The sequence below is a fragment of the Microbacterium sp. KR10-403 genome (assembly GCF_040196215.1).
In the GTDB taxonomy this organism is placed as follows: Bacteria; Actinomycetota; Actinomycetes; order Actinomycetales; family Microbacteriaceae; genus Microbacterium.
The window spans coordinates 1-115,343 of sequence record NZ_JBEGDC010000008.1 but is presented as its reverse complement, the minus strand read 5'-3'; the positions used below and the strand labels follow the sequence as shown (position 1 = coordinate 115,343).

The window sequence follows — 115,343 nt, the reverse complement described above, 5'->3', positions numbered from 1 at the left end:
CGACACGTCGGGGACGACGGCGGATGCCGCCTCGCTGTGGGATGTCACGGACTGGGGCGACGGCATCCTGACCCTCCGCTCGCACGCGAGCGGCAAGCTGCTCACCGGCGGCGTCTGGCCCATGCACGCCGACGCCGACCGCGTGGGCGGCTGGATCGTGCAGGAGAGCTTCCGCACCCACGTGCACGCCGACGGCAGCTGGTCGCTGCTGCACATCGGCTCGGGCCGCTGGGTGCGGGCAGCGCTCGGCGGCGGCCTGCTGCTGGCCGAGGCGCGCACGCTCGCGGACGCCACACGCTTCGGCGTGCGGGTGGTGCGCTCGGGCGCGCAGGCGGTGGCGGATGCCGCGGTCGCCGCCGACGCCGTGATCGTGGCCGTCGGCAACGACCCGCACCTGTCGGGCCGCGAGACCGAGGATCGCCCGCACCTGTTCCTGCCGGCGTCGGCCGTGAGCGTGTGGCGGGCGGCGCGTGAGGCCAACCCGCGCAGCGTGCTGACGATCGTCTCGAGCTTCCCGTACGTGCTCGGCCCCGGCGTCGCCGACGCCGAGACCGTCGTCTGGACCAGCCACGGCGGGCAGGAGCTCGGCCACGGCGTCGCCGACGTGCTCAGCGGCGACCGCGAGCCTGAGGGCCGCCTGGCCCAGTCGTGGCCGGCCGACCCCGCGCAGGCCGGCGACCTGTTCGACTATGACACGCTGCGCCAGCAGGCCACCTACCGGCACCAGCCCGCGCCGTACGCCTTCGCGTTCGGGCATGGGCTGGGCTACTCCACCGTGGAGTACGAGTCGGTGACGGTGGATGCCGCGTCCGTCGACGCGCCCGCGCCGACGCTGCGGCATCCCCTGTTCGCGCCGCGCGGCGACGAGCACGTGGTCGCCGCGACCTTGCGCGTGCGCAACACGGGGTCGCGCCCGGCCGAGGAGCTCGTGCAGCTCTATGCGGTGGCCTCGGGCTTCGGCTTCCCGGCCCCGCGGCGCCTGCTGGTCGCCTACGAGCGCGTGCGGCTCGAGCCCGGCGAGGCGCGCGACGTGGCGCTGCGGTTCGCGGTGGAGCGGCTCGCCGTGTGGGACGACGCCGCGCAGGTTCCCGGTGCGGTCGCAGACTGGCTGCACGCCGGCGCGCTGCGCGTGCAGCCCGGCGTCTACCGCCTGTCGGCGGGTCCGTCGGCCGACGCGCTGCCGGTGTCGGTCGACCTGACCGTGCGCTGACGCGGCGCCCGCGCTCTCCCCGCGCCTCCAACGGTGAGAGTGCAACTGGTGGACGAAAGGTAGGGAAGCAACCGCTCCCTCGTCCGCCCGCTGCACCCTCACCGATCTGCGCGGGGCGGCGCTGGGGCGGGATGCCGCGGGCTCAGGCGCCGACGGCCGCCAGGATCAGACCGGTCGGGATGCTGACGGCCAGGATCACCACGAGCACGCGGAACGTCCACAGGAGCGCAGGGTGGGCGGCTTCGCGGTGCCGCGCCGCAAGGATGACGAGGATCAACGCGGCGACCAGCAGCGCCCCGCCGGCGAAGGTGAGGGCGAGCAGACCCGATAGCTGCCCGGCCAGCACGCCGAGGTTGCCGAGGTTGAACAGCACGAACGCGGGCCAGACCAGCCGCGTGCTCGCGTGCCGCGCCAGCCAGCCCAGCGCCGCCCCGAGAACGGCCTGCGCGACGCCGCCCACCAGCACGATGTACGCGGTCGCCCACGCGGTCTTCTGCGTCGTGACATACGCGGTGGCCGCGGCCAGCACGCCGCCCGCGATGACGTAGACCGCCGCCGCCACGAAGAACGGGAGCGCCCGGCGCAGGGCACCGGACGCTCCCGTCATGTCGAGCTTCTCGCTCACACCAGGATCCGCAGCGGCTCGGTGAGCAGCTCGGTCAGATCCTTCAGGAAGGCGGCTGCTCCGGCCCCGTCGAGCACCCGGTGATCGACCGTGATGGTCAGCCGTGTGCGCGGGCGGATCTCGACCTTGCCGTCGACCACGACCGCCTCGTCGGCGGTGCCGCCCACGGCGACGATGATCGCCTCAGGCGGGTTGATCACCGCGGTGAACTGGTCGACCCCGAACATGCCGAGGTTCGACACCGAGATCGTGCCATTGCTCATCTCATCGAGCTTGAGGCGGCCGGCACGCGCGCGCGACGCGAGGTCTTTGACCTCGGCGCCGATCGCCGTGACCGACTTCTTGTCGGCATCCTTCACGACCGGCACGACCAGCCCGTCGTCGAGGGCCACGGCCACACCGACGTTGACGTGCTTGTGTCGCAGGATGGCGTCGCCCCCGAACGAGGCGTTCGCCTCGGGGTGCAGCGCGAGAGCGACGGCCACGGCACGCACGATCAGATCGTTGACGCTCACCTTGACGCCTGCATCGGCCAGGCGCGTGTTGATGTCGCGGCGCACTTCCGTCAGCCGTGACGCGTCGACCACGCTGGTCAGCTGGAACACCGGCACCAGCGCCGCCTCGGTGAGCCGGCGTGCGGTCACCTTGCGGATCTGCGACATCGGCACGACCTCGTCATCGGGCTGCGGCGTGCCGACGGGAGCGGCGGATGCCGCGGCCGGGGCCGCCTGCGGCTCGGGTGCGGTGGGCGCCGCCGGTGCGGCGGCGGGCTTCGAGCCCGAGCCGATCAGCTGCTCGATGTCGGCGCGCACGATGCGGCCGCCGGGGCCCGACCCGGTCACGGTGGCCAGATCGATGCCGTGCGTCCGCGCGAGCGAGCGCACGAGCGGGGTGGCCTTGATCTTCGATCCGGATGCCGCGGGTGCCTCGCTCTCGTCGGCGGGCGTCTCTGCGGTCTCGGCCGGCGTCGCCGGGGCCGTCTCGGCCGGCGTCGCCTCGGGAGCCGCGGGCGCAGCGGCTGCGGCCTCGGCCGGTGCGGCCTCGGGCTCCGCCTGCGGCGCAGCCGCGGCATCCCCCGATCCACCCGACGAACCCGCACCCGACCCGTCGCCGATCACGGCGATCGGAGCGCCGATGGCGACGTTCTCGCCCGGCTGCACCAGGATCTTCTCCAGCACGCCGCCCTCGTAGGCTTCCAGGTCCATCACGGCCTTGTCGGTCTCGATCTCGGCGATCACGTCACCGCGATTCACGGTGTCGCCTTCGGACTTGAGCCACTGGGCGATCGCGCCCTCGGTCATGGTGTCCGACAGGCGCGGCATGAACACGTCAGTCATGGTTCACGGTCCCCCTTCTAGCGCGCGAACCGCGTCGCATCGAGCTGTTCGTTGATGACGCGGATGAGCGCGTCGGCGTCCGGCAGGGCGATCTTCTCCAGCGACTTCGCGTAGGGCAGCGGAATCTCCGCGGCCGCCACACGACGCACCGGAGCGTCGAGGTAGTCGAACGCACCCTCCTGGACCGAGGCGGCGATCTCCGCGCCGATTCCGTAGGTGAGCCAATCGTCTTCGAGCACGACGGCCTTGCCGGTCTTCATGACCGAGCGGCACACCGTCTCGCGGTCGAGCGGGCGCAGGCTGCACAGGTCGACGACCTCGACCGAGATGCCCTGCGGCTTCAGTCGCTGCGCGACGTCGGCGGCGATGACCGCCGAGCGTGAGTAGCCGACGACGGTGATGTCGGTGCCGGGCACCGTGACCTTCGCCTTGCCGAACTCGGCCACCTGCTCGCCGTCGGGAACGACGCCCTTGGTGTTGTACAGCGAGAGGTTCTCGAGCAGCAGCACGGGGTCGTCGTCGCGGATCGCCGCGGTCAGCATGGCCTTCGCGTCGGCCGGCGTCGAGGGCGCCAGCACCTTGAGCCCCGGCACGCTCGCGTACCAGGCCTCGATGTTCTGCGAGTGCGTGGCCGCCAGCTGCTGGCCACCGCCGCCGGGGGTGCGGATCACCATCGGCACCGACGTCTGCCCGCCGAACATGCCGTAGATCTTCGCCGCGTGGTTGACGATCTGGTCGATCGCGATCAACGAGAAGTTCAGCGTCATGATCTCGACGACCGGGCGCATGCCGAGCATGGCGGCGCCGATCGCAGCTCCGACGAAGCCCTCTTCGGCGATGGGGGTGTCGCGCACCCGCTCGGGGCCGAACTCCTTGAGCATGCCCGCGGTGATCTTGTACGACCCCTCAAACTTGCCGATCTCCTCGCCGAGAAGGAAGACCTTCTCGTCGCGCAGCATCTCGGTGCGCAGGGTGTCGTGCAGCGCCTGCCGGTAGGTGATCTCGGGGGCGGATGCCGCCTGCTTGTCTGCGTTCTCAGCCATGGGCGTCACGCCTCCTTTCCTGCGCCGACCGGTTCCCGCTCCCACCCGACGGGCAGTACGGGGTCGCCCGGCATGAGGCGCGACGCGTTCGGGACATCGGTCGCATACGTGAAGTCGAACAGCGTCGAGGCGGCGGGCTCGGGGCTGGCGTCGGCGAACGCGATGGCGTCGGCGACCTCCTTCGCGGCGTCGCCGTCGATCTGCTCGGCGGTCTTCTCGTCGAGCACGCCGTCGGCGATCAGCTGCGCGCGGTACGGCGGCAGCGGGTCGTGCTCCTTGAGCTCGGCGACCTCTTCCTTCGTGCGGTACCGGGCCGGGTCGACCACCGAGTGGCCGCGCAGACGGTACGACATGATCTCGAGGATGCCGGGCTGACGGTTGACGCGGGCGTCGTTCAGCATCTCCTCGGCGGCCTGACGGACGACCTCGGGGTCGCTGCCGTCGACGCGGCGGCCGGGGATGCGGTACGAGCAGCCGCGCTTGTACAGCTCGGGCTCACCGGAGGCCATCTCGACGGTCGTGGCCATGCCCAGACCGTTGTTGATGATCACGTAGACGATCGGCAGCTTCCAGATCGACGCGATGTTCAGCGCCTCGTGGAAAGCGCCGATGTTCGTCGTGCCGTCGCCCATCTGGCACATCACGGCGTCCGAATCGGGGCCCGGCTTCTGCTGCAGCGTGATCGCGAGCGCGGCGCCGGTCGCCGGAGGGATCTGGCCGCCGACGATGCCGTACCCGCCGAGCATGCGCTTGTCGGCGTCGTACATGTGCATCGAACCGCCGAGGCCCTTCGAGACCCCGTCGGAGCGGCCGAACAGCTCGGCCATCACCCGATTCGCGCCCATGCCGCGCGCGATCGCGTAGCCGTGGTCGCGGTAGTTCGTGAAGAGATAGTCCTGCGGGCGCAGGGCGGTCATGAGCCCCACGACCGTCGGCTCCTCGCCGAGGTTCAGGTGGCAGTAGCCGCCGATCTTGGCCCGCTGGTACATCTCGCCCGCGCGCTGCTCGAACTCGCGGATGAGCGCCATCTCACGGTAGTAGTCGACGCGGGTCGCGGCATCCACCCCCGTGCTCTTCTGCGCAGTGCTCTTCTGAGCCGTGCTCGCCTTGTCAGGGGATGCCTTCGCGCCCGTGGTCCTCCTCGCGGGTGCCTTCGTCCTTCCTGTCGTCGTCTTCGCGCTGTCCGCGCGCGCAGAGCCGCGTGTGGCGGCCTTCTTCTCGCGCTGCGGATCCTGCGTTCGTCCGGCCATTGTCGAATCCCTTTCACCGAACAACGCGGTTTGTGACCGCGTGCCTCGTCAGGGACCGGGGGGTTGCTCCTGCAGCCCGAACCGATCCTCGCTTCCGCCGCATTTCGGGCACACCAGCGGCGGGTGCGCGCCGCGGACGGTTTCTCCGCAGACGCCGCACGCCCATTCCAGAACCCGGCCGACCAGGTCGTGCCGGCTGAGTATTCCGACCAGACGGCCGGAGGAGACTACGGGGACACGACGGATGCCCGAACCCACGAGGATCCGGCGCACCTGCTCGATGTCGGTGTCGGTGGTGACGCTGATCACGGCGGTCGTCATGACGTCCTTCGCCGTGTGGCCGCCGCGGGTGAGCATGTCGAGCTCACTGACCAGCCCCAGCACCGCGCCGGTATCGTCGACGACGGGCACCGCGCTGATGCGCGACGACGTGAGCGTGTCGGCGATGTGCGTGACCGGAGTGTCGGGGGTGACCGTCACCACCGGTGCGGTCATCACCTGACCGGCCGTGATCCCCGCTGCCGAACCTGCTCGTGGCTCCATGACCTCACCTCTTGTCCCTCATCGCAGATTATCAGTCCTGGGAGCCCTCCCGGTTGTCGAGGACCGTGCGAAACCTTGCGGCGGGGGTGGATGCCGCATCCCGAATCATCCTCGCGATGTACACCGGACGCGACTCGCGGGCGATGCGCGGGGTGGATGCCGCTGAATAGCGTCGATGACATGGAGATCACATCGACCGACCTGGGGCTGGCCGCCCGGGTGCAGCAGCTGACGAAGACCTACGGCGCGGGCGAGAGCGCGGTGCGCGCGCTCGACGGAGTGACGGTGGGCATCCGCCGTGGAGAGTTCACCGCCATCATGGGCCCGTCGGGTTCGGGCAAGTCGACGCTCATGCACATGTTCGCGGGGTTGGATGCCCCGACCACCGGCCACGTGTGGATCGGCGACACCGAGATCACGGGGCTCAGCGACCTCGAGCTGACCGTGCTGCGGCGGCGCCGGGTGGGGTTCGTCTTCCAGGCGTTCAACCTCGTGCCCACGCTCGACGTGACGGGCAACATCCTGCTGCCGTTCGATCTCGACGGGCGGCGCCCGTCGGCGCTCGAGCGCTCGCGCATCGACGGGCTGATCGCCTCGCTCGGGCTGAGCGACCGCGTGCACCACCGTCCGCACGAGCTGTCGGGCGGGCAGCAGCAGCGCGTCGCGATCGCGCGGGCCCTGGCCACCGCGCCCGACCTGGTGTTCGCCGACGAGCCGACCGGCAACCTCGACTCGCGCACGGGCCGCGAGGTGCTCGCGCTGCTGCGCGCGGCCAGCACCGAGCACGGCCAGTCGATCGCGATGGTCACGCACGACCCGATCGCCGCGTCGCACGCCGACCGCGTGCTGTTCCTCGGTGACGGGCGCATCGTCGCCGACAAGCCGCGGCAGACCGCCGAGCAGATCTCGGCGTACATGCTCGCGGCCGAACAGGGTGCCGGGCTGCAGGGGGCCCCGGTGCAGGCGAGTGCGGTGACAGCATGAACGGGCGGCATTGGCTGCGCGAGCGGGGGATGGGCGCCAGCATCCTCGTCTCGGCCATCTCGGCCGCGTTCGGGGTCGTCCTCATCTCGGCCAGCGGGTACATCGGCGCGATGCTGCGGGTGGACCCCGCCCTGAGCGACAGCGAGACCCTCGCGTTCGTGCTGAGCTTCATCACGTTCGTGCTCGTGGGCCTCGCGGTGTACGTCGCGGCGGTCGTGACGGCGAACACGTTCTCGACCGTCGTCGCCGGTCGCACCCGGCAGATCGCGCTGCTGCGACTGATCGGCGCCTCGGCCCGATCGCAGCGCGCCGAGGTCGCGCGGCAGGGGCTCATCGTGGGCGCGATCGGTGCTGCCACCGGTCTCGTGCTGGGCACCGCGGCCTCGTTCGCCGGCATCGTGCTGCTCGCGCGGGCGCTGGGCATCCAGGGCGTGGGCTATGAGGTGCTGCGGCCGGCGCTGGTCGTGCCCGCGGTGATCGTGGCGCTGACGACCTGGGCGTCGGCGTGGGTGGGATCGCGTCGGGTGCTGACCGTGACGCCGTTGCAGGCTCTCGGATCGTCGACCGAATCGAGCCGCGAAGAGGTCGTGCGCCGCACCGGGCGCAACGTCACCGCCATCGTGCTGGTCGCGCTCGGGGCGGTGCTGCTGGCCGCGGGCATCGTCATCGGGCTGGTCAGCCCGCTCGGGGTGGCCGTCGCGTTCGTCGGCGGAGTGCTCTCGTTCACGGGCATCGCGGTGGGGGCCGCGTTGTTCATGCCCCCGCTGCTGCGGGCCACCGGGCGCCTGTTCGGCCGCTCGGCCGTGGCGCGGCTGGCATCGGAGAACGCCCTGCGCTACCCGGAGCGCTCGAGCCGCATGGCGATCGGCGTCGTGATCGGTGTGACGCTCGTGACGATGTTCGCGGTCGCGCTCGAGTCGGCCAAGGCCGTCATGACGAAGGCCGCGGGCGGCACGCTGCCGCCGGAGCTCGCCACCCCGCTCGACGCGTTCGCCGGCATCATGATGGCGCTGGTGGGGGTCTCGGCCGTCATCGCCGCGGTCGGACTGGTCAACCTGCTGACGATCGGGGTGGTGCAGCGGCAGCGCGAGCTCGGACTGCTGCGGGCGCTGGGCCTGTCGACCGGACAGGTACGCCGCGTGGTGCTGCTGGAGGCGGCGCACGTGACGATCACGGCCGTCGTGACCGGCGTCGTGCTCGGGATCGCCTATGGATGGGCAGGCGCGCAATCGCTGCTGGGCGCGGTGGCCGCGAACCCGGAGCACGAGAAGGCGGGGCTCGTGTGGCCGGCGATTCCGGTGCCGGTGGTGGTGCTGATCGTGCTGGCCACTGCCGTGCTCACGCTCGTCGCCGCCGTTGTGCCGACTCGGTTGGCCACGCGGGTCTCGCCGGTGGAGGCGCTCGCCGCCGCGTGAGGGGGTCGGGATGCCGCGCCCGGGCTTCGGGCGCGGCATCCCGTGCTCTCCGCCTCTCTGCTTCTCTCCCTCTCCGCGAGGTCGCACGGTATCTCGCGAGGTCGCACGGTATCTCGCGAGGTCGCACGGTATCTCGCGAGGTCGCACGGTATCTCGCGAGGTCGCATGCGGGATACCGTGCACGGGCCTCACTCTTTCGCCGGGCCGCGAGCGGGTGCAGTCTGGACGCAAGCAGGGGAGGAACCATGCAGATCGACATCATCGACCACGAGCCGCCGTACCGGGTCGGCGTGATCATCGGGAGCCTGTCGCGCGAGTCCATCAACCGACGACTGGCGAACGCGCTGACGCGGCTCGCACCGGCAGAACTGCGGCTCGAAGAGATCACGTACGACCGCCTTCCGGTGTACAACCGCGACTTCGACGCCGACTATCCGCCCGAGGCGATCGAGTTCAAGGCGGCCGTGGCCGAGGCCGACGCGCTGCTGTTCGTCACGCCCGAGTACAACCGGTCGATCCCGGGTGCGCTGAAGAACGCGATCGACTGGGGCAGCCGGCCGTGGGGACAGAACGTCTGGGCGCACAAGCCGACCGCCGTCATCGGTGCCTCGATCGGACAGATCGGCACGGCGGTGGCGCAGCAGAGCCTGCGGGCGACGCTGAGCTTCCTCAACGTCCGGCAGATGAGCGCGCCCGAGGCATACATCCACTTCACCGAGGGGCTCGTCGACGCCGAAGGGAACGTGACCGTTCCGGGCACGGCCGACTTCCTGCGGACGTTCCTCGACGAGTTCCTCGTGCACACGATGCGAGTGCTCACCGTGGTCCCGCGCCCCTGAGCGCACGGAGTCGTGGGAAGCGCGGCACGCGCGACCGCGGCTCGTGGGCTCAGCCTGACGTGCGCTCAGCCTGACGCGGGCCCATCCGACGTGCGCTCATCAGACGCGTGCTCGGCGGACACCTGCTCGGCGGCGGGGTCGTGCGCCCACGTCGGGGCGAGTGCGCGGATGCGCGCCTCGCGCCACTGCCACACGCCCCAGAGCGTCGGCCAGACGAGCGGTGCCGTGCGGCCGCCGATCACGAGCCGTTCGCGCCACAGCGTGCGGGTCGGGTCGCCCGGTGCAACGCTGACGGCCATCTGGTGGTCCCAGACATCGAGCGTCGAGAGCGGACCGGTGAGGGGGATGCCGCTGTCCCGAAGGATCCGCACACGCCGGCCACGGTGATCGCGCTCGATCTCGCTGACGTCGATGAGCTGCGTGCCCATCGGCACGGGGCCGAGCGCGAGGCTCACGATCGCATCGTCGCCGGGAGCGAGCGATGTCGGCGCATCGTCGAGTGAGGCCATGGTGAGGAACGGCCCGTAGAGCTGCGCGAGCGCCGCCGGCGAGTGCAGGGCCCGCCATGCGGCATCCGCATCGCAGTCGATCGTGAACCTGAGCAAGACCCGCATACCGGAAGTCTCTCCCACGACGGCCCCCGCGTCGACCGTAGGCTGTCGTGGTGCCGGTCTTCGATCAGTCGTTTTACCAGGTCCGCCTCGAATGGGGCATCGACGGGCTGGCGCGCCTCGCGCCCGCGGACGTCGTGGTGGTGGTCGACGTGCTGCGTTTCACGACGGCGGCGACGGATGCCGCGGCCCGCGGTGATTCGTTCCCTCTCGATCACAGCGGGTCGGTCAACGGCGCGCCGCTCGCCGCGGCCGCGACCGGGGCGCTCGTGCTCGCCGGCAGCCTGCGCAACGCCGGGGCGGTCGCACGCGCGATCATGGCCGAGCAACACCGACTCGGGGGACGCGTCAGCGTCGCGGTGCTGCCGGCGGGGGAGCGCGCGAAAGACGCAGCCGACACCATCCGCTTTGCGATCGAAGACCAGCTCGGCGCCGGTGCCATCATCGCGGCGCTCGCCGATCTCGGCATCGACCACATCTCGCCCGAAGCCGCCGTCGCCTGCGAATCGTTCCGCGCGCTGCGCGGCGCCGTGCGGCACCTGCTGACGGCCAGCGGCTCGGGGCGCGAGCTCGTCGAGCGCGGACTGCGCGATGATGTCCTGCACGCCGCCGAACTCGACGCGTCGGACGCCGTGCCGGTCCTGCGCGACGGGGCGTTCGCGCCGGCGTGATCCCGGCGCGACGCGTCAGGTCGCTGAGCGTGCGGATCGGGGCGACGGGGCGGTGACCGCGCCGCCGCACGGGCGCGCGGCATCCACTCCCTCCGTCACCGTGGCGTCATCGCGGCGCGCCGCGTGGCGGGGCTGATCTCGCGGCGCGTCCACCGCAGGAGGAACCGTCGATCGAAGGCGCGGGAGCACCGCGCGCACGACGTCTCCTGCGAGGGCCGTCGATGTCGGTACACGACGTGCCCGGCCGGGCAGCGGCCCACCCACGGTGCGAGCTCGGTCGCCGTCTCGAGCCGGTGCGTGGTGCCACCGACGTAGCCGAGCTCGCGGGCCGTCTTCTTCCAGACCGGACCGTGCCCCGCCGCGGGGCCCGCCAGCGCGTGGGCGACCTCGTGCAGCAGTGTCTGATGGTTGTCGTCGTCGCCATGGCGCGCGGCGAGATACCGCGACATGCTGATGCGTTTTCGCGTGTAGTCGCACTGCCCTGCACGGCGCTTGGCATTGTCGAAGCCGAACGACCACGAGTCGTCGAGGTGGAGGGTGATCAGCGCGTCTGCCCAAGCGCGCACTCGCTGCAATTCCGACATGTCGCCAGCGTAGAACGTACCTACGACACTCTGATTCAGACGGCGACGGATGCCGCGGCAGCACGCCGCTCCGCGGCATCCACCGCCATCAGAGTGGACTGCATCTGGTCTTCGGGCGCACCCGCCTGCTGGCGCAGGAACAGTGCGCGCTTGAAATCGGCGCGAGCCGCGTCGAAGTCGGCGGCGTCGTACGAGACCTTGCCCCGGTGCTGGTACGCGAACGCGGCGATCGCGGGCCACTCCTGGCCCTCGGCCTCTTCGGCGCAGGTGGTGATCTCGGCGATGGCCGCGTCGTAGGAACCGCGGAACTGCAGGATCGTCGCATGCAGGATGCGCGCGCGCAGAAGGTCCTTGCGGGTGCCGGCCATGCGGGCCTGGCGCACCGCGGTCTCGGCGACGGTGAGGGCCTCGTCGAGCTCGTCGAGCACCTTCAGCAGCCAGACGCGCTCGAGCAGCGCGGGAAGGCTGCGCTGCCCGCCGATCTCCCCGAGGCGCTCGCGGCACTCGCTCGGGTCGACGATCTCGCGGAGGGTGTGGGGGTCATAACCCTCGATGTAGCTCACGGATGACTCCCTCCACGCACGGTGTCTCCAGTGTGCCCGACACAGGCTGTGCGGGCGCTCAGGGGCGCCGCGTGTCCGGCGGGTGGATGCTGATCGGGGTTCTGGGCGGGCGGGGTGGATGCTGCGGCTGGTCGCTGCGCGCTGCGCGCTGCGTGAGCGGGTGTTGCGCGCGGGTGTCAGCAGCCTTGTCCGTGGGGGTCTTCGGTGCAGGTGTGGGCGACCAGGGCGGTGTGGGCTTCGTAGATGCGGATGCTCTGGCCGGGGCTGGTCGCGGTGATGTACCCGGTGACGGGTCGCCAGGTCCCGTCGCCGAAGTCCACGGCCGGGGCGTACGCGACGGTCACGGTCGCGGTGTACCGGCCGCGGTCGGTGTAGGCGTGGCTGGTGGCGGTGGGGGTGAACTGCACGTCCCCGGTGGTCTGCCAGCTCTCCCCGGGGGTGGCGGTGGTGCTGGTGGTGCCGTCGCCGTGGGTGAACGTGTAGTGGTCGGGGGTGAACCGGACTCTCACGGTGAACCCGAGCAGGACCCCGTGCAGGGTCTGTGTGCGGGTGGTGGCGACCAGGTTGGTGGGAAGCCCGGCGATCCCGACCCGGTCGGGTTCGCTGGCCAGGTCCGGGGTGTCGGGGCGGAATGAGGCCAGGTCGGTGATCGTGACGGTCGGGATGCTGCGGGCCGTGCCCGGCTCATCCGTGTCGGGTGCGGGGGTGGGTGTGGTGGTGCAGGGGATGGCCGGGGACTCGCAGTCCACCGCCGTCGCGTCCAGGACCTCGGGAGGATCCGGCGCGGGCGCTGCCCGCACGGGAGCAGACCCGCCGCCGTTCGTGCCGTACATGCCGTTCGCGCCGTTGCTGCCTGATCCGGGTGCTGACTCCGTCCGGCCCGGGCTCGTGCGCGACGCCGAGACAGTCACCTCATCATCACTGGGGCATCCAATCCATTGGTGTGACTGCGCACAGGTGGCGCTCTCAGCATGAGCGGAAGCCATCGGCAGACCCAACAGGCTGAAGAGCAGAACAGCGACAGCTAACTGGATGCGCATGACGAGTCGTCGACGTTCGAGATTGACTCGATCTTGAGTCTGTGTGCAGCGAAGGGCGCCACGACGAACCCGATCTCGACTGCGTATCGGTCGGGCCGATCGGGGCTGACTTGCGACTCCCCGGCCGTGTTGGTGACGGAGACGTTCGATATGTCGACGCAGGCATGCCCCATGACAGGCGCGACGACGTCGGGCCGGTACCGCACCGCTGTGTACGCGACGACGTGGGTCTCACCGCTGACAAGCAGGCCATCGGCATGCATGCCTGTCAACGATTTCTTCTCATCAGCGAGTGCGTCGCCGGTCTCCCACTTGTAAACGTCCTCGAAGGTGGCGGGGTCGCTGAGGTCGACGTTGTTGAGCGCATCGACGTAGGCGCGGTAGGTCTTCTCGGCCGCGGCGAAGGCCTCGTCTTCGCTGGCGAACGCGGCGGTCTTGGTCGGTGTGGGTTCTGCGGAGGGCGCGCATCCGGCGATCAGCGCGGTGGCGCACACGAGGGCGGCGGCGAGCCCGAGGCGAGAAGACACAAGCCCACCGTAGCGATTCCCGGGCTCTGACCGCCCGAGTTATCCACAGGCGAAGCGCCGCGGGCAGCGGCATCCACCTCGCTCCATCCGGCAGCGGGCACGACCCCGAACCCTCGCGCTACGGATATCCGCGTTCGCTGTTGTCAATCGCGGGCGCGAACGACACCTCGATCAGGAACTGCACGGGGGGCGCGGGAATCGGCGAAGCGGATGCTGTCACCTCGCCCCCCTGTCCGCCGCCGAGGGATGCGCGGGAAGGGCTGGGTTCTCCATGGTCCGCGGGGCATGCCATCCTGATCGGATGAACCGCACCCGCCTGTTCGTGCTCACCACCGCGATGCCGCGCGCATGACCCTCGAGGCGGTGGAGGCCGAGGTAAGGCCCCGACCTTGGCGTCCGTGGCGCAGCCCGTGGGCGTGGGGTGCCCTGCTGCTGCTGATCGCCCTGCCCTGGTATCTCGGCGGCGCCGGTCTCGACCTTCTGCCGTACCTGCTCACGCTCGTCGGCGGTTGGACGTTCGGATTCTCGTTCGTGAACCTCACCCTGCGCATGCCGCCGCGCCGCGGTCTCGTTCTCCACCTGGTGGTCGCCGTGCTCGCCGCCGTCGTGGTCGCCACCACGATCTTCGGTCAGGTCATCCCGGATGCGCGCATCCCGGAACGGTTGCGGGCGCTGCTGGTGCTGCTGCAGCTGGCCGTGATCCCCGCGATCGGCTGGATCTGGCTGGCTCTGCTCGGGAGGATCACGATCGCCGTGCGGCGACCGCGCGCGGAGAAGACCGTGCCCGGGTTCGCGCGCGAGCGCGACGGGTCGATCGTGCGCTTCCCTGCCGTGCGGATGCCCATCAGAGACCTGCGGATCGCCGTGGTCGTTCTCGTCGTCCTGCTCGGAGGGACCGCCCTCGCGCTGCTCGTTGCGTTCGACGCGTTCGTGCTGGGGCCAAAGATGACGGTCATCCTGCTCGGTACGGTGATCGGCCTGCCCGCCTACTACGGCCTGATGGCGTACTACCATCGGCGCACGATCGAGGCCTCGGTGTGGCTCGCATCCGGCCGGATGCGGATCGTCGCGGGCGCCGAACGTTTCGAGGTGGACTTCGCCGACATCCGGATGCTGCGCTGGCGCACCGACAGCGAGGAGGCGCGCGTGGAGGTGCGCACGGCGTCGCTCGACCTCTCGCTGATCGCCGGTCTCGCCCGGGTGCCCAAGGGAGCCATTGCGGCGCTGCCCGGGCTGCCACCGGACGTGCGGAGGTCGCTGGAGTCGGCGGGCCTCTCGGCGGAGACGGGCCGGGCGAAGGGGATGACCACCTGGACCCGTCGGGACGATGAACCCTGAGGGGGAGTATGGTCGCCGGCTCCGGTCGATTCGCGAACCTCGAGAACGACAGCGCGAAGCGACCGGACGCGCGAGATGGAGGCGCGAACGCGGAGAACGACAGCGCACGCGGAGAACGACAGTGCGAACGCCGCGGGCCGTGGCACCCACTCTCCCGGCACGGCGGCCGCTCACAGAGTTCGGACGATCGCACCAAGTTCGGACGCAAAGCGCCACATGGCTCCGAAGAAGGCGCGACCTTCCGAAGACTGTGACCCCGGCCCGCCCCGGGTCCCGCCTCACACCAGCCCCAGGGCGAAGCCCCGCGCCGCCGACCCGCCCGTGACTAGGCTCGCTCTGTGAGTTCCGACGGTCTGCGGGTGGCGGTTCTCGGCCCCGTGGCGGTCGAGGCCGGCGGCTCGCGCATCGACCTCGCCGGAGCCAACGCCCGCGCCCTGGTCGCGGCGCTCGCGCTGTCGCCGCGCACCGCGCGCAGCGTCGATGCGCTGGCGGATGACGTCTGGGGCGACGAGCTTCCGAAGAATCCGCGGGCGGCTCTCCAGACTCTCGTCTCGCGCGTGCGGGCCGCCGCCGGTGCCGACGCCGTGCGGAGCACCCCGGGCGGCTACGCGCTCGGTGACGCATCGACCGACCTGGCCGAGGCGGTGAGCCTGCTCGACGACGCAGCCCACGCCCCGGACGCCCTGGGCCCCCTCGACGCCGCGTGTGCGCTCTGGCGCGGTGAGCCCGGCGCGGACCTCGAGCCCGCCCCGGTGGCGGCGGCGGTGCGGGATGCCGCGGCAGCCCTCCGCGCTCGACTCGACGCCGCGCGAGCGCAGGGTCTGCGCGCGGCCGGCCGGCTCGACGAGGCCGTCGATGCGCTCGAAGCCCTCGCGGACGCGCACCCGTACGACGAGGTCGCGCATGCGCAGCTCATGCGGGCCCTCGCCGACGCGGGCCGCACCGCCGAGGCGCTGACCGTGTTCGCCGACCTGCGCGCCCGCCTGCGCGACGACCTCGGGGCCGATCCGGGCGAGGAGGTCGCGCGCCTGAACGCGTCGCTCCTGCGCGGACAGACGACGGCGACCACGACCCGTCTGCGCATCGGCCTGCAGGCGGCCCCCAACGAGCTGCTCGGCCGCGACGACGACCTGGCCGCGATCGACCGCCTGCTCACGCAGTCGCGCGTGGTGACGATCCTGGGCACCGGCGGACTCGGCAAGACCCGTCTCGCGCAGGCGGTGGCGGCGGCATCCGTCTCTCCCGCCGTGGTGGTCGTTCCGCTGGCCGGCGTGCGCGACGACGGCGACGTCATCCCGGCGATCGCCGGGGCACTCGGCATCAGCGAGGCGTCCGGCGGCGGCACGCTCGCCGACCTCCGTCTGGGCCCCGACCTGCGCGCCCGCGTGCTCGCGCCGTTCGCCGAGCAGCCCACCCTGCTCGTGCTCGACAACTGCGAGCAGGTCATCGACGGCGTCGCGGCATGGACCGCCGACGCTCTTGCGGCGGCGCCCGCGCTGCGCGTGCTCGCCACGAGCCGCACGCCGCTGGCCATCGCCGGAGAGGTCGTGTACCCGCTCGCCCCGCTCGGGCTCGAGCGCGCCGACGCCCCCGCCGTGCGGCTGTTCCTCGAGCGGGCGCGGGCGGTGCGGCCCGCGGCATCCCTCTCCCTCGACGTCATCACCCGACTCTGCGGCCACCTCGACGGGCTTCCGCTGGCGATCGAGCTGGCCGCCGCGCGCGTGCGCACGATGACCCCCGAGCAGATCGAGCAGCGCCTGCAGGACCGGTTCGCCCTGCTGACCACGGGCGACCGCACCGCCCCGGAACGCCATCGCACGCTCGAAGCCGTGATCGGCTGGAGCTGGGACCTGCTCGACGACGACGCCCGCCACGCGCTGGCCGTGCTGGCGGTGCTGCCCGCCGGATTCAGCGCCGACACCGCCGCAGCCGTGCTGCGCCGATCCGCCGACGACGTGATCGAGCGGCTCGTCTCGCAGTCGCTGCTGATCGCCGTGGAGCGGCCGGGCGGCCTGCGCTTCCGCATGCTCGAGACGATCCGCGAGTACGCGCTGGCACGGCTCGCCGACGACCCCGACGGTGTCGAGAAGGCGTGGGATGCCGCGGCCGAATGGGCGCGGATCTTCAGCACCGCACAGCTCGGGCACGCCTTCGAGCTCGACTCGCACACGCAGGTGCGCGCCGAGCACGACAATCTCATCGCCGTGCTGCGCCGTGCCATCGACCACGGCGACGACGTCACGACGGTCGCGCTGTTCGCCTTGCTCGCCCAGGCGTGGATGGTGCAGGGCGCGCTCACCGAGATGATCTCGTTCACCGAGCCCTCCGTCACGGCGGCGGTGCACCTGAGCGAGGACCGGGTGCGCGTCGACGCGCTCCTGGTCGTGCTGATCGTCGGCACACTGCTGGGCCAGTTCGCGCCCGGGCCCCTTGCGCTGCGCTCCCTCGCGCGCGTGCGGTCGCTGCGGCGCCGGCACCGCGACATCGAGCCCGTCATCGGCGCGCTCGCCGACGCGGTCGTGACGATCTTCGCGGCCTGGACGACCCATGAGACCGAGCGCGTGGAGATCGCGCTCGAGGGCATGCGCACCAGCGTCGATCCGGCGGCGCGGCTGGTCGGCGAGTCGCTGATCGCGCAGCTCGCCGAGAACGACGGGCGCCCCGAGGTCGCGCTGCAGGCCGCACGGCGGGTCGAAGAGCTTGCGGCCGAGACGGGGGCCGAGTGGTTCGCGGCGATGGCCGCGGCATCGGTCGCGGCGCTGGCGAGCCAGACCGGTCAGCCGGCGCTCGCGCTGGAGTGGCTCGATCGCGCCGACGAAGGGTACGGCCGGTTCTCCGCCGGAGAGCAGCAGCGCCAGCTCGCGTGGCTGCGCGCATCGAACCTCGTGGCGCTCGGCGAGATCGCCGCGGCCCGTGCGATCTACGCCGAGCTCGCCGGTACCAGCGAGCACGTCGAGGACGGGCCCGAAATCGCCGCCATCGGCGTGTACGGGCTGGCCGAGATCGCGCGGATCGACGGCGACAGTGCGGCCGAGGTGGCGGGCTTCGAACGTGCGATGGCGATGATGGATGCTGCGCTGGAGCGCGTGTCGCCGTGGCATCTCATGGCGCGGGCCGGTGCGCTGTCGGCCGTCGTGTTCGACGGGCTCATGTCACCTGCGGAACGGGCGCGCTGGGCCACGCGGCTGCGCAGCCGTACCCTCGCCACGGTCCGGCTGCGCACCGACGGCACCGACCGTCCGGTGCTGGGCACGGTGCTGGTGGGCTGGTCGGCGTGGATGATGCAGGATGCCGCGGACCTCGACCGCGGGCTGGAGGCGCTGGCCCTCGGCGAGGCGCTGGGCGCCCGGCAGGACATGCACAGCCTGAGCTGGGCCGAGCACGACTCCCGCGCGGCCGAGCTCGTCGGAGCCGAGCGGCTGGGGGCGGCGAAGGAAGCGGCGTCCGCCCTCGGTCGTGACGAGATGCTCGCGCGGGCGCTGACCGTGCTGCGCGCCCCGATGGCGAACGCCGAAACCGGGGATGTCCGCTGAGACCCAGGGCGACGCCCTCGGTCTCAGCAGGAATCCCCGGTCTCGACAATGGGTCGGCGGATGCGGCATCCACCGGCCCATCGTCACGCTGAGCGACCCAGCGACCCGCGCTCAGGCCTTGCGCATGTACGCGCGCACGGTGAGCGGCGCGAACACCGCGACGATGACGGCGGCGCCGAGCAGCGACATCCACACGTCCCCGGTGATGGCGCCGTTGTTGGCGATCTCACGGACGGCCGTGACCAGGTGCGAGACCGGGTTGATGTTCACGAACCACTGCAGCCAGTCGGGCATCGTCGACGGGTCGACGAACGCGTTCGAGAAGAACGTCAGCGGGAACAGGACGAGCATCGAGATGCCCTGCACGCTGCCGGCGGTACGGGCGATGACGCCGAAGAACGCGAAGATCCAACTGATCGCCCACGAGCAGGCGATGACGAGGATGCCGGCGAGCACGACGTTCCAGAATCCGCCGGCGGGGTGGTAGCCCATGACGACGCCCATGACGAAGGTCAGCGTGGTGGCGATCGCATAGCGGACGGTGTCGGCCAGCAGCGCTCCCGACAGGGGCGCGATGCGCGCGATCGGCAGCGAGCGGAACCGGTCGAACACGCCCTTGTCCATGTCCTCGCGCAGCTGCGTGCCGGTGACGACCGAGGTCGTGATGACCGTCTGCACGAGGATGCCGGGGATCAGCACGGGCAGGTAGCTCTGCACGTTTCCGGCGATGGCACCGCCGAACAGGAACGCGAACATCAGCGTGAAGATGATCGGCTGCACCGTCACGTCGACGAGCTGCTCGGGTGTGCGGCGGATCTTCACGAGGCCGCGGTAGGCCATCGTCAGCGTGTTCTGGAGGGTCTGCACGAGGCTCGTGCGGTTGCTCAGGCGCCGTTCGGACGCCGGGACGATCGGGGTGGCGGCGATGACGCTCATGCCCGGACCTCCTCTTTCTGTGCGGTGTCGACCTGGTCGGCGGCGTCATGACCGGTGATGGTCAGGAACACCTCGTCGAGCGTCGGCTTCTGCACGCTCATCTCGTCGAGGTGGATGCCCTCGTCGCGCAGCGTGATCAGCAGCTCGGCGACGCGGTCGGCGTCGGCCATGGGGGCGGTGATGCGGGATGCCTCGGGTGAGAGCGTCCCCGTGACGCCGAGCACGCGCTCGATGGCACGGAGGGCGTCGGCGGTGTCGGCGGCGTCGACCAGGCGCAGGATCAGGCTCGAGGTGCCCACCGACGACTTGAGCTCGTCGGCGGTGCCCTCGGCGACGACCTTGCCGCGGTCGATGACCGCGATCCGGTCGGCCAGCTGGTCGGCCTCGTCGAGGTACTGCGTGGTCAGCACGACCGTCGACCCGGTCGCGACCAGTTCGCGCACGGTGTCCCACATCTGCCCGCGGGTGCGCGGGTCCAGACCTGTGGTCGGCTCGTCGAGGAAGATGAGCGGGGGCTGTGCGATGAGGGATGCCGCGAGGTCGAGGCGTCGGCGCATGCCGCCCGAGAAGTTCTTCAGGGGGCGGCGGGCGGCCTCGGCCAGGCCGAACCGCTCGAGCAGGTCGGTCGACTTCGCCTTCGCGTCGGCGCGCGACAGGCCGAGCAGCCGGCCGAAGATCATGAGGTTCTCGGTGGCCGAGAGCGTCTCGTCGACCGAGGCGAACTGCCCGGTGACGCCGATCAGCTGGCGGACGACCTGCGGAACGCGCACGACGTCGTGGCCGAAGACGCGGGCCGAGCCCCCGTCCGGACGCAGCAGCGTCGCGAGCATGTTGATGGTGGTGGTCTTTCCGGCGCCGTTGGGACCGAGTACTCCGTAGACGGTGCCGGTCGCAACCCGCAGGTCGACGCCGTCGACCGCGCGGTTGGACCCGAACACCTTCACGAGGGAGTCGGCCTCGACGGCCCATTCGGTGGAACTTGTCATGCGACAAGCATCGGAAGGCGCTCTTTCACCGCGCTGTCGTGTCGCTGTCGTGCGCTGTCGGCGGCTGTCGTCAGCTGCCGAAGGGGACGACGGATGCCAGTGCTCGCTCCAGCTGCGGCCGCAGCGTGCGCATATAGGTGTTGGAGATGTGGTTGCGGTCGCGCCAGACGAGCACGTTGCCGACGACCGCGGGGCACACGCTCGGGCCGCAGATCCAGTCGACCGGGTCGATCACCGCGACCCCCGCGGCCCGGGCGGCGTCGGCGGCTCCGTCGGTGTGCACCGCGGCCGCGCGGTCGAGGTCGCACGCGTGCGGACGCGTCTCGTGCGCGGCCACGCAGTCGCGCACGTACACATCGCCCGCATCGGTGCCCCAGGGCGTGTCGCGGAGCACGATAGGCACGCTGCCGGCCGCCCGCAGACTCGCGAACTCATCGGCGAATCCCGGGCGCGGGTCCGCGACGAAGCTGCTGCCGCTCCACGAGGCGATCAGCACCGCGTCCGGTCGGCTCCGCTCGAGTGCCCGCAGCGTCTCCGCGTTCGTCTTCGTGCACGAGGTGTGCTGGGCGCGCTCGAGGGTGCGCGGCACCGGCGTGAACGGGCACGAGTTGCGCACGTACGTCGTCAGCCGCCAGTGCCGTGCGCGGGCGATCTCATCCAGCACGCCGATCCACTGCCCGGCATGCGAGTCGCCGACCAGTGCCACATCGACGGTGCCCGCGGCATCCCCGAACGTGCACGGCTTCACCGCGTCGGCGTACACGTCCGCGATGCAGTCGCGCCAGGCGGGCAGATCGAGACCCGCGCGGGCGGGCGCCGGAGCGATGGCGGTGCGGCCGTCGACGAAGGATGCCCCGTCCGCCGTCGCCCATGCGGCGGCCCCGAACCCGGTCGGCGGGGCCGTCAGCAGCGCGTGGGCGGCGGCCGTCTGCTCGCCCTCGACGGCCGACGCGCGCACCGCGGGCGCCACGGCGACCCCGATCGCGAGGACGGTCACCGCGCCGCCGGCCAGCACCGCGCGCCACGGGCGCGCGGCCAGCGGCTTCCACCGCCGCGCGGGCGTCTCCACGAACCGGTGCGAGAGCGCCGCGAGCACGAGCGAGAGCGCGATGAGCCCGAGGGCCTCCCACCAGTGGAAGCGCCGTGCCAGCAGATGCCCGGCCACCACGACCACCGGCCAGTGCCACAGGTAGAGGGAGTACGACACGTCGCCCACCCACTGCACCGGGCGCAGATCGGTGATCCGGTGCAGCGAACCGGCACCCGCGGTCCGCCCGGCCGCGATGATCGCGAGCGTGCCCACCACCGGCGCGATCGCGCCCTGACCGGGGAAGGGCGTCTTCTCGGTGTAGAAGACGGCGACCGCGACGAGCACCGCCAGGCCCGCCAGGGCCGAGAGGACGCGCACCTGCCCGCGGACGCCCCAGCCGGCCGCGGGCAGGAGCGCAGCGAGAAGACCACCGGCGGCGAGCTCCCACACCCGCGCGGTGGTCACGAAGTAGGCGGCGGGGTCGCCCTGCCGCACGAGCCCGGCCGACAGCGCCAGCGACGACACGAGGACGACCGCGAACAGCACGGCGGCCAGAGGGCGCACGCCCACACGGGGCCGCCGGTCCGCGGCATCCGCCCGCCGTCGCAGCCGGCCCGCGATCGCGAGCGCCGCGATCACCGCCAGCGGCCAGAAGAGGTAGAACTGCTCCTCGACGCCCAGCGACCAGAAGTGCTGCAGCGCCGTGGGCGCGTTGTCGGCGGCGAGGTAGTCGACGGAGTCGGATGCCAGGACCCAGTTCTCCACGCTGAGCAGCGACGCCACGGCATGGCGCGAGATCTCGCCCCACTGCGACAGCGGCCACCACATCACGGTCGCCGCGAGCACGGCGAGCACCGTGACGAGCGCGGCCGGCATGATGCGCCGGACCCGTGCCGCCCAGAACGCGGGCAGCGAGATGCGGCCGTTCGCCTCGGCCCCGCGCAGCAGATGGGAGGTGATCAGAAAGCCCGAGATCACGAAGAACACGTCGACGCCCACGAAGCCGCCGGGGGCCGCCGCGGGGTAGAAGTGGTAGACCACCACGAGCGTGACGGCCAGGGCGCGCAGCGCCTGGACCTCGGGGAGGAACCGGCGACGGCTCGGCGAGGCCCGCGCGGGGGCGGGCGGGGCGAGGGCGGCCGATGTCATCGGGCTCAGTTCAGCCGAGATCGGTGAACCGACGTCGACGCTCCGGCGACACGGAGGCGAAGAGCGGACGACGCGCTATCGCTCGAAGAGGGTCGTGCTCGGTTTCGGGGAGGGGCGGGCCGCGGCATCCACCACCGGCGCCAGCGACCCCGCGAACTCGTCGATCTCGCGCCCCTGCGCCACCTTGGCGGGATGGGGTCCTGCGGCCATCAGCCGCGGCAGCCACTGCGTGGGCAGCGGCGCCGCCGACGCCGCGATCACGAGGTTGCCGAAGCGGCGCCCCTTCAGCGTCTGCACCTCGGCGAGCACGATGACATGCTCGAGCACGGCACGCACGGTCGCGACCTGCTGGCGGGCGAACGCGAGCCCGGCGCCGTCGGCGACGTTCACCAGCAGCACGCCCGTGGGGCTCAGAAGAGTGGATGCCGTCCGGTAGAACTCCACGGTCGTCAGGTGCGCGGGCGTCTGAGCGCCGGCGTAGACGTCCGACACGACGAGATCGACGGTGCCCGTCAGCGCCGGGGGAAGGCGGGTCAGACCCTCGCGCGCGTCGCCGATGCGCACCCGGATGCCGGCATTCTTCGGCAGCGGCAGGTGCTCGCGCACGAGGTCCCACAGCGCCGGCTCGAGCTCGATCACCTGCTGCCGCGATCCCGGCCGGGTCTGGGCGATGTAGCGGGGGATGGTCAGGGCCCCCGCACCGAGGTGCACGGCCGTGAGCGGCTGGCCGGGCAGCCGCAGCTGGTCGATGACCGCGCCCATGCGCGCGACGTACTCGAAGTGCAGGTGCGTCGGGTCGTCGAGGTCGACGTGCGACTGCGGCGTCTCGCCGACCATGAGCTCGAAGCCTGTCGTGTAGGGGCTCGGCACGACCCGAGCCAGGGTGCCGTCCGACAGGCGCGTCTGCGGAGCGTCGTCGTCGCGCTGTCTGTTCCGGCCCACGGGCTCAGGGTATCGGGCGCGGTGTGGCGGGCGCGGTGTGTTCAGAACTCAGCTGATCCGCGCGCCGGGGCGCGGATGCGACGTTGTACGCTGTACCGGAGTCACGGTCTTGATGAGTTCTGAACGGAGAGCTGCGAGGTTATACCGCAGGATCCGAACCTCGTCAAGAATCGGGCTGGACATGGCGCGTCGCAACGCCTATAGTAGGTAGTTGCGCTCTGGTTCTCCCTGCCTTCATATGGTGGTCGGCTGTGCTTGTGTGCCCCCGCTGTTCCCGATGGACTCGTCAGAGCATCCGATGGGCGGCGTTGCGAGGCGCGCAGGGTTCGGGGATGAGAGCGCGCCACCTGTCGACAAGGAACCGAAGCCCGCACCGGGCTCATGGAGGTTATCCCCTTGGCTGCTGCGCCCAACGCATCCAACACCACCACCCCCAAGAACGGCCGCGGAGCATCCCGCCTCTCGTTCGCCAAGATCTCCGACACGCTGACTGTCCCCGATCTGCTCGCACTGCAGACGGAGTCGTTCGACTGGCTCATCGGCAGCGACGCGTGGAAGACCCGCGCCGCAGAGTCGAGGGCCGCCGGCCGCGCCGACACGCCTGAGCACAGCGGCCTGGAGGAGATCTTCGAGGAGATCTCTCCCATCGAAGACCTCAGCGAGACGATGCAGCTGAGCTTCACGAACCCGTACCTCGAGCCGGAGAAGTACTCGATCGAGGAGTGCAAGGAGCGCGGCAAGACCTACGCCGCCCCGCTGTACGTCGAGGCCGAGTTCATGAACCACCAGACCGGTGAGATCAAGACCCAGACGGTCTTCATGGGCGACTTCCCGCTCATGACCGACAAGGGCACGTTCATCATCAACGGCACCGAGCGCGTCGTCGTGTCGCAGCTCGTCCGTTCGCCCGGTGTCTACTTCGACAAGACCCCCGACAAGACGAGCGACAAGGACATCGTCTCGGCGCGCGTCATCCCGAGCCGCGGCGCGTGGCTCGAGTTCGAGGTCGACAAGCGCGACCAGGTCGGCGTGCGCATCGACCGCAAGCGCAAGCAGTCGGTCACCGTGTTCCTGAAGGCGCTCGGCCTGTCCAGCGACGACATCCTCAGCGAGTTCGCCGGCTTCACTTCGATCGAGGACACGCTGAGCAAGGACACGATCCTCACCCAGGAGGAGGCGCTGCGCGACATCTACCGCAAGCTGCGTCCGGGTGAGCAGGTGGCCGCCGAGGCCGCCCGCAGCCTGCTCGACAACTACTACTTCAACCCCAAGCGCTACGACCTCGCCAAGGTCGGCCGGTTCAAGATCAACCAGAAGCTGGGCGTCGAGGCGCCGCTGTCGGAGTCGACCCTGAGCGTCACCGACATCGTCGAGACCATCAAGTACCTGGTGCGCCTGCACCGCGGCGACGCGACCTTCACCGGCCGTCGCGGCGGCAAGGACGTCGAGATCCGCATGGACGTCGACGACATCGACAACTTCGGCAACCGTCGCATCCGCGCGGTGGGCGAGCTCATCCAGAACCAGGTCCGCACGGGTCTGTCGCGCATGGAGCGCGTCGTCCGCGAGCGCATGACCACGCAGGACATCGAAGCCATCACCCCGCAGACCCTGATCAACGTGCGACCCGTCGTCGCCGCGATCAAGGAGTTCTTCGGCACCTCGCAGCTGTCGCAGTTCATGGACCAGAACAACCCGCTCGCGGGCCTGACCCACAAGCGCACGCTGTCGGCGCTGGGCCCCGGCGGTCTGTCGCGTGAGCGCGCCGGCGTCGAGGTGCGTGACGTGCACCCCTCGCACTACGGCCGCATGTGCCCGATCGAGACGCCGGAAGGCCCGAACATCGGTCTGATCGGCCGCCTCGCGACCTTCGCGCGCATCAACTCGTTCGGCTTCATCGAGACGCCGTACCGTCGCGTCGTCGAGGGCAAGGTCACCGACCAGATCGACTACCTGACCGCGACCGAGGAAGAGGACTTCATCGTCGCGCAGGCCAACGCGCCCCTCAAGGCCGACGGCCGCTTCGCGGAAGACCGGGTCCTCGCCCGCCAGAAGGGTGGCGAGGTCGACCTGGTCCACGCCGAGGAGATCGGCTACATGGACGTCTCCCCGCGCCAGATGGTGTCGGTCGGCACGTCGATCATCCCGTTCCTCGAGCACGACGACGCGAACCGCGCCCTCATGGGTGCGAACATGCAGAAGCAGGCCGTTCCGCTGCTGCGCAGCGAGTCGCCCGTGGTCGGCACCGGTATGGAGGGCTACATCGCCATCGACGCCGGTGACGTCATCACCGCGCAGAACGCCGGTGTGGTCGCCGAGGTCTCGGCCGACAAGGTGACGGTGCAGCTCGACGAGGGTGGCATCCAGGAGTACTACCTGCGCAAGTTCGACCGCTCGAACCAGGGCACCTGCTACAACCAGCGCGTGGTCGTCTCGGCCGGTGAGCGCGTCGAGGTCGGCGAGGTTATCGCCGACGGCCCCGCCACCGAGAACGGCGAGCTCGCGCTCGGCAAGAACCTGCTCGTCGCGTTCATGACGTGGGAGGGCTACAACTACGAGGACGCGATCATCCTCAGCCAGAACCTGGTGAAGGACGACACCCTCTCCTCGATCCACATCGAGGAGTACGAGGTCGACGCCCGCGACACCAAGCTCGGCAAGGAGGAGATCACCCGCGACCTCCCCAACGTCAGCCCCGACCTGCTGAAGGACCTCGACGAGCGCGGCATCGTCCGCATCGGCGCCGAGGTGCGTCCCGGCGACATCCTCGTCGGCAAGGTCACGCCGAAGGGCGAGACCGAGCTGTCGGCCGAGGAGCGCCTGCTCCGCGCAATCTTCAACGAGAAGAGCCGCGAGGTGCGCGACACGTCGCTGAAGGTGCCCCACGGTGAAGAGGGCACGATCATCGCGGTCAAGGAGTTCAACGCCGAGGACGGCGACGACGAGCTCGGCAACGGCGTGAACCGCCGCGTCGTGGTCTACATCGCCCAGAAGCGCAAGATCACCGCGGGTGACAAGCTCGCCGGCCGTCACGGCAACAAGGGCGTCATCTCGCGCATCCTGCCGGTCGAGGACATGCCGTTCCTCGCCGACGGCACGCCGGTCGACGTCATCCTGAACCCGCTCGGCATCCCCGGCCGCATGAACTTCGGTCAGGTGCTGGAGACCCACCTCGGGTGGATCGCCAAGACCGGCTGGAAGGTCGAGGGCGAGCCGGAGTGGGCCAAGGAGCTCCCCGCGGACGCCCGCGAGGCCGCGCCCGGCACGAAGGTCGCGACCCCGGTGTTCGACGGCGCGCACGAGGAGGAGATCGCGGGTCTGCTCGACTCGACGCTCCCCACGCGCGACGGCGACCGCCTGATCGACTCCAGCGGCAAGACCACGCTGTACGACGGCCGCAGCGGCGAGCCCTTCCCGGCTCCCATCTCGGTCGGCTACATGTACATCCTGAAGCTGCACCACCTCGTCGACGACAAGATCCACGCCCGCTCGACCGGCCCGTACTCGATGATCACGCAGCAGCCGCTGGGTGGTAAGGCGCAGTTCGGTGGCCAGCGCTTCGGTGAGATGGAGGTGTGGGCCCTCGAGGCCTACGGTGCCGCCTACGCCCTGCAGGAGCTGCTGACGGTCAAGTCGGACGACATCCTGGGTCGCGTCAAGGTGTACGAGGCCATCGTCAAGGGCGAGAACATCCCCGAGCCTGGCACGCCCGAGTCGTTCAAGGTGCTCATGAAGGAGATGCAGTCGCTCTGCCTGAACGTCGAGGTGCTCTCGGCCGACGGCACGGCGGTCAACCTCCGTGACACCGACGACGAGGCGTTCCGCGCAGCGGAGGAGCTCGGCATCAACATCTCCAGCCGCTTCGAGACCTCGTCGATCGACGAGATCTGATCCGGCCCGGCCGATATTTCAAGAATTCCGACACAGGAGAAATAGTGCTCGACGCAACTACTTTCGATGAGCTTCGCATCGGTCTGGCCACCGCCGACGACATCCGTCGTTGGTCGTACGGTGAGGTCAAGAAGCCCGAGACCATCAACTACCGCACGCTCAAGCCCGAGAAGGACGGTCTGTTCGGTGAGCAGATCTTCGGGCCCAGCCGCGACTGGGAGTGCGCCTGCGGCAAGTACAAGCGCGTCCGCTTCAAGGGCATCGTCTGCGAGCGCTGCGGCGTGGAGGTCACCAAGTCCTCCGTCCGCCGCGAGCGGATGGGCCACATCGAGCTGGCCGCCCCGGTCACGCACATCTGGTACTTCAAGGGCGTCCCGTCGCGCCTCGGGTACCTGCTCGACATGGCGCCGAAGGACCTCGAGAAGGTCATCTACTTCGCCGCGTACATGGTCATCTCGGTCGACGAAGAGGGCCGCCACCGCGACCTTCCCACGCACGAGAACAACCTCCGCCTGGAGATGAAGACCATCGCCGACCGTCGTGACGCCCGCGTCGCGACCCGTCTGGCCAAGCTCGAGGAAGACCTCGCCGCCCTTGAGGCGGAAGGCGCCAAGGCCGACCAGAAGAAGAAGACGAAGGATGCCGCCGAGAAGGAGATGGCATCCATGCGCAAGAACGCGGACGAGCAGATCGCCCGCCTCGAGCGCGTCTGGGAGGACTTCCGCACCCTCGAGGTCGGCGCCCTCAAGCCCGAGGACGACGTGTTCCACGAGCTGCAGGACCGCTTCGGCCAGTACTTCGAGGCCTACATGGGCGCGGAGTCGATCCAGCGTCGCCTGCAGAGCTTCGACCTGGCCGCCGAGGCCGACAACCTGCGCCTGCAGATCGCCGAGGGCAAGGGCCAGCGCAAGATCCGTGCGATCAAGCGCCTCAAGGTCGTGAACTCGTTCCTGTCGACGGGCATGAGCCCGGCATCCATGGTCCTCGACGTCGTTCCGGTGATCCCGCCGGAGCTGCGCCCGATGGTCCAGCTGGACGGCGGCCGCTTCGCCACCAGCGACCTGAACGACCTGTACCGTCGCGTGATCAACCGCAACAACCGCCTCCGTCGTCTGATCGATCTCGGTGCCCCCGAGATCATCGTCAACAACGAGAAGCGGATGCTGCAGGAGGCCGTCGACGCGCTGTTCGACAACGGCCGCCGCGGCCGCCCGGTCACCGGTACCGGCAACCGTGCGCTCAAGTCGCTGTCCGACATGCTCAAGGGCAAGCAGGGCCGGTTCCGCCAGAACCTGCTCGGCAAGCGCGTGGACTACTCGGGCCGTTCGGTCATCATCGTCGGCCCGACGCTGAAGCTGCACCAGTGCGGTCTGCCCAAGCAGATGGCGCTCGAGCTGTTCAAGCCGTTCGTGATCAAGCGCCTCATCGACCTGGGTCACTCGCAGAACATCAAGGCCGCCAAGCGCGCCGTCGAGCGCACCCGCCCCGAGGTGTGGGACGTGCTCGAGGAGATCATCCGCGAGCGCCCCGTGCTGCTGAACCGTGCGCCCACGCTGCACCGTCTGGGCATCCAGGCGTTCGAGCCGCAGCTCGTGGAGGGCAAGGCCATCCAGCTCCACCCGCTCGTGTGTGCGGCGTTCAACGCCGACTTCGACGGTGACCAGATGGCCGTGCACCTGCCGCTGTCGGTCGAGGCGCAGGCCGAGGCCCGCATCCTCATGCTGGCGTCGAACAACATCCTGAAGCCGTCGGACGGCCGCCCGGTGACCCTGCCCTCGCAGGACATGATCATCGGTCTGCACTACCTGACGACGCTCAAGGAGGGCGCCGACGGCGAAGGCCGCGTGTTCGGCTCGGTCGGCGAGGCGATCCTCGCCCGCGACGAGGGCACGCTCGACCTGCAGGCCAAGGTGCGCATCCGCATCCCGGGTCTCGCCTTCCTCGAGGGCGAGTCGCCCGAGGGCTACGAGACCCACGGCCTGGTCGACACCTCGCTGGGCCAGGCGATCTTCAACGACACGCTGCCCAAGGGCTACCCGTTCGTGCGCGAGCAGGCCGACAAGGGCAAGCTCAGCCAGATCGTGAACAAGCTGGCCGAGGAGTACCCGAAGGTCACCGTGGCCGCCGCCCTCGACGCGATCAAGGACGCCGGCTTCTACTGGGCCACCCGTTCGGGCGTGACGGTCGCGATGAGCGACATCCTCACTCCTCCGAACAAGGCGGAGATCATCGGCGCGCACGAGAAGCGCGCGGCGAAGGTCCAGGGCCAGTACGAGAAGGGTCTGACCACCGACGCCGAGCGTCGCCAGGAGCTCATCAAGATCTGGACCGAGGCGACCGACGAGGTCCAGAAGGCGATGCGCGACAACTTCCCGGCCGACAACACCATCAACCGCATGGTGTCGTCGGGTGCCCGTGGTAACTGGCTGCAGATCCGGAACATCGCCGGTATGCGCGGCCTGGTGAACAACCCGAAGGGTGAGATCATCCCGCGCCCGATCATCTCCTCGTACCGCGAGGGGCTGAGTGTGGCCGAGTACTTCATCGCCACGCACGGTGCCCGTAAGGGTCTGGCCGACACCGCTCTGCGCACCGCCGACTCGGGTTACCTGACCCGTCGTCTGGTGGATGTCTCGCAGGACGTCATCATCCGCGAAGAGGACTGCGGCACCACCAAGGGCCTCGAGCTGCCGATCGCCGCTCCCGGCGTCGACGGTGCGCTCGTCCGCGACGCGAACGTCGAGAACTCGGTGTTCGCCCGCACCCTGGCGGCGGACGTCGTGTCCGAGGCCGGCGAGGTGCTGGCCGAGGCCGGCTCCGACGTCGGCGACGTGCTGATCAACAGCCTCGTCGAGGCCGGCATCGAGACGATCAAGGTGCGCTCCGTGCTCACCTGTGACTCTGCGGTCGGCGTGTGCGCGAAGTGCTACGGCCGTTCGCTCGCGACCGGCAAGCTCGTCGACATCGGCGAGGCCGTCGGCATCATCGCGGCCCAGTCGATCGGTGAGCCCGGCACGCAGCTGACGATGCGTACCTTCCACACCGGTGGTTCGGCGTCGGCGGACGACATCACCCAGGGTCTGCCGCGTGTCACCGAGCTGTTCGAGGCGCGCACGCCCAAGGGCGCGTCGCCGATCGCCGAGGCCGACGGCCGCGTGACGATCGACGAGACGGAGAAGACCCGCAAGGTCATCCTGACCCCCGACAACGGCGACGAGCCGCACGTGTACCCGGTCCTCAAGCGCGCCACGCTGCTCGTGGAGGACGGCCAGCACGTCTCGGTCGGCCAGCCGCTGCAGGTGGGCACGCTCGACCCCAAGGAGATCATGCGCGTCCAGGGCGCCCGCGAGGTGCAGAAGTACCTTGTCAACGGCGTGCAGGGCGTGTACCGCTCGCAGGGTGTGCCGATCCACGACAAGCACATCGAGGTCATCGTGCGCCAGATGCTGCGCAAGGTCACCGTGGTCGACCACGGCGAGACCACGCTGCTGCCCGGTGAGATGGTCGACTCGCGCCGCTTCATCGACATCAACCGTGCGTCGGTCGGCGAGGGCAAGCGCCCGGCGTCGGGTCGTCCCGAGCTGATGGGTATCACCAAGGCGTCGCTCGCCACCGAGTCGTGGCTGTCGGCCGCGTCGTTCCAGGAGACGACGCGCGTCCTGACGCAGGCCGCAATGGAGGGCAAGAGCGACCCGCTCGTGGGCCTGAAGGAGAACGTGATCATCGGAAAGCTGATCCCCGCCGGCACCGGACTGACGAAGTACCGGAACGTCGTCGTGGAGGCCACCGAAGAGGCGAAGAGCGAGCGGTACCCCAACCGCATCTTCGCTTCGGACGGTGCGTACAGCGACGCCGACCTGAGCTACGTCGACTTCGACAGCTTCTCGACGGACGACTACACCCCGGGTTCGTACAACTGATCCGACCCGCAGCAGGAAGGCCCCCGGCACGCGCCGGGGGCCTTCCTCGTTTTCCGGCGTCCGCCGCGTAGCGTGGAGGGCGGGGGAGGGTGCGATGATCGGGGGACGCAACGGCTGGATCGCCTGGCCGGTCGGCATCGTGTGCGTCGGCGTGGTCGGGGCACTCGTGTGGCTGGCGGTACCCGGCGTGCCCACGGCCGTGCAGTTCGCGGGCGATGTGCTGCGCTCGGGCACGCGGCAGCTCGAGGCGGCGTCGGCATCACCCGAGCCGGTCGTGACGATCGCCGCGGGCGACGACTGCCGCGACCTCTACCCCAGCGACCTCTGGATGGAGCTCACCTGGAGCCCCGACCACGTCCTCAACCAGTCGCAGGACGCACCCGCGACCTCGGCCGCCGCGGTGCGCGACGCCCTGTCGCCGCAGGTGCTGATGACCTGTGCCTGGCGGACGGACGACGGCCAGACCCTCACGACGACGCTGTCGCGGGTGGATGCCGCGGCCGCCGCGATCGCCCGTGACGCGTTCACCGGCGCGGGGTTCGCCTGCGCCCCGCTGGGGGCCGGCGTGCGATGCACGCGGACTGTCGACGGCGTCGGCGAGGACGACATCGTCGACGGGGACCTCTGGCTGGTCACCACCGAGGACGGCTGGCGTCCCGAGGACTACACCGACCGCCTCGCGCAGCACCTCTGGCCGCGGTAGCGGGAGCCCGGCACCCCCCGGGTTCGGCAGGCGGCTTCTGCAGGTCTGGCCGCGCAGGGCTTGTCGTTTGTGACTGCCGAACATGGGGTGGCGCGCGGTGCGCGTGTTCAGCAGGCGGTTTCTGCAGGCCGGAGCGCCGGCCGGCTGCAGTTCGTGACTGTTGAACCGTGGCGTGGGATGGATGTCGCGGCGAGGCGCTGCAGGGTTCGGCAGGCGGTATCTGCGGTCCGGAGCGCGCGCGACTGCAGTTCGCGACTGTTGAACACCCGCGGGCACACCTTGAACACCCGCGGGCACACCTTGATCAGCCCGGCCGGGGGTCTGTGAACAGGAAGTTCAATGGGCTTTTCGGATGCGTGTCATCCTGGCCCGGCGCGCGCACCAGGGCGTGAAGCCGCGACCTCATCGCCTGGGGCCCGGCACCTCCCACGTGTGCACCGGGGCGTTGGCGTCCATGCCCTCCATGTAGAGCTTCAGCATCTCGGCGAGGGCCGCCTCGCGTTCGAGGCCTCGGTCCTCGAACGCCCGCACCGCGGCCACCTGCCACGACGCCCCGTTGACGCGGTCCCGGCAGCGCCCCTCGATGATCGACAGGTACCTGTCGCGGACGGCGGCCGAGACATCCCACCGCTGAAGGCCCTCGTGCGCGAGCGGCAGCAGCCGGCGCAGCACGAGCTCGTCCCACGGCACGGCGCCGATGCCGGGCCAGTAGAACGTCGCGTCCACGCCGCGTCGCGCGCCCTCGGCGAAGTTCGCGCGGGCCGCGTCGAAGCTCATCTTCGTCCACATCGGGCGGTCCTGCTCGGCGAGCATGCGCACCATGCCGTAGTAGAACGCCGCGTTCGCCATGATGTCGGCGACCGTCGGCCCCGCCGGCAGCACGCGGTTCTCCACGCGCAGGTGCGGCGTGCCGTCGACGACGTCGTACACCGGGCGATTCCAGCGGTACACCGTGCCGTTGTGCAGCCGCAGCTCCTGCAGCAGGGGAGCGCGACCCGCACGCAGCTCGGCCTCGGGGTCCTCATCGGTGGTCTCGGGGAGCAGCGCCGGGAAGTACCGCACGTTCTCCTCGAACAGGTCGAAGATGCTCGTGACCCACCGCTCGCCGAAGAAGACGGGCGGGCGCACGCCCTGATTGCGCAGTTCGGGGGACCGGGTGTCGGTGGCCTGCAGGAACAGCTCGGTGCGGGTCTCGGCCCACAGGTGCTTGCCGAACAGATACGGCGAGTTGGCGCCGAGGGCCAGCTGCGGGCCCGCGAGGATCTGCGCGGCGTTCCAGTGCGCGGCGAACGACGAGGGCGCCACCTGCAGATGCAGCTGCACCGAGGTGCACGCCGATTCGGGCGCGATGGTCGGCGAGTACATGCGCAGCGACTCGGTGCCGACGATGTTGAGCTCGAGATCCTCGCGGCGCGCGGCGAAGATCGCCTCGTCGAGGGCGGCGTAGCGCGGGTTGGCGCTCATCCACTCGCCCTCCAGCTGCTCGGGGCGCAGCGTGGGGAGGATGCCGACCATGACGATGCGCGCACCCGCCTCACGCGCCCGCTCGTCGGCGTGGTTCATCGACCAGCGCAGCAGCTCTTCGAGGTCGATCGCCGAGTCGCCCGGCAGCGGCCGCGGCGGGACGTTGAGCTCGATGTTGTAGCGTCCCAGCTCGGTCTGGAACGCGGGATCGGCGATGGCCCCGAGCACCTCGCCGTTCGCCATCTTCGGCCGTCCCTCGTCATCGACGAGGTTGAGCTCGATCTCGAGCCCGGTCAGCGGCCGCTCGAGCTCGAACACCTGCTCGTGCAGCATCTGCTCGAACACGTCGAGGCACCGCTGCACCTTGGCGCGGTACGCGGTGCGCTGCTCGCGCGTGAACTCGAGCGAGGAGATGTCGTCTCCCATGGCGACGAGCATGGCACATCGCGGCCGCCGTGTCGCGTCTACGCTGGGACGACGAAGGGGGAGACGAACAGTGGATGACGCATCCGACGAGACCACGCCGGCCCCGGCCGGCACGGCCGACCCGGGCGCGGGGCGCGGCCCCGCCTGGCTCGACGAGGCTCTGAGCACCGAGCTGCCCAGGCTGGTACGCCTGCGGCGGCACCTGCACGCGCATCCCGAGCTCTCCTGGCAGGAGAGCGCGACGACCCAGCTGCTGCACGACGTGCTGGCTGCCGCGGGCATTCCCGCCCAGGTGCTCCCCGGCGGCACGGGGCTGGTCGCCGAGCTCGACGGCGGCGCGCCCGGACCCGTGGTCGGCCTGCGCGCCGACATCGACGCGCTGCCGGTCCTCGAGGGCAGCGGGCTGCCGTTCGCCTCGACCGTCCCGGGCGTCGCACACGCATGCGGGCACGACGTGCACACGACCGTGCTCGTGGGCACGGCGCTCGCGCTGCACGCGGCACCGGCCTTCGCCGGCCGCGTGCGACTGCTGTTCCAGCCCGCGGAGGAGCGGATGCCCGGCGGGTCGCACCAGCTCGTGGCATCCGGCGCGCTCGAGGGCGTCGACCGCGTGTTCGCGCTGCACTGTGATCCGCGGGTGCCCGTCGGGCAGGTGGGCCTGCGGGTGGGGTCCATCACCTCGGCGTGCGACATGATCGAGCTCGAGGTCACCGGACCCGGCGGTCACACCTCACGACCGCACCTGACCGTCGACGTCGTCGGGGCGCTCGCCATGGTCGCGACGCGGCTGCCGCTGCTGGTGAACCGCCGCTTGGATCCCCGTTCGGGCGCGTTGCTGGTGTGGGGCGCGATCCAGGCGGGTGCGGCATCCAATGTCATCCCCCGGCAGGGCACGCTCGGCGGCACCCTGCGCGTCATGGACCGCGCCGCATGGGAGCTGGCCGAGCCCGTCGTCACCGAGCTCGTCGAGCAGCTGCTCGCGCCCAGCGGCGCCGAGCACCGGCTCACCTACATCCGCGGGGTGCCGCCGGTGGTCAACGACGCCGCCTCGGTCGCGTTGTTGCAGCGCGCCGTGACCGCCGGCGTCGGGGTGGACGCGGTCACCGACGCCGAGCAGTCGGCCGGCGCCGAGGACTTCGCCGTGCTGCTCGACCACGCGCCCGGCGCGTTGGCCCGGCTGGGGGTCTGGGACGGCCTCGAGCCCCAGGTCGATCTGCACTCGTCGGCGTTCCGCGCCGACGAGCGGGCGATCCCGGTCGGGGTGCGCACGCTCGTGCACACGGTGCTGGCAGTGGGGGAGTGAGCCCGCCGCCCGCACGTCGCGTTCAGAACTCAGCGATTCTGCGGGCCCGAAGGCGAGTTCACGTCGATTCGCGGGCCGCGCGCGCGATTCTTGCGGAGTTCTGAACGCTGCGCCGAGCTGACCCTCACCCGAAGATGTGCGCGACGAGGCTGGCCGTGTACCCGTCCGGTGCGAGGTTCGAGTACTGGGTGTCGATCATCACGCCGTCGCGCCAGAACATCGTGCGCCCGTCGGTGACGGGGTACTGCTTGTTCTTCCAGGTGCGCTCGCAGCGGGTGCCCTCATCGGGCGTGTAGCAGGTGGCGCCCTTTTCGCGGAAGGCGTTCATCGCGTCGAGCGCCGGGCCGCGGTCGATGTACGAGATGGTCGTGGTGAGGTTCGTGGTGTCGGCGCTGGGCGAGCCCCACACGCAGATGAGCGAGCCGTCGGACTGCACACCCGTCGGCCCGAATGCCTTGTCGTTCAGCGGCTGGTCCTGCAGCTGGGCGAGCACCGCGGCTGACACGATGGCGCGGCAGTCGGTGGGCAGCGCGACCGCGGGCGCGGCGGTCGGCGTGGTCGTCGGCGTGGGGGTCCCGGTCTGCTCGGCGACGGCCGGCGGCGTCGACGCGGGCGTGGTCGGCGCCGGGTCGGGTGCGCAGGCGGCCAGCACCGTGAGCAGGAGGAGGGATGCCGCGGCCGCGGCCGCAGTCGTGATCCGGCGCATCCCCTCACTGTAGAAGGAGCGCGGTGCGCGCCTCGTCCGACACGCGTCGGCATGCCTCCCTGATCCCCGCGGAGCCCGGCGGTACCCTCGCTGAGAAGGGGACCGTCCCCGTGTGAGGAGTCCTGCTGATGAGTGACCCCCAGGAGCCCGTCGGCGAGCCGGTCGAGGAGTCGACGTCGGTCGACGACGTGGTGGGCCGCGCGCACGAGGGCCTTGCCGAGGCCGAGGCCGCCGGTCGCGACGCGACCGATGAGGCCGCAGCCGCGGCATCCGCTCCGCCTGCCGATGAGCCGGCCGTCGCGACGTCCGTCGAGGCCGACGCGCCGGTTGCGGCGGAGCCGACCGAAGAGGCCGACGAGCCGGTGTTCTCCACGCCCGCTCTCAACGACATGCACGGCACCTACGGTGAGAACGTCGACACCGCCGCCACCGAGCAGTACCAGGCCTCGCGCGAGGCCGTCGAGACCGAGGCGTACCCGGCCGGAGCCGCCGCGGGCGCTGCCGCCGCGGCATCCGTCGCCGAACCGGTCGCCCCGCAGCCGATCTTCGTGCAGGCGCCCGAAGAGCCGCGTCCGCGCGGCAACCGCGGCGCCGCCGGCGGCATCGGCCTGGTCGCCGCCGTCTGCTTCGCCGCCCTGTACCTCGCCTCGGGCCTGGTCATCGGCCTGGTGAACGGCGACATCACCACCGGCGGCCTGACCGACTGGCTCGTGGACGCACTGTCGTCGTGGGGCCTGTGGGTGCCCACCGTGGTGTTCTTCGTCGCGTTCTGGCTGCTGGGCGCAATCATCAACCGCGGGCGCTGGGGCGCCTGGGTCATCATCGGCCTGCTCGTGGGCGTCGCCGCCTGGGGCGGGCATCTGCTGGGGCAGCTGTTCGAGGCCCCGTTCTGGAACGTCACCGCGTCGCAGGGCGCCGACATCGTCGACCAGCAGCTGTTCGCGCCGCTGGCGATCGCCGCGTTCATCATCGGGCGCGAGCTGACGATCTGGTTCGGCGCCTGGGCGGCCGCGCGCGGCAAGCGCATGACCGCGCTGAACGTCGAGGCGCGTCGCGAGTACGAGCGCACGCTCGAGGCGGGCCCGCAGCTGGCACGCTGATCCCATGACGAATGCACCGGGCGGACCGGGTCCTGTCGAAGGCGGACCGGTCCGCCCGGTCGTCGCATGGGCGTTCGCGACGGTGCTGTTCGTGGCGCTCATGGTGGCGGGCCTCGGGCTGGTGAGCCTGGCGACCGGGCGCGACGTGATCCCGGTGCCCGACTTCGGCGAGCTGGTGGGCACCGTCGCCGCGATCCTCGCGGCGGTCGCGTTCGCGGCGGTGCTGTGGATGCTGCTGCGCCGGCCCCGCCCGTCGCTGTGGGGTGCCGTCGGCACGGGGCTGACCGCGTTCCTCGTGTACCTGGCGACCGTGTGGATCGGTGGGGCGGTGCACACGAGCGACATCGTGCTCGCGGCATCCGTCGCCGGAGGGCTCGTCACCGGCGGCTTCGCCCTCGTGGTGGCGGGCGCCGGTCTGGTGGCCGGCTGGGGCGGGATCCTGCTCGTGCGCGCCCGCGGCGGACGCCCGCGCTGGCCGTGGGAGAGTCACGACGAGCCGTGAGCGCCCTCGCGCGTTACGGTGGAGGCGTGGAGCGCTCCCTGGAAACCCAGGTCAGCCAGGCAGTCGACGCCTGGCTGCGGTGGCTGCCGCGCTGGGAGCCGGCCACGCACCGCGGGCGGGTCGCCGTCTGCCGTCGCTGCTTCGGTTCTCCGGTGCTGTCGGCGGCGGGTCTGGGCGCCGACGTGCCCCACGGCGTGCAGCACGGGCTGTCGACCCGTATCAAGACGATCGTGGACCACGCGGTGGCCGACTACACCTCGCGCAACCTGCCGATGCTGCAGGCCGAGCTCGACCAGCAGGCCGAGCGCAACAGGTCCCGCAGCTACCGGCCCGGCGAGGGGCTCGACCCCGAGTTCGAGGGCATGCCGCTGGATCCCGACCCGCAGCCGGGCGCACCCTTCCTCTTCACGCTCGCGGGCATGGCCGACGAGGCCGACGCCGAGGTGCCGGCGCTGCCGCCGCTCAGCGACGAGGCCAAGGCCGCGCTGCGCCAGGAGGTCGGCCTCGCCGACGAGTACGCGAACATGGTCGGGCGCGAGGTGTGCTCGATCCTGCTGGGGCACAGGCTGCGCATCCAGACCGCCATCGGCGAGTACGTGGAGCCGCAGGTCGCGGCGCTCCTCGAAGAGCTGACCCGGTCGCTGGACGCGCCCTTCGACCCGACCGACTGACCGCCCGTCACCGAAGCTCGGCGCGGGGATCCAGCGCGATTTGCTACGATGACCGGGCCCGACCGCTGTCCGCTCACCACGCCGACGGCGCATCACCCTGTGCACAGACCCGGCTACGAGGAGCGACCGCTATGCCCAAGCGTCTGCCCTCCGAGCCCCCGGTCCTGCCCGGCCTCACCTACGTGCGCCCGCTCGGTTCGGGCGGGTTCGCCGACGTGTTCCTCTATGCGCAGGACATGCCGCGTCGCCAGGTGGCGGTGAAGGTGCTGCCGTCGGGCATCCACGACGCCGAGCTGCTGCGCATGTTCAATGCCGAGGCCGACATCCTCGCGCACCTGTCGGCGCATCCGTCGATCGTCACCGTCTACCAGGCGGGGATCTCGGCCGACGGCCGCCCCTATATCGTCATGGAGTACTGCCCGGGCTCGCTCGCGCAGCGCTATCGGCTCGAGCGGCTGCCGCTCGACGAGGTGCTGACGATCGGCGTCAAGATGGCCGGTGCCGTCGAGACCGCGCACCGCGCCGGTCTCGTGCACCGTGACATCAAGCCCAGCAACATCCTCATCACGACCTTCGGCTCTCCCGTGCTCGCCGACTTCGGCATCTCGTCGTCGCTCGCGCCGACCGGCGGCGGCGAGGTGTTCGCGATGAGCGTGCCGTGGAGCGCCCCCGAGGTCATCGCCGAGCAGACCGCGGGCACCGTCTCCAGCGAGGTGTGGGGCCTGGGCGCGACCGTCTACTCGCTGTTGGCCGGGCACAGCCCGTTCGAGCGGCCGGAGGCGGGCCAGAACTCTCGCGATCAGCTGCGCCGCCGCATCCAGCGCGCGTCGTTCCCGACGATGCGACGCCCCGACGTGCCCGCGCAGGTGCTCGAGGTGCTGCAGGTCGCGATGGCGCGCGACCCTCAGGACCGCTACCCCTCGGCGCTCGCCTTCGCGCAGGCGCTGCGCGACGTGCAGCACGCCCTGGGGTTCCCTCCCTCGCCGCTCGAGGTCGCCGTGGACGAGTGGGTCCCCGGCGACACGACCGTCGATGTGCGGGATGCCGCGGCCCGCGGCCCGCTCATCTCGTCGGTGCCGCACGCGTCGCGGCGCCATGCTCCCGCTGCCGCCCCGCTGACCGCGCGCGATGAGGACACCGACATCTCGGCGCCCGCCGTGCACACCTCCCGGCGCGTGTGGCCGTGGATCGTGACGGGTGCCGTCGTCGTGCTCGCCGTCGCGCTCGTGGTGTGGGCCGTCGCCTCCGGGGGAGTGGCCTGACATGAAGCGCGGCTCGCTGATCGCAACGGTCGTCGCAGTGGCGGCGGTCGCGGCATCCGTCATCACCGTCAGCGCGGTCTGGCCCGGTCTCGACTCCCGTTCCACACCGCCCGAGCAGACGTCGGTGTGGGCCCTGCAGACCGGCGAGGGCCGTCGGTACGCGCGGGTGAACACGGCGATCGGCGAGCTCGACACGGTGCGCAGCGTCGCCAACCCCTCGGCGGTCGCACAGACCGGCGACGGGGCGTACCTCTTCTCGGAGAGCTACGGCAAGGTCACGCGCATCGACGAGGCGCTGCCCGACGATCTCGACGACGAGGCGCTGCGCGAGTCGCCGTCCACCCCGCCCGGCACCGTGCAGGCCGCCGTCACCGGCGACTACGTGGCGTACCGCACCGACTCGGGCGCGGTGTACGCGGGGCGCATGGGCGACACCTCGCCCGGCCAGCTGAACCCCGACGGCGCCGATCCCGACGCGCCGCAGTTCACCGCGCAGGCCATCGCGGTCGACGACGCTGGCGTCGTGTACGCGTTCTCGCAGAAGGACGCGGTGGTCGTTCGCTATCGCATCTCCGACGGCGAGGTGCTGGGCCGCGATGCGGTGCCGAACGCGCCCAGCGGCTCGGCGCTGGGGCTCACCGCCGCCGGCGGCACGTGGTTCCTCGTCGACGAGGACGCGAACAAACTCTGGCGGCGCGGCGCCGAGGCCCCGGTCTCGCTCGCGCTCGTCGGCGACATCGCCTACAGCCGTGCGCAGTCGTCAGGTGACGCCGCGTGGATCGCCGACGACACCGGCCTCGTGAAGCTGCCGGTCGACGGCGCCGACCCGGAGCGCGTCGTCGGCGGCTCCGGATCGACGCGTGACCTGGGCACCCCGGCGCGCCCGGTCGTCGACGACGGCGTCGTCTTCGCCGCGTGGGTGGGGACGGACACAGGGACGCTCTGGCGCAGCGACGACGGCGAGCATGCCCTCGACTTCGGCGACAAGACGCTCGGCGACGATCGGCGCCCGGTGTTCACCGGTAGCGGCACCGCGCTGATCCTCAACGAGACGCGCAGCGGCTGGGTGTGGAACGCGCGCACGGCGGCGCTGCTGCCTTCCAGCCAGGACTGGTCGCTCGACGACACCTCGGCGCCCGAGACCGCGCCCAGCGACGAGGAGGCGCAGGTCGTCATCGACCCGAAGCCGCCCGTGGCCGAGGCCGACGCGTTCGGTGTGCGGGCGGGCAGCCTCGTCACCCTGCCGGTCATGCTCAACGACCACGATCCGAACGAGGACGTGCTCACGATCGACGCCGGCAGCATCACCGGGCTCGACGAGAGCTTCGGCACCCTCTCGGTCACCGACAACGGCCAGCGTCTGGCGGTGCAGGTGTCACCCGATGCGCACGGCTCGGCATCCTTCCGTTACCGCGTCACCGACGGCACCGCGAAGGACGGGCTCTACTCCGAGCCGGCGACCGTCACCCTGACGGTCAAGGACAGCAGCGACAACTCCGCACCCAAGTGGTGCGGAACGGCCGACTGCCTCGCGACGTGGCCGTCGCCGCAGGTCGCCCCCGGCGGCACGGTGACCGTGCCCGTGCTCGACGGCTGGGTCGACCCCGACGGCGACCCGCTCATGCTGCTGGGCGTCACGGATCCGTCCGGGACCGGGGCCGCGGCATCCACCCCCGACGGCGACGTCGTCTACCAGCACTCCGATCCCTCGGTGACCGAGGCGCAGATCGTCCAGCTGAAGGTGACCGTCAGCGACGTCCGCGGGGCGACGACGACCCGCGACCTCACCGTGCGGATCACGCCCACACCGAAGCTCGAAGCGGAATCGTTCGCCGTCACCGAGACGCAGGGCGGCGGCATCACCGTCGATGTGGGACCGCATGTGCAGGGCACGCAGGGGCGCCTCTCGCTCTCGAGCGTGCGCGTGCTCGACGACGCGTCGGCCGAGGCCGTGGCGACCGCGGGCGGCACGAGCTTCGACATGAGCACGAAGGGGCCCGGGATCTACCGGGTCTCGTACACGGTCACCGACGGCGACAGCGAGGCGTCGGCGACCGCGCGCATCACCGTGCTGCCCGACGACGCGCCGGCGCAGCTGGCCACCTCGCCCGTGGTGGCGTTCGTGCGTCCGCAGCAGGATGTCACCCTCGACGTCTTCAGTGCCGTCAGCAACCCCACCGGGCGCGTGCTGCTGCTCAGCGACATCGAACCGCACGCCACCGACGGGGCGACGATGTCGGTGGATGCCGTCGGCCAGAACTACCTGCGCATCTCGGGCTCGACCGCCGACGGGTCGCCGGGCCAGCTGGGGACGATCACCTACACCGTCTCGGACGGGACGAACGACGCGGGCGCCCGCATCACGGGCGAGGCGACCGTGTATCTGCTGTCGGCCTCCGCAGACCTCGCCCCGATCGCCGTCGATGACACGGTCGTGGCCCGTGCGGGCGCGCAGGTCGACATCCCGGTGCTCGACAACGACGTGTCGGCCTCGGGCGGGGCCATGACGCTGAACCCGGCATCCGTCCGCTCGTCGACCAAGAGCGCGCTGGCCTTCGCCTCGGGGCGCATGCTCCGCTACCTGGCGCCCAGCACGCCCGGCGACTACCGCGTCGAGTACTCGGTGTTCGCGGCCGGATCGCCGACGCTGGCCGACACCGCCGTGGTCCGGATCAAGGTGATCTCCGATGAGGCGAACCGTGCGCCGCGGCCCCGCACGCTCACCGGTCGTGTGCTCACCGGGCAGTCGACGACGATCCCGTTCCGGTCGTACGGCGTCGACCCCGACGGCGACGACGTGAGCCTCGACCGCATCCTGACCCAGCCGGCGAGCGGATCGGCCACGATCTCGGCCGACGGCGAGTCGATCGAGTACGCGAGCGTGCCGGGCTTCCACGGCCAGGTCTCGTTCACATACCGGGTGGTGGATGCCGCGGGTGCGACGGGCACCGCGACGGTGCGCGTCGGCGTGCTCGACGAGCAGGCGAACCCGAGCCCGGTCACCTTCACCGACTACGTGCAGCTGCAGGTGGGCGAGAGCAACACCGTGCGGGTGGACCCGCTCGCCAATGACGTCGATCCCACCGGCGGCGCCCTCGCGCTCAGCGATGTGCGTCCCGACGCGGTCGAGAAGCTCGCCGACGGCAGCGACAACCCCGAGTTCGCGCGCCTGGAGGGACTCATCGGCAAGATCACCGATGACCAGGTCGTCATCAGCGCCGGTGCGTCGCCGGGCACGATGTCGTTCCTGTACGACGTGACCAGCAGCACCGGCAACACGGCCCGCGGTCTCATCGTGGTCAAGGTCGTGCGCGGCGCGGTGCCCGACTATCCCGTCATCTCCGACACGGTGCTCACCGCGGTGACCCGCGAGCAGTTCACCTCGGGCGTCGACGTGGTGGCCGGCAAGGTGAGCTGGACGGGCGGCGAGGTCGGCGACCTCACGCTGAGCCTGTGGGGCGAACCCGAGGGCGTCTCGGTCTCGGGGACGAAGCTCTCCGGACCGCTGCCCGACCACACCCGCATCATCCCGTTCGAGCTCTCGGGCACGTCGACGGCCGGACAGAAGGTGACGTCGTACGGCTTCCTGCGCATCCCGGGTGCCGATGACCTGACGCTCGCGCTGAAGCCCGACCTGACCGCGCAGCAGGTCACCGAGGGCGACTCGGTCACCTTCGACATGGCGAAGCTCGTGAGCCTGCCCACCGGCGCGGTGCTCGAGGTGGGCGACAAGATCGCGGCGACGAAGGCGCGCGAGAAGGCCGTGTGCGCGTCGGCCGGCGGCACGAAGGTGCGCTACGACGCCGGACTCGGCGCACCCTGGACCGACGCCTGCGTCGTGCCCGTGCGCATGAGCGGGCAGAAGGAGTGGACGTACCTGTCGGTGCCGATCTCGGTGACCGCGCTCGATCCCGTCCCGGTGCTCGAGTCGGCGTCGCTCACGGTCAGCCCGGGCGCGACCGTCACCTATGACCTCAAGAAGCTCACGACCTGGCAGGGCCGCGAGGACTGGGACGACATCGTCTACACGATCGACTACCAGGGGCACGATTTCACCGTGACGCACGAGGGGACCACCGTCACCATCGTCGGGGCCGACGCCGCCGCGCCGGGCGATGAGGAGGTCGCCGTGGTCGGCGTCTCCAGCCATCCGGGTGTGTCGCCGTCTCGGCTCATCCTGCGGGTCGGGGCGGTGCCGAGCACGCTGCCCAAGGCCGGGACCGTCTCGCAGAAGTGCTCGCAGGCCGACGGCTCGAGCTGCACCGTCGAGGTGATCGGCGCGGCCGGCGAGGTCAACCCGCTGCCGGGAACGCCTCTCCAGCTCGTCGACGTGCGCAGCGGCGGCACGTGCAGCGGCGTGACCTTCGCGGTGGCGGATGCCTCGCACGTGCGCGCCTCGTGGGCAGACGACACCGTCGGTCAGACGTGCACCGCCGTGTTCTCGGTGCGCGACGCGCAGGGGCGCGCCACCGCGGGCGATCGCGACGGGCAGCTTCTCCTCGATCTGCACGGCTACCCGAAGGCCCCGGCCGCGGTCGTGCAGTCGGGCTACGCCGACGGCACGGTGACCCTGCGGGTCGACGCGGGCGCGGCCAGCCAGGCCTATCCCGAGCTCACCGGATTCGTCATCCGCTACAAGGGCGATGTCGTCGCCCGGTGCTCGGTCGACGGCGTGTGCCCGACCATCGACGCTCCCAACGGCGAGGCGCGCACGTACGAGGCCAAGGCGGTCAACGCGGTGGGCGAGTCGGCGGGTTCGGTCAGCACGACCGCCTGGGCATACGACGCACCGCCCACGCCGAAGTCGGTGACGGCGACGCCGGTCGTGACCGCGAACGGCGAGGGCGGAGTCGTCAAGGTCACCATCGACGGCATCGACACGGGCAAGACCGCGAAGCTGCGGATCACCAGCGACGGCGGCGAGTCGGTCGACGTCGACGTGCCGCGTCACGGCACGTCGGTGACGATCCCCACGTACCGGATCGGCAGCAACGAATCCACGCCGCTCACGGTCACGCCGATGTCGCCGTTCACGCTGCCGCCCGGCTTCGACGGGTCGACGACGGGCCAGGCCCGGACGATCCTCGCCAACGGCGTGGGCGCGCCGAAGAACCCGAGCCTCACGGTCTCATCCAAGGCGAAGGACGAGAGTACCGCCACCATCACCGCGAGCGGCTCGGCCAGTCCCAACGGCACCGGATCCACCGTCTTCTACGGCATCGTCCAAGACGGGCAGAGCTGCCAGGCGACGAGCACGGACGCCTCGGCGACCTTCGACGTGAACATCGGCCAGACCTACACCTATCGGCTGTGCGCCGAGTCGCGGGTCGACAACCAATCGTTCGGGCGTGTCGAGACCACTGCCCAGGTCGTCGCACGCCCCAACGATCGCGGCCCGCAGGGCTACACGTTCGTGGTCGACAGCAGCCCCGTGACGAACAACGGGCGGGCTGAGTGGAAGATCGACGACCAACCGACGACCGATGGTGACGCCCCGCCGCGATGGGCGACGCTGCGCTTCAGCAACTATCCGACCGATGTCTTCGACCGCGATCCCGGCATCGAGGTCTGGTACGACTACGGGATCGTCAACGGAGCGCGCAGCCTGGTCACACCCAGCAGCGGCAGCGCGCCGTATCAGGTGTGGGCAGACGTCAATGAGAATGCCTACGTGTGCACCGGCGGTTCCGCGCTGAGTCTTCAGGCCACGTCCTCCGACGGTTCGGCGACCATCACGGCGGCGAGCATCAAGTATCAGCTGACGACCGGTGGTTCGACGACGCTGTCACTCACAGACAAGGTGCCGGTGGGGGCGAAATCCGCAACGGGGACGGCCACGCTGCATTGGAGCAAGTGGGGCCTGAACGATGCGACGGTGTCGTTCACTCTCGGCAGCTGTGATCCCAACCTTCCGCAACTCGACACCCCGACGGATGTCGCTGTGGCGCAGTCGGGAGACGACGTCAAGATCACCTGGAGCGCTGTTTCGGACGCGACCGGCTACGACGTGCAGCGTGCGCCCGCCGACGGCGGCAGCTTCAGCAGCGTCGGCCAGACGAGTGCGACATCGCTGGTCGACAAGACCGTCGAGGCAGACACCTCGTATCGATACCGTGTGGTCGCGCTCAACGACAACGGCAAGGCGGTGTCGTCGAATCCGTCTGTCGCGGTGACATACACACCGCCGGCGCCCGACCCCGACCCGACCGAGACGACCGGCACCGGCGGCTGACCGGCCCGCAGCATCCATCCCTCCCAACCTCCCGACAGGAAGACACGAATGACGATCCCCCAGGAACAGGCCACGTGGTTCGCCGACACGTTCCGGCAGCTCGCCGAGAACGTCGAGCACGCCGTGCTCGGCAAGCGTCACGTCATCGAGCTGGTCCTGGTCGCGATGCTGAGCGACGGGCACGTGCTGCTCGAAGACGTGCCCGGCACCGGCAAGACCTCTCTGGCCCGCGCCCTGGGGCAGTCGGTGCAGGGGACGAACACCCGCATCCAGTTCACCCCCGATCTGCTGCCCGGCGACATCACGGGCATCACGGTGTACGACCAGAAGACGGGCGTGTTCGAGTTCCACGCCGGTCCGGTGTTCGCCAACATCGTGCTCGCCGATGAGATCAACCGTGCGAGCCCGAAGACGCAGGCGGCTCTGCTCGAGGTGATGGAGGAGGGCAGGGTCACCATCGACGGTGTCACCCGCCCGGTCGGCGTGCCGTTCCTCGTGCTGGCGACGCAGAACCCGGTCGAGCAGGCCGGCACCTACCGGCTGCCCGAGGCGCAGCTCGACCGCTTCATGATGAAGACGTCGCTCGGCTACCCCGACCACGCGGCGACCGTGCGCATCCTCGACGGCGCGGCCGTGCCGACCTCGAAGCTCGACCCGGTCATCACCCCGCAGGCCCTCGTCGGCATGGCCGACCTCGCGCGCGAGGTGTACGCCAACGCACTCGTGCTCGACTACATCGCCCGCATCGTGGACGCGACCCGCACGGCCGAGCAGGTGCGGCTGGGCGTCAGCATCCGCGGCGCCCTGGCGCTCACCCGTGCCACGCGCACCCGCGCGATCTCGCAGGGGCGCACGTACGCAACGCCCGACGACGTGAAGGCGCTCGCCGGCCCGGTGCTCTCGCACCGCCTCATCGTGCACCCCGAGGCCGAGTTCGACGGCGTGACCGCCGAGGCGGTCATCGGGCAGATCCTCCTGGATGTTCCGCCGCCCACCCAACGCGAGGGCGCATGAGCTCTCGCCAGACCACCCGTGCCGCGTACACGGCCTTCCCCGAAGGGACGACGACGACCTTCGGCGGGATGACCGCGGGCGAGGGCACGACGACGCGGCGCACGAAGGTCACCGACCGGCGGCGCGGCGGTCTCGTGCGCGCGATCGTCGCCGCGCTGACGGCGGCACGTGCGGCGCAGACCGGCACGACGACGGCCGTGGGCTGGCTCGCCCGCACCGTCACGCCCGCCGGCTGGCTCGTGGTGGCTCTGGCGACGGTGGGGCTCACCCTCGGGTGGATGTTCGGTTGGGTCGAGGCGCTGGTGGCCGGCTTCGCCTCCCTCGCCCTGCTGGTGATGAGCGTGCCGTTCCTGTTCGGCGCGCGTGGGTACGACGTGGCGGTGCACCTGCCGCACGAGCGCGTGGTCGCCGGCGACCCGCTCGACGGGCAGATCGCGATCCGCAACATCGGCGGGCGCACGACGCTCCCCGGCCGCGTCGACCTCCCGGTCGGGCAGGGCCTCGTCGAGCTCGGCGTGCCGCTGCTGCGCCCGGGCCACGAGACCGAGCAGCCGGTCTCGATCCCGGCGATGCGCCGCGGTGTGATCACCGTCGGCCCGCCGACCGCCGTCCGCACCGATCCGGTCGGTCTGCTGCGCCACGAGCACGAGTGGGACGAGCGCCACGAGATCTACGTGCACCCGCGCACGGCCGTCGTGCCAGGGACGAGCGCCGGCATGATCCGCGACCTCGAGGGCAACCCGTCTCGGCGCATCGTCGACGCGGACATGTCGTTCCACGCGATCCGCGAATACGTGCCCGGCGACGCGCGACGTCAGATCCACTGGAAGTCGACGGCGAAGACCGGGCGGCTCATGGTCCGCCAGTTCGAGGAGACCCGACGGTCCCGGCTGGCCGTGATCCTCAGCCTGGCCGAGTCGGAGTACGCCACCGACGATGAGTTCGAGCTCGCCGTGAGCGCTGCGGCCTCGCTGGGCGTCCAGGCCGTGCGCGACGGCCGTGACATCGACGTGGTCACCGGATCGGCGATCCCCAAGATGGTGCGCGGCCGGATGCGGTCGATCGAGGTGCTGCAGGCGGGCACGCCGCGCGGGCTGCTCGACGGCTTCTCGCGGCTGAACGCGCTGGAGAGCACGATGCCGTTGCCCGAGGTGTGCCGACTGGCGGTCGAGGCCTCCGACACGCTCTCGCTCGCCTTCGTCGTCTGCGGCTCGCAGACCACCCCGCGGATGCTGCGGCAGGCGGCCCTCGCCTTCTCGTCGGCGACCGCGGTCGTCGGCGTCGTGTGCGACGAGAAGGCGCACCCGCGCACGCAGCCGCTGGGCGGCCTGACCGTGATGACCGTCGGCCTGCTCGACGACCTGCCCGGCCTCATGATCCGTGGAACGCAGACGTCCCTGATGACCGGAGCGGGGGCGACCGGATGATCCGCCGCACCGATGCGCAGGCGCGAGGCTTCGCGGCGCTGCGCACCCCCCACGTCGCAACCGGCACCGTCTACGCGGTCGCGATGGCCGCCGTCGCGGCGCTCGCCGCCTGGCCGGTCTACGGCGATGCGCGGTTCCTGCTCGTCGCGGGCATCGGCGTCGTGGTCGCGCTGCTGATCTCGGCGGCGGCGACCGTGTGGCGCTGGGCCGGCTGGCTGACGACGGTCGTGGCGGTGGCGGCGGTCGCCGTCGTCGGACTCGTCCTCGCTGTGCCGCCGGCCACGCTCGCTGCGCTGCCCGACTCCCTGCGCGACCTGCTGACCGGTGCCGTCACCGGCTGGAAGGACCTCATCACCGTCGACCTGCCGGTGGGCACGTACCGCAACCTGCTCGTTCCGGCCGTCATCGTCTTCCTCGCCGGCACGCTCGGCACCCTGCGCCTGGCGTGGCGACCGCGGCCGCACGGGGCGTTCGCCGCGGTCGTGGCGCTCGGCATGTCGGCGTTCGGGCTGCTGTTCGGCCGCACGGTGACGAGCGACCCGCTCACGCTCGGCCCGCTCACGGTCGGGGCGCCGCGCGAGCTCGGCTGCGGCATCCTGGCCCTCGTCATCTCCCTCGTCTGGCTGGCCTGGCGGGCCGCCGCGGCGCGTCAGGCCGCGCTGATGCGCGCGGCGCAGAGCAGCGGCGTGCGCCTGTCGCGCCGCCGCCGCGCCGCCGACGTGCGCCGTACGGCGCTGGCCGCGGGCATGGTCGTGGTCGCCGTCGCGGCCGGCGCCGTGGTGACGCCGGCGATCGCCGACGTGCGTGCGCGCGATGTGCTGCGCAGCGGCATCGGCCCGAGCCAGGCCATCAGCGAGGCGATCAGCCCGCTCACCGACTACCGCACGAACTTCACCGACGCCGACGTCGACGCACCGCTGTTCACGGTCAGCGCTGTCGACGGCCCGCTGCCCGACCGCATCCGGCTCGCGACCCTCACGTCCTACGACGGCGCCGAGTACCGCGTGTCGGCCGCCGCCTCCGGCGCGAGCTTCGTGCGCGTGCCGTCGCGGCGCAGCGCTCCGGCGGGAACCGAGTCGACCGTCCGGGTGACGGTGAACGGCCTGCGGGGAATCTGGCTGCCGACGTTCGGCGCCCTCGAACAGGTGCGTTTCACGGGGAAGGATGCCGCCTCCGCCGCCGATGCGTTCTACTACGACGCTGCGGGCGAGGCGGGCGTCGTGACCGGAGGCGCCGCCGAGGGGCTGACGTACACGCTCACGGCGACGTCGTCGTCGACCCCCGATCTGGCGACGGCTCAGGCGCCGGGGGCGACGCCCGAGGTGGCGATCCCCGACAGCGTGAAGTCGTGGATCGAGAAGCAGGACGCCGGCTCCGGCGGCGCGGGCCTCGCCTCGCTGGTGCAGGCGCTGCGCGAGCGCGGGTATCTCAGCCACGCGCTCTCGGTCCCCGAGGACGGCGCGAAGTGGATGCGGCTGCTCGGCGACGGCTACGTCTTCCAGCCGAGCACGGCGGGACATTCCCTGGCCCGCGTCGACGCGATGTTCCGCGACCTGCTGGCGCGCCAGGCCGACGACTCGAGCGGCTCGCTCGTGGCCGCGACCGGCGATGACGAGCAGTTCGCGGTGGCCGTGGCGCTCGTGGCCGAGCAGCTGGGCTTCCCCGCCCGTGTGGTCGTGGGGGCGCGCCTGTCGGCGGCCGGCGAAGACCTCGCCGTCTGCGACGACGGGGTGTGCACGGGCGGCGACGTGACGGCCTGGACGGAGGTGCGGGATGCCGGCGGCCAGTGGATCCCCATCGATGTCACGCCGCAGCACACCGAGGGCGCCGACATGGTGGTGACGAAGCTGCGTGACCCGGAGAACGCGACCGAGGTCCGCTCGCAGAACGCCGAAGAGGTCGACCCGCCCGACCCCACGAAGCAGGAGTCGAACGATGCACCGCACCGCACCGACGACCCCGCCGACCTGAGCGGGCTGTGGGCCGTGCTGCGGATCGGCGGCATCGCGCTCGCAGGTGCCCTGGTGCTGTTCGGGCCGTTCGCGGCGATCCTGGCGGCCAAGGCCGCACGCCGTCGCAGCCGCCGCCGTGACCGCTCGCCGCGCGCACGGGTCGTCGGCGGGTGGGACGAGTACCTCGACGCCGCCGTCGACCACGGGCGCCCGCTGCCGCCGGCCGCGACGCGCACCGAGGTCGCCGCCGGGCACGAGTCGCCGGCCGCGGCGACACTCGCCGTCGAGGCGGACCGCGCGGTGTTCTCGGACGCCGCGCTCACCGACGAGGAGTCGTCGCGCTTCTGGGCCATCGTCGACGACGAGCGCCGACGCATGGCGGCATCGTTGCCGCTATGGCGACGGATGCTCGCGGCCGTATCTTTGAAATCGTTCACACGGGGAACCGAGAGGAGGGGGCGCGGCCGCACGGCGGCGTCCGCTGACGAATGACGCACATCGACATCTCCACGCTCATCGCGGTGTCGCTCACATCGCTGGTACCCGTCATCGCGGTCTACCTGTGGATCGGTCTCGCCCTGCAGACCGTCTTCGCCAAGGCGGGCGAAGAGGGCTGGAAGGGCTGGGTGCCGTTCCTGAACACGGCGATCCTGCTCGAGCTCGGCGGCTTCGCCTGGTGGTGGGTCCTGCTGCTGATCATCCCGGGCGGTTCGCTCGTGGTGTACGTCGTGCTGATCATCGCCTGCCATCGCATCGGCACGCGCTTCGGCTACGGCGCCGGGATGACGGTGCTCGCCGCGCTGCTGTTCCCGGTGTGGGCGTCGATCATGGCATGGGGGCGCAACCGCTGGGTCTCGGCCCGCGAGGCCGCCCCGCGCGCCGCGGGCGTCCAGCGCACCGAGGCCGACCCGTGGCACGCGCCGATGCCGACGGGAGTCCGTCCCGCACCGCCGGTGCCGCCGCGGCCGGCCGCGGCTTCCGCTGCTCCCGCGTGGGCGCCCGCTGCCGCCCTTGCGTCGACACCGGCGCCCGCGTCGACGCCGGTCGCCGCACCCGCCCCTGTCGCTGCAGCGCCGGGATACGCGGCGCCGGGATATGCGGCGCCGCAGCACGAGACGCCCGGACACGCGGCGCCCGGACACGCGGCACCGGAATACGCCGCGCCCGCGTATACAGCCCCGGCTCCGACGTCGGTGCCCGCCGCGGCGGCCGCACCCCTGGCATCCGCCCCCGCCGTCTCCGACCCGACGGTGTCGTCGGCGTTCGGCGAGGCACCGCGTCCGGCCGCCGCCCGGGCTGTGCCGGACGACGACACCTTCGCTGCGTTCGCGCCGCCGTCGGCGCCCGCGCCCGCCGGTGACGACGACGACCTCGACGAGCCGGTCGACGTCGTGCGCCCGGCGCCCGTGGCCGGGCCCTTCACCGGAACGGTGCAGATCATCCCCGCCGCCACCGACGACGCTCAGGTCGGACCGCGCCGTGCGGCATCGCCCGTCGACGACGCCGAGCCGGCGGACGAGGCCCACGCCGAGGCGCCGATCCGCGAGGTGCCGGAGTGGCCCGCCCCCGCTCCCGACGCGAACCCCTGGGCGCCGCCCGCGCCAAGCGCGCCGGCTCAGGTGCGTCCGTTCGACCCGACCGCGTTCTCCGACACCTCCGGCGAGGTCTCCGCCGTCGCCGGTGCGCCGTCGCTGGGCGTGCCGATGTCGGCGCGCTCGTCGGTGTCCGCCCTGCGGCAGGCGCCCGAGCTGCCCGATTCGGAAGACGCCTTCGACGAGACGATCATCGCCTCGCGCAAGCGCACGCCGTGGATGCTGGTGCCTCCGCTCGGCGCGCCCATCCCGATCGTGCAGGACGTGATCATCGTCGGGCGCCGCCCGGTGAGCGACCCCGACTTCCCGCAGGCGCAGCTGGTGTCGATCGTCGATGAGACGCGCACGGTGTCGAAGACGCACGCGCGCCTCGAACTCAAGGACGACACCCTCTGGGCGATCACCGACCTCGACTCGACCAACGGCGTCGTCATCATCGACGAGGACGGCACCGAGATCGACGTCGAGCCGCACCGCCCGCTGCCCGTGCTCGGACGCTTCCTGCTCGGCGACGCCGAGCTGGCGATGGAGCGCGACGAGCTGTGACCTTCGTGCCGGACGACGACGAGCTCGGCGACACGCGCATCTCGCGTCGCCGTGCCGTCGCTCCGGGGGTGCCGGCGGCGCCGCAGCCCGCGGCGGATGCCGTGCCCGCGCTGCCCGATGATCTCGACGACACGGTGGTCTCACCGAGGCGGGTGCAGGCGGGGAGGGATGCCGCGGCCGACGTCGCAGCCGCGGACCCCGACGACCGCACCGTGCATGTGGACCGCGGGGCACCCCTTGCCGAACCGGATCCGGCGGCCGAACCGGAGGACGACGACAGCACCGTGCGCGTCCCGCGGCGCCGCACGGCGGAGCCGCTTCACGACCACACCCTGACGGTGCGCCGTCGTTCCACCGCCGACGACGCGCCGCCCGCCGACGAGCTCGACGACACCCTCGTCTCGGCCCGGGCCGCACGGGCCGCGGACCGCAGCATCCCGCACGCGGTGATCCCGCCGCGCGAGCGCGCCGCCGCCGACGGCGCGCCGACCCGTGCGATCTACCGTCCCCGCGCGGCCGAGCCGGTGCGGGTGGAGCGCACGCCGCCGCCGCCGCAGGCGCCGCAGGCGTACGTCGACACGGCCGCGCAGCAGCACGTCGCGCGCTCGTCGCGAACGCGCACGGCACTGCTTGTCGGCATCGCCGTGGTGGCGGTCGCCGCGGTCGGCGTCGGGGTGCTGATCGCCCTGCTGAGTGCGGGCTGAGCGCCGTTTGACCCGTTCGCCCGATGACGCGTATCATTGAGGCAGTGTGCGCTCATGCGCCCCTCTCGCTGTGCCTCGGCACCGGGTGGGGGAGTGCAGGTCCGCACTGATCCGGGACCGGCCTGTGAACAGGCCACCCCCACGGCATATCCACCACGAACAGCACGGCACCATCCTGTCGCGCCGGTGGATCTGTGGTGAAACCACGACGCTGTCACCGTGCAGCACAACACAGAAGGAAGAACGTGCCAACCATTCAGCAGTTGGTTCGCAAGGGGCGTTCGCCGAAGGTCTCCAAGACCAAGGCTCCCGCCCTGAAGTCGAACCCGCAGCAGGCAGGCGTGTGCACCCGCGTGTACACCACCACCCCGAAGAAGCCGAACTCGGCGATGCGCAAGGTCGCCCGTGTGAAGCTGCGCAACGGGACCGAGGTCACGGCGTACATCCCGGGTGAGGGCCACAACCTGCAGGAGCACTCGCTCGTGCTCATCCGCGGCGGTCGTGTGAAGGACCTCCCCGGTGTGCGTTACAAGATCGTCCGCGGTGCCCTGGACACCCAGGCCGTCAAGAACCGTAAGCAGGGTCGTTCCCACTACGGCGCGAAGAAGGGTTGAGTTAGATGCCTCGTAAGGGTCCGGCCCCCAAGCGCCCCGTCGTCAACGACCCGGTCTACGGCGCGCCCGTCGTGTCGCAGCTGGTCAACAAGATCCTCGTGGACGGCAAGAAGTCCCTCGCCGAGTCGATCGTCTACGGCGCCCTGCAGGGTGTTGAGGCGAAGAGCGGTCAGGACGCCGTCGCCACGCTGAAGAAGGCGCTCGACAACGTGCGCCCCACGCTCGAGGTCAAGAGCCGCCGCGTCGGCGGTTCGACCTATCAGGTGCCGGTCGAGGTCAAGCCTCACCGCGCCAACACGCTCGCCCTCCGCTGGCTGGTCAGCTACGCGAAGGGCCGTCGCGAGAAGACGATGACCGAGCGCCTCCAGAACGAGATCCTGGATGCCTCGAACGGCCTCGGTGCCGCGGTCAAGCGCCGCGAAGACACCCACAAGATGGCCGAGTCGAACCGCGCGTTCGCACACTACCGCTGGTAACAACCAACAACCCCCGGTCGTTGAGCGAGGCCCACAGGGCCGAGTCGGAACGCGTTCCGGCTCGCGGCTGATGCCGCTCGCTCAACGACCGAGTAAAGACAAGGAAGACATCCCGTGGCACAAGACGTGCTCACCGACCTCAAGAAGGTCCGCAACATCGGCATCATGGCGCACATCGATGCCGGCAAGACGACGACGACCGAGCGCATCCTCTTCTACACGGGCGTCAACCACAAGATCGGCGAGACGCACGACGGCGCATCGACGACCGACTGGATGGAGCAGGAGCAGGAGCGCGGCATCACCATCACCTCCGCCGCGGTGACCTGCTTCTGGAACGGCACCCAGGTCAACATCATCGACACGCCCGGCCACGTCGACTTCACCGTCGAGGTGGAGCGCTCGCTGCGCGTGCTCGACGGCGCCGTCGCCGTCTTCGACGGCAAGGAGGGCGTCGAGCCCCAGTCCGAGACCGTCTGGCGTCAGGCCGACAAGTATGACGTGCCCCGCATCTGCTTCGTCAACAAGATGGACAAGATGGGCGCCGACTTCTACTTCACGGTCGACACCATCGTCAACCGCCTGAAGGCCAAGCCGCTCGTGCTGCAGCTGCCGATCGGTGCCGAGGCCGACTTCGTCGGCGTCGTCGACCTCATCGAGATGCGCGCGCTGGTGTGGCCCGGCGACGCCAAGGGCGACGTGACCATGGGCGCCAAGTACGAGGTGCAGGAGATCCCCGCCGACCTCGTCGAGAAGGCCCAGGAGTACCGCGAGAAGCTGCTCGAGACCGTCGCCGAGTCCGACGAGGCGCTGCTCGAGAAGTACTTCGGCGGCGAAGAGCTGACGGTCGCCGAGATCAAGGGCGCCATCCGCAAGCTCACGGTCGGCGGCGAGCTGTACCCGGTGCTCTGCGGCTCGGCGTTCAAGAACCGCGGCGTGCAGCCGATGCTCGACGCGGTCGTGGACTACCTGCCCTCGCCCGAGGACGTGCCCGCCATCGAGGCGCACGACCCCAAGGACGAAGAGAAGATCATCGAGCGCCACCCGAGCCGCGACGAGCCGTTCGCCGCGCTGGCGTTCAAGATCGCCGTGCACCCGTTCTTCGGCCGTCTCACCTACGTGCGCGTCTACTCGGGTCACGTCGACTCCGGCGCCCAGGTCGTCAACGCGACCAAGGGCAAGAAGGAGCGCATCGGCAAGATCTTCCAGATGCACGCCAACAAGGAGAACCCGGTCGACGCGGTCACCGCGGGCCACATCTACGCCGTGATCGGCCTGAAGGACACCACCACCGGTGACACCCTGGCCGACCCGAGCGCGCCCGTCGTGCTCGAGTCGATGACGTTCCCCGAGCCGGTCATCGAGGTCGCCATCGAGCCGAAGACCAAGGCCGACCAGGAGAAGCTGGGTGTCGCCATCCAGAAGCTGGCCGAAGAGGACCCGACGTTCCGCGTCGAGCAGAACTCCGAGACCGGCCAGACGACCATCAAGGGCATGGGCGAGCTGCACCTCGACATCCTCGTGGACCGCATGAAGCGCGAGTTCAAGGTCGAGGCGAACGTCGGCAAGCCGCAGGTGGCGTACCGCGAGACGATCCGCAAGGCCGTCGAGCGTCACGACTACACGCACAAGAAGCAGACCGGTGGTTCGGGTCAGTTCGCGAAGATCCAGTTCGCGCTCGAGCCCCTCGAGGTCACGGCCGAGAAGACGTACGAGTTCGAGAACAAGGTCACCGGTGGCCGCATCCCGCGCGAGTACATCGAGCCCACCAACCAGGGCTTCCAGGACGCCATGCAGGTCGGCGTGCTGGCCGGTTACCCGATGGTCGGGGTCAAGGCGACCCTGATCGACGGTGCCTCGCACGACGTCGACTCGTCGGAGATGGCGTTCAAGATCGCCGGTTCGATGGGCTTCAAGGAGGCCGTCCGCAAGGCGAACCCGGTCATCCTCGAGCCGCTCATGGCCGTCGAGGTGCGTACGCCCGAGGAGTACATGGGCGACGTCATCGGCGACCTGAACAGCCGTCGTGGACAGATCCAGGCGATGGAGGACGCGCAGGGCGTGAAGGTCGTCCGCGCGCTCGTCCCGCTGTCGGAGATGTTCGGCTACATCGGCGACCTCCGGTCGAAGACCAGTGGTCGCGCCGTCTACTCGATGGAGTTCGACAGCTACGCCGAGGTTCCTCGCGCCGTGGCCGACGAGATCATCCAGAAGACCAAGGGCGAGTGATCGTCCGGATGCCGCGGGCCGGCGTTCGGGCCGCGGCATCCACCCTTCACAACTTCACATCAAAGAACCAGAACCGTCTCTACTAGACTGAGAGACATCCCCGTAGCGAGCCGGTCGCAATCCAGTGCCCGGAATCTCTACACGACCGTCCTGAGGAGGACCCAGTGGCTAAGGCCAAGTTCGAGCGGACCAAGCCGCACGTGAACATCGGAACGATCGGTCACGTCGACCACGGCAAGACCACGCTGTCTGCCGCGATCTCCAAGGTGCTCGCCGACAAGTACCCGTCGGATGTCAACGTCGTCCGCGACTTCTCGTCGATCGACTCCGCTCCTGAGGAGCGCCAGCGCGGCATCACGATCAACATCTCGCACATCGAGTACGAGACCCCCAAGCGTCACTACGCTCACGTGGACGCCCCGGGCCACGCCGACTACGTCAAGAACATGATCACCGGTGCCGCTCAGATGGACGGCGCGATCCTCGTGGTCGCCGCCACCGACGGCCCGATGGCTCAGACCCGTGAGCACGTTCTGCTCGCCAAGCAGGTCGGCGTGCCGTACCTGCTCGTCGCGCTGAACAAGTCCGACGCGGTCGACGACGAGGAGATCCTGGAGCTCGTCGAGCTCGAGGTCCGCGAGCTGCTCGCCAGCCAGGGCTTCGCTGAGGACGCCCCCGTTGTTCGCGTCTCGGCGCTGAAGGCGCTCGAGGGCGACGAGAAGTGGACGCAGTCGATCCTCGACCTCATGGAGGCCGTCGACGAGTCCATCCCCGACCCGGTGCGCGACAAGGACAAGCCGTTCCTCATGCCGATCGAGGACGTCTTCACGATCACCGGTCGTGGCACCGTCGTCACCGGCCGTGCCGAGCGCGGCACCCTGGCCATCAACTCCGAGGTCGAGATCGTGGGTCTGCGCCCGACGCAGAAGACGACCGTCACCGGTATCGAGATGTTCCACAAGCAGCTCGACGAGGCCTGGGCCGGCGAGAACTGTGGTCTGCTCCTGCGCGGCACCAAGCGTGACGACGTCGAGCGCGGCCAGGTCGTCGCCAAGCCGGGTTCGGTGACCCCGCACACCAACTTCGAGGGCACGGCGTACATCCTGTCCAAGGACGAGGGTGGCCGTCACAACCCCTTCTACACGAACTACCGTCCGCAGTTCTACTTCCGCACCACGGACGTCACCGGCGTCATCACGCTGCCCGAGGGCACCGAGATGGTCATGCCCGGTGACACCACCGACATGGCCGTCGAGCTCATCCAGCCGATCGCCATGGAAGAGGGCCTCGGCTTCGCGATCCGTGAGGGTGGCCGCACCGTCGGCGCCGGCACGGTGACCAAGATCAGCAAGTGAGCCACTAGCTCCACTGCGGAGAGGGTCGGGTCCTTCGGGACCCGGCCCTTTTCGTGTTTCCGTGATTTTCCACAGGGTTTCGCAAGTCCGTGGTCGCCTGTAGCCTGCGGTGTGTGACTCGTGTTGCGTCTGATTCTCCTGTCGTCCGCCGGGGCGTTCGCACTCTCTCCTTCGGGACCGTCACCGCGCTGGTCGTCGCGCTGGCGTCGGCGTTCACGGTCGGGTCGCTCGTGGGAGGTGCGGATGCCGCATCCGCCGCCACGGTGAACGTCGGGTCTGTGCAGGCACAGATGGCGAATCAGTCCGGGTGGACGGGGCAGGGCGCGCCGGGCAGCGCGGACGGCAGCGCCAACCCCCAGGCCAACGACTGCACGCGGTACGGCATCGCCGCGGACGGCGTGACCACTGGCACCGCGCCCAACACCGGAGGGACCAACGGAAGCTCCCCCTACCAGAACGGGAACACCGCCTGGGTGAGCGCGGGGACCACGGCGCTCGTCGCTCACGGGCGCAGCGGGAACGATACCTCGACGTGTCAAGCCGCCAGCCAGGGGATCAACCTGAGCAGTCAGAGCACCATCGGCTTCTCGCCTCGCTCGGTGGGCAACGTCGAGACCGGCACGATATTCAACGTCGGACGCATGGTCCACATCAACCGTCCGGTGTACAACTCGAACGCCTGGTTCCGCGGTGACATGAACGTGCAGTTCCTCTCCACGACGCTCAGTTATCAATGGCGTCTGCACGAGACCACCAACAACGCCTCGCCGCCTGAGGATCCCCGGAACAACGACCTGCTGGATTTCACCAACCAGATCTCACAGCAGCAGATCACTGTCGGTGGGCTCAAGTACACGCTCGTCGTCTTCGGGTTCACGGCCCCGCAGGGCGCGAACAACACCTGCAACGCCACCGTCACCTCGACGACGAACGTGATCAACTCCTTCAGCACCGTTGAGGGAACAACGACGTACGGGTGTCTGTACGCGTCGCTCGAGCAGGTGCGCACCCTCACGGTCGTCAAGCAGGTGGCCGCGCCCAACGGAGCGCCCAGCTCCATCCCGGTCTTCACCTTCGATGCCTCGAGCACGCTGGCCGGCTCGCTGTGGGGCAGCGCCTTCTCGCTGACACCGACGGCCACCGGATCGAACGGCTCGGCCTCGATCACAAACAATCTCGCGGTCGGCCAGACAGTGAATATCACCGAGCGTGCGCAGACGGCGCCGTGGTCGTTCACGAGCCTGGTCTGTACCGACGGGGTCGGCAATGCGATCGGCAGGGTCACGGGGCAGTCCGTCACGTTCGACGGCGACTACTCGACTTCCGACGTCGCCGCGGTTCCCATCACCTGCACGTACACGAACACCTACACGCCGCGCGCGACCCTGACGCTGCAGAAGCAGGTCGTCACCACCGGTCAGACGGGCGCACTCGCCAGCCCGTTCAACTGGACGTTGACGGCACGGCCCCAGAGCATCTCCGGGCAGGGCGCGGTGTCGGGTGAGGGGCAGACCGGGCAGACGAACACGACGCCCAACCCGGCGATCACGAACCAATCAGTGATAGCGGGGACCTATGCGCTGTCGGAGACCGCGGACGGCTCCAACCGTACGGCGGGCTACGTCACAGGGCCGTGGACCTGCTTCCTGACGGCGAATCCGACTCAGTCCGTGCCGGTCACGGGTGGCTCCGTCACGCTGGCGAACCAGCAGAACGTGACGTGTCACGTCACGAACACCTTCCAGACCGGTCGGCTGGAGATCACCAAGACCGTGACGACGAGTCCGTCCGGCGGCTATACCGGTGGCACGAGCGTCGGCTTCACCGCGCGCTACACGTGCGACGGCGGCATCACCGGCACGGTCACGGTGAACCCGAGCGCCACCGATGGCCAGGCGGGCACCGTCGTGACCGTCGACGACCTGCCCGCGGGCGCGAACTGCACAGTCACCGAGACGGCGGTGCCCAGCGGATCTGAGGGTCTCGCGAACGCCTCCTGGGTCTGGAATTCACCTCCGGACACCGCATCCGTCGTCATTCCAGCCGATGACGCGGTTCGCGTGAACATCGCGAACTCGGCCACGCAGCGGACCGGAGTGCTGCGGATCACCAAGACCGTCGAGCCGGCCAACGCCGGTACCCCGACCACCGGTTACACGGGTGGGCTCGGCCGTGAGTTCACGGTCTCATACACCTGCACGCTCGGCGGGGCGACGACGGCGAGCGGCACCACGACGATCACTCCCGGGACGCCCGCGGAGATCCCCGGGGTCCCGGCGACCTCGTCGTGTGTGGTCACCGAAACGGCACCGCAGACCGAGGCGGGCGACTTCGCCGCGGAGGAGTACGACTGGGCAGACACATCGATCGATCCGGGTACGGTGACCGTCCCCGCCTCGGGAGCGGCCACGGTCGCCGTCACCAATACGTTCGAGCGGCACCTCGTCAGCCTGACCCTGGCGAAGGTCGTCACCGGTGCCGGGTACACCGGCACGGGCGAGGACTTCACCATCAGCTATGACTGCGGCAAGACGACCGGCGAGGTGACCCTGGCCGCCGGCGGCTCGCAGACCGTCCAGGTGCCCGCCCGCAACGTCTGCCGCGTGCAGGAGACCACGCCCTCCGAAGACCTTCTCGCGGACGGCTACGTATGGGACGCCCCGACGTACGAGGGGCTCACCGACGGCACCGTCACCATTCCGGCCGACGGGTCGGCGACCGTGACGGTCACCAACCACAACCGCATCGGATACGGCCGTATCTCGGTGACCAAGGACATCGCCAACTACGGCGACCGCGTGGCTTCGGGGACGACCTTCACGATCCACGTCGCGTGCAACGCACCCGCGCAGGGTGAGACCGCGGACTACGCGGCAGACTTCGACGTGAGCTGGCCGAACCCGCAGACCCCGCAGACCCCGCTGCTGCCGATCGGAACGGCGTGCACCGTCAGTGAGACGTCTGCCCCGTCGGGAAGCGACGGATTGCCCGACGAATCGTTCGCCTGGAGCGACCCGCCCGCCTCGCAGAATGTGACTGTGCCGGCCACGACGACGCCCGAGCCGGTGACCGTGACGAACGACATCACCCGGGTGACGGCGCCGTTCACGATCACGAAGACGGTGAACAACACGACCACTGCCACGCCGACCGCTGACTTCACGGGCACCTGGTCGTGCACGTACGCCGGTGCTCTGCAGGCCTCGGGCAGCTGGTCCGCGCCTGCGGCCGGTGGGCCCGCGACGCTGGATGCCCCTGCCGAGGTCTATGTCGGTTCGGTCTGCACCGTGACCGAGAACGATCCGGCCATTCCCGTGCCGGGCGATCCTTCATACTCGTGGGGTGTCAACGTGCCCGGACCGACGACGGTCGTCGCCGGAGGCGCATCGGCGACTGTCACGAACGTGCTCGACCGTGTGTTGGGCTCGTTCTCGGTGACCAAGTCGGTCGTCGGCGGGGCGCCCGGCGACGCCTTTGACGACGGGGACTTTGGTTTCCACTACTCGTGTGTGCCCGCCGGGGGCGGCACCGCGATCACCGGAGATCTGACGATGACGGCGGGCAGCAGCGCGGGACCGGGCGAGGGTGTTGACATCCCGGCGGGCTCGGTCTGCACCCTCACCGAGACCAGCACACCCGACGCCAAGGACCCCTACAGCTGGGACGGCGTCAGCTTCTCGGGAGAGGGCATGACGGACGGTACCGGTTCGGCCGTCTTCACGATTCCCGATGGCGGCACCGAGATTGCCGTGACGGCAACCAACACCATCAGCCCGAAGACCGTCGACGTGTCGGTGCAGAAGTCGCTGAGCGATCCGGACAACGGCTTGGCGGAGCCCGGTAAGACGTTCTCGATCTGGCTCGTCTGCGACGGCGTCACGCTCAAGGCGAAGGACGTCACCGTGGGCGGGACGGCGACCTGGGCGGTGCCGCTCGGCGTGACCTGCCACGCCGTCGAGGCGCAGGTCACCAACGGTCTGAAGGACGACTCGTTCGCCTGGGGTTCGCCGGTCTACAGCGATCCGGTGCAGGTGGAGGACGTCGACGGCACCTACTCGATCACGGTGGCGAACTCGATCGTGCGCCGGTACGGCACGATCGGCCTGCAGAAGACGTTCGACAACAACGGGTTCAACGGCGTCGTCGATCCCGACAAGGAGTACACGGGCACCTGGAGCTGCCAGTACGGCACCGATGACCCGGTGACGGGGACCTGGACCGGCGTAGCCGGCGAACCCGCGACGCTGACAGGGGTCCCGGCCGCCGGCATCCTGCTCACGAGTACCTGTACGGCGACCGAGGACGACCTCGGCGATCCCTCGTCGACAGACCCATCGTATGCATGGGCCGATCCTCAGATCACTTCGATCCAGAGTGTCTCGGGTGTCGTTGCCGACAACGTCATGGGCGTTGCGAACGCGCTCATCCGGCACACCGGGTCGATCGATGTCACCAAGCACCTCACCGGCGCCACCGCCGGTTTCGCGCCCGGCGACGACTTCGACGGATTCACCGTCGGCGTCGCCTGCACGCGCGGTGACGACCAACGGCTCGAGCGTGAGGTGAAGGTGCAGCCCGGCGGAGCCGCGGTGACCCTCATCGACAACGTTCCGGCGGGCTGGTCGTGCACGGTCACGGAGCTGTCGCCGCCCTCGAGCCTTCTCCTGGACACGTCGTATGCCTGGGGCGGCATCCAGTACGAGATCAACGGCACGGCCGGCGACACCGCCACGATCGTCGCCGATGAGACCGCGCACGCCGTTGTCACGAACACGATCTCGCGCGTGACCGGCACAGTCCAGATCACGAAGCAGATCACGACGCCGGCTGCCGTGGCGGACGGTGCAGCCTTCACCGGCGGGTACGAATGCGTCTACCGCGACGGTGAGTCGGGCGAGCAAACCTACTCCGGGACATGGTCGGTGACGGGATCCGGTGAGGCCACGCTCACCGGGGACCAGGACATCCCGCTGACATCGTCGTGCACGGTGACCGAGACGGCGCTCGACGATGCGGATCTCGTCGACGGGTCGTGGACGTGGCAGGACCCGGAGTACTCGGATGCCGCGGTCATCGCTTCATCTGCGCAGCCGGCGGCGCTCACCGTCACCAACAGCGCGCAGCGCGTGTGGGCGGGGCTGCAGATCCACAAGACCTACGACGGCGTGGCGGCCGCACTGCCCGACGGCCTGCAGGTCGGCGGCGCATGGACGTGCACGCTCGGCGGACAGACGGTCGCCTCGGGGCGCTGGGCGACCGACGCCGCGGGCGGTTCGACCACCGTCGCGGCACCGAGCGACGAGGCCATCCCCGCGACGGCCGACTGCGCGGTGCAGGAGGACACCCTCGATGACGCGGACCTGACCGACGGCTCGTTCACCTGGAACGTCCCGACGTTCACGCCCGACAGCGGCGAGGTCGCCACCACAGCCGGTGACACGGGCGAGGTCACGGTGCACAACTCGACGAGCCGGGTCCGCACCGAGTTCGCGATCACGAAGGATCTCGTGGCCGGCGCGCACACCTTCGACCAGAACCTCGACTGGATGCAGACCTTCACCGGCGAGTACTCCTGCCGATACGCGGGCGACGACCCCGTGACGGGAGAGTGGGGACCTGTCGCACACGACGGCGTCGTCACGATCCCCGACATCCTCGTCGGATCAGAGTGCTCGGTGACCGCTGAGACCCGGCCCGACCAGCCCGTTCCCGGTGCGCCGTCGTTCGTGTGGCTGCCGGCCGACCTCGGCTCGAGCGTGGTCGCACCGGAGGCGGGCGCGGCATTCCCGACCATCACGGTGACGAACACCGTGCAGCGACTCGTCGGCGCCTTCACGCTCAGCAAGACCGTCACCGGTGACACCGCGGGACTGGTGCCGGGATCGGTCTTCACCTTCACCTGGCAATGCCGGGCGCAGAACGGCGACCTCTATCCGGGTGACGGCCCCGGAACGGTCGAGCTCGAAGACGGGGAGGTCTGGAACTCGCCGGCCGACATCGCAGCGGGCGCAGACTGCACGGTCACCGAGCAGGAGCCACCCGCGGCATCCGACCCCTCGTACGCCTGGTCGAGTTCCCTCTCCGTCACGGGAGTGGCGTCGACCACCGCTGCATCGGGGGCCTCCGTGCAGTTCACGACGGAGGACGACGCGGACATCCTCGTCGCCGCGGTGAACGAGCTCACCCGGACGATCGGCAGCTACACGGTCGCGAAGACGAGTGATCCCGCAAGCGGCTCGACGGTCGAGCCCGGGCAGACGATCACCTACACGGTGACGGTCACTCCGGGCGACGTCGGGTTCGTCGACGACGTCGTGGTGACCGACGATCTCAGCGACGTCAGCCCGTATGCGAGCCTGCAGGTCGACTCGATCACGGCCTCGCAGGGGACGACCTCGTTGCGCCCGGACGCCCTGGAATGGGATGTCGGGACCGTCCGCGCGGGCACGCCGTTGACGCTGACGTATCAGGCCATCGTCAAGCAGGCGGCCGACGGCGTCACGATCCGCAACGCGGTCACGGCCGACGGCGAAGTGCCGCCGACCGATTGCACCGACTGCTCGACGACGCACGTGACGCCGGCGTGGACGCTCTCGAAGAGCTCCGACCCCGCGAGCGGCTCGACCGTGCAACCCGGTGATGTGGTGACCTACACCCTCACCGCGCGCAACACCTCCGACGCCGTCGTCACCGGGGCGGAGGCCATCGACGATCTGAGCGACGTCCTGTCGGCGTCGGCGCTGGTCGGTGACCTCGACGATGACCTGCAGCTGTCCGGCACGACGCTGACGTGGACGATTCCGACGCTGCAGCCGGATGCGTCGGCGTCGGTCCACTATCGCGTGCGGGTGAATGCGGATGCCGCGGACACGACCCTGCGCAACGTCGTCGATCCGGCGGGCCCGGGTGGCACGTGCGACGGCTGCACCACGACCGCGATCGTCCCGCCCGTGTCGACGCCCACACCCACGCCGACGCCCACGCCGGAGGTCGAGCTCCCCGTCACCGGTGGAACGATCGCCTGGGGTGTGGGGGCGGCCGCGCTCGTTCTGGTGCTGCTCGGCGCGGGGCTGGTCGTCATCCGACGCCGACGCGAATCCTGAGAGGGGATGGTGCTCGGGCGACCGACGGCACGATACTGAACACAACGGCACCACCGGGTGCCCCGAAAGGGAGGGAGTCCCATGGGGATCGACGACATCGTCAACAAGGGCAAGGAACTCTTCGAAGAGAACAAGAACAAGATCGAGGGCCTGCTGCACAGCGAGCAGGCCGAGGACGTCAGCGACAAGGTCCTCGACGGCGCCGCCGACCTCGCGAAGAAGGTCGCGCCGGACTCGGCGGACGCGAAGATCGACGAGTTGCGTGGCAAGGCCGACGGGGCCGTCGGCAACGAGTAGCTCGATCTGCGAACTCAGAGGGCGGGGTGCCACGCGGCATCCCGCCCTCTTCCCGTCTCGTCTGCCAACCACGTCGGGCACGAGGTCGGGCTCTGCCCGGGCATGGCGTCCGGCCTTTGACTGTGCACGGCGTCGGGGATTCTCGCCGGCGCGCCGGGAAGGCGCGCCGCGGCACGGCGTGTCGAAGGCGATCCCCGACCGTGTGCACGGGGACGGGACGGAGAACGGATGCCGCGGGCTCAGCCGTCGCGACGGGCGCCCTCCGACGGGGTCACGGTGAACACCCGCGGCGCGGCGAAGCCGGCGTCGGCGAAGGCGCGGGTCACGGCATCCCGAACCGCCTCCACCCGGTCGTGCGGCGTCAGCGCGATCGCGGCCCCACCGAATCCGCCGCCGGTCATGCGGGCGCCGAGGGCGCCGGCGGCGCGGGCCGCCTCCACCGCCGTGTCGAGCTCGGGCACCGAGATCTCGAAGTCGTCGCGCATCGAGGTGTGCGACGCATCGAGCAGTGCGCCGATCGCGGTCGGGCCCTGCGTGCGCAGCGTCTCGACGGTGTCGAGCACGCGCTGGTTCTCGGTGACGATGTGCCGCACGCGGCGGAACGTGACGTCGTCCATGATCTCGCGCGCGCGATCGAGGTCGGCCACGCTCACATCCCGCAGCGCGGGCACGCCCATCAGCGCGGCGCCGCGCTCGCAGGCCTCGCGGCGCTCGCGGTACCCGCCGGTCGAGTGCGCGTGCGTGACGCGGGTGTCGATCACGACGAGCTCGAGGCCCGCCGCGGCGAAGCCGAGGTCGACGACCTGGGCGTCGAGTGAGCGGCAGTCGAGGAAGATCGCGGCATCGGCGCGGCCGAGCATGGCGGCCATCTGGTCCATGATGCCGGTCGGAGCGCCGACGGCCTCGTTCTCGGCACGCCGCCCGACGCGGGCGAGGGTGACCGGGTCGAGGCCGAGGTCCCACACGTCGTTGAGGGCCGCGGCCGTCGCGCCTTCGATGGCCGCCGACGACGAGAGACCTGCGCCGACCGGCACGTCGGACGCGATGGCGATGTCGACGCCGATCTGCGGCGTCGTGGCGGCATGACGCAGCGCCCAGGCCACGCCCAGCGGGTATGCGGCCCACTCGGGCACCGACGGTGCTCCGTCGGACGGGAAGAGGTCATCGAGCTCGTCGAGCGCGACCTCGACCGCCTCGTCGGCGAACGTCGACGCCACGCGGATGCGTGCGTCGTCGCGTCGGCCGACGATCGCGTGCGTGCGGTGGTCGATCGCGAACGGCAGCACGAAACCGTCGTTGTAGTCGGTGTGCTCGCCGATGAGGTTCACCCGCCCGGGCGCCGACCAGGCGCCCTCGGGGGAGCGGTCGGTGAGCGTCGCGAACAGGGCGGCCGCGGCATCCATCGTCGTCACAGCTGTACTCCTTCGAGGGCGTCACGCAACCGGGCGGCGGCGGTCTCGGGCGGGATGTCGGCGATCCAGGCGCCCATGGCGGCCTCCGACCCGGCGAGGAACTTGAGCTTGTCGGCGGCGCGGCGCGGGCTCGTGAGCTCGAGGTGCAGGCGGTAGGTGTCGCGCGCGACGTGCACGGGCGCCTGGTGCCACGCCGCGATGTACGGGGTCGGGGCCCCGCGCCCGGAGGCTCCGTGCGACGCGTCAGCGTCGTGCGGAGTGGGCGTGGGGACGGTGTCGTAGAGGCGGTCGACGCCGCGCAGCAGCATGAGGTAGAGGCGTGCCAGTTCGTCGCGCTCGGCCTCGTCGGTCTCGGCGAAGTCGGCGACCTGGCGGTGCGGCATCATGTGCACCTCGAGCGGCCAGCGTGCGGCGAAGGGCACATAGGCGGTCCAGCGCAGACCCTCGAGCACGACGCGCTCCCCGGCGCGCTCGAAGTCGAGGATGTCCTGGAACAGGGTGGGCGCGGTGCGCTCGATGCTGTCGAGCGTGCGCGCGGTGCGCGGCGTGATGTACGGGTAGGAGTAGATCTGTCCGTGCGGGTGGCCGAGCGTGACGCCGATGGCTTCACCGCGGTTCTCGAACGGGAAGACCTGCTCGACGCCCGGCAGCGCCGACAGCGCGGCGGTGCGATCGGCCCAGGCCTCGATGACGGTGCGCGCGCGGGTGACGGACTGGGTGCCGAACGAGCCGGCGGTGTCGGGGCTGAAGCACACGACCTCGCAGCGTCCGACGCTCGTGCGGCTGCGGCCGAGACCCAGCTGCTGCAGGTCGTCGAGGCCCTCGGGAGGGTTCTCGCCGGCCGGGGCCGCGCCGGTCGCGGCGGCCAGCGCGGGACCGAACGAGGGCGACTTGTTCTCGAAGACCGCGACGTCGTAGCGCGAGGGGATCTCGGACGGGTTGGTCGGCGTCTGCGGGGCGAGCGGGTCGAGGTCGGCGGGCGGCAGGAAGGCGCGGTTCTGGCGGGCGGCGGCGACCGAGATCCAGTCGCCGGTGAGCACGTCCTGGCGCATGGTGGCGGTCGCCGGACGCGGGTCGAGTTCGCGCGCGTCGACGGCGCGGTCGGGGCCGAGCGTCGTGTCGGGGTCGTCGTAGTAGATGAGCTCGCGGCCGTCGGCCAGGCGTGCGGGCCGCTTGACGACGCCGGCGCCGAGGACGGTGGGCTCGTCGTACGGGAGGTCGAGAGGCATGGGTCAGAACTCCTTCATGTTGACGATCACACGGTATCAACTCCGGTATGTTATCGTCAACACCACGGGGATCACCGGAGTTCTGAACGGGGGCGGGCGATGAAGCGGGTCTCGATGGCCGATGTCGCAGCCCGGGCCGGTGTGTCGGGGCAGACCGTCTCGCGCGTCGTCAACGGCAGCCCGCGGGTCGACCCGGCCACGCGCGAGCGCGTCGAGGCGGCGATGGAAGACCTCGGCTACCGCCTGCACCGCGCCGCCCGCGCGCTGCGCACCGGCCGTACCCAGACGATCGGCCTGGTCGCGACCACGCTCGCCACGGTGGGCAACTCGCGCATGCTGCAGGCGGTGGCCGATGCCGCGGCATCCCGCGGCTATGCGCTGGTGGTCGTCACGCTCGGAGGCGACCCGATCGACGTCGCTTTCGAGCGGCTGCGCGACCAGGGCGTCGACGGCGCGGTGGTACTCAACGAGGCGACCGCGTCGACGCAGGGGGCGACCGTGCCCGACGACCTGCACCTGGTCGTGGTCGACGCCCCGGCGGCCGACCGCTTCGACGTCGTGCAGACGGCGCACGCCGACGGCGCGGCCGCGGCGACCCGGCATCTGCTCGGGCTCGGGCATCGCACGGTGCACCTGCTGGCGGGGCCTTCCGGCTCGTTCTCGGCCGACGAGCGCGAGCGGGGATGGCGCGAGGCGCTGGCCTCGGCGGGTGCCGACGTGGTCGAACCCCTGCGCGGCGACTGGTCCGCGGCATCCGGTCATCTCCTCGGCCGGGAGCTGCCGGCCGATGCGACCGCCGTCTTCGCCGCGAACGACCAGATGGCGCTCGGGCTGCTGCGCGCGCTCGCCGAGACCGGACGGAGGGTGCCCGAGGACGTGAGCGTCGTCGGCTTCGACGACGTGATGGATGCTGCGGACTATCGCCCCCCGCTGAGCACCGTGCGCCAGGACTTCGACGCGCTGGGGGCGCGGGCGGTCGACGTGCTGGTGTCGCGGATCGAGGCGCCCGCTGCGCCGGGGCTGGTGACGATCCCCGCGGAGCTCATCGTGCGCGAGAGCTCGGGCCCCGCGCCGCGCTGAGCCGGTTTCAGGCGGGATGCCGCGACGCGAAGTCCACGACGGCGGCGACGACGGCCGGATCCTCGAGGTAGATGCCGTGGCCGCCCGGCAGCTCGAGATATTCCGCTGTGGGAATGCGCTCGGCCAGAGCCTGCCCGTTCTCGACCCGCGTGATCTCGTCGTCGGCGCCGTGCACGACGAGCGTGGGGGCCGTGATGCGCGCGAACTCATCCCACGTGTCGTGGGTCGAGCTGGCGACGTAATGCCCGCGGCGCGCCCGCATGGGCGCCTCGCCCCGGGCGAGGAGGCCGAGGACGTCGGGATGCCGCTGCCGGAACCCCGCGCTGAAGAAGTACGGCCCCAGCACCTCGGGGTCGCCGCCGGCGAGAGCGCGGGTCGCGGCGTCGGGCCGCGGCATCCCGCGGGCATCACCCGGCGTGGCGGAGATCAGCGTGAGCGACGCGAGGCGCGCGGGCGCGTCGATCGCGAGCCACTGGCCGATGCGCCCGCCCATCGAGTGGCCGACGATGTGTGCACGGTCGGCGCCGGCGGCGTCGAGCACCGCGACGGCGTCGGCGGCCAGCATCCGCGTCGACCACTCGGCGGGGTCGCCCAGGGTCGATGCGCCGATGCCGCGGTGGTCGTAGGCGATCACCCGGAAGCGCTCGGCCAATGCGGGCACGATGAGGTCCCAGGTGCGGCGGCTCACCGCCTGACCCGGAATCAGCAGGAGCGGCTCACCGGTGCCGTGCTGCTCCCAGGCGAGGGCCGCGCCGTCGGCGGTGCCCGCCGGACGCTCCGGCCCAGTGTGGGCGCTCACCGACCGGCTCCCGCGCTCGATGACCGGGTCACGCGTCGGCGGCCCGGCGGGCCTCCCAGCCCGAGCGCACCATCTCGTCGACCGTGTAGCGGTTCGCCCAGTAGAGGTCGCGGGCGGCCAGCTCGCCGGTCGCGACGATCCGGTCGGGGTCACCCGGGCGTCGCGGCGAGATCTCGGGCGTGAAGTCGATGCCGGTCACGCGCGCCATGGCATCCATGATCTGGCGCACCGACAGCCCGTTCTGCGAGCCGAGGTTGTACGCCGGCTCGATCGGCTGCCCGCCCGCCAGCCGCTGGGCTGCCACGACGTGGGCGGCGGCGATGTCGGCGACGTGCACGTAGTCGCGCACGTTCGTGCCGTCTTCGGTCGCGTAGTCGTCGCCGAAGATCTTCGGCGTCCTGCCGGCGATCAGCGCCTCGAACACGAGCGGGAACAGGTTGTGCGGACTGGTGTCGTACACCGCGGCGTCACCCGAGCCGACCACGTTGAAGTAGCGCAGCGAGGTGTGGCGGAGGGGATGCGGCGACCCCGCCGTCGCTGTGCCCTGGTCGGCGATCAGCCACTCGCCGATGAGCTTCGACTCGCCGTACGGCGAGGTGGGGTGCTTCTCGGTGGTCTCGACGACGAGGTCGACGTGAGGCGTGCCGTAGACCGCGGCCGACGACGAGAAGACGAGGTTCGCGACACCCGCGGCATCCATCGCCTCCAGCACGACGCGCGTGCCCTCGACGTTCTGCGCATACGTGTGCAGCGGACGCTGCACCGAGACCCCCGCGTACTTGAATCCGGCGACGTGGATGACGCCCGCGACGCCGTGCTCGCGCAGCGTGCTCTCCACGAGCGCACGGTCGAGGATCGTCCCTTGCACGAACGGCACGCCATCGGGAACGAACGATGCGTGTCCGCTGGAGAGATCGTCGATGACGACGGGCTCGAGTCCTGCAGCGCCGAGCGCCCGGACGATGTGGGCGCCGATGTAGCCGGCACCGCCGGTCACGAGCCAGGTCATGTCACTCCTTGCGAGACGGGAAAGGGTCACCCCCATTCTGCCGACTCTCTTGTCGACCGTGCGACACAAGGCATAGCATCCGGATATCTCGCACAAAGACGTTCGAGCCCGAGGAGAACGCATGTCCCCCCCGCATGACCGCTTCGCCCGCTTCTTCGACCGCGCCCGCCGCGTCCGGCCGGCGCCCCCGGTTCCGACGTCTGAGCCGTGCGCTTGCCACGCTCGCCGTGTCGGTCGGCATCGTCGCCGCGTCGCTGACGGCCGCGCACGCGGCCCCGGCACCCGCGACCGACCTCGACGGCACCTGCGCGGTGCTGCGCACGGGCGGCTCGCACAGCTACGTGACGCGCTCCGCGGCGAGCTACGGCACGCTCGGCACGGCCTCGAAGGCCGTCGAGATCCGCTTCGAGGCGACGGCGCTCGGCCGCTACCGCCTGATCGATGTGAAGGGAAACGTGCTCTACCTGAGCGTGCTGGGCACGGTCATGCCCGGCACGAGCTGGGGCGATCGCGCCGAGTGGGCGGTGACACGTGACGGCGACGAGTACCAGATCGCATCGACGAAGAACGGAAAGCGCATCGGCTCGCTGCTGGGCACCCTCGTCACGGCCCACGGTACGTTCCGCCTCGAGCCGGCGACGGGGTGCGCGTCGGCGGCGGACGTCGACCCCGGCGTGTCGGGAACGCCCGAGCCGACCGTCAACGCCGATGGAACGCTCAACGGCTTCATCGACGACCACACGCACATCACCGCGGCGGTCGCGTTCGGCGGCCGGCTGCGCTGCGGCGAGCCGTTCTCACCGGGCGGCGTCGAGGTGGCCCTCGCCGGCTGCCTCTCGCACTCGGCCGTGGGCCTGGGCGGATACGCCGGCGCGCTCATCGCCGGCACCGACCCGTTCATGGACTACAAGGGCTGGCCGGCGTTCACCGACTGGCCGACCCCGACGACGCTGCTGCACGAGCAGGCGTACTTCCGTGGCATCCAACGCGTCTGGATGAGCGGGGAGCGCATCCTCAACGCCCTGCTCGTCGCCAACCGCGTCATCTGCGACGTGTACCCGGACAAGGGGACCAGCTGCGACGAGATGGACCAGATCAGGCTGCAGGCGAAGTATCTGCACGACATGCAGGACTACATCGACGCGCAGTCGGGCGGCCCGGGCAAGGGCTGGTTCCGCATCGCGACCACACCCGCGCAGGTGCGGCAGATCGCCGCCGAGGGAAAGCTCGCGGTGATCGTCGGCGTCGAGAACAGCGAGCTGTTCGGCTGCCGCGAGATCGACGACGTGCCGCAGTGCACGACCGACGACATCGATGCGGGTCTCGACGAGCTCGAGTCGTACGGGGTCTCGGGCATCTACCCGGTGCACAAGTTCGACAACGCGTTCGGCGGCACGCGCTTCGACGCCGGCACGCAGGGGGCCGCGGTCAACATCGGCAACAAGATCTCCACCGGACACTGGTGGCAGACCGAGACGTGCACCGGTGCCGAGCACGACAACGACCAGCCGCTGCGCAGCGACGAGATCGCGGGACTGCTGAGCAGTTCGGGGCTGCCGGCGGGCACGGTGCTGCCGGTGTATCCGACCGGACCGCTGTGCAACGTGCGTGGCCTGACCGACCTCGGCCGGTATCTCGTCGACCGGGCCATGGACCGCGGCATGATGATCCACATCGATCACATGGGCGTGAAGACGGCCGACGCCGTGCTCGACATCGCAGCCGCACGGCACTATCCGGGCGTCATCACCGCGCACACGTGGAGCGATCCGGCCGTGATCGCCCGCATCGCCGACCTCGGTGGCTTCGTCGGATCGTACGCGACCGCCGCCTACGACGACGAGGACAAGCACGGCGGCTTCATCGACGTGTGGCGTGAGAACAACGCGGCCGCGAACCCCGGCGCGATCACCGGCTACGGATTCGGCACCGACGTGAACGGGCTCGGCGACCAGGCGGCCGCGCGCTCGGACGCCGCGACGAACCCGCTCGAGTACCCGGCCACGGCGCTGAACGGCGTGACGCTCGACCGCTTCACGATGGGCGAGCGCACCTTCGACCTGAACACCGACGGTGTCGCCACCTATGGGCTGCAGGCCGACTGGACCGTCGACATCGTGCAGCAGGCGGGGCCGGATGCCGCGAAGCTCAAGGCCCAGCTCATGAACGGCGCCGAGGCGTACACCGAGGTGTGGGAGGCGGCTCGCGCCTGGCAGGGGTGACGCGAATCGCGCTCACTCCTCGCCGGGGCCGAGCGCCAGTCCCGGGGCGAATCGTGCGCGGTCGGTGAGCAGCTGCTCGAGCTCGATCACGGTCACGTCATTCTGCCCGACGCGGGTGACGGGTCCCGGAACGAACAGCGTGCGCTGCGGGCCGTTCGACCAGTAGCGCCCGAGCAGGAACCCGTTGACGAACGCGAAGCCCTTGCCCCAGCCGTCCGTGTCGACGAAGAGGTCCGCCTGCGCGTCGAGCGTGAACGATCCACGCACGACGACGGGGCCGGCGATCGGCGTTCCGTCGCCGGGGAGAGCTGTGAGGGATGCCGCGGCCGCGGCCTCCAGCTCGATCGGCGTCGCCGTCCACCCGGTGAGGGCGCGGCCGTTCAGCCGCGGTGCTCCGATGAGTCCCTTGGGCTCGCCCAGCCGGTGGTCGTAGTTGACCCGACCCTGCTCTTCGACGAGCACGTCGATGCGCGCACCGGCGGGCACGACGAGCGCCCGCTCGTGCCGAGTGCGCGAGAGCGACCCGACGCGCACGCCGTCGACGAGCACCCAGGCCTGGTCACGCACCTCGTCGACCTCGAAGACGCCGGCCTCGGGCAGCGCCGCCGAGTAGAGCACGAGACCGCTGGCGAGACCGAGGGCGTCGAGCGTCGGGGGCTCGTCGGCAGTGCCGAGCAGATCGGGCAGAGTGCGGAGCAGGGGAGCGGCCGCGGTGAAGACGGCCGCGGGCGTGGGAGCCGGGCCCGCAGAGTCCGGCAGCTCATCGGGTACCGGCGCGTACTGGGCGATGACATCGCGCAGTGCGTAGTACTTCTCCGTGGGGTCGCCCGCCTCGTCCAGCGGCGCGTCGTAGTCGTACGACGTGACCAGCGGCAGGTAGCGGCCCTTGTCGTTCGCGCCGTTCGTCAGCCCGAAGTTCGTGCCGCCGTGGAACATGTAGAGGTTGACGGATGCGCCCGCCGCCAGCAGCGTGTCGAGCTCGGCCGCGGCATCCCGAGCACTCGTCGTGTGGTGCACGCCGCCCCACCAGTCGAACCAGCCGTCCCAGAACTCCGAGCACATGAGCGGCCCGGTGCTCTGGTGCGCGCGCAGCGTCGCGAGGCGTTCGGTCGCGTGCGAGCCGAACGAGGCCGTCCGGTGCAGCTCGGGCAGTGAGCCGTCGCGCAGCATCTGCGGCTGCGGCTGATCCACCGTCGTCAGCGGGACGCTGATGCCGGCATCCCGTGTGATGCGCACGAGCTCGCGCAGGTAGTCCTTGTCATCGCCGTAGGCGCCGTACTCGTTCTCGATCTGGACGAGCACGACCGGGCCTCCGCGATCGATCTGCCGAGGTGCGACGATCTCGTACACGCGACGCAGATACCGCTCGAGCTCGCCGAGGTAGGTGGGGTCGCTGCGGCGCAGCGCGACGCCCTCCATGGCGGTCAGCCAGACCGGCAGGCCGCCGTTGTGCCACTCGGCGCAGATGTACGGGCCGGGGCGGACGATGGCGTGCATCCCCTCGGCGGCGATCAGATCGAGGAAGCGTCCGAGGTCGTTCGCGCCGGAGACGTCCCACTGCCCGCGCACGGGCTCGTGGGCGTTCCAGGCCACGTAGGTCTCGATCGTGTTCAGCCCCATGAGCCGCGCCTTGCGGATGCGGTCGGCCCAGTGGTCGGGGTGCACACGGAAGTAGTGGATCGCGCCCGACAGGATGCGATGGGGCTGTCCGTCGAGGAGGAAGTCGGTGTCGCCGATGGTGAAGGTGGTCACGGGGAGGCTCTCGTTCGAAGAGGGAGGGGGCGGCCCGCCGCGGCGAGCCGCCCCCTCATCGTGTCGGTGCTATTTGTTGACGCTGAAGCCCTGCTGGTTGCCGTAGTCGACCAGCGCACTCTGCCACTTCAGCAGACCGGCGTTGAGATCGGACTTGTCGGCGTACGCCTGCCCGGCCGTGTCTCCGAAGATGCTGTTGGCGTACACCTGGAACGGGAGATACTGCCACCCGGTCACCACGTTGTTCGCGGCATCCGCCAGCACCTCGTTGATCTTCTGACCGCCGAAGTAGTCGGGTGTCGCGTTCAGGAAGTCGTCGGCCTGCAGCTGCTTCGTCGTCGACGGGAAGCCGCCGCTCTGAAGGAAGACCGAGATCGACTCGTCGCTGTTGTTGAGCCACCACAGGAAGCCGGCCGCCAGCTCGGGGTTCTTGCTCTGCTTCATCACGGCCTGCGCGCTGCCGCCGTTCTCGGCGGAGGCGGGCTGCCCGTCATACGTGGGCATCGGGGCGACGCGCCAGTCGCCGGACGCGTCGGGAGCGCCCGACTCGAGGTTGCCCGGCATCCAGGCGCCGGTCACGAGGGTCGCGATCGTGCCGTTGCCGAGCGCCTTGAACCAATCGTCGCTCCAGCCGGCGATCGGAGCCACGAGGCCCTTCGATACGAGGGTGTTCCAGGTGCCGGTCCACTTCTTCGAGCCGGCATCCTGCAGGTCGATCTTCACGTTCGTGCCGTCGACCTGGAACGGATGCCCGCCGGCCTGCCAGATCATGCTCGTGGTGAAGCCGGCGTCGCCGATGTCGCTCGTGATGTACTTCGACGGATCTGCCGCGTGCAGCTTCTCGGCGTCGGCGACGTACTCGTCCCAGGTCGTGGGGACGGCGAGGTCGTACTTGTCGAACACGGCCTTGTTGTAGAACAGTGCCATCGGACCGGAGTCCTGCGGCAGCCCGTACACCTTGTCGCCCGACGTGACCGAGTTCCACGTGGACGCCGTGTAGTCGTCCTCGAGGTCGCCGAAGCCGTAGGCCGAGAGGTCGAACAGTGCATCGGTGAGCTCGAACTGCGGCAAAGCGAAGTACTCGATCTGGGCGACGTCGGGGCCGCCCGAGCCGGCCTTGATCGCGTTCTGCAGCTTCGTGTACTGGTCGTTGGAGGTGCCCGCGTTGACGAGCTTGACCTTGACCTTGGGATAGGCCTTCTCGAAGGCGGCGACCTGTGCCTCAGCCGAGGGCGTCCACGACCAGTAGGTGATCTCGCCGCCCTTCTCGAGCGCGGCCTTGATCGAGTCGAGACTGCCGGATGCCGCAGCCCCACTGTCGCCGGAGCCGCCGGTGTCGCTCGAGCCGGCGCAGCCGGCCAGGGCGAGGGCGGCGACGGTGCCGAGCGCGGCCAGAGCCGCAACACGGCGGCGCGTGCCTGACATGTGCTTCATTGCTGTGTCCTTTCGAGTGCTCCGACCCGCGGTTGCGGGGCGGCCGGGAGGGGATGCCGCCAGCAGGCCCCGGTCACTGCTTGACGCTTCCCGCGCTCAGCCCCGACTGCCAGAACCGCTGCAGCAGGAGGAACGCGATGACGATGGGGATGATCGTGAGGAGCGACCCCATGATCACGAGGTTGTAGATCGGCTGGGCACCGGCGCCCTGCGCCTGCGCGGCCCACTGGTTCAGGCCGACGGTGAGCGGATACCACTGCGGATCGCTGAGCATGATCAGGGGGAGGAAGTAGTTGTTCCAGGTCGCCACGACCGTGAACAGCAGCACCGTGACGATGCCCGGCATCAGCAGCCGGATCGAGATGGTGAAGAACGTGCGGAACTCACCGGCACCGTCCATGCGGGCCGCCTCGAGCAGCTCGGTCGGCACGGAGTCGGCGGCGTACACCCAGACCAGATAGAGGCCGAACGGGCTGATCAACGACGGGATGATCACCGACCACGGGGTGTTGGTCAGCCCCATCTGGCTGAACAGAAGGAAAGTCGGGACGGCGAGGGCCGTGCCGGGCACCGCGACGGCGCCGAGCACGATGGCGAACACCGCCCGACGGCCGGGGAACCGGTACTTGGCCAGCCCGTAGCCGGCGAGGGTGGCGAGAAGCGTGGCACCCCCGGCGCCCACGACCACGTACAGCAGGGTGTTGCCCAGCCAGCGAAGGAAGATCCCGTCGTTGTAAGTGAGGGTCTGCACGAGGTTGTCCCAGAAGGCGAAGTCATCGCTGAACCACAGGCCGAAGCTCGAGAACAGCCCGGCCTGCGTCTTCGTCGAGTTCACCAGCAGCCAGACCAGCGGCACCAGCGTGTAGATCGCGTAGACGACCATCACGATGAGCAGGGTCTTCGATCGGCGCGGGCGCAAGGGGGTCGTGCCGACCCGGTCGCGGGCGAAGGCCGGAGCGGTCATCACTGCACCTCCGCTCGGGAGCCGCGCAACTGCACGACGTAGGCGATCACGGCGGTGATGATGCCCATGATGATGGCGACCGTGGCCGCATAGTTGAACTGCTGGCCGGCGAACGACAGGTTGTAGGCGTACATGTTCGGCGTGTAGTAGGTGGTGATCACGTTGGGGGCCAGCGGACGCAGGATGTTCGGCTCGTTGAAGAGCTGGAAGCTCCCGATAATGGAGAAGATCGTGGCGATCACGATCGCGCCGCGCAGAGCGGGGATCTTGATCGAGAAGACGGTGCGCCACGTGCCGGCGCCGTCGATGGATGCCGCCTCGTACAGCTCGGTGGGGATCGTCTTCAGCGACGAGTAGAAGATCAGCATGTTGTAGCCGACGAACTCCCAGGTGACGATGTTGCCGATCGAGACCAGCATCCACTGCTTCGCGAACGGCGTGATGAGGTCGAACCCGACGAGCTGGTTGATGTTCGCGGTCAGGCCGAACTGGTCGCCGTAGATGTATCCCCACATGAGCACGGCGACGACGGCCGGCACAGCGTAGGGGAGGAAGAGCGTGATGCGGAAGAAGGACGCCCCGCGCAGCCGTGCGCTGTCGATCGCGAGGGCGGCGGCCAGCGCGAGGGCGAGCATGATCGGCACCTGGACGACCAGGAACAGGAGCACGCGGCCGAACGACTCCCAGAACTGCGGGTCGGTCAGCGCCTGGATGTAGTTCGCGAACCACACGAACGTCGTCCCGCCCACCAGCTGGGTGCGGAACAGGCTGAGATAGATCGAGTAGGCCAGCGGCGCGAGGAACACCAGGGCGAACACGATCATGAACGGTGCCACGAACGCCCACCCGCGCCAGTCGCGCTTCGAGCGGCGCAGCGCTGAGGGGGTTCGGGTCGCGAGCGGTGGGGCGACGGTTGTCGTCATCGACGTGCCTCATTCACGGTGTCGGCAGGTTGTTTACGCAAACATACGCGGATACCGGCTACGATGTCAACGCAAACATTCGGGGCGGGAGGGCGAAGATGACCGGGGCCCGGGCGCGGCGTGAGCCGTCGATCAACGACGTGGCGAAGGTCGCCGGCGTATCGGCGCAGACCGTTTCACGCGTCGCCAACGGCAAGGACGTCGTGCGGCCGGCGACACGCGACAAGGTCGTGGCGGCCATGCAAGAGCTGGGGTATCGCCCGAACAGCGCCGCGCGGGCCCTCAAAGCCGGGCGCTACCGCAACATCGGGGTGATCCTTTTCACGCTCGCGACGTACGGTAACATGCGCAACCTCGAGGCGATCGCCGATGAGGCGACCGAAGCGGGGTACGCACTGACACTCATCCCGCTCGATGCCGCGACCCAGGCGAGTGTCTCGGGGGCGTTCGCGCGCCTGAGCGAGCAGGCCGTCGACGGCATCATCATCGTGATCGAGGCGCACCTGCTGCACGAGGCCGACATCGAGCTGCCCACCGGCCTGCCGGTCGTCGTGGTCGATGCCGGAGCCCGCGCGGCCCGTCCGGTCGTCGACACCGACCAGGCGCAGGGGGCGCGGCTCGCCACCGAGTATCTGCTCGACCTCGGCCACGCCACGGTCTGGCACATCGCAGGGCCGGAGGAGTCCTATTCGGCGGGGCAGCGACGCCGGTCGTGGGAGGAGACGCTCCGAGCCCGTGGTGCTCCGGTGCCCGAGGTGCTGCGCGGCGACTGGAGCGCCGACTCGGGCTACCGGGCTGGACTGCGGCTTGTGCGCGAGAAGAGGGCCACCGCGGTGTTCGCGGCCAACGACCAGATGGCGCTCGGCGCGCTGAGGGCATTCCATGAGCAGGGCGTGCGCGTCCCGGAGGACATCAGCGTGGTGGGCTTCGACGACATGCCCGAGGCGGCGAACTTCTGGCCTCCGCTGACGACGGTGCACCAGGACTTCGAGAGCGTGGGGGCGACCGCCGTCTCGGCGCTCTTGCGCGAGATCGAGGGAGAGACGGTGGAGTCGTCTCTCGTGGCGACCCGACTCGTCATCCGGCAGAGCGCCGCGCCGCGCTGAGCAGCGGTGAGCGCTGAGCGCCCGCGAGCGGGCTCAGCGCGCGGGCCGCGCCGTGGACTGCCGGCTCCGAGTGGTTCATCGCGGAGTCCGTCGGTGGTGATGCCTTGTTCTCAGTGCGAGGGACGCAGCAACCGGGGCTGAGGGCCCTCCAGTCGGGCCACGGAGATCTTGACCTCGACGAGCTCGTCGCGCACGGAAGCGATCTCCTGACGCACGGAGGCGAATTCGGCATCGACTCTCTGGAACTGCGCGTCGACCTTCTCGAATCGCGCGTCGACTTTGTCGAACCGTTCGCCGATCCAGCGGGACTGGCGCGCGAGCAGGCCCGCGACGCTGCCGATGAAGGCGACGAGGGCGGCGAAGATCGCCACCACCACGCCGATCGCATCCGGTGTCACGGTCATGCCTCCATTCTCCCGCGGGAATCCGCGGATGTCACGAGGCTATGCCGGGCTCAGCAGAGGAGAAGGCGTCGTCGGCCGATCTGTGGAAAGAGTCCCCCGCCCGGGTTGTTGTGGAGGAAGGGAGCAGCGCTCCCAGAGGGGAGCAGCGCGAGCAACACGCGGGAGCGCGCGGATCCGCTCGCGCTACAGAGATCGACGTTCGCGCCCGCGATTCGCAGGCGCGTTCGCGGAAATCGGTAGCGCGACCGCGATGGGCCTCCCCGGGCCTACGCGCCGAGCGCGGCATCCACCACTCGGCGGGCCTCGTCCTGCACCTGGTGCAGGTGATCCTCGCCGCGCAGCGACTCGGCGTAGAGCTTGTAGACGTCCTCGGTGCCCGACGGGCGCGCGGCGAACCAGGCGTGCTCGGTCTGCACCTTCAGGCCGCCGATCGGCGCGCCGTTGCCCGGCGCGTGCGACAGCTTCGCCGTGATCTCCTCGCCGGCCAGCGTGGTGGCCGACACATCCTCTGGCGCAAGACGAGCCAGCGCCGCCTTCTGCTCCTTGGTCGCGGGGGCATCGACGCGCTGGTAGGCCGATGCGCCGAACTGTTCGGTCAGCTCGGCGTACCGCTGCGAGGGCGTCTTGCCCGTCACCGCCAGGATCTCCGACGCCAGCAGGCACAGCAGGATGCCGTCCTTGTCGGTCGTCCACACCGAGCCGTCCTTGCGCAGGAACGAGGCACCCGCCGACTCCTCGCCGCCGAACGCGACCGAGCCGTCGAGGAGACCTGGAACGAACCACTTGAAGCCCACCGGAACCTCGAGCAGCCGCCGGTCGAGCGAGGCCGCGACCTTGTCGATGATCATCGACGAGACCAGGGTCTTGCCGACCGCGGCATCCTTCGGCCATTCCGGACGGTGCGCGAACAGATAGTCGATCGCGACCGCAAGGTAGTGATTCGGGTTCATCAGCCCTGCGTCGGGGGTGACGATGCCGTGCCGATCGGCGTCGGCGTCGTTGCCGGTGAGCAGGTCGTACTCGTGGCGCCGGGCGACCAGCGCCGCCATCGCCGAGGGCGACGACGGATCCATGCGGATCTTCTCGTCCCAGTCGAGCGTCATGAACCGCCAGGTCGGGTCGACCTCGGGGTTCACGACCGTCAGATCGAGCTCGTACATCTCGGCGATGAGCGCCCAGTACTCAACCGAGGCACCGCCGAGCGGGTCGGCACCGATGCGGATGCCGGCCTTGCGGATGGCCTCGATATCGATGATGGATGCCAGGTCTTCCACGTACTTCTGGCGGAAGTCGTAGCGGCCCAGGGTGTCGGTGTCGATGTCTGCCAGACGCGTGCGCTTGACACCCTCCAGGCCTCCGGCGATCAGTGCGTTCGCACGGTCGGCGATCCAGCTCGTCGCATCGGTGTCGGCGGGACCGCCCGAGGGCGGGTTGTACTTGAAGCCGCCGTCGGCCGGCGGGTTGTGGCTGGGGGTGACGACGATACCGTCCGCACGCGACGGGTCCGCGGCATCCAGCCCTCGGTTGAACGTGAGGATCGCGTGGCTCAGCGCCGGCGTGGGCACCCACGCGTCTCGGGCGTCGATGTGCACGTCGACGCCGTTGGCCACGAGCACCTCGATCGCGGTGCGCTCGGCGGGCCGCGACAGACCGTGGGTGTCGCGGCCGAGGAACAGCGGCCCGGCGATGCCCTGGCCGGTGCGGTAGTCGACGATGGCCTGGGTCGTTGCGAGGATGTGGTTCTCGTTGAAGCTGCGCGTCAGACTCGAGCCGCGATGCCCGCTCGTTCCGAACACGACGCGCTGTGCGGGCACGTTCGCGTCGGGCTTGAGGTCATAGTAGGCATTGATCACTTCGTCGATGTCGATGAGGTCGGATTCGACGGCGGGGGTTCCGGCACGGCTCATGCCTCCAGTCTGCCCGTTTCCGCCCGGTCGCGACACTGTGAAGTCGGGAGCGAGCGGCCCCCGACTAGGCTGAGACGGTGAGCTCTCGTGTCGAGGAACCCGTCCGCACCTACAGCTACCTGGGTCCGGCGGGCACCTTCACCGAGGCGGCGCTCGCGCAGGTTCCCGAGGCCCGCGGGCAGATCTGGCGCCCGGTGCGCAACGTCGGCGAGGCCCTCGACGACGTCGTGAGCGGACGGTCGGATGCCGCGATGATCGCCATCGAGAACTCCGTCGACGGCGGGGTCTCGACCACGCAGGACGCCCTGGCCACCATGCCCGGCCTGCGCATCGTCGGCGAGTACCTCGTGCCTGTGCAGTTCGTGCTGGTCGGCAAGCCCGGTGCGACCCTCGCCGACGTGTCGGTGGTCGCCGCGCACCCGGTCGCGTACGCGCAGTGCCTCATCTGGCTCGGCGAGAACCTGCCCGAGCACGCGCACGTGCCCTCGTCGAGCAACGTGACCGCCGCGCTCGACATGCTCGAGGGGGTCGGCGGTGCCGATGCGGCCATCGCGCCGCCGGGGATCCTCGAGCACCACGACCTGCAGCTGCTGGCCGAGAACATCGGCGACAACCCGAAGGCGGTGACCCGCTTCGTGCTGGTCTCGCGCACGGTCGCGCCGCCGTCGCCCACCGGTGCCGACAAGACCTCGCTCATCGTCGAGCTGCCCGACGACCATCCGGGCGCACTGCTCGACATGCTCGAGCAGTTCGCGACCCGCGGCATCAACCTGTCGCTGCTGGCCTCGCGCCCGATCGGCGATGAGCTCGGCCGGTACCGCTTCGTGGTGGATGCCGACGGCCACGTCTTCGACGAGCGCATGGCCGACGCCCTGCTCGGGCTGCGGCGGTTCAGCCCGAAGGTCGTGTTCCTGGGCTCGTACCCGCGCGCCGACCACGCGATCGTGCACTACCCGAGCCGCTACTCCGACGACGTGTTCGTCGAGGCGCGCGACTGGCTGCGCGGGTTGATCTCGGGCGAGCCGGGGGAGTAGGGGCCTGCGGCCGAGCCGGGTTGCGTCGCGCCCGGCGCAGTCGGGCCGCGGCCCTCGCCTCAGGCGAGGGGAATGGACGAGGCGAGGGTCTTTTCGCGCGATTCGGTCCTCGCGCGGGTAGATCTCCTCGCCTGGGGCGAGGGGACGGTGCATGGCGGGCGTGTGCCGCTCGGACGCGAGCATGGCTATCATGTGCCGATGTACGGCCCGGACCAGCAGAGCACTGAAAACCCTTCCACCCTCGCGGCTCTCGACGGAGTCCGCGTCCTGGACGTGTCGACGCTGTTCGCCGGGCCGTTGGCGGCGACATTCCTCGGAGACTTCGGTGCCGACGTCGTCAAGGTGGAGCACCCACGACGGCCCGATGCCGCGCGCGGGCATGGACCGCAGAAGAACGGCGCAAGCCTGTGGTGGAAGACCCTGGGCCGCAACAAGCGCGATGTCACGATCGATCTGTCGAACCCGGAGGGGGCGGAGGTCCTGCTGCGTTTGGTCGCCGACGCCGACGTCATGATCGAGAACTTCCGGCCCGGCACGCTCGAGCGCTGGGGGCTGTCGCCCGACCGGCTGTTCGCGGCGAACCCGCGGCTGATCCTCGCGCGCGTGACGGCCTTCGGCCAGTTCGGACCGTACTCGTCCCGCCCGGGGTTCGGCAGTCTTGCCGAGGCGATGAGCGGGTTCGCGGCGCTCACCGGCGAGCCCGACGGTCCGCCGACCCTTCCCCCGTTCGGGCTGGCCGACGGGATAGCGGCCCTCGCCACCGCGTACGCCATCATGGTCGCCCTGCGAGGAGCGCAACGCGACGGGCGTGGGCAGGTCGTCGACATGGCCATCATCGAGCCGATACTGATGATGCTGGGCGGCCAGATCACGGCATGGGATCAGCTGGGCATCGTACAGCCGCGGGTGGGCAACCGATCGGTCAACAACGCCCCGCGCAACGTCTACCGCTCGCAGGACGGCGTGTGGCTGGCCGTCTCCACCAGCTCCCAGTCGATCGCAGAGCGGGTCATGCGCCTGGTCGGACGAGGTGACGTCGTCGACGAGGAGTGGTTCGCCACAGGTCATGATCGCGCTCAGCACGCCGACGAGTTGGATGCCGCGGTGCAGGGCTGGATCGGACAGCGGGACGCCGCGGAGGTCGTGGCGGCGTTCGAGGAGGCCAACGCGGCGATATCGCCGGTGTACGACGTGCGCGGCGTCGTCGACGATCCGCAGTACCGTGCGCTGGAGACGGTCGTGCGCGTCGAGGACGAGGACCTCGGTCTGGTTGCAATGCAGAACGTGCTCTTTCGCATGTCACGGACACCGGGCTCCATCCGGTGGCCGGGGCGCCGGCACGGACAGGACACCGAGGCCGTCCTCGGCGAGCTGGGATACAGTGACGCCGAGCTTGCGGCGTTGCGGGAGGCGGGGGCGATATGACGACGGTGGGCCTGTACGTGCCCGGTGACCGGCCGGAGCGGTTCGACAAGGCGGCGGCCAGCGGCGCGGACCTCGTCGTGATCGATCTGGAGGATGCCGTCGCCCACCGCGCGAAGGCCGAGGCGCGGACCCGGGCATGCGCGTGGGCCGCGCAGTACGCGGGACCGGACCGCGTGGCACTCCAGATCCGGGTGAACGCCGGGGACGAGGATGATCTGCGAGCCGTGGCGGGTCTGCCGGCCGACGTCGGCGTGCGCGTGCCGAAGGTCGAGGGTGTCTCCGACATCGAGGTCGTCGCGCGTCGTGCTCCCGGGCATCCCGTCATCCCGCTGCTCGAGACGGCGCGTGGCGTGCTCGCCGCCGCGGAGATCGCCGCGCATCCCGCGGTCGCCGAGCTCGCACTCGGTGAGAACGACCTGCGCAGTGAGCTGGGGGGCGGCGACCCGGTCATCGACCATGCGCGCGTAGCGATCGTCTACGCCGCGCGCGCGGCGGATCTGCCCGCCCCCATGCTCTCGGCCTACCCGGCGATCGCCGACATCGAGGGTCTGATGGCGGACACGCGCCGGGGAGCCGCGTTCGGCCTCTTCGGTCGCATGGCCGTCCACCCGACGCAGATCCCCGCGATCGCCTCGGTCTTCCGGCCGAGCGCCGCTGACCAGGCGTGGGCGCGCGAGGTGGTCGCCGCCGTCGACGCCGAAGGCGGCGTCACGCGTCTTGCCGACGGCCAGATGGTGGATGCCGCGATGCTGGGGCGCGCGCGGCGGATCATCTCTCGCGTCGGCGGTTGACGCCGCGCGTCGACATCGCTACCTTATGCGCACCACAGGGGATGGCCCCCGTAAAACTGGAATCGTTTACAGTCCGCTCGAGGAGGAGGCGACGATGTCACGCCCGACACTTCACGAGGTCGCCGCCGCGGCGGGCGTCTCCATCGCCTCCGCCTCCCGCGCGCTGTCGGGAGGGGTCGCGAGCCCTCGCACGGTCGCGAAGGTGCGTGCCGCGGCGCGTGAGCTCGGCTACTTCCCGGATGCCACGGCCCGCGCCCTGCGCACAGGGGCACCGCGCCGGATCACGTTCGCGGTCGATGACATCGGCAACCCGAACTATGTGGCGATGCTGCGTGCGATCGAGGCGGCTCTGGGTCACGGCGGGCCCTCGGTCAGCGTCACCTCGACAGGCAGCAGCGACCAGTCGGTCGACCTGGTGCGCTACGCCGCCACCGCCGCCGACGGCATCATCATCTCGCCGATCCGGGTCAACGACCGACTGCGGCGGGCGATCGTGAACTCCCCGATCCCCGTCGTCGTGATCGGCTCCGTCGGCGACGACGCTCCCGTCGACGTCGTTCACGTCGACTCCGCGAAGGGCATCGGCAGCGCGGTCGCGCACGTCACCGCGCTGGGCCGTCGCAACCTCGTCTTCCTCAACGGCCCGCTCGACACCAATCCGGGCTCCTCCCGTGAACGCGGGTTCTACCGGGCCGTGCGGACGGCGGGGTTGGACCCCGATCGCTGTCGGCAGGTGCTGGCCGCGGACTTCACGGTCGCGGCGGCCCGCCGGGCGGCCGAGGACCTCTTCGTGGGCTGGCGTCGTCGCAGGCCGATCGATCGTCCGGACGCGATCATCGCCGCGAACGACCTCATCGCCATCGGCGCCATGAACGCCGCCACCGATGCGGGGCTGCGGATTCCGGAGGACGTCATGTTCACGGGCGTGGACGATACCGAGATCGCCGCCGCCTACAACCCCAGCCTCACGAGCGTGTCTCTGGAGGCGGCCGAACGCGGGCGACTCGCCGCGGACCTGCTGCTGCGCCGCTTCGAGGAGCCTCACCGTCCCCCTCACCACCTCAGCGTCGAGCCGCGCCTCATCATCCGCCGCTCGACGACGATCAGCACCGCGGAGGTCATGGCATCGTGACTGCGCTCGCGCCCATCGCGCCCGCTCCCCAACGTCGACGAAAGCTGTCCTCCACGCGGAGGAACGAGGCAGCGGCGCTCGTCCTGCCCGCGTTGATCCCCGTCGTGGCGCTGAGCGTGCTGCCGATCCTCATCGGGCTCGGCTACGCGTTCACCGACTCGCAGCTCGCGACGATCGGGCTGCCGAACTTCGTCGGCTTCGAGAACTTCGGAAAGGTCTTCCGCGACGCCGCGTTCTGGAACTCGTTCGGGATCGGCGCGGTGTGGACCATCAGCGTCACGGTGCTGCAGGTCGTGCTCGGGCTCTCGCTCGCGCTGCTGCTGAACACGAACATCCGGTTCGGCGGTGTGGCTCGGGTGCTCGCCATCATCCCGTGGGCGATGCCACCCGTGGTCGTGGCGATCATGTGGAAGATGATCTACTCGACGACCAACGGCCCGCTCAACTGGCTCATCGCCGCACTCGGCGGACCCGAGAGCATCAACTGGCTGGGCGACTTCACGCTGGCGCTGCCGGCGGTCATCCTCGTGGGCGTGTGGACCGGCATCCCGCAGAACACGATCACGATGCTGGCGGGACTGCAGCAGATCCCGGGCGAGCTCATGGAAGCAGCCACTGTCGACGGTGCCGGCGCATGGTCGCGCTTCGTGCACGTGACACTCCCCGGTCTGCGGCCGGTGATCGTGTCGATCGCGACGCTGAGCGCGATCTGGAACTTCAACTCGTTCGGCATCGTCTACGTGCTCACCGGCGGCGGGCCTGGCGGCAGAACCCTGCTGCCCATGCTCTTCGTCTACGACGAGGCGTTCCACAACGGCAACACCGGCGTCGCGGCCGCCATGACGTGCGTCATCCTTCTCATCCTCGTGGTCATCCTGCTGCTGTCTCAGCTCACGCGGCTGCGTCGTCTGGTGGTGAAGAAATGAACCGCACCCCGACGATTGCACGCGTCTTCCAGTACACAGCGCTCGGGCTGTTCATCGTCTTCCTCGGGTTCCCGTTCGTCTGGCTCATCTCGACGGCGTTCAAGAGCGACCGTGAGCTCAACTCGCTCGGCGTCCACCTGATCCCCACCCAGCCCACCCTCGACAACTTCGTCCAGGCGCTCGAATCACAGGGACTCGTCCAGGCGGCTGTGAACAGCATCGTGGTGTCGCTGGCCACCACCCTGGTCGTGGTCCTCGTATCGGTGCCGGGCGCGTACGTGATGGCGCGCTATCGCGGGAAGATCCGCGCCGCGGGCGTCGGCTGGATCCTGGTGAGCCAGATCATCCCGGTGCCGATCATCATCATCCCCATGTTCTTCATCCTTCGCGCCATGGGACTGTTCGACTCCCTCGGCGGACTGGGGATCGTCTACGTGGTGTACTCCCTGCCGTTCGCCTTGTGGATGCTGCAGGGCTACGTGGCCGGCATTCCCGTGGACATCGAGGAAGCCGCCGCCATCGACGGTGCCGGCCGCCTCCGCGTACTGCGCAGCGTTGTGCTGCCGCTGCTGCGCCCCGGCCTCATCGCCACCGCCATCTTCACGTTCGTCTCCGCATACAACGAGTTCTTCTTCGCTCTCGTGCTCCTGCAGAGCAGCGAGAAGTACACACTCTCCGTCGCCCTGAGCACGTTCGTGAACGGTCAGGGCATCAGCCTGATCGGTCCGCTGGCGGCGGGCGCCCTGCTGGCCAGCATCCCCAGCATCATCTTCTTCGCCATCCTTCAGCGGCGCCTGACCGGAGGCATGCTCGCCGGCGCCGTCAAGGGATGACCACCGCCCCTATATCCCATCACCAACGCAATCACAGAAGAAGGGAAAGACCATCATGAAGATGCGTCCCGTCCTGGCAGGTGCTGTCGCCGTCGTCAGCATCGCCGCGCTCGCCGGCTGCTCGGGAGGCGGGTCGAACACGCCGTCGACCAACGCCTCGGGGCAGCCCACCGGTGAGATCACGTACGAGTACTTCAATAACCAGCCGGCCGCGATCGAGGCGACGAAGCAGATCGTGGCGGACTTCGAGAAGAAGTACCCCGACGTCAAGGTCAAGCTTCAGGTCGCACCCGCCGACAGTCTGCAGGAGAAGCTGCAGGTGCAGTACGCCGGCGGTGTCGCGGCCGATGTCGTCCAGAACGACTCGCCCGGCAGTACGCTGCGCTTCGCCGCGTACCTCGCCGATCTCGGCGCGCTCTTGCCGGCGGAGATGGTCTCGGACATCCCCGACAGCGTGCGCGAAGGTCTCAAGCAGGACGGCAAGCTGCTGGCTGTGCCGACAGAGCAGCAGAGTTACGTCGTCTTTGCCAACAAGGATCTGCTGGAGAAGTCGGGCGTCGACATCCCGACCGGCGACACCATGACGTGGGACCAGTTCCAAGACATTGCGAAGGCGACGACCAGCGCTGGCGTCAAGGGCATCGCCTGGGGGCTGGGTAGCCCGACATCTGTGTTCGCGAGCTTCGGTCTCGGATTCGGCGCAAAGTTCTTCACCAGCGCGGACGAGAGCCAGGCGCAGGCGTCGATCGGCGACGCCGAACTGCAGGTGCCGACGCGGGTCAAGGCGATGATCGACGCCGGGTACGTCGATAAGACCAGTGTCACCCAGTCGACCTCCGATGCGCTGCCCACCTTCTACGGAGGCAAGGCGGCGATGACGGTCGCGGGCTCATACCAGATCGCAAACATCGAGTCGCAGGCCCCCGAGGGCTTCAACTGGATCGTCCTGCCCGCGCTTGAGGGAAGTGAGGGATCCCAGCAGATGTCGGCGCCGATCACCCTGTCGATCACGAAGTCGTCGAAGAACATTCCCGCCGCGGCGGCCTTCGTCGAGTTCTATCAGTCGGCCGAGAACCTCGCGAAGATCAACATCGCCGACGGCGAGATCCCCGCGACCACCTCGGCGCAGGCCGAGGCCGCGAAGCTGACCGAGGGCAAGAACGGATGGGCGCAGGTGCTGGCCTCCGGCAAGAACCTGGTGAACCCCCAATGGAACACGTTCACCAAGTACGAGAGCTGGAAGAGCACGGTGGCCAACCCCGCCTATCAGAAGTTCCTCGGCGGAGAGATCGACAGCGGCCAGCTGGCCAAGGAGCTCGAGACCGGCTGGGCGAACATCAACCAGTGAGTCGCGAGCCGGCGTCCTCGTGGGCGCCGGCTCCGACCCCGGGCAGCATTATCGAGAGCGAGAGAGTAGTGAATTGGTTGCGTGAACGGACCGCCGCCGTGCTGATGGGCGCCGCGGTCGGAGACGCCTTGGGCGGTGCCACGGAGGGGTTCACTCCCGCGGTCATCGAAGAGCGATACGGCGGAAGGGTCGAGGGGATCGTCCCGCCGTTCTACCCGGACTGGCAGACCCGACGGCCGATCAGCCCCTACCACAAGGGCGACGGGCACGTCACCGACGACACCCTCATGACGCAGGCGCTCGTTCAGGTCTACGCCAAGCGCAGGCGGCATCTGGACGCCTACGACGTCGACGCCGACCTCGTGCCCCTGATCATGGAGCAGGTGCGCTGGATCCCGGAGCTCGAGCGGGAGACCGTGCTGCTTCAGCGGATATTCCTCGCCGAGAAGTGGCTCGTGCTGCGGCTGAGGTACGGGCACATCGACCCGCGCGAGGCAGGGGTGGGCAACACCGTCAACTGCGGGGCGACGATGTACATGACACCCGTCGGCATCGTCAACGCCGGCGACCCCGCGGCCGCCTACGCGGAGGCGATCGACCTCGCCGGCGCGCATCAGTCCAGCTACGGACGGGAGGCCGCCGGGGTCTTCGCTGCCGCGGTCGCGGCCGCGCTGACGCCGGGTGCCGACGTGGAGGATGTCATCGCCGCGGCGATCGGAGTCGCGCACGATGGGACGCGCACCGCGATCGAGGCTGTCGTGGCCGCCGCACGCGCGAACGCCGGTGCGTCGCCGCAGGAGCTCCAGGCCGCATTGCGCGACGCCGTCATCCCGTTCGACACGGTCGGACCGGTGTACCGCGAACCGGACGCGGACGCGCGCCGTCCGTCGCGGACGAAGGCGATCGAGGAGCTGCCCATCGCGCTCGGGTTCCTCGTCGCGCACCGTGGCGACTATCGCGCGTCGGTGCTCGCCGCGGTCAACTACGGTCGCGACAGCGACTCCATCGCCACCATGGCCGGCGGGATCGCAGCGGCGCTGGGCGGCATCGATGCCATCCCGCGCGCGTGGGTCGACGGCGTCGCGGAGGGCAGCCGCATCGATTTCGACCACTATGCGCAGCTTCTGGCGGACGCGGCGGAGCAGATCATCGCCGACGACCGTGAGCGCGCGAACGCGCGCCTCGCGCGCCTCGACCTGCTCGCCGGGGCCGCATGATGAGGCTGAGCTGGACCCAGCCCGAGGACCTCGTCGCGCAGGAGCTGGTCGCATCCCGCGACGAAGGACGGGATGTGGCGCGGATCGCGGATGCCTGGGTCGCAGCCGGCGGGACGCTGGACGTACCGCGCAACGGCGCGTCGTCGGAGCGTGCGTTGGACGAGGTGCGGGCCGTGGCCGAGCGGCTGTTGCGCGAGCTCGACGTGCTGCCGACGCCGGACGATCCGCGGAGTCCGGTCGCTATCGACGCCATCCTCGCCGTGGCGGGTCCGCTTCCGGTGCTCCCGTCCTCACCTCCGGACCTCGCAGATCGCATCCTCGGGGCGTGGCTGGGCAGGGCGGCCGGCTGCCTGCTCGGCAAGCCGGTCGAGAAGATCCCGCCCGAGGGCATCCGCGAGATCCTCACGAGCTTGGGACGGTGGCCGCTGGCCTTCTACTTCACCACCGAAGGGGTCCCCGCCGACGTGCGGCGGCGCTGGCCGTGGAATCGGCGCAGCGGCCCCACCTCTCTCGTCGAGAACATCGACGGGATGCCTGAGGACGATGACCTCAATTATCCGATCATGAACCTGGGCCTCGTCGAACGCGTCGGACGGGGCTTCACAGTCGAGGACGTCGCCGAGACGTGGCTCGCGGAGCTGCCGGCGGGCCGGGTGTTCACGGCCGAGCGCGTCGCCTATCGCAATCTGCTCGAGGGCGTCGACCCCGACCGCTGTGCACGGGTGCGTAATCCCTTCCGGGAGTGGATCGGCGCACTCATCCGGGGCGACGTGTTCGGCTGGGCGACGCCCGGCGATCCCCGCGCCGCGGCGCGCATGGCCTACGAGGACGCGCGGCTCAGCCATACCCGCGACGGCCTGTACGGCGAGCTGTGGGCGGCGGCACTCGCCTCGGCCGCGGTGGTGGCCGACGATGTCGAGACGGTTCTGGATGCCGGGGAGAGCGTCGTCCCGGCTCAGTCGGGCCTTGCCGAGGCCGTGACGTTCGGACGGACGCTCGGCCGCGCCGGTGGCGGGCTGGACGACGACCTCGCCGCGTTGGCGGAGCGATTCGCCGGGATGCACTGGGTGCACGTGCTCAACAATGCCGCGACGATCGCCTGGGCGCTCACACGCGGCGGAGGCAGACTCGAGCGGGTCGCGCCGCTGGCGGTCATGGCCGGGTGGGACACGGACTCGGTCGGTGCGACAGTGGGCGGGGTGTGCGGCGCACTCGTCGGCGCGCGGGCGCTCCCGGAGGATTGGATCGCCCCGCTCCACGATCGGATCGCCACGAGCCTGCCCGGGCTCGACGGCGTCGCCATCACGGAACTCGCACGTCGGACGACGGCGCTGGCCGTCGGCAAGGAGAAGGAATGAGTACGTTGTCAGCGCGCGATCGCGCGCGAGGGTCGATGGCCGGGCTCGCCATCGGCGACGCGATCGGTCGCCCGGTCGAAGGGCTATCGGCGCAGGAGATCCAAGAACGATACGGCCGGGTCGAGGGGTACCTGCAGTGGCCGCCGGCCGGTAGCGACGACACCGAGTACGCCCTCCTGACGGCGCGCACGTTGCATCGCGTCGGGGTGACGGCGGCCGCCGATGACTTCGCGCAGACGTGGGTCGACGACGTTCTGCCTCAGCTCGACGATTTCGCCGGCGGCGGGTTCAGCGAGATGGCGGCGATCGACAACCTGCGTCGCGGCGTGCGACCGCCGCAGTCGGGCGATCACATCCACGCGTGGAGCGACGGGCTGGCCATGCGGGTCGCTCCGTTGGGCGTCGTGTCGGGTGGCGACCGCGCGCTTGCCGCGAGGCTCGCCGTCGCCGACGGTGAGGTCAGCCACAGCGGCGAGGGCATCCATGCCGGCGTCGCCGTGGCCGTCGCGGTCGCAGCGGCGATGGGCGGGGCGGGAGCCGGTGAGGCATACGACGCGGCGCTGGCGGCGATCCCCGCGGACTCATGGACCGCCCGCAACCTCGTGGCCGGGCGCGATGTCGTCGCGGGAGAGACCGATCCGGGACGGCTGGCGATCGCGCTGCATGATCGGCTCGCCGTGGACGACTACTACTGGGCGGACCTCGCACCCGAGGCTGTGGGCCTTGCGATGGCGGCGGTCCTCGCGGGCGACGGCGATTTCCAGGCCAGCGTGCTCTTCGCGGTCAATCTCGGCCGCGATGCCGACACGATCGCCGCGATGGCGGGGTGCATCGCCGGCGCGATCTCGGGCATCGGCGCCATCCCCGAGGAATGGGTTGACGCGCTGCGTCCGGTCGAAGGATCCTGCATCCGCACGACCGCCGGCATCCATCCGCTCGATGCGGCCGACGCCCTGATAGACCTTCTGGAGCAGACCCGATGAACACCGACGTCCTCCGCGGCCTGGTCGCCGCCGAGATCCTGCACCCCGGGAATCTCGATTTCCGGATCCATGCGCTTCCGCCCAAGCGGTTCGCGCGCATGGAGGTCCTGCATGCTTTCGACCGCGAGCACAGCGAAGCGACCCCGACCCGACCGTATGCGCACTCCTCGCCCCCCGAGCGCCTGCAGGGCCCGGGCGAGAACGCCGAGTGGGTGGCCTTCAGCGCCACGTCGTTCGTGACCGGACGCGAAGACGTCATCGAGAGCCGCTGGCTTGAGCTCGCCGCCGAGGGAAGGGGGCGTCAACGCGCCGGAACGGCGATCGCGCTCGGCAATATGCGGCGCGGCCTGCGTCCCCCGCAGTCCGGACACGACAACCCGCACTACTTCGACGATCTGGCCATGGCGCGTGCCGTCGGGGCGGTGGCGCTGCATGATGTGACGACGGCGCGCGCGCTCGTCGCGGCCGACGCACATGCCACGCATGATCTCGACGGCGCGTGGGCAGCAGACGCGGTCGTCGTACTGCTGCACGCACTCCTGTCCGGGGCGCCGGGCACCGACGCCGCGCGGCTGGCGGCGGAGGTCCTGCCCGAGCACAGTTGGAGCCGTCGTCTCGCCGAGGTGGCGCTGAGCGCCGCCGCGCAGACGGCGAGTCCGTTCGAGCTGTCCGTCGTCCTCAGCCGTGAGGTGTGCGACTGGATCTACAGCTATCCGGTCGCCGCGCCGGAGACGCTCGCCGTGCTGCTGGCGCACGTCAGCGCGGCCACGAGCGCCGAAGCGCTGTTGGCCGGCACCAGCGCGACGGGGCGCAACGGCACGACGCTCGCAGCGCTGTCGGGTGCAGCGTCGGCGGCACTCTTCGGTGCGGACTGGATCCCCTCCGAGATCAGCCTGGACGTCCCGTTGGCGGGCCTGGGCGTCCCACGGCTGGCGGGGGTGTCCCTCGCCGACGCCGTCGGATACGGAGACCGCTGATGCCCGACGTCGTCGCCATCGGCTCGGCGAACGTCGACGTCATCTTCCGGGTCGCGCGGCTCGTCGCCCCGGGTGAGACGATCTCCGCCCGGGAGGTGTCCCAGGCTCCGGGTGGAAAGAGCGCCAACCAGGCAGTGGCGGCGGCGCGAATGGGCGCGCCCACCCGATTCGTCGGCTGCCTCGGCGACGACGGTCACGGCGGTCTTCTCCGCGACGCGCTCCGCGACGCCGGAGTGGACACGAGCGCGGTGCGGATCAGCGGGGCGGCGCCCACCGGGTCGGCGTTCATCTGCGTCGATGACGATTCGGAGAACACGATCGTCCTCGCCACCGGAACGAACGCGCTGCTCGACGTCCGTGACCTCGACGGGGTCTGCTTCGGTCGCGGCGACGTCGTCACGCTGTGCGGTGAGACTCCGCCTGCGGTGGTCGCGGAGGCTGCGCGGCGGGGGAGCGACGGCGGGGCGATCGTGATCCTCAACGGGTCGCCCGTCGAAGGGTTCGACGCGGCGGTACTGCCGTGGGTCGACGTTCTGGTCGTGAACACCGGCGAGTTGCGAGCCCTCGCGAACGCGGACGCGTCGGATGGCAGCATTCACGACGCCCGCGAAAGACTGGGTGTGGACGCCCTGATCGTCACGCTCGGCGCTGCCGGCGTGGTGTGCGATGCGGGGACCGTCGTGCGGCTGCCGGGACACGCCGTAGATGCGGTCGACACCACCGGGTGCGGCGACGCGTTCCTCGGCGCGCTCGCCGCCGGGCTCGCCACGGGTCACGACCTGCGCGATGCGGTGGGCCGGGCCAATGCCGCCGCGGCGCTCGCGGCCACGGCGCTCGGTGCCCAGCCGTCGTACCCCACGGCGTCGAGTGTGGACGAACTCCTCGCCTGAGCCGAGGGGAATGGCCGACGCGAGGGTCTTTTCGCGCGATTCGGTCCTCGCCCGGGCAGATCTCCTCGCCTAAGGCGAGGGGATGGATGCCGCGGCCCGAGGGGCCCCGGCCCACGGTGCAGGCAGGCGCGCGGGTCCAGCCCGCCCCTACCCCAGCGCCCCCGCCAGCAGCTCGAGCGTGCGAACCCGGCCGGGCGCGGCATCCAGCGGCTCGCCCTCGTACGATCCCGCGATCGGCGAGATCATGACCTCGTCGACGCCCCAGCGCTCGGCGAACGCGCGCAGCGTCGCGGCGACCTCGTCGCCGGTGCCCACGAACCACTTCGCGCGCATGGCGTCGATGATGGTCTGCGCCATGCCGTCCACGGGCGTCGCCTGCGCCTGCTCGATCGTCTCGAGCGGCTGCATCGGCTGGTTCGTGCGCAGGCGCGCCATGCTGCGCAGCTGCGGCAGCGCCCGTGCCTCGGCCTCGTCGGCCGTGGGCGCGGCGATGGCGTTCGCGGTGAGGAACGTGCGGGGTTCGGGATTCCGCGGGCTCGGTTGATACTGCGCGCGGTAGAGGTCGAGGGCCCGCTCGAGTCCTTCGCCGGAGAAGTGGTTCGCGAACACGTAGGGCAGTCCGAACGACGCGGCCAGCTGTGCCGAGTAGTCGCTCGAGCCCAGCAGCCACACCTCGGGCGCGCCGTCGGCGGCCGGGGTCGCGTGCACGTCGTAGGTGCCGCCGCTCGTGAACTGCACGGTCGCGCCCTCGGCGCCGAGCAGGCGCGTGATGTCGCGGACGTGCTCGGGGAAGCGCTCGACGTCGCTGGTGGTGCCCGACATGCGCAGCAGCTGCGTGATGACCGGGTCGCTGCCCGGCGCGCGCCCGATGCCCAGGTCGACGCGGCCGGGAGCGAGCGCCTCGAGCGCCGCGAACTGCTCGGCGACCACCAGCGGCGAGTGGTTCGGCAGCATGACACCGCCCGATCCGACCCGGATCCGCGAGGTGCGCGCGGCCGCGGCGGCCGACAGCACGGGCGGTGTGGTCGAGGCCACGGCCGGCATATTGTGGTGCTCGGCGAACCAGTAGCGGCGGAAGCCCAGCTCGTCGGCGCGGGCGGCGAGGGCGAGGGATGCCGCGACCGCCTGGGCGCTGGACTGCCCGGTGCGCACGGGCACCAGGTCGAGGACGGAGAGTGCGGGAGAAATGCTCATCGCCTGTGACAACGCGTCGGCGACCGCCGTGCATTCCCCGGCGTCGGCGGGTGTCGCGTCGTCCCACGAGACACCCGCCGACGTCCTCGGCATCGCTCCCCAGAAACCCTGCCGAGGGGAACTCCACCTGACGGCGAAGCGGACATGGACGTCCGTTTCAATCATGACATGAATCTCATGCGGTGGGCAGGGTCTGTCGTCCGAATCGGCTCGGGCCCCGCGATTAGCCTGGGGGGATGTCAGAACCGGGGGGTCGGACGCGCGCTGACGCACAGGCGAACCGTCGCAAGCTGCTCGACGCCGCCGGCGACCTCATCGCCGAGCGTGGTGTCGATGTGCCGCTGCACGACATCGCCGAGCGCGCCGGCGTCGGCGTCGGCACGCTGTACCGCAACTTCGTCGACCGCGACGCGCTGCTGATCGCCCTCGGCGACCGGTCGGCCCAGCGCTTCAAAGACATCGCCCGCGCGGCAGCGGCGGCGCCGACGGCGTGGAAGGCCGTCGAGGTCTATGTCGACGGGTACATCGCGCTGTACGCGGAGTTCCCCTGGATGCTCGGCATGCGCGTCGAGGACCGACGGCTTCGCCGACGCGACGAGGAGGATGCCGCGGCCGCCCAAGCCGTCGTGGACCGCGCCCGCGCCGAGGGAACGCTCCGGCCCGACATCGGCATGCTCGACATCGCCTTCGCCGCGACGATGATCGCCGCGATGACCTACCTTCCCGAGCCCGCGCGGGGCACCGTGGTCCCGCGGCTGCGCGACGTCGTCCTCGACGGGTTGAGAGCCGAGGGGATGCCGCGGCCCGAACTCGGCGCATCGACGATGTCGGTCGGCGAGCTGAAGGACTTCATCCGCCCGCTTGCGTGATCCACGCAAGTTCTTGCGTACACTGAGGGGCATGTCGAAGCGTCTTGCCGAGGTCGCACGCAAGGTCGGGGTCAGCGAAGCCACGGTCAGCCGCGTGCTCAACGGCAAGCCCGGCGTGTCGGAGAGCACCCGCCAGGCCGTGCTCACGGCGCTCGACGTTCTCGGCTACGAGCGCCCCACGAAGCTGCGCGGGGAACGCGCGCGGCTCGTCGGCCTCGTCCTGCCCGAGCTGACGAACCCGATCTTCCCCGCGCTGGCCGAGATCATCGGCGGCGCGCTCACGCAGAACGGCTGCACGCCGCTGCTGTGCACGCAGAACGCCGGCGGCATCACCGAGGCCGACTACGTCGACCTGCTGCTGCAGCAGCAGGTGTCGGGAGTCGTCTTCCTCGGCGGCAACTACAGCCAGGCCGATGCCGCCCACGAGCACTACGACCGGCTGCGCGACGTGAGGCTGCCCACCGTCCTCGTCAACGCCCGCATCCCGCGGCTGTCATTCCCGACGGTGTCGACGGATGACGCGGCCGCCGCCGAGCAGGCGATCCTGCACCTGCATCAGCTCGGGCACCGCCGCATCGGCATGCTGATGGGGCCGGCGGATCACATCCCCTCGCAGCGCAAGCTCGCCGCCGCCCGTCCGCTGCTCGAGCGGCTCGGTGCGCCGCTGACCGATCACATGGTCGTGCAGGGGCTGTACTCGCTCGAATCGGGGCAGGCCGGGGCATCCCGTCTCCTCTCCCACGGCGCCACCGCCATAGTGTGCGCGAGCGACCCGCTGGCATTGGGCGCCGTGCGCGCCGCGCGCCGCCGCGGTCTGAGTGTGCCCGGCGAGGTGAGCGTGGTCGGATTCGACGACTCCGCGCTGATGAGCTGCACCGAGCCGCCGCTGACCACCGTGCGGCAGCCCATCGAATCGATGGGGCGCACCGTGATCGACCTGCTCCTGTCGCAGATGGCCGGCACCGCCGAAGCCGGCGACGAGCTGCTGTTCGAGCCCGAACTGGTGCTGCGGGGCTCGACCGGGCCGGTCGCGGCGTAGCCGCGCGGGCCGCGGCGTCTCGACGCGTCGTCGGCGCGTTCGACGACCAGGCCTGACGCGCGGCCGACGGGGCGTTTCGATGCACCCTCGGCGCCCTCGACGGGCGGCGAGGCGTGGGTCGACCATCATGGGAGCACGCCGTCATGGAATCGTGATCTTGCGAATAATTGTCAAAGACTTGCGCGAGGTTCGTTGAGAAGCTACGTTTTCATCAATCGCCCGACCCCGATGATGAGGAGACGCCGTGGACGCAGCCGTCGACGACCCGCAATGGTGGCGCACCGCCGTGATCTACCAGGTCTACGTGCGCAGCTTCGCCGACGGGAACGGCGACGGCACGGGCGACCTCGCCGGCGTCCGCGCACGGCTCTCCTACCTCAAGGACCTCGGCGTCGACGCCCTCTGGTTCACTCCGTGGTACCCGAGCCCGATGGCCGACGGCGGCTACGACGTGCAGGACTACCGGGCCATCGACCCCCGCTTCGGCACCCTGGCCGATGCCGAGGGGCTCATCGGGGAGGCGCTCGAGCTCGGCATCCGTACGATCATCGACATCGTCCCCAACCACATCAGTGACCAGCACCCGTGGTTCCAGCGCGCACTGGAGGCCGGCCCCGGCAGCCCCGAGCGCGAGCGGTTCTGGTTCCACCCCGGCAAGGGGGCCGGCGGCGACGAGATGCCCACGCACTGGGAGTCGAACTTCCAGGGCACGACGTGGACCCGCACGACGAACGCCGACGGCACGCCGGGGGAGTGGTACCTGCACCTGTTCACCCCGCAGCAGCCCGACCTCAACTGGAACCATCCCGACGTGCGCCGCGAGCACGAGGACGTGCTGCGCTTCTGGTTCGACCGGGGCGTGGCCGGAGTCCGCATCGACTCCGCGGCGCTGCTGATCAAGGACCCCGAGCTGCCCGAGGTGGGGGAGAAGCCAGAGCATCCGACCGAGGACCGCGACGAGCTGCACGGTGTGTACCGCTCGTGGCGCGCCATCGCCGACGCCTACCCCGGCACGCGGGTGCTCGTCGGCGAGGTCTGGGTGCCTGACATCGAGCGGTTCACCAAGTACCTGCGCCCCGACGAGATGCACACGGCGTTCAACTTCGACTTCCTCGCCCGTCCGTGGGGCGCGGCATCGTTCCGCGCCTCGATCCAGACCACTCTCGCCGCGCATGCGCCGGTCGACGCACCCAGCACCTGGGTGCTCTCCAACCACGACGTGACCCGGCCCGTCACCCGCTATGGCCGCGAAGACACGGCGTTCGCCTTCCTGAAGAAGCGGTTCGGCGTGCCCACTGACCCCGAGCTCGGCCTGCATCGCGCCCGCGCGGCGGCGCTGCTGGTCGCGGCTCTGCCGGGCAGCCTCTACATCTACCAGGGCGACGAGCTGGGGCTCCCCGAGGTCGAAGACCTGCCCCGCGAGCTGCTCCAGGACCCGATGCACTACCGCTCGGGCGGTGTCGACCCGGGACGGGATGGATGCCGGGTGCCGCTGCCCTGGGCGGGCGACGAGCCCCCGTTCGGCTTCAGCCCCGACGGCGTCGACACCTGGCTGCCACAGCCCGCATTGTGGCGCGCGCTCACCGTGCAGGCGCAGCGGGCCGATCCCGACTCGACGCTGAACCTGTACCGTACCGCGCTGCGGCTGCGCCGCGGCATCCCGAACCTCCCCCTCGAGTGGATCGACGGGCTCGGCCCCGACGTCCTCGCCTTCCGGCGCGGCGACACGTTCGCCTGCGTCGTCAACACGGGCGACGAGCCCGTGTCGCTGCCCGCGCACGAGACCCTCCTGCTGGCGAGCACTCCGCTCGAGAGCGGGATGCTGCCGGGCAATGCCACCGCGTGGATCCGCACCACCACCCACCCCACCACCGAGGGATGACCCGACGTCACGAGGCCGACGTCGCCCTCACACGAAAGGAAAGACGATGAAGTCACCAGGAAAGGTCCTGCTCGCCGGTGTCGTCACCGCAGGGACCATCGCCGCGCTCGCCGGCTGCTCGTCAGGAGACGCCGGCGCGAGCGCCGACGGCAAGATCCACCTCGTGGTCGCCCCGGTGCTGCCGGGCGCCACCGCCGACGCCCTCAAGGCCCTCGGCGAGCGGGTCGACGAGTTCAACAAGGCCAACCCCGACATCGTGGTCAAGGCCATCGAGTACCAGTGGACCGGCACCACCTTCGCCGCCGAGCTCGCCGGCGGCACGCTGCCCGACGTGTTCAACGTGCCGTTCACCGACTCGAAGACGCTCGCGAACAACGGCCAGCTCGCCGACATCACGACCCCCTTCAAGAAGACGGCCACGGCCGACAAGTGGAACAAGAACGTGCTGGATGTCGCCACCGGCGACGACGGCAAGATCTACGGCATCCCCTGGGGGCCGTACGCGATGGCCCTCTCGTACAACCGCGAGATCTTCCAGAAGGCGGGGCTCGACCCCGACAAGCCGCCGACCACCCTCGACGAGATCGCGGCCGCGGCCAAGACCATCTCCGAGAAGGTTCCCGGCGTCGCCGGCTACATGCAGATGACCCAGGGCAACACCGGCGGCTGGGAGCTCGCGACGCTCACCCAGGCCCTCGGCGGGCGCCTGGAGACCACCGGCAGCGACGGCAAGGTCACGGTGAACACCGACAACGACCAGACCAAGGCGGGCCTGGCGTGGCTGAAGAGCATGCGCTGGGACGACGACTCGATGGGCAGCAACTTCCTCTTCGACTGGTCGGGTATCAACGAGGCGTTCGCGGCCGGCAAGATCGGCATGTACATGAGCGGCTCCGACGTGATCGGCTCGCTCATGCAGGCCAACGGCTTCGACCAGTCGAAGTACGGCGTCACGACGTTCCCGCTCGCGGATGCGGCCGATGCCGGCATCCTCTCCGGCGGCAACGTCGACGTCGTCAACGTCAAGGACAGCCCCGAGCAGATCGCCGCGGCGGTGAAGTGGATCGACTTCTACCGCACCCAGCCGACGGTCGACAAGGACGCCGCGATCAAGAACGCCGAGACGCTCAAGGCCGGCAACCAGGCCGTGAACGCCCCGACGCTGCCGGTGTTCGACAAGGAGACGTGGCAGCAGAACCAGGGGTGGATCGCGCCGTACGCGAACATCCCGGCCGCAAACCTCAAGCCGTTCACCGACTCGATCTTCGATCAGACGATCGTGCCCGAGCCGCCCGCGCACACGCAGGATCTCTACGGCGCCCTCGACGCGGTGGTGCAGGCCGTGCTCACCGACAAGAATGCGGATATCGACGCGCTGCTGAAGGGCGTCGACGACAAGGTCCAGGCGCTGATCGACGCCGACAGCCAGTAACCGCCGCGTCCCGATATCGATACGCCATCGACACCGTGCGGCCGGGCCACCCGACCCGGCCGCACGCCGATCCGGAAGAGACCATGACCGCCACCCTCGCCGAGCCGGAAGCCCCGGCCGCCGATGCGCCGCAGCCGGCCCGCCGGCGCCGCACCCCGATCACGTGGGTGCAGCGCGGCGGACTGACCACGCTGCTGTTCCTCGTGCCGACCCTCGTGATCTTCGGCGTCTTCTCGTGGACGCCGATCGTCGAGGCGGTCGTGATGAGCTTCCAGAAGACGAACCTCGTCACCGCCCCCGTCTTCGTCGGGTGGAGCAACTTCGAGGCCGTCTTCCGTGACCCGGTGTTCTGGATCGCCATCCGCAACACCGGCTACTTCGCCTTCCTCGCGCTGATCTTCGGCTACCCGCTGCCGCTGGTGGCCGCCGTGCTGATGAGCGAGTTCACGCGCATGAAGGGCTTCTACTCGGTGCTCGCGTACCTGCCGGTCGTGATCCCGCCGGTGGTGTCGGTGCTGCTGTGGAAGATCTTCTACGACGCCGGGCCCACCGGCGTCTTCAACTCCATACTGGGCTGGTTCGGCATCCCGCCCCAGCCGTGGATTCAGGATGCCACGACCGCCATGCCCTCGCTCGTGCTCGAGGCCACCTGGGCCGGGGCCGGCGGCACGATCATCATCTACCTGGCGGCGCTGACCTCGGTCGCCCCCGAGCTGTACGACGCGGCTGAGGTCGACGGCGCCTCCATCTGGGGCAAGATCTGGCATGTCACGCTGCCGCAGCTGCGCGGCATCCTGTTCATCACCCTCATCCTGCAGATCATCGCCACCGCGCAGGTCTTCCTGCAGCCGTTCCTGTTCACCGGGGGTGGGCCGGCGAACTCGACCACGACGATCCTGCTGCTGATCTACCAGTACGCGTTCACCAACAGCCTCGGCGTCGGGGTCGGAAAGGCGACCGCGCTGAGCCTCATGCTGGCCGTCTTCCTGGCGGTGCTGTCGATCGTGTACTTCCGCGTCACGAAGAGATGGAGCGACAATTGACCACCTCGATCCCGGCGCAGCTGCGGCAGGATGCCGCGATCTCGCCGCGCTCCCGTCGGCGCCGTCGCGCGGCCGAAGAGGGCGACCGCGGCATCCTGTCCACCGCGGACTGGCGCACCACCGGGGTGCGCGTCTTCGCTCCGATCGTCAACGTGCTGCTGGGCGTCTCGCTCGTCTTGGCGGGCCTTCTGCCACTGCTCTGGCTCATGAAGTCGGCGGTCACGCCCACCCAGGAGACGCTGACGAACCCGCTGGCGATCTTCCCGCAGGAGTGGGCATGGTCGAACATCGCCAAGGCGTGGAACGACGTGCACATCGGCGACTTCTTCTTCAACACGATCGCGATGGCCGCGGGCTCGTGGGCGGTGCAGCTGCTGGTGGCGACCACCGGCGGGTTCGCGCTCGCGGTGCTGCGGCCCAAGTACGGCAAGATCGTCAGCGCGTTCGTTCTGGCGACCCTGTTCATCCCGAGCGTCGTGCTGCTGGTGCCGCTGTATCTGACGGTGCTGAACCCGCCGCTGATCGGCCATTCGCTCATCAACACGTTCTGGGCGGTATGGCTACCCGCGGGCGCCAGCGCGTTCAATGTGCTGCTGGTGATACGGTTCTTCGAGTCGCTGCCGCGGGAGATCTTCGAGGCCGCGCGCACCGACGGCGCCGGGACCTTCCGGCTGTTCTGGTCGGTGGTGCTGCCGATGTCCAAGCCGATCCTGGGCGTGGTCTCGATCCTGGCGATCAACGCGTCGTGGGCCGACTTCCTGTGGCCGAACCTCGTGCTCAAAGACATCGGCATCCAGCCGCTGTCGGTGCGTCTGCCGCAGATCGCGGCATCCACCGATCTGGGCGTCTACCTGGCGGCGCTGATGATCGCCACACTCATCCCGGTCGTGATCTTCCTCGTGTTCCAGCGGGCGTTCCTCAACAGCGGCGGGATCGGCGGCGCCGTCAAGGGCTGAGCGGTGCTCGGCGCTTCGGCAACGACACCAGGAGCGCGCCCGGCAGGATCTGGCAGTGGATGCGCACGGCCTCGCCGAACTCGTCGCCGTCCAGCTGCACCGGGTGCGGCTCATCGACGCCGGCGTCGACCAGCGTGGTCTGCATGTAGCGCACCGATGCGTTGTGCCGCCGCTCGATGAGGCGCCGGCCCGAGCGGGTGCGGCGGAGCACCACCGAGTTGTCCCACCACACCTTGCGCCACACTCCCAGCCAGCCGAACCGGCCCGCCGGCTGGATGAGCGCGACATCGAGCAGCCCGTCGGCGATCGACGCGTCGGGGACGAGCGAGATCCCGGCGGGCAGGGTGCCGCAGTTGGCGAACAGGATGCTGTGCACCTTCGTCGTGTGCAGGCGACCGCCGCTGCGCTGGTACATGATGCGGAACGGCTCGGCGCCGTTCAGCGCCCGCGCGGCGCCGTCGACGTAGGCGACCCAGCCCATGGTCTTCTTCAGGTGTGAGCTGGTGTTGGCGATCATCGCGGCATCCAGCCCGATCCCGGCCATGACGACGAAGCCGTGCTCCTCGGTCGAGCCGTCCGCGCGGGTGAGGTGGGCCATGCCGATGTCGATCGGCTCGACGCGGCCGTCGAAGGTGGCGCGGATGATGCGCTCCTGGTCCGAGAGGGGCAGCCCGAGGTTGCGCGCGAGCAGGTTGCCGGTGCCGCTGGGCACGATCGTCAGCGGCACACGGCTCTCGATCAGCGCCTCCGACACCGCGCGCACGGTGCCGTCGCCGCCGGCGACCAGCAGGGCGTCGACGCCTTCGCGCAGGGCGCGGGCCGTGGCATCCTGCCCCAGATCCTCAGGCGTCGTCTCGTAGAACAGCGGGCGACGCCAGCCTGCGTCCTTCGCCGCGTTCTCGACCCGTTTGCGCAGCCGCTTCTTGTCGACCTTGATCGGGTTGTAGATGAGTGCGGCTCGCCGTCGGTGCTCGGGCTCGTCGCTCATGGCCCCACGATACCGGCGGCCGGTGGATGCCGCTGACTAGACTTGTCGGATGATCGATCCCGTTCTTCTGCGCGAGAATCCCGAGCTTGTCAAGCGTTCTCAGGTCAAGCGCGGTGAGGAGCCTTCGTCGGTGGATGACGCGCTCGCCGCCGACGCGTCGCGCAGGGCGGCGATCACCGCGTTCGAGCAGCTGCGCGCCGAGCAGAACGCGCACGGCAAGAAGGTCGCCGCCGCTCCGAAAGAGGAGAAGGCTGCGCTCGTCGCCGAGGCGAAGGACCTCAGCGCCCGCGTCAAGGAGGCGCAGCAGGCCGTGACCGCGGCCGAAGAGAACGCGCACGCTGTGCTCTCGCGCATCGAGAACATCGTGATCGACGACGTGCCGGCCGGTGGCGAGGAGAACTTCGTCACCCTGCGCACGCACGGCGAGGTGCCGACGTTCGACTTCACGCCGCGTGACCACCTCGAGATCGGCGAGCTGCTCGACGCGATCGACATGGACCGCGGCACGAAGGTGTCGGGCAGCCGCTTCTACTTCCTCAAGGGAGTCGGCGCGCGGCTCGAGTACGCGCTGCTGTCGCTGGGTCTGCAGCGCGCGATCGAGGCCGGGTTCGTGCCGATGATCCCGCCGACGTTGGTGCGCCCCGAGGTCATGGAGGGCACCGGCTTTCTCGGCCAGCACTCCGACGAGGTGTACCGGCTCGAGAAGCAGGACCTGTACCTGGTCGGCACCAGCGAGGTGCCGCTGGCCGGGTACCACATGGACGAGATCGTCGACCTCTCGCGCGGCGCGCTGCGCTACGCCGGGTGGTCCACCTGCTACCGCAGCGAGGCCGGCTCGTACGGCAAAGACACCCGGGGCATCATCCGCGTGCACCAGTTCAACAAGCTCGAGATGTTCGTGTACACGTCTCCTGCGGAAGCCGAAGCGGAGCATCTGCGGCTCGTCGAGATGCAGGAACGGATGCTGCAGGACCTGGGCCTCACCTATCGCGTCATAGATGTCGCGGCCGGTGACCTCGGCTCGTCCGCCGCGCGCAAGTACGACATCGAGGCGTGGGTGCCGACACAGAACGCGTACCGCGAGCTGACCTCGACCTCGAACTGCACGACGTTCCAGGCGCGCCGGCTCGACATCCGGTACCGACCCGACGGCGGCAAGACGCAGCACGTCGCGACGCTGAACGGCACTCTCGCCACCACGCGCTGGCTCGTGGCGATCCTGGAGACGCACCAGCGCGCCGACGGCTCGGTCTTCGTGCCCGAGGTGCTGCGGCCGTACCTGGGCGGACTCGAGGTGCTGGAGCCCGTCGCGTGACGCGGCTGCCCGAGACCGGCTCCGTCGACATCGAGTCGCCCGAGGAGACCGCCGCGCTGCTCGAGGACGTCGCCGCGCACGTCGCGACCCGGTTGCTGATCGCGCTCGACGTCGACGGCACCGTGCTGCTCGAGGACGAGTCGCCGAGCCCCGGCATCGTGGCCGCGGTGCGCGACGCGCAAGACGCCGGGCACGAGGTGACGCTGGCGACCGGGCGCAGCTGGGAAGGCACGCGCGGCGTGCTGGCGGCGCTGGATCTGAACCCCGAGTACGTGGTGTGTTCGAACGGCGCCGTCGTGATGCGGCGCACAGACGGGGGAGTGGCGGCGTACGAGCGCTTCCACACCGAGACGTTCGACCCGAGCGAGGTGCTGCGGCTGATCCGTGACAACGTCGCGAAGGCGCACTACATGGTCGAGCTCGCCGACGGGCGACGGCTGTACACCGAGCCGATGGACAACTGGAACCTTGCGCAGGCCACCCGGGTGAGCTTCGGCGAGTTGTCGGCGCAACCGGTGTCGCGTGTGGTCGTGGTCTCTCCGGGACAGACCGAGCAGGACTTCCTCGAGCTCGTGCAGCGCATCGGCCTCAACCAGGTGTCGTACGCGATCGGCTGGACCGCCTGGCTCGACATCGCGCCGAAGGGCGTCGACAAGGCGAGCGGGCTCGAGCTCGTGCGCGGGTGGATGGGACTTGACCCGTCGCGGGTCCTGGTGATGGGCGACGGACGCAACGACCTCGGCATGTTCCGCTGGGCGCTCGAGAACGGCGGGCGCGCGGTGGCGATGGCCCAGGCGCCGCAGGAAGTGCGGGATGCCGCGGGCGAGACGACGACCTCGGTGATGGACGGCGGCGCGGCCGCCGTGATCCGCGCCCTGCGTCGCCGCTGACCCGCGCGCCGCGTGGCAGGTGGACCCGGCGCTGCGCCGCACGCGGTGCCGCGCCGCACGCGGTGCGACCTCGCGGGATCTGGTGCGACCTCGCGAGATCTGGTGCGACCTCGCGAATGCGGGCCCCGCGAGGTCGCATGGTATCTCGCGAGGTCGCGTGCTTTCTCGCGAGGTCGCACGTGTTTTCGCGAGGTCGCGTCCCGGTAGACTCATCCTCTGACGGTTCGCCGTCGGGAGGGTTGTCCGAGCGGCCGAAGGATCTGGTCTTGAAAACCAGTGGGCAGCAATGTCCCGTGGGTTCGAATCCCACACCCTCCGCTGTTTGCTGGGGCCGAGCGAGCGACGCGAGTCGAAAGACCGATGGATGCTGTGGCCACCGGTCGTCGCCGCGCCCCGACTTCCTCGCGCTATCGTTCTTGACGTTCGCGCCCGCGACTCTCACGCGCGACTGTCGAGAACTGCAGCGCGAAACGCCCGGGCGTGAGAAAAAGGGCAGCGAACGCAGAACAGGGCCGCGAACGCGGATGACTGCAGCGCGAGAACGCGTGCGCGGACACCGAGTCGGGCTGCGACCGGGGGCGTGGGCCCGCGAACGCGGAAAACTGCAGCGCGAACCCCGACGACCGCAGCGCGAGCGCGCCGGCGCCCGCCCAGCACCCTACGCGTCGACGCGGGTCGCGAGCACGGCGGCCTCGGTGCGGCTCGAGACTCCGAGCTTGCGCAGGATCGCCGAGACGTGCACGCTCGCGGTCTTCACGCTGATGAACAGCCGCTGCGCGATCTGGCCGTTGCTCAGCCCTTCGGCGATGAGCTCGAGCACCTGTCGCTCGCGCGCCGTGAGCTCGGCGAGCGCGGCATCCTGATCCCGATCCGTCTCGGTGAGTCCCGAGGCGGCACCGAACGCGGCGACCTCGCGCCGCAGCGGCTCATGCGCGAGGGCCTCGGCATGCGCATTGGCGTCGGCGAGCACTGATGCCGCGTCGGCCCGTCGACCGGCGGCGAGGAGGGTGCGCGCGAGCGCGAGCCGCGTCGTCACGCGGAACGTCGCGGGCATATCGCGCCCGTCGGCCGTCTCGACGGCGGCGGTGAGCGACTCGGGGTCAGGGTGGAGAAGAGCGGTCAGGATGCGCTGCCACGTTGCCGGGCGGAGCTCGGCGGGTACGGCATCCCACGCGTCGGCGACCCGCACGACCAGATCGTCCACATCCAGTCCGTGCGCGCGCAAATCAGCGACGACCGCGCTCGCCTCGAGGAGCAGCCGCGTGAGATGCGCGGTGCGCTCGCCGTCGTCATCGAGGATCTCGCGGACGATCGAGAGCGCGGCATCCCGATCATCCGCCGCCTGCGCGATCGCGAGTCGTGCGTGCATGCCGTATGACCAGACCTGGCGCTCGAATGTCGAGGCCGCGGTGATGGCGGACTGCTGCTGTCGCAGCAGGGCCGCCGCGGACTCGGGATGCCCGTGCCAGGAGAGGGCGCGGGCGCGCGAGGTCGTCGTGTACATACGAAAGACGGGGAAGGTGCGCAGCTCGAGGTCGCGCGCGAGCAGCTCGTCGACACGGTCGATCTCGCCGAGCTCGAGCAGGGGCTGCACCATGTTCTGCGTCAGAATCGATCCCGTGGTGCGCGCCTGCCCGACCGCGCGCGCGTGCTCGAGGCCCTCTTCGGCCACGGTCATGGCCTCGTGATAACGGCCCAGCACCGTCAGCAGGTCGGAGTAGTTCACGTCGTAGCGCAGCTGCGCGCTCTGATCGTGCGCGAGGGCCCGTGCGGTGGCATAGTCGGCGAGTCCGCCGTCGACGTCGCCGCTGTGCGCACGCGAAGCACCGCGCACGTTCAGCGCCACCGACAATCGCTGGTCGGAGCCGATCCGTTCAGCGACGCCGGCCGAGCGGGTGGCCATCTCGATCGCCTCGCCGGCGCGCCCCGCGACCATGAGCCGCGCGGCCAGCAGGTTGAGCACACCGGCGCTGAGCTCAGGGTCGTCGACGTGCGCGTCGTCGATCACACGAAGAGACTCTTCGAGCAGTGCGACGGCACCCAGACGGCCGAGATTCACGTGATATACCGACTTGTCGCGCAGCAGTCGTGCATGCAACGCAGGGTCGATGCCGGTGCGCTCAGCCTCGTCGAGGGCCCGGTCGGCCACGGCCAGCGCACGCTCGATCTCGCCGGCATTGCGCAGGATCGATGCGATGCGCTGCATGAGCGTGATGCGGTCCATGCCGGCGGCGGCCTCGGCGTCGTCGACCTGGTCCCACAGGTCGAGCACCATGCGCCCGAAGCGCGCGGCGGTCGAGAACGCGTAGCGCGATTTGGCGGAGAGCATCGCCGCGACGGCCGCGGTGAGCGCGCGTCGCCGCTCGTGCGCGTGCCGCCAATGGTGGGCGAGCGCCGCCTGCAGGTCGCGGCGCGGGTCGGCATCCATGAGCGCCTGGAAGTGCTCGGCATATGCACGATGCAGCGCCGCATGCTCGCCCGGCAGCAGCTCCGCGTGCACGGCCTCGCGCAGCAGCGCGTGCCGGAACGTGTAGCGGTCGTCGTCGACGACGAGGATGCCGGTGCCCACGGCCTCGCGGATGGCCGCGTTCAGCCGCTCATCGTCAAATCCGGTGAGGGCCACGAGAGTGTCGTGTTCGAGTGGCGCGTCGGACGCGGAGATGACGCGGACGGTGGCCGCGGCATCCTCCCACAACTGCCCGTAGCGGGCCAGCAGAACATCGCGCAGGGTGTCGGGCAGCGGTCCGTCGGCGCAGCAGGCGAGCTCTTCGATGAAGAACGGGATGCCCTCGGCCCGCTCGTCGAGCCGATCGACGGCATCGGGGTCGTCGGCCCCGCCGAGCGCCGTCACCAGCGTCTGCACCGCGGCATGGTCGAGACGGCTCAGCGTGATGCGCTCGAGCAGGTGGGCGCGCTCGGCCTCGCCGATGAACAGCCGCACGGGGTTGGCACGCCGGCCTTCGTCGCTGCGCCAGCCCAGCACGACGAGCAGTCGCCCGCGCGTGACGACCCGCAGGAGGAACGACAGCAGCGTGAGCGTGCCCTCGTCGGCCCAGTGCAGGTCTTCGATCACGAGCACGAGCGGACGGTTCTCGGCCAGCGATTCGACCGCGGTGACGAACGCCTCGCGCAGGCGCTCGGGTGTCGGCTGCGTATCGAGAGAGGGGGTGGATGCCGCGGTCTCGGCCGATTCGGCGAGTTCGGGCATGAGCAGCAGCAGCGCCGTGCGCCCGGGACCGGCCGCGCGCCACAGCTCGTCGGCGCCGCGCTTCGTCGCCAGATCGCGCAGCAGCCCGAGCACGGCGCCGTAGGGGGCGGGCGAGCCGCCGAAGTCTACGGCCCGTCCGGTGGCGACGTCGGCATGGTCGGCGACCGAGGCGACGAACTCCCGGATCAGACGCGATTTGCCCATGCCGGCTTCGCCGGCGACGACCGCGGCCGTGGGCTGCCCGCCCTCGGCGCGCGCGAACAGCGCGTCGAGGCGAGCAAGCTCTGCCTCACGCCCGACCATGGGTGCCGCCGTGGCCGATGATGTCGCGGTGAAGGCCATGCCTCCATGGTGCCAGGCACCTCCGACATCGACGCCGGAAGTCGGCATCGCTACGCGCGAACGGTGCGGCGCGAGCGTGGGGTGCGGTGCCCGAGGTGGAAGAACCGGCCGATCGCCCGCACCCACGGCTTGCGCGGCATCCGGATGATCTGGTCGGGGTGATCGAGCACGAAGCGGCGGCGCTCGGCCTCGCGGGCGCGCTCCTCGAGCTGCTGGGTGATGATGTCGTAGCTGAGTGAGGGGTGCATGGTCATGATGTCTCCTTGATCGCACCCCCTACACTCCGCGCTAAGGTAGCCGGCCGACATCGGGTGGATGCCGTATTCCTGCGATTTGAGGTGGTTCGTCGTGGGCGCGTCGACCGGTTAGTATTGACAGACGTGCTCACGCCCACGGGTGCTGATCACATGGAGACGTCGCATAGTCAGGCCTAGTGCACCACCCTGCTAAGGTGGAGTCCCCTCACGGGGACCGAGGGTTCAAATCCCTCCGTCTCCGCCAGTATTTCCAAGGGATCGCAAGCAGCCCGGTTGACAAAGACTAGAGATCCGTTGACACGCGGCCTATTCTGAGGCCCATGGCAAGCCTCCGGGAACGTCCGAAGAAGGACGGATCATCGTCATGGGCGGTGCTCTTCCGAGACGCCGACAGCGACGGCAAACAGACCAGCCTCACCTTCGACAGCAAGCCCGAGGGCGAGATGTGGGTTCGTCTGCTGAACGCCAACGGGCAGAGCTACACCGTCGTTGAACGAGCCCTCGCACAGGCCGCCGCGACCAAGGACGTGATGACCCTCGACGCCGCGTTCCGCCGGCACCTCAAGCTCCTCACCCGCCCGAACGAAGACACCATCGCCGACTACGAGAAGATGTGGCGCAACCGCGGCATCCAGGCCGACCTCGGCGGCCGCCCGATCCGTCAGGTCACCGACGAGCACGTGGCCGAATGGCTGCGCGGGGGACTCGCGAAGTACTCACGGAAGACCATGGCGAACAGCATCGGCCTGCTGTCGTCCGTGTTCAAGACGGCGATGCGGCGCGGATGGGTGGACTCGAACCCGTGCGAGCTCGTCCACCTGCCGTCGGAGAACTCCACCGAACGGAAGGCCACGTTCCTCACCGTCGACGAGTTCTGGACCCTCCACGACATGTTCACCGAGCGCCACCAGCTGATGGTGCGCACGTTCGTCGCATCAGGGCTGCGGTACAGCGAGATGACGGCGCTCGAGGTCGCGACCGCGCGCGAGGCACTGCAGCGGAAAGTGCCGGCACTGCCCGTCGTGCGGGCGTGGAAGGAATCGAAGCACGGCGGGTTCTACCTCGGCGCACCGAAGGCCGAGTCCGTCCGTGACGTATCGATCCAGTCGGATCTCGCTGCGGAGATCCTCACGCACATCGAGAAGAAGAAGCCCGACGCGCTCGTGTTCGGGAACCGGTTCGGCAGCCAGCTCCGCAACACGACCTTCCACGCGCACGGGTGGCAGGACGCCGTCGACGCCGCACGCGCGAACGGCCTGCGGAAGGACCCGCGGCCCCACGATCTGAGGCACACGCACGCGTCGTGGATGCTCGCCGAGGGGATGAGCGTCTACGACCTGTCGAAGCGGCTCGGTCACAAGTCGACGTCGACGACTGAGTTGATCTACGGCCACCTCATGCCGAAAGCGCAGACCGCGGGGGCCGAGATGATCGGTGCGCTGATGCGCCGGTGACGGATAGGCTCACGACCATGGGGAGACTGGGGAATGTCATGACTGAACAGACGGTAGCCGAGGATGCGCCGCAACGGGCGCGGCGCCTGTGGCCGTGGATCACCGGGGGAGTGGTCCTGATCGCCGTCGTGGTGGTCGCGATCGTGGTCCCGCTCGCGCTCGCGCGGCCGTCCCTGCAGGACATCGCGTCCGACTGTGGCGGGGCGCTCAATGGGCTACAGGTGGACGACACAGGGCTGACGGTCGACATGAGCGGCGGTACGAGCGGGCTGATGTGCGTGCTCCGGAAGCTCGTCTCTGACAAGGCAGAGCAATACGCGGTGACGATCGCACTCGACAAGGGCTCCGCCGCGTCGTTCACCTTCGATGGCCGCCAGGTGACTGTCGGCGCGTTCGGCAGCGGCGGCCAGTACGTGCTCTTCGGGAACTAACAGTCGACCGCCATACCGCCCACGATCGATAGGCTCACCAGCATGGGTCTACGTGCGTGGCTGGCTCGCCGGCAACGAGATGATGCGGAACACCGCAGCGCCGCGTCGACCCCGGAACAACGCGCCAGGACTCAGATCGACTGGCCTGTTGACGACGAGACCGGCGAAGTGTTCGATCTCGAATGGCTCGATGCCGGAACCCGGAAGGAACTAACCGCCGGGGAGGAACTGATCATCGCCCGCGCGTCCGGGATGACGGATCCCGAGAAGCTCCTGTTTGGGAAGTTCGTCCCGTCGTACGTTCGCACCGAGTACAACCGTCGGGTCCTGATCGAACAGTTCGGGCACCGGTTCGCACACCAGCCGGTATCGGTCCAGACGGCAGGGAACGTCCGTGGAGCGTTCTATCTCGAGTGGGGTCCACACATCGACCATCTGAAACGCACTGGCCACCTCGAATCGGCGCTGGCGCTGGCCTACGAGGTCATGGACGCTGCCGAGCGGACAGAGAACGGTGACGCGTTCGGCTGGTACGAACGCGTGGCGATCATCCTCCGCAAGATGCGTGACTACGAAGCGGAAGTTCGGTTCCTCGAAGGCGTCGTCAAACGTTGGCCGAAGTATACGGAGCTTTCCACACGACTTGTGCGCGCGAAGGCGCTACTGGCGAAGGAACGCGCACGTGGATGACTATCAACCGCCTGCCTGCCCTGACTGTGGGACGGTGCTCGTCGATACACCGTCCGGGCTCGTATGTCGGGAGTGCGGTGTGCTCGTGCACCCGGTGCTCGATGTCGAGAAGCCGGTGGACTTCGACGGGCCGTCGATCGGCTAGCGACGTCGCAGAGTTGACGCCGCCCACACGGCAAGCGCGATTGGCGGGATCATCGCAAGCATCGAGGTTCCGCGTAGGATCACCCCCGCGAACACGAGCACACCGCCGATCACCGCGAGGCACAATACGACGACCGAGACAGGGTCGACGTTATGGGCGCGCTTCGTCGCCCGCGGCGTCAGCGATCGGCTCATCGTCGACCCCCAGTCCAATCCGTTCTGCCCGAACGACCGCCCACTCTTTGCTGGCGCGGCCATTCTTGACCACGAGATCCTCCCTGATCCGCAACATGAAGACGTCGTTCTTGTGAAGCGCCATGCCCCTATCGAGCTTGATGAGGAAGTCCTCGTCTTCCATCGTAGCCAGGCGGCTCCCGATCGGTGTCTCCACCCGCCACTTCTGGCCGGGTCGGAAGTCGATGCTGGCCAGCTGTCCCTCCACCTCGATCATCTCGGTGGACTCTTCGACCTCATCAGGCTCGTGCGCGGCCGTGATGTAGTCGGTTCGGTCTGCGACGACGGCGGGCGTCTCCGCGAGTATCTCGTCGGTTGAGTCCGACATGCTGCCGTCTCGGATCTCGAGCTGTGCGATGTCGTCGCCGAGTGGCGCGAGAATCTTCCGGAGCGACTTCTTCGTGGGGCGCTTGAGCGCCTTCAGCTTCTTCCATGCCTCGTTCGGGATCTCGCTGACCGTCTTATCGGGCCACTGAACCTTGACCTGGCCATTGGCCAAGTACTCGAAGTCCGTCGGCTCGATGCCACGAAGCCGGCGGATTCCGACATGTAGCGCCTGGACCACTGCCCCGCCGGCAGTAGTGGCGATACCGATCGCGGCTTCCGGGTTCTGCCCTGCCCACTGGATGATCGCCTCGACAATGAATGATCCGGGCTTGGGTGGCCGCACTCTGACCTCGGGCGGGATGCCGTCGCCGAACACGCCTGACTTTGCCATGCTGTCGGTGAACTCAACGAGGCCTTGCAGCACCTCGGAGAGCTCGGCCGCGTTGATGTCGTGCACGTGCCCGTCGGTGTCGGCGAAGCGCAACTGCACCAGGCCATCTTTGACCTCGTCGATGCGATCCCCGATGTCCTCATTCACTTGTGCTCCCCAAACCGTCTCATCCCGCTACCGTATCGGGTACGCACAGCCCGACGTCGGTGCCCGGACGTACACTCACCCGCCGCGCCCACGGGACGGGAGAATACAGGCAGCCTTAATTTCAGCCTTGGTCGACTAGCGCTCGACCGACCACACCGGATACGAGTGCCCGGGCTCACCATCGTCAACATGCTCACCGTCGACGTCGAAGGCGGTTCGGATTGCGTCGGTTGGCAGGTCCGCGCGCCGGATAAGCTCACCGCCGTCGTACTCGGGCCCGACAGTCAGGTAGACGACCTCAGCACTGATCTCGTTTGCCATGTGCGCAAGGCTATCCCACGCAGATACGACGAAGAACGCCCCCGCCGGGCATCCATCGGGGGATGCGCGGCGGGGGCGTCTGGGTCATGTGTGGAACCCGATCGGCAGTATACCGATCAGTCGGTGAGCTCGTCGGAGTCGCCGTCGCGGGCGTTGACGGCGCTCATCACGGCGGCCTGGACCTCGGCGGGGATCTCGCCGGTCTGCGATGCGGACTTCGGGGCGGAGCCGAGGCCGAGTTTCGTGAGCCACGCATTCACCTGCGGGATCGCCATGATGCGGGTGAGCACGCCGGCCACGACCGTCACGAACGCGATCACACCCGTCAGCCACGCGATCCACGACCCGGGCAGGATCGTCGCGAGCTCGGTGAGGATCTGAGGGGCGATGATCGCGATGACGGCCCACGCCGACAGGAACGCGAGGACCACCTGCACGATCGTGCGCAGCACACGCTGCGCCTTGAACCAGATCTCGGAGTACTTCATGACTTGTCGTCCTTTCGGGGAATGATGGTGTCTTCGATGTCGTCGACGTGGTCGGCGAGCGTGTCGAGGCGACTGTTCGTGTGGTCGAGGCGGGCGGCGGTCGCGTCCAGCCGGGAAGCGAGACGGCCGTGATCCTTTCGGATGCCGCGCACGTCCGACGCGACCGCGCCGACCGCGGACTTGATCTCGTCGAGGTCGACACGCAGGTTTGTGCCATGGCTGTTCTGCACTTGGTGGCGGATCACCCCGGAGCGTTGCAGCACGAGCGCGACCGTTGTGCCGATGGAGCCGAGCACCGCGACGAGCACGGTCGCCAACGGCCCATCGATCAGCCGGGAGCCGTGGGAGTCGTATTGGGTGCCCGTCCAGATCAGCGCGCCGATCGTGAGCACGACGCCGACGCCGACGATTACCCAGGTGGGCCATGCCCGATGCTCCTCGTGAGCCCGCATCAGCTCTTGACCTGCGCGCCGCGGTAGATGCCCTTCACGAGCTTCCCGGTCAGCCCGTCCGTCCCGGCGATGCGGAACCGCAGCCGCTCCCCCGACTTCAACTTCACGGGCGGGACCGGCACCTGCGACAGGGTCTTCCCCGTCGTCGGGATGACCTCGTGAACACCCAGCGACACATCCTTGCCGATGTTCTTCCCGTCCTTGAACGTGGAGATCACCGGCTGGATCTGGTAGCAGCCCTTCGACTGCTTCGTCGTCGCGATCTGCAGGTACAGGGTGCCCGCGAGCAGCAGCGTCTCACCGCCGGCCACGGACACGTCATGGTCCTTGTTCAGGTACAGCCAGTGCGAAGCGCCGACCGTCTGGTCGATGAACTCCTTGTAGATGGTCGTCGCGGTGGACATGTCGAACTCGATTCCTTTGTTGGTGGCGGGCGCGTCGCCGGTGGATGCGGTGGATGGGAGGCTGATCGGCACGTCGAAGATGTGGTCCGCCCACCCCAGATACGGACGTCCGGTGAGCTTCTCTCGGCCCGCGATCGTGGTGATGCCGACCTTCCCCCACGTGGGTTGGTCGGTCGCGACGATCCGGCCGCCACCGAGGCTGATCGCCACGTCACCGGCGCGATCTCCGTCGCTCTTGCGGACGCCGAACGCAACCAGAGCGCCGGCGGGCGGTTCCCGATCCGACGCGGGGTGATGCCCCAGCGACATTCCGAACGCGTCGAGCGCGTAATAGGCGCTCATGGTCGTGTCCGCGCCGACCGCGTCGTACGCCCCCCACACCCAGTACAGACACGCGCCGGTGCGGTTGCTGATATCGAACCCCTGCAGCTTCCGCGCAGCGGCCACCCCGTCGATGGGCATATGTCCTCCAATGCGAAGAGCCCCACCGGCCGGTGAGGCTCGAGGTTGCGTGTCGTGTCAGCCGAATAGGGGCCGGCCGCGGTAGGCGAGGATGCCTTGCCGGAACCCGAAGTAGTCCTGCGTGGTCGTGTACGTGTCGATCAGCAGCTGGCTGTCGTCGGTGGGCCACAGGGCGTGCAGCGG

At 70.0% G+C, this 115,343-nt stretch carries 88 protein-coding genes and 2 tRNA genes (1 of these 90 running past the window's edge); 55 read left to right on the top strand and 35 right to left on the bottom strand.

Going from position 1 to position 115,343, the window contains the following annotated elements; genetic code table 11:
• Positions 1-1,210 carry the 3' end of a glycoside hydrolase family 3 C-terminal domain-containing protein gene (locus tag ABMQ42_RS17640; protein WP_349724317.1) on the top strand. Its footprint begins 1,292 nt before the window's first position, so 1,210 of the gene's 2,502 nt are visible here — the last part of the coding sequence; its start codon lies beyond the left edge, outside the window; the stop codon is at positions 1,208-1,210.
• A gap of 142 nt (positions 1,211-1,352) precedes the next feature.
• On the opposite strand, the gene ABMQ42_RS17635 is transcribed toward ABMQ42_RS17640, so the two are convergent.
• Genes ABMQ42_RS17635 through ABMQ42_RS17615 form a run of 5 tightly spaced genes read right to left on the bottom strand, consistent with a single transcriptional unit; the run spans position 1,353 to position 6,008 of the window.
• The gene (locus ABMQ42_RS17635) at positions 1,353-1,817 is read right to left on the bottom strand and encodes a hypothetical protein (RefSeq protein WP_349724316.1); all 465 of its coding nucleotides are present in this window, start codon (positions 1,815-1,817) and stop codon (positions 1,353-1,355) included.
• Between the two features lie 14 nt (positions 1,818-1,831).
• Entirely contained in the window at positions 1,832-3,172 is a 1,341-nt protein-coding gene (locus ABMQ42_RS17630; RefSeq protein WP_349724315.1) for a dihydrolipoamide acetyltransferase family protein, read from the bottom strand.
• A gap of 17 nt (positions 3,173-3,189) precedes the next feature.
• Positions 3,190-4,215 carry an alpha-ketoacid dehydrogenase subunit beta gene (locus tag ABMQ42_RS17625; RefSeq protein WP_349724314.1) on the bottom strand — a complete coding sequence of 342 codons (1,026 nt, stop codon included), beginning with the start codon at positions 4,213-4,215 and terminating at the stop codon, positions 3,190-3,192.
• Between the two features lie 5 nt (positions 4,216-4,220).
• A complete protein-coding gene (locus ABMQ42_RS17620; protein ID WP_349724313.1) occupies positions 4,221-5,465 on the bottom strand; it encodes a thiamine pyrophosphate-dependent enzyme in 1,245 nt (414 codons plus the stop codon).
• Positions 5,466-5,513: 48 nt separating this feature from the next.
• Positions 5,514-6,008 carry a CBS domain-containing protein gene (locus ABMQ42_RS17615; protein ID WP_349724312.1) on the bottom strand — a complete coding sequence of 165 codons (495 nt, stop codon included), beginning with the start codon at positions 6,006-6,008 and terminating at the stop codon, positions 5,514-5,516.
• A gap of 180 nt (positions 6,009-6,188) precedes the next feature.
• Here ABMQ42_RS17615 and ABMQ42_RS17610 point away from each other — a divergent pair, with 180 nt between their 5' ends.
• The 3 genes from ABMQ42_RS17610 (at position 6,189) to ABMQ42_RS17600 (ending at position 9,246) form a co-directional block, all read left to right on the top strand.
• A complete protein-coding gene (locus ABMQ42_RS17610) occupies positions 6,189-6,992 on the top strand; it encodes an ABC transporter ATP-binding protein (RefSeq protein ID WP_349724311.1) in 804 nt (267 codons plus the stop codon).
• On the top strand, positions 6,989-8,407 hold the full coding sequence (locus tag ABMQ42_RS17605) for an ABC transporter permease (protein ID WP_349724310.1): 1,419 nt from the start codon (positions 6,989-6,991) through the stop codon (positions 8,405-8,407). Before ABMQ42_RS17610 ends, ABMQ42_RS17605 begins: the two co-directional genes overlap by 4 nt.
• Positions 8,408-8,652: 245 nt before the next feature.
• The gene (locus ABMQ42_RS17600; protein WP_349724309.1) at positions 8,653-9,246 is read left to right on the top strand and encodes an NADPH-dependent FMN reductase; all 594 of its coding nucleotides are present in this window, start codon (positions 8,653-8,655) and stop codon (positions 9,244-9,246) included.
• Positions 9,247-9,311: 65 nt separating this feature from the next.
• Here the strand turns inward: ABMQ42_RS17600 and ABMQ42_RS17595 are convergent, their stop codons facing one another.
• Entirely contained in the window at positions 9,312-9,860 is a 549-nt protein-coding gene (locus ABMQ42_RS17595; protein ID WP_349724308.1) for a hypothetical protein, read from the bottom strand.
• A 50-nt stretch (positions 9,861-9,910) separates the two neighbouring features.
• Between ABMQ42_RS17595 and ABMQ42_RS17590 the strand changes: the two genes are divergently transcribed.
• Positions 9,911-10,528 (top strand): 2-phosphosulfolactate phosphatase, encoded by a 618-nt coding sequence (locus ABMQ42_RS17590; protein ID WP_349724307.1) that lies wholly within the window; start codon positions 9,911-9,913, stop codon positions 10,526-10,528.
• Positions 10,529-10,623: 95 nt separating this feature from the next.
• On the opposite strand, the gene ABMQ42_RS17585 is transcribed toward ABMQ42_RS17590, so the two are convergent.
• From ABMQ42_RS17585 to ABMQ42_RS17570, 4 genes are all read right to left on the bottom strand, one after another.
• Positions 10,624-11,112: a SprT-like domain-containing protein gene (locus ABMQ42_RS17585; protein WP_349724306.1), complete on the bottom strand. Its 489-nt coding sequence runs from the start codon at positions 11,110-11,112 to the stop codon at positions 10,624-10,626.
• A 35-nt stretch (positions 11,113-11,147) separates the two neighbouring features.
• Positions 11,148-11,675 (bottom strand): hypothetical protein, encoded by a 528-nt coding sequence (locus tag ABMQ42_RS17580; RefSeq protein ID WP_349724305.1) that lies wholly within the window; start codon positions 11,673-11,675, stop codon positions 11,148-11,150.
• 176 nt (positions 11,676-11,851) lie between these two features.
• Positions 11,852-12,586, bottom strand: coding sequence for a hypothetical protein (locus ABMQ42_RS17575; protein ID WP_349724304.1), 735 nt, complete (start codon positions 12,584-12,586; stop codon positions 11,852-11,854).
• 113 nt (positions 12,587-12,699) lie between these two features.
• The gene (locus tag ABMQ42_RS17570; protein ID WP_349721976.1) at positions 12,700-13,242 is read right to left on the bottom strand and encodes a hypothetical protein; all 543 of its coding nucleotides are present in this window, start codon (positions 13,240-13,242) and stop codon (positions 12,700-12,702) included.
• 348 nt (positions 13,243-13,590) lie between these two features.
• Between ABMQ42_RS17570 and ABMQ42_RS17565 the strand changes: the two genes are divergently transcribed.
• Together ABMQ42_RS17565 and ABMQ42_RS17560 are read left to right on the top strand one after the other, a co-directional pair.
• Entirely contained in the window at positions 13,591-14,580 is a 990-nt protein-coding gene (locus tag ABMQ42_RS17565) for a hypothetical protein (RefSeq protein WP_349724303.1), read from the top strand.
• Positions 14,581-14,918: 338 nt separating this feature from the next.
• The gene (locus ABMQ42_RS17560; RefSeq protein ID WP_349724302.1) at positions 14,919-18,113 is read left to right on the top strand and encodes an ATP-binding protein; all 3,195 of its coding nucleotides are present in this window, start codon (positions 14,919-14,921) and stop codon (positions 18,111-18,113) included.
• A 111-nt stretch (positions 18,114-18,224) separates the two neighbouring features.
• Here ABMQ42_RS17560 and ABMQ42_RS17555 read toward each other — a convergent pair whose 3' ends face one another.
• The 4 genes from ABMQ42_RS17555 to ABMQ42_RS17540 form a co-directional block, all read right to left on the bottom strand.
• Positions 18,225-19,049 carry an ABC transporter permease gene (locus tag ABMQ42_RS17555; protein ID WP_349724301.1) on the bottom strand — a complete coding sequence of 275 codons (825 nt, stop codon included), beginning with the start codon at positions 19,047-19,049 and terminating at the stop codon, positions 18,225-18,227.
• A complete protein-coding gene (locus ABMQ42_RS17550) occupies positions 19,046-20,035 on the bottom strand; it encodes an ATP-binding cassette domain-containing protein (RefSeq protein ID WP_349724300.1) in 990 nt (329 codons plus the stop codon). Before ABMQ42_RS17550 ends, ABMQ42_RS17555 begins: the two co-directional genes overlap by 4 nt.
• A gap of 70 nt (positions 20,036-20,105) precedes the next feature.
• On the bottom strand, positions 20,106-22,214 hold the full coding sequence (locus ABMQ42_RS17545; RefSeq protein WP_349724299.1) for an acyltransferase family protein: 2,109 nt from the start codon (positions 22,212-22,214) through the stop codon (positions 20,106-20,108).
• 75 nt (positions 22,215-22,289) lie between these two features.
• The gene (locus ABMQ42_RS17540; protein WP_349724298.1) at positions 22,290-23,156 is read right to left on the bottom strand and encodes a spermidine synthase; all 867 of its coding nucleotides are present in this window, start codon (positions 23,154-23,156) and stop codon (positions 22,290-22,292) included.
• 396 nt (positions 23,157-23,552) lie between these two features.
• On the opposite strand from ABMQ42_RS17540, the gene rpoB reads away from it, so the two are divergent.
• From rpoB to ABMQ42_RS17525, 3 genes are all read left to right on the top strand, one after another.
• Positions 23,553-27,047 carry a DNA-directed RNA polymerase subunit beta gene (gene rpoB, locus ABMQ42_RS17535; RefSeq protein WP_349724297.1) on the top strand — a complete coding sequence of 1,165 codons (3,495 nt, stop codon included), beginning with the start codon at positions 23,553-23,555 and terminating at the stop codon, positions 27,045-27,047.
• A 44-nt stretch (positions 27,048-27,091) separates the two neighbouring features.
• Positions 27,092-30,967 carry a DNA-directed RNA polymerase subunit beta' gene (locus ABMQ42_RS17530; RefSeq protein WP_349724296.1) on the top strand — a complete coding sequence of 1,292 codons (3,876 nt, stop codon included), beginning with the start codon at positions 27,092-27,094 and terminating at the stop codon, positions 30,965-30,967.
• A 94-nt stretch (positions 30,968-31,061) separates the two neighbouring features.
• Positions 31,062-31,670 (top strand): hypothetical protein, encoded by a 609-nt coding sequence (locus ABMQ42_RS17525; protein ID WP_349724295.1) that lies wholly within the window; start codon positions 31,062-31,064, stop codon positions 31,668-31,670.
• Between the two features lie 402 nt (positions 31,671-32,072).
• Here ABMQ42_RS17525 and ABMQ42_RS17520 read toward each other — a convergent pair whose 3' ends face one another.
• A complete protein-coding gene (locus ABMQ42_RS17520) occupies positions 32,073-33,560 on the bottom strand; it encodes a glutamate-cysteine ligase family protein (RefSeq protein ID WP_349724294.1) in 1,488 nt (495 codons plus the stop codon).
• 70 nt (positions 33,561-33,630) lie between these two features.
• Between ABMQ42_RS17520 and ABMQ42_RS17515 the strand changes: the two genes are divergently transcribed.
• The gene (locus ABMQ42_RS17515) at positions 33,631-34,863 is read left to right on the top strand and encodes an amidohydrolase (protein ID WP_349724293.1); all 1,233 of its coding nucleotides are present in this window, start codon (positions 33,631-33,633) and stop codon (positions 34,861-34,863) included.
• A 124-nt stretch (positions 34,864-34,987) separates the two neighbouring features.
• Here ABMQ42_RS17515 and ABMQ42_RS17510 read toward each other — a convergent pair whose 3' ends face one another.
• Positions 34,988-35,569 (bottom strand): hypothetical protein, encoded by a 582-nt coding sequence (locus ABMQ42_RS17510; protein ID WP_349724292.1) that lies wholly within the window; start codon positions 35,567-35,569, stop codon positions 34,988-34,990.
• Between the two features lie 128 nt (positions 35,570-35,697).
• Here ABMQ42_RS17510 and ABMQ42_RS17505 point away from each other — a divergent pair, with 128 nt between their 5' ends.
• From ABMQ42_RS17505 to ABMQ42_RS17430, 16 genes are all read left to right on the top strand, one after another.
• The gene (locus ABMQ42_RS17505) at positions 35,698-36,669 is read left to right on the top strand and encodes an ABC transporter (protein ID WP_349724291.1); all 972 of its coding nucleotides are present in this window, start codon (positions 35,698-35,700) and stop codon (positions 36,667-36,669) included.
• A gap of 4 nt (positions 36,670-36,673) precedes the next feature.
• The gene (locus ABMQ42_RS17500) at positions 36,674-37,171 is read left to right on the top strand and encodes a DUF6121 family protein (protein WP_349724290.1); all 498 of its coding nucleotides are present in this window, start codon (positions 36,674-36,676) and stop codon (positions 37,169-37,171) included.
• 26 nt (positions 37,172-37,197) lie between these two features.
• The gene (locus ABMQ42_RS17495; RefSeq protein ID WP_349724289.1) at positions 37,198-37,842 is read left to right on the top strand and encodes a spermidine/putrescine ABC transporter substrate-binding protein; all 645 of its coding nucleotides are present in this window, start codon (positions 37,198-37,200) and stop codon (positions 37,840-37,842) included.
• Between the two features lie 131 nt (positions 37,843-37,973).
• A complete protein-coding gene (locus tag ABMQ42_RS17490; protein ID WP_349724288.1) occupies positions 37,974-39,104 on the top strand; it encodes a serine/threonine-protein kinase in 1,131 nt (376 codons plus the stop codon).
• Between the two features lies 1 nt (position 39,105).
• A complete protein-coding gene (locus ABMQ42_RS17485) occupies positions 39,106-45,336 on the top strand; it encodes an Ig-like domain-containing protein (RefSeq protein ID WP_349724287.1) in 6,231 nt (2,076 codons plus the stop codon).
• A gap of 48 nt (positions 45,337-45,384) precedes the next feature.
• Complete coding sequence (locus tag ABMQ42_RS17480) at positions 45,385-46,350, top strand: AAA family ATPase (RefSeq protein WP_349724286.1); 966 nt, start codon at positions 45,385-45,387, stop codon at positions 46,348-46,350.
• Entirely contained in the window at positions 46,347-47,777 is a 1,431-nt protein-coding gene (locus ABMQ42_RS17475; protein WP_349724285.1) for a DUF58 domain-containing protein, read from the top strand. Before ABMQ42_RS17480 ends, ABMQ42_RS17475 begins: the two co-directional genes overlap by 4 nt.
• A complete protein-coding gene (locus ABMQ42_RS17470; RefSeq protein ID WP_349724284.1) occupies positions 47,774-50,221 on the top strand; it encodes a transglutaminase-like domain-containing protein in 2,448 nt (815 codons plus the stop codon). The genes ABMQ42_RS17475 and ABMQ42_RS17470 overlap by 4 nt, the downstream gene beginning before the upstream one ends.
• Positions 50,218-51,867 (top strand): DUF5684 domain-containing protein, encoded by a 1,650-nt coding sequence (locus ABMQ42_RS17465; protein WP_349724283.1) that lies wholly within the window; start codon positions 50,218-50,220, stop codon positions 51,865-51,867. The genes ABMQ42_RS17470 and ABMQ42_RS17465 overlap by 4 nt, the downstream gene beginning before the upstream one ends.
• Positions 51,864-52,571, top strand: a complete 708-nt coding sequence (locus tag ABMQ42_RS17460) for a hypothetical protein (protein WP_349724282.1) — start codon at positions 51,864-51,866, stop codon at positions 52,569-52,571. The genes ABMQ42_RS17465 and ABMQ42_RS17460 overlap by 4 nt, the downstream gene beginning before the upstream one ends.
• Positions 52,572-52,816: 245 nt before the next feature.
• On the top strand, positions 52,817-53,185 hold the full coding sequence (rpsL, locus tag ABMQ42_RS17455; protein ID WP_275278760.1) for a 30S ribosomal protein S12: 369 nt from the start codon (positions 52,817-52,819) through the stop codon (positions 53,183-53,185).
• A gap of 5 nt (positions 53,186-53,190) precedes the next feature.
• A complete protein-coding gene (gene rpsG / locus ABMQ42_RS17450; protein WP_029145645.1) occupies positions 53,191-53,661 on the top strand; it encodes a 30S ribosomal protein S7 in 471 nt (156 codons plus the stop codon).
• A gap of 114 nt (positions 53,662-53,775) precedes the next feature.
• Positions 53,776-55,890, top strand: a complete 2,115-nt coding sequence (gene fusA, locus ABMQ42_RS17445; RefSeq protein ID WP_349724281.1) for an elongation factor G — start codon at positions 53,776-53,778, stop codon at positions 55,888-55,890.
• 164 nt (positions 55,891-56,054) lie between these two features.
• The gene (tuf, locus tag ABMQ42_RS17440) at positions 56,055-57,245 is read left to right on the top strand and encodes an elongation factor Tu (protein ID WP_349724280.1); all 1,191 of its coding nucleotides are present in this window, start codon (positions 56,055-56,057) and stop codon (positions 57,243-57,245) included.
• A 113-nt stretch (positions 57,246-57,358) separates the two neighbouring features.
• Entirely contained in the window at positions 57,359-64,348 is a 6,990-nt protein-coding gene (locus ABMQ42_RS17435; RefSeq protein ID WP_349724279.1) for a DUF5979 domain-containing protein, read from the top strand.
• A gap of 81 nt (positions 64,349-64,429) precedes the next feature.
• On the top strand, positions 64,430-64,645 hold the full coding sequence (locus ABMQ42_RS17430) for a hypothetical protein (protein WP_349724278.1): 216 nt from the start codon (positions 64,430-64,432) through the stop codon (positions 64,643-64,645).
• 239 nt (positions 64,646-64,884) lie between these two features.
• Here the strand turns inward: ABMQ42_RS17430 and galK are convergent, their stop codons facing one another.
• A complete protein-coding gene (galK, locus tag ABMQ42_RS17425) occupies positions 64,885-66,048 on the bottom strand; it encodes a galactokinase (RefSeq protein ID WP_349724443.1) in 1,164 nt (387 codons plus the stop codon).
• Between the two features lie 5 nt (positions 66,049-66,053).
• Positions 66,054-67,286, bottom strand: coding sequence for a galactose-1-phosphate uridylyltransferase (locus ABMQ42_RS17420; protein ID WP_349724277.1), 1,233 nt, complete (start codon positions 67,284-67,286; stop codon positions 66,054-66,056).
• Between the two features lie 114 nt (positions 67,287-67,400).
• Between ABMQ42_RS17420 and ABMQ42_RS17415 the strand changes: the two genes are divergently transcribed.
• Positions 67,401-68,366, top strand: coding sequence for a LacI family DNA-binding transcriptional regulator (locus ABMQ42_RS17415; protein WP_349724276.1), 966 nt, complete (start codon positions 67,401-67,403; stop codon positions 68,364-68,366).
• A 7-nt stretch (positions 68,367-68,373) separates the two neighbouring features.
• Here ABMQ42_RS17415 and ABMQ42_RS17410 read toward each other — a convergent pair whose 3' ends face one another.
• Together ABMQ42_RS17410 and galE are read right to left on the bottom strand one after the other, a co-directional pair.
• Positions 68,374-69,165, bottom strand: a complete 792-nt coding sequence (locus tag ABMQ42_RS17410) for an alpha/beta fold hydrolase (RefSeq protein WP_349724275.1) — start codon at positions 69,163-69,165, stop codon at positions 68,374-68,376.
• A 28-nt stretch (positions 69,166-69,193) separates the two neighbouring features.
• Positions 69,194-70,174 (bottom strand): UDP-glucose 4-epimerase GalE, encoded by a 981-nt coding sequence (gene galE, locus ABMQ42_RS17405; RefSeq protein WP_349724274.1) that lies wholly within the window; start codon positions 70,172-70,174, stop codon positions 69,194-69,196.
• A 134-nt stretch (positions 70,175-70,308) separates the two neighbouring features.
• Between galE and ABMQ42_RS17400 the strand changes: the two genes are divergently transcribed.
• Complete coding sequence (locus ABMQ42_RS17400) at positions 70,309-72,396, top strand: hypothetical protein (RefSeq protein ID WP_349724273.1); 2,088 nt, start codon at positions 70,309-70,311, stop codon at positions 72,394-72,396.
• Between the two features lie 12 nt (positions 72,397-72,408).
• Here the strand turns inward: ABMQ42_RS17400 and ABMQ42_RS17395 are convergent, their stop codons facing one another.
• The 4 genes from ABMQ42_RS17395 to ABMQ42_RS17380 all read right to left on the bottom strand — a co-directional run bounded on the left by ABMQ42_RS17395 (position 72,409) and on the right by ABMQ42_RS17380 (position 77,469).
• On the bottom strand, positions 72,409-74,148 hold the full coding sequence (locus tag ABMQ42_RS17395; protein WP_349724272.1) for a glycoside hydrolase family 35 protein: 1,740 nt from the start codon (positions 74,146-74,148) through the stop codon (positions 72,409-72,411).
• A gap of 69 nt (positions 74,149-74,217) precedes the next feature.
• Positions 74,218-75,582: an ABC transporter substrate-binding protein gene (locus tag ABMQ42_RS17390; RefSeq protein WP_349724271.1), complete on the bottom strand. Its 1,365-nt coding sequence runs from the start codon at positions 75,580-75,582 to the stop codon at positions 74,218-74,220.
• Positions 75,583-75,655: 73 nt separating this feature from the next.
• Positions 75,656-76,546: a carbohydrate ABC transporter permease gene (locus ABMQ42_RS17385; protein ID WP_349724270.1), complete on the bottom strand. Its 891-nt coding sequence runs from the start codon at positions 76,544-76,546 to the stop codon at positions 75,656-75,658.
• Positions 76,546-77,469, bottom strand: coding sequence for a carbohydrate ABC transporter permease (locus ABMQ42_RS17380; RefSeq protein WP_349724269.1), 924 nt, complete (start codon positions 77,467-77,469; stop codon positions 76,546-76,548). The genes ABMQ42_RS17385 and ABMQ42_RS17380 overlap by 1 nt, the downstream gene beginning before the upstream one ends.
• A gap of 98 nt (positions 77,470-77,567) precedes the next feature.
• Between ABMQ42_RS17380 and ABMQ42_RS17375 the strand changes: the two genes are divergently transcribed.
• Complete coding sequence (locus ABMQ42_RS17375; RefSeq protein ID WP_349724268.1) at positions 77,568-78,575, top strand: LacI family DNA-binding transcriptional regulator; 1,008 nt, start codon at positions 77,568-77,570, stop codon at positions 78,573-78,575.
• Positions 78,576-78,685: 110 nt separating this feature from the next.
• Here the strand turns inward: ABMQ42_RS17375 and ABMQ42_RS17370 are convergent, their stop codons facing one another.
• Complete coding sequence (locus ABMQ42_RS17370) at positions 78,686-78,979, bottom strand: hypothetical protein (RefSeq protein ID WP_349724267.1); 294 nt, start codon at positions 78,977-78,979, stop codon at positions 78,686-78,688.
• 266 nt (positions 78,980-79,245) lie between these two features.
• Entirely contained in the window at positions 79,246-80,886 is a 1,641-nt protein-coding gene (gene pgm, locus ABMQ42_RS17365; protein ID WP_349724266.1) for a phosphoglucomutase (alpha-D-glucose-1,6-bisphosphate-dependent), read from the bottom strand.
• Between the two features lie 77 nt (positions 80,887-80,963).
• Between pgm and pheA the strand changes: the two genes are divergently transcribed.
• The 12 genes from pheA to ABMQ42_RS17305 all read left to right on the top strand — a co-directional run bounded on the left by pheA (position 80,964) and on the right by ABMQ42_RS17305 (position 93,800).
• Positions 80,964-81,920 carry a prephenate dehydratase gene (gene pheA / locus ABMQ42_RS17360; RefSeq protein WP_349724265.1) on the top strand — a complete coding sequence of 319 codons (957 nt, stop codon included), beginning with the start codon at positions 80,964-80,966 and terminating at the stop codon, positions 81,918-81,920.
• A 198-nt stretch (positions 81,921-82,118) separates the two neighbouring features.
• On the top strand, positions 82,119-83,345 hold the full coding sequence (locus ABMQ42_RS17355; RefSeq protein ID WP_349724264.1) for a CaiB/BaiF CoA transferase family protein: 1,227 nt from the start codon (positions 82,119-82,121) through the stop codon (positions 83,343-83,345).
• Entirely contained in the window at positions 83,342-84,136 is a 795-nt protein-coding gene (locus ABMQ42_RS17350) for an HpcH/HpaI aldolase/citrate lyase family protein (protein ID WP_349724263.1), read from the top strand. The genes ABMQ42_RS17355 and ABMQ42_RS17350 overlap by 4 nt, the downstream gene beginning before the upstream one ends.
• A gap of 94 nt (positions 84,137-84,230) precedes the next feature.
• The gene (locus ABMQ42_RS17345; RefSeq protein WP_349724262.1) at positions 84,231-85,268 is read left to right on the top strand and encodes a LacI family DNA-binding transcriptional regulator; all 1,038 of its coding nucleotides are present in this window, start codon (positions 84,231-84,233) and stop codon (positions 85,266-85,268) included.
• Entirely contained in the window at positions 85,265-86,194 is a 930-nt protein-coding gene (locus tag ABMQ42_RS17340; RefSeq protein WP_349724261.1) for a carbohydrate ABC transporter permease, read from the top strand. The genes ABMQ42_RS17345 and ABMQ42_RS17340 overlap by 4 nt, the downstream gene beginning before the upstream one ends.
• A complete protein-coding gene (locus ABMQ42_RS17335; RefSeq protein WP_349724260.1) occupies positions 86,191-87,027 on the top strand; it encodes a carbohydrate ABC transporter permease in 837 nt (278 codons plus the stop codon). The genes ABMQ42_RS17340 and ABMQ42_RS17335 overlap by 4 nt, the downstream gene beginning before the upstream one ends.
• Positions 87,028-87,082: 55 nt before the next feature.
• Positions 87,083-88,375, top strand: coding sequence for an ABC transporter substrate-binding protein (locus tag ABMQ42_RS17330; protein ID WP_349724259.1), 1,293 nt, complete (start codon positions 87,083-87,085; stop codon positions 88,373-88,375).
• Positions 88,376-88,443: 68 nt separating this feature from the next.
• On the top strand, positions 88,444-89,592 hold the full coding sequence (locus tag ABMQ42_RS17325; RefSeq protein ID WP_349724258.1) for an ADP-ribosylglycohydrolase family protein: 1,149 nt from the start codon (positions 88,444-88,446) through the stop codon (positions 89,590-89,592).
• Complete coding sequence (locus ABMQ42_RS17320; RefSeq protein WP_349724257.1) at positions 89,589-90,950, top strand: ADP-ribosylglycohydrolase family protein; 1,362 nt, start codon at positions 89,589-89,591, stop codon at positions 90,948-90,950. Before ABMQ42_RS17325 ends, ABMQ42_RS17320 begins: the two co-directional genes overlap by 4 nt.
• Positions 90,947-91,933 carry an ADP-ribosylglycohydrolase family protein gene (locus ABMQ42_RS17315; protein WP_349724256.1) on the top strand — a complete coding sequence of 329 codons (987 nt, stop codon included), beginning with the start codon at positions 90,947-90,949 and terminating at the stop codon, positions 91,931-91,933. The genes ABMQ42_RS17320 and ABMQ42_RS17315 overlap by 4 nt, the downstream gene beginning before the upstream one ends.
• Positions 91,930-92,910, top strand: a complete 981-nt coding sequence (locus ABMQ42_RS17310) for an ADP-ribosylglycohydrolase family protein (protein WP_349724255.1) — start codon at positions 91,930-91,932, stop codon at positions 92,908-92,910. Before ABMQ42_RS17315 ends, ABMQ42_RS17310 begins: the two co-directional genes overlap by 4 nt.
• Positions 92,910-93,800 (top strand): ribokinase, encoded by an 891-nt coding sequence (locus ABMQ42_RS17305; RefSeq protein ID WP_349724254.1) that lies wholly within the window; start codon positions 92,910-92,912, stop codon positions 93,798-93,800. The genes ABMQ42_RS17310 and ABMQ42_RS17305 overlap by 1 nt, the downstream gene beginning before the upstream one ends.
• Before the next feature lie 147 nt (positions 93,801-93,947).
• On the opposite strand, the gene ABMQ42_RS17300 is transcribed toward ABMQ42_RS17305, so the two are convergent.
• Positions 93,948-94,994, bottom strand: a complete 1,047-nt coding sequence (locus ABMQ42_RS17300; RefSeq protein WP_349724253.1) for an LLM class flavin-dependent oxidoreductase — start codon at positions 94,992-94,994, stop codon at positions 93,948-93,950.
• Between the two features lie 236 nt (positions 94,995-95,230).
• Here ABMQ42_RS17300 and ABMQ42_RS17295 point away from each other — a divergent pair, with 236 nt between their 5' ends.
• The 6 genes from ABMQ42_RS17295 to ABMQ42_RS17270 all read left to right on the top strand — a co-directional run bounded on the left by ABMQ42_RS17295 (position 95,231) and on the right by ABMQ42_RS17270 (position 102,215).
• Positions 95,231-95,863 (top strand): TetR/AcrR family transcriptional regulator, encoded by a 633-nt coding sequence (locus ABMQ42_RS17295; RefSeq protein WP_349724252.1) that lies wholly within the window; start codon positions 95,231-95,233, stop codon positions 95,861-95,863.
• A gap of 13 nt (positions 95,864-95,876) precedes the next feature.
• Positions 95,877-96,902 carry a LacI family DNA-binding transcriptional regulator gene (locus tag ABMQ42_RS17290; RefSeq protein ID WP_349724251.1) on the top strand — a complete coding sequence of 342 codons (1,026 nt, stop codon included), beginning with the start codon at positions 95,877-95,879 and terminating at the stop codon, positions 96,900-96,902.
• A gap of 244 nt (positions 96,903-97,146) precedes the next feature.
• Complete coding sequence (locus tag ABMQ42_RS17285) at positions 97,147-98,784, top strand: glycoside hydrolase family 13 protein (RefSeq protein ID WP_349724250.1); 1,638 nt, start codon at positions 97,147-97,149, stop codon at positions 98,782-98,784.
• A gap of 46 nt (positions 98,785-98,830) precedes the next feature.
• Positions 98,831-100,216 (top strand): ABC transporter substrate-binding protein, encoded by a 1,386-nt coding sequence (locus ABMQ42_RS17280; protein WP_349724249.1) that lies wholly within the window; start codon positions 98,831-98,833, stop codon positions 100,214-100,216.
• A gap of 83 nt (positions 100,217-100,299) precedes the next feature.
• Entirely contained in the window at positions 100,300-101,259 is a 960-nt protein-coding gene (locus tag ABMQ42_RS17275) for a carbohydrate ABC transporter permease (protein ID WP_349724248.1), read from the top strand.
• Positions 101,256-102,215, top strand: a complete 960-nt coding sequence (locus ABMQ42_RS17270; RefSeq protein ID WP_349724247.1) for a carbohydrate ABC transporter permease — start codon at positions 101,256-101,258, stop codon at positions 102,213-102,215. The genes ABMQ42_RS17275 and ABMQ42_RS17270 overlap by 4 nt, the downstream gene beginning before the upstream one ends.
• On the opposite strand, the gene ABMQ42_RS17265 is transcribed toward ABMQ42_RS17270, so the two are convergent.
• Positions 102,205-103,203, bottom strand: coding sequence for a diacylglycerol/lipid kinase family protein (locus tag ABMQ42_RS17265; protein ID WP_349724246.1), 999 nt, complete (start codon positions 103,201-103,203; stop codon positions 102,205-102,207). The two genes, ABMQ42_RS17270 and ABMQ42_RS17265, sit on opposite strands and share 11 nt — an antisense overlap.
• A 49-nt stretch (positions 103,204-103,252) precedes the next feature.
• On the opposite strand from ABMQ42_RS17265, the gene serS reads away from it, so the two are divergent.
• From serS to ABMQ42_RS17250, 3 genes are all read left to right on the top strand, one after another.
• Complete coding sequence (gene serS, locus ABMQ42_RS17260) at positions 103,253-104,518, top strand: serine--tRNA ligase (protein ID WP_349724245.1); 1,266 nt, start codon at positions 103,253-103,255, stop codon at positions 104,516-104,518.
• Entirely contained in the window at positions 104,515-105,408 is an 894-nt protein-coding gene (locus ABMQ42_RS17255; RefSeq protein WP_349724244.1) for an HAD family hydrolase, read from the top strand. Before serS ends, ABMQ42_RS17255 begins: the two co-directional genes overlap by 4 nt.
• 233 nt (positions 105,409-105,641) lie before the next feature.
• Positions 105,642-105,726: transfer RNA gene (locus tag ABMQ42_RS17250), tRNA-Ser, on the top strand.
• Between the two features lie 340 nt (positions 105,727-106,066).
• Here ABMQ42_RS17250 and ABMQ42_RS17245 read toward each other — a convergent pair.
• The gene (locus ABMQ42_RS17245; RefSeq protein ID WP_349724243.1) at positions 106,067-108,958 is read right to left on the bottom strand and encodes a helix-turn-helix transcriptional regulator; all 2,892 of its coding nucleotides are present in this window, start codon (positions 108,956-108,958) and stop codon (positions 106,067-106,069) included.
• Positions 108,959-109,008: 50 nt separating this feature from the next.
• Positions 109,009-109,212, bottom strand: a complete 204-nt coding sequence (locus ABMQ42_RS17240) for a hypothetical protein (protein ID WP_349724242.1) — start codon at positions 109,210-109,212, stop codon at positions 109,009-109,011.
• A 155-nt stretch (positions 109,213-109,367) separates the two neighbouring features.
• Here ABMQ42_RS17240 and ABMQ42_RS17235 point away from each other — a divergent pair.
• The 4 genes from ABMQ42_RS17235 to ABMQ42_RS17220 all read left to right on the top strand — a co-directional run bounded on the left by ABMQ42_RS17235 (position 109,368) and on the right by ABMQ42_RS17220 (position 111,790).
• Positions 109,368-109,459, top strand: a tRNA-Ser gene (locus ABMQ42_RS17235).
• Between the two features lie 76 nt (positions 109,460-109,535).
• Positions 109,536-110,669: a tyrosine-type recombinase/integrase gene (locus ABMQ42_RS17230; protein ID WP_349724241.1), complete on the top strand. Its 1,134-nt coding sequence runs from the start codon at positions 109,536-109,538 to the stop codon at positions 110,667-110,669.
• 38 nt (positions 110,670-110,707) lie between these two features.
• Positions 110,708-111,100 carry a hypothetical protein gene (locus ABMQ42_RS17225; RefSeq protein ID WP_349724240.1) on the top strand — a complete coding sequence of 131 codons (393 nt, stop codon included), beginning with the start codon at positions 110,708-110,710 and terminating at the stop codon, positions 111,098-111,100.
• A 42-nt stretch (positions 111,101-111,142) separates the two neighbouring features.
• Positions 111,143-111,790 (top strand): hypothetical protein, encoded by a 648-nt coding sequence (locus ABMQ42_RS17220; RefSeq protein WP_349724239.1) that lies wholly within the window; start codon positions 111,143-111,145, stop codon positions 111,788-111,790.
• A 295-nt stretch (positions 111,791-112,085) separates the two neighbouring features.
• Here ABMQ42_RS17220 and ABMQ42_RS17215 read toward each other — a convergent pair whose 3' ends face one another.
• The 5 genes from ABMQ42_RS17215 to ABMQ42_RS17195 form a co-directional block, all read right to left on the bottom strand.
• Positions 112,086-113,033, bottom strand: a complete 948-nt coding sequence (locus ABMQ42_RS17215) for an LAPAL motif-containing putative phage structural protein (protein ID WP_349724238.1) — start codon at positions 113,031-113,033, stop codon at positions 112,086-112,088.
• Between the two features lie 135 nt (positions 113,034-113,168).
• Positions 113,169-113,354: a hypothetical protein gene (locus tag ABMQ42_RS17210; protein ID WP_349724237.1), complete on the bottom strand. Its 186-nt coding sequence runs from the start codon at positions 113,352-113,354 to the stop codon at positions 113,169-113,171.
• A 116-nt stretch (positions 113,355-113,470) separates the two neighbouring features.
• Positions 113,471-113,842, bottom strand: coding sequence for a hypothetical protein (locus ABMQ42_RS17205; protein ID WP_349724236.1), 372 nt, complete (start codon positions 113,840-113,842; stop codon positions 113,471-113,473).
• Entirely contained in the window at positions 113,839-114,294 is a 456-nt protein-coding gene (locus ABMQ42_RS17200) for a hypothetical protein (protein ID WP_349724235.1), read from the bottom strand. The genes ABMQ42_RS17205 and ABMQ42_RS17200 overlap by 4 nt, the downstream gene beginning before the upstream one ends.
• Positions 114,294-115,160: a hypothetical protein gene (locus tag ABMQ42_RS17195; RefSeq protein ID WP_349724234.1), complete on the bottom strand. Its 867-nt coding sequence runs from the start codon at positions 115,158-115,160 to the stop codon at positions 114,294-114,296. The genes ABMQ42_RS17200 and ABMQ42_RS17195 overlap by 1 nt, the downstream gene beginning before the upstream one ends.
• Positions 115,161-115,343 lie beyond the last annotated feature (183 nt).

Bases quoted from the DNA above. Each gene is read 5' to 3' on its own strand.
- ABMQ42_RS17635 (WP_349724316.1), bottom strand. From the start codon at position 1,817: ATGACGGGAGCGTCCGGTGCCCTGCGCCGGGCGCTCCCGTTCTTCGTG.
- ABMQ42_RS17630 (WP_349724315.1), bottom strand. From the start codon at position 3,172: ATGACTGACGTGTTCATGCCGCGCCTGTCGGACACCATGACCGAGGGC.
- ABMQ42_RS17625 (WP_349724314.1), bottom strand. From the start codon at position 4,215: ATGGCTGAGAACGCAGACAAGCAGGCGGCATCCGCCCCCGAGATCACC.
- ABMQ42_RS17620 (WP_349724313.1), bottom strand. From the start codon at position 5,465: ATGGCCGGACGAACGCAGGATCCGCAGCGCGAGAAGAAGGCCGCCACA.
- ABMQ42_RS17615 (WP_349724312.1), bottom strand. From the start codon at position 6,008: ATGGAGCCACGAGCAGGTTCGGCAGCGGGGATCACGGCCGGTCAGGTG.
- ABMQ42_RS17610 (WP_349724311.1), top strand. From the start codon at position 6,189: ATGGAGATCACATCGACCGACCTGGGGCTGGCCGCCCGGGTGCAGCAG.
- ABMQ42_RS17605 (WP_349724310.1), top strand. From the start codon at position 6,989: ATGAACGGGCGGCATTGGCTGCGCGAGCGGGGGATGGGCGCCAGCATC.
- ABMQ42_RS17600 (WP_349724309.1), top strand. From the start codon at position 8,653: ATGCAGATCGACATCATCGACCACGAGCCGCCGTACCGGGTCGGCGTG.
- ABMQ42_RS17595 (WP_349724308.1), bottom strand. From the start codon at position 9,860: ATGCGGGTCTTGCTCAGGTTCACGATCGACTGCGATGCGGATGCCGCA.
- ABMQ42_RS17585 (WP_349724306.1), bottom strand. From the start codon at position 11,112: ATGTCGGAATTGCAGCGAGTGCGCGCTTGGGCAGACGCGCTGATCACC.
- ABMQ42_RS17565 (WP_349724303.1), top strand. From the start codon at position 13,591: ATGACCCTCGAGGCGGTGGAGGCCGAGGTAAGGCCCCGACCTTGGCGT.
- ABMQ42_RS17555 (WP_349724301.1), bottom strand. From the start codon at position 19,049: ATGAGCGTCATCGCCGCCACCCCGATCGTCCCGGCGTCCGAACGGCGC.
- ABMQ42_RS17550 (WP_349724300.1), bottom strand. From the start codon at position 20,035: ATGACAAGTTCCACCGAATGGGCCGTCGAGGCCGACTCCCTCGTGAAG.
- ABMQ42_RS17545 (WP_349724299.1), bottom strand. From the start codon at position 22,214: ATGACATCGGCCGCCCTCGCCCCGCCCGCCCCCGCGCGGGCCTCGCCG.
- ABMQ42_RS17525 (WP_349724295.1), top strand. From the start codon at position 31,062: ATGATCGGGGGACGCAACGGCTGGATCGCCTGGCCGGTCGGCATCGTG.
- ABMQ42_RS17520 (WP_349724294.1), bottom strand. From the start codon at position 33,560: ATGGGAGACGACATCTCCTCGCTCGAGTTCACGCGCGAGCAGCGCACC.
- ABMQ42_RS17510 (WP_349724292.1), bottom strand. From the start codon at position 35,569: ATGCGCCGGATCACGACTGCGGCCGCGGCCGCGGCATCCCTCCTCCTG.
- ABMQ42_RS17505 (WP_349724291.1), top strand. From the start codon at position 35,698: ATGAGTGACCCCCAGGAGCCCGTCGGCGAGCCGGTCGAGGAGTCGACG.
- ABMQ42_RS17500 (WP_349724290.1), top strand. From the start codon at position 36,674: ATGACGAATGCACCGGGCGGACCGGGTCCTGTCGAAGGCGGACCGGTC.
- ABMQ42_RS17490 (WP_349724288.1), top strand. From the start codon at position 37,974: ATGCCCAAGCGTCTGCCCTCCGAGCCCCCGGTCCTGCCCGGCCTCACC.
- ABMQ42_RS17485 (WP_349724287.1), top strand. From the start codon at position 39,106: ATGAAGCGCGGCTCGCTGATCGCAACGGTCGTCGCAGTGGCGGCGGTC.
- ABMQ42_RS17480 (WP_349724286.1), top strand. From the start codon at position 45,385: ATGACGATCCCCCAGGAACAGGCCACGTGGTTCGCCGACACGTTCCGG.
- ABMQ42_RS17475 (WP_349724285.1), top strand. From the start codon at position 46,347: ATGAGCTCTCGCCAGACCACCCGTGCCGCGTACACGGCCTTCCCCGAA.
- ABMQ42_RS17470 (WP_349724284.1), top strand. From the start codon at position 47,774: ATGATCCGCCGCACCGATGCGCAGGCGCGAGGCTTCGCGGCGCTGCGC.
- ABMQ42_RS17465 (WP_349724283.1), top strand. From the start codon at position 50,218: ATGACGCACATCGACATCTCCACGCTCATCGCGGTGTCGCTCACATCG.
- rpsG (WP_029145645.1), top strand. From the start codon at position 53,191: ATGCCTCGTAAGGGTCCGGCCCCCAAGCGCCCCGTCGTCAACGACCCG.
- ABMQ42_RS17430 (WP_349724278.1), top strand. From the start codon at position 64,430: ATGGGGATCGACGACATCGTCAACAAGGGCAAGGAACTCTTCGAAGAG.
- galK (WP_349724443.1), bottom strand. From the start codon at position 66,048: ATGGATGCCGCGGCCGCCCTGTTCGCGACGCTCACCGACCGCTCCCCC.
- ABMQ42_RS17420 (WP_349724277.1), bottom strand. From the start codon at position 67,286: ATGCCTCTCGACCTCCCGTACGACGAGCCCACCGTCCTCGGCGCCGGC.
- ABMQ42_RS17415 (WP_349724276.1), top strand. From the start codon at position 67,401: ATGGCCGATGTCGCAGCCCGGGCCGGTGTGTCGGGGCAGACCGTCTCG.
- galE (WP_349724274.1), bottom strand. From the start codon at position 70,174: ATGACCTGGCTCGTGACCGGCGGTGCCGGCTACATCGGCGCCCACATC.
- ABMQ42_RS17400 (WP_349724273.1), top strand. From the start codon at position 70,309: ATGACCGCTTCGCCCGCTTCTTCGACCGCGCCCGCCGCGTCCGGCCGG.
- ABMQ42_RS17390 (WP_349724271.1), bottom strand. From the start codon at position 75,582: ATGAAGCACATGTCAGGCACGCGCCGCCGTGTTGCGGCTCTGGCCGCG.
- ABMQ42_RS17385 (WP_349724270.1), bottom strand. From the start codon at position 76,546: ATGACCGCTCCGGCCTTCGCCCGCGACCGGGTCGGCACGACCCCCTTG.
- ABMQ42_RS17380 (WP_349724269.1), bottom strand. From the start codon at position 77,469: ATGACGACAACCGTCGCCCCACCGCTCGCGACCCGAACCCCCTCAGCG.
- ABMQ42_RS17375 (WP_349724268.1), top strand. From the start codon at position 77,568: ATGACCGGGGCCCGGGCGCGGCGTGAGCCGTCGATCAACGACGTGGCG.
- ABMQ42_RS17370 (WP_349724267.1), bottom strand. From the start codon at position 78,979: ATGACCGTGACACCGGATGCGATCGGCGTGGTGGTGGCGATCTTCGCC.
- pgm (WP_349724266.1), bottom strand. From the start codon at position 80,886: ATGAGCCGTGCCGGAACCCCCGCCGTCGAATCCGACCTCATCGACATC.
- ABMQ42_RS17355 (WP_349724264.1), top strand. From the start codon at position 82,119: ATGTACGGCCCGGACCAGCAGAGCACTGAAAACCCTTCCACCCTCGCG.
- ABMQ42_RS17350 (WP_349724263.1), top strand. From the start codon at position 83,342: ATGACGACGGTGGGCCTGTACGTGCCCGGTGACCGGCCGGAGCGGTTC.
- ABMQ42_RS17345 (WP_349724262.1), top strand. From the start codon at position 84,231: ATGTCACGCCCGACACTTCACGAGGTCGCCGCCGCGGCGGGCGTCTCC.
- ABMQ42_RS17335 (WP_349724260.1), top strand. From the start codon at position 86,191: ATGAACCGCACCCCGACGATTGCACGCGTCTTCCAGTACACAGCGCTC.
- ABMQ42_RS17330 (WP_349724259.1), top strand. From the start codon at position 87,083: ATGAAGATGCGTCCCGTCCTGGCAGGTGCTGTCGCCGTCGTCAGCATC.
- ABMQ42_RS17320 (WP_349724257.1), top strand. From the start codon at position 89,589: ATGATGAGGCTGAGCTGGACCCAGCCCGAGGACCTCGTCGCGCAGGAG.
- ABMQ42_RS17315 (WP_349724256.1), top strand. From the start codon at position 90,947: ATGAGTACGTTGTCAGCGCGCGATCGCGCGCGAGGGTCGATGGCCGGG.
- ABMQ42_RS17310 (WP_349724255.1), top strand. From the start codon at position 91,930: ATGAACACCGACGTCCTCCGCGGCCTGGTCGCCGCCGAGATCCTGCAC.
- ABMQ42_RS17305 (WP_349724254.1), top strand. From the start codon at position 92,910: ATGCCCGACGTCGTCGCCATCGGCTCGGCGAACGTCGACGTCATCTTC.
- ABMQ42_RS17300 (WP_349724253.1), bottom strand. From the start codon at position 94,994: ATGAGCATTTCTCCCGCACTCTCCGTCCTCGACCTGGTGCCCGTGCGC.
- ABMQ42_RS17295 (WP_349724252.1), top strand. From the start codon at position 95,231: ATGTCAGAACCGGGGGGTCGGACGCGCGCTGACGCACAGGCGAACCGT.
- ABMQ42_RS17280 (WP_349724249.1), top strand. From the start codon at position 98,831: ATGAAGTCACCAGGAAAGGTCCTGCTCGCCGGTGTCGTCACCGCAGGG.
- ABMQ42_RS17275 (WP_349724248.1), top strand. From the start codon at position 100,300: ATGACCGCCACCCTCGCCGAGCCGGAAGCCCCGGCCGCCGATGCGCCG.
- ABMQ42_RS17265 (WP_349724246.1), bottom strand. From the start codon at position 103,203: ATGAGCGACGAGCCCGAGCACCGACGGCGAGCCGCACTCATCTACAAC.
- serS (WP_349724245.1), top strand. From the start codon at position 103,253: ATGATCGATCCCGTTCTTCTGCGCGAGAATCCCGAGCTTGTCAAGCGT.
- ABMQ42_RS17245 (WP_349724243.1), bottom strand. From the start codon at position 108,958: ATGGCCTTCACCGCGACATCATCGGCCACGGCGGCACCCATGGTCGGG.
- ABMQ42_RS17240 (WP_349724242.1), bottom strand. From the start codon at position 109,212: ATGACCATGCACCCCTCACTCAGCTACGACATCATCACCCAGCAGCTC.
- ABMQ42_RS17230 (WP_349724241.1), top strand. From the start codon at position 109,536: ATGGCAAGCCTCCGGGAACGTCCGAAGAAGGACGGATCATCGTCATGG.
- ABMQ42_RS17225 (WP_349724240.1), top strand. From the start codon at position 110,708: ATGACTGAACAGACGGTAGCCGAGGATGCGCCGCAACGGGCGCGGCGC.
- ABMQ42_RS17220 (WP_349724239.1), top strand. From the start codon at position 111,143: ATGGGTCTACGTGCGTGGCTGGCTCGCCGGCAACGAGATGATGCGGAA.
- ABMQ42_RS17210 (WP_349724237.1), bottom strand. From the start codon at position 113,354: ATGGCAAACGAGATCAGTGCTGAGGTCGTCTACCTGACTGTCGGGCCC.
- ABMQ42_RS17205 (WP_349724236.1), bottom strand. From the start codon at position 113,842: ATGAAGTACTCCGAGATCTGGTTCAAGGCGCAGCGTGTGCTGCGCACG.
- ABMQ42_RS17200 (WP_349724235.1), bottom strand. From the start codon at position 114,294: ATGCGGGCTCACGAGGAGCATCGGGCATGGCCCACCTGGGTAATCGTC.
- ABMQ42_RS17195 (WP_349724234.1), bottom strand. From the start codon at position 115,160: ATGCCCATCGACGGGGTGGCCGCTGCGCGGAAGCTGCAGGGGTTCGAT.